The sequence below is a fragment of the Rhizobium mulingense genome (genome assembly GCF_029194105.1).
In the GTDB taxonomy this organism is placed as follows: Bacteria; Pseudomonadota; Alphaproteobacteria; order Rhizobiales; family Rhizobiaceae; genus Rhizobium; species Rhizobium mulingense.
In genome coordinates, this window is sequence record NZ_JARFVE010000014.1 from 55,940 (window position 1) to 171,282 (window position 115,343).

102 protein-coding genes, 4 pseudogenes and 1 riboswitch (2 of these 107 running past the window's edge) are annotated in these 115,343 nt (G+C 61.6%); of the genes and pseudogenes, 46 read left to right on the plus strand and 60 right to left on the minus strand.

Going from position 1 to position 115,343, the window contains the following annotated elements; genetic code table 11:
* Together purL and PYR71_RS25925 are read left to right on the plus strand one after the other, a co-directional pair.
* A protein-coding gene (gene purL, locus PYR71_RS25920; RefSeq protein ID WP_275621420.1) for a phosphoribosylformylglycinamidine synthase subunit PurL crosses the window boundary here: on the plus strand, nt 1–2,164 show its 3' portion. Its footprint begins 68 nt before the window's first position; 2,164 of the gene's 2,232 nt are visible here — the last part of the coding sequence; its start codon lies off the left edge, out of view; it ends in the stop codon at nt 2,162–2,164.
* Between the two features lie 19 nt (nt 2,165–2,183).
* Nucleotides 2,184–2,417, plus strand: coding sequence for a BolA/IbaG family iron-sulfur metabolism protein (locus PYR71_RS25925; protein WP_007826248.1), 234 nt, complete (start codon nt 2,184–2,186; stop codon nt 2,415–2,417).
* Between the two features lie 372 nt (nt 2,418–2,789).
* On the opposite strand, the gene PYR71_RS25930 is transcribed toward PYR71_RS25925, so the two are convergent.
* Nucleotides 2,790–3,983 (minus strand): hypothetical protein, encoded by a 1,194-nt coding sequence (locus PYR71_RS25930; protein WP_275621421.1) that lies wholly within the window; start codon nt 3,981–3,983, stop codon nt 2,790–2,792.
* Nucleotides 3,984–4,148: 165 nt separating this feature from the next.
* Between PYR71_RS25930 and PYR71_RS25935 the strand changes: the two genes are divergently transcribed.
* The 5 genes from PYR71_RS25935 (at nt 4,149) to PYR71_RS25955 (ending at nt 8,127) form a co-directional block, all read left to right on the plus strand.
* Complete coding sequence (locus PYR71_RS25935; protein ID WP_275621422.1) at nt 4,149–4,379, plus strand: hypothetical protein; 231 nt, start codon at nt 4,149–4,151, stop codon at nt 4,377–4,379.
* A 237-nt stretch (nt 4,380–4,616) separates the two neighbouring features.
* Nucleotides 4,617–4,952, plus strand: coding sequence for a Grx4 family monothiol glutaredoxin (grxD, locus tag PYR71_RS25940; protein ID WP_009994514.1), 336 nt, complete (start codon nt 4,617–4,619; stop codon nt 4,950–4,952).
* Between the two features lie 137 nt (nt 4,953–5,089).
* Entirely contained in the window at nt 5,090–6,295 is a 1,206-nt protein-coding gene (locus PYR71_RS25945) for a multidrug effflux MFS transporter (RefSeq protein ID WP_275621512.1), read from the plus strand.
* A 35-nt stretch (nt 6,296–6,330) separates the two neighbouring features.
* The gene (locus PYR71_RS25950; RefSeq protein ID WP_275621423.1) at nt 6,331–7,611 is read left to right on the plus strand and encodes a multidrug effflux MFS transporter; all 1,281 of its coding nucleotides are present in this window, start codon (nt 6,331–6,333) and stop codon (nt 7,609–7,611) included.
* 39 nt (nt 7,612–7,650) lie between these two features.
* Entirely contained in the window at nt 7,651–8,127 is a 477-nt protein-coding gene (locus PYR71_RS25955) for a GNAT family N-acetyltransferase (protein WP_275621424.1), read from the plus strand.
* A 94-nt stretch (nt 8,128–8,221) separates the two neighbouring features.
* On the opposite strand, the gene PYR71_RS25960 is transcribed toward PYR71_RS25955, so the two are convergent.
* The 10 genes from PYR71_RS25960 to PYR71_RS26005 all read right to left on the minus strand — a co-directional run bounded on the left by PYR71_RS25960 (nt 8,222) and on the right by PYR71_RS26005 (nt 18,675).
* Complete coding sequence (locus tag PYR71_RS25960; protein WP_275621425.1) at nt 8,222–9,046, minus strand: inositol monophosphatase family protein; 825 nt, start codon at nt 9,044–9,046, stop codon at nt 8,222–8,224.
* A 28-nt stretch (nt 9,047–9,074) separates the two neighbouring features.
* The gene (locus tag PYR71_RS25965) at nt 9,075–9,902 is read right to left on the minus strand and encodes an inositol monophosphatase family protein (RefSeq protein WP_275621426.1); all 828 of its coding nucleotides are present in this window, start codon (nt 9,900–9,902) and stop codon (nt 9,075–9,077) included.
* A gap of 48 nt (nt 9,903–9,950) precedes the next feature.
* A complete protein-coding gene (gene ttcA / locus PYR71_RS25970) occupies nt 9,951–10,823 on the minus strand; it encodes a tRNA 2-thiocytidine(32) synthetase TtcA (protein ID WP_275621427.1) in 873 nt (290 codons plus the stop codon).
* Nucleotides 10,824–10,911: 88 nt separating this feature from the next.
* The gene (locus PYR71_RS25975) at nt 10,912–11,841 is read right to left on the minus strand and encodes a glutaminase (protein WP_275621428.1); all 930 of its coding nucleotides are present in this window, start codon (nt 11,839–11,841) and stop codon (nt 10,912–10,914) included.
* 72 nt (nt 11,842–11,913) lie between these two features.
* Complete coding sequence (gene rpsD / locus PYR71_RS25980; protein ID WP_064685423.1) at nt 11,914–12,531, minus strand: 30S ribosomal protein S4; 618 nt, start codon at nt 12,529–12,531, stop codon at nt 11,914–11,916.
* A 224-nt stretch (nt 12,532–12,755) separates the two neighbouring features.
* Complete coding sequence (locus PYR71_RS25985) at nt 12,756–14,267, minus strand: helicase HerA domain-containing protein (protein WP_275621429.1); 1,512 nt, start codon at nt 14,265–14,267, stop codon at nt 12,756–12,758.
* Nucleotides 14,268–14,395: 128 nt separating this feature from the next.
* Nucleotides 14,396–15,196 carry a glutamate racemase gene (murI, locus tag PYR71_RS25990; RefSeq protein WP_275621430.1) on the minus strand — a complete coding sequence of 267 codons (801 nt, stop codon included), beginning with the start codon at nt 15,194–15,196 and terminating at the stop codon, nt 14,396–14,398.
* On the minus strand, nt 15,177–16,007 hold the full coding sequence (locus PYR71_RS25995) for an RNA methyltransferase (RefSeq protein ID WP_183913549.1): 831 nt from the start codon (nt 16,005–16,007) through the stop codon (nt 15,177–15,179). Before PYR71_RS25995 ends, murI begins: the two co-directional genes overlap by 20 nt.
* A 4-nt stretch (nt 16,008–16,011) precedes the next feature.
* Nucleotides 16,012–18,051, minus strand: a complete 2,040-nt coding sequence (locus PYR71_RS26000) for an FUSC family protein (RefSeq protein ID WP_275621431.1) — start codon at nt 18,049–18,051, stop codon at nt 16,012–16,014.
* A 96-nt stretch (nt 18,052–18,147) separates the two neighbouring features.
* Nucleotides 18,148–18,675 (minus strand): hypothetical protein, encoded by a 528-nt coding sequence (locus tag PYR71_RS26005; protein WP_275621432.1) that lies wholly within the window; start codon nt 18,673–18,675, stop codon nt 18,148–18,150.
* A 188-nt stretch (nt 18,676–18,863) separates the two neighbouring features.
* Between PYR71_RS26005 and PYR71_RS26010 the strand changes: the two genes are divergently transcribed.
* The 3 genes and pseudogenes from PYR71_RS26010 (at nt 18,864) to PYR71_RS26020 (ending at nt 21,297) form a co-directional block, all read left to right on the plus strand.
* Complete coding sequence (locus PYR71_RS26010) at nt 18,864–20,075, plus strand: NADP-dependent isocitrate dehydrogenase (protein ID WP_275621433.1); 1,212 nt, start codon at nt 18,864–18,866, stop codon at nt 20,073–20,075.
* Nucleotides 20,076–20,141: 66 nt separating this feature from the next.
* Nucleotides 20,142–20,584: pseudogene (locus tag PYR71_RS26015) on the plus strand (GNAT family N-acetyltransferase).
* 86 nt (nt 20,585–20,670) lie between these two features.
* Complete coding sequence (locus PYR71_RS26020; protein ID WP_275621434.1) at nt 20,671–21,297, plus strand: glutathione S-transferase family protein; 627 nt, start codon at nt 20,671–20,673, stop codon at nt 21,295–21,297.
* A 72-nt stretch (nt 21,298–21,369) separates the two neighbouring features.
* Here PYR71_RS26020 and PYR71_RS26025 read toward each other — a convergent pair.
* The 3 genes and pseudogenes from PYR71_RS26025 to recA all read right to left on the minus strand — a co-directional run bounded on the left by PYR71_RS26025 (nt 21,370) and on the right by recA (nt 26,453).
* Nucleotides 21,370–22,220, minus strand: a pseudogene (locus PYR71_RS26025) (AraC family transcriptional regulator).
* A 336-nt stretch (nt 22,221–22,556) separates the two neighbouring features.
* Complete coding sequence (gene alaS / locus PYR71_RS26030) at nt 22,557–25,211, minus strand: alanine--tRNA ligase (RefSeq protein ID WP_275621435.1); 2,655 nt, start codon at nt 25,209–25,211, stop codon at nt 22,557–22,559.
* A 153-nt stretch (nt 25,212–25,364) separates the two neighbouring features.
* A complete protein-coding gene (gene recA / locus PYR71_RS26035; RefSeq protein ID WP_064685493.1) occupies nt 25,365–26,453 on the minus strand; it encodes a recombinase RecA in 1,089 nt (362 codons plus the stop codon).
* A 229-nt stretch (nt 26,454–26,682) separates the two neighbouring features.
* Here recA and PYR71_RS26040 point away from each other — a divergent pair, with 229 nt between their 5' ends.
* The gene (locus PYR71_RS26040) at nt 26,683–27,627 is read left to right on the plus strand and encodes a carbohydrate kinase family protein (protein ID WP_275621436.1); all 945 of its coding nucleotides are present in this window, start codon (nt 26,683–26,685) and stop codon (nt 27,625–27,627) included.
* A gap of 88 nt (nt 27,628–27,715) precedes the next feature.
* Nucleotides 27,716–28,642, plus strand: a complete 927-nt coding sequence (locus PYR71_RS26045) for a pseudouridine-5'-phosphate glycosidase (RefSeq protein ID WP_275621437.1) — start codon at nt 27,716–27,718, stop codon at nt 28,640–28,642.
* A gap of 79 nt (nt 28,643–28,721) precedes the next feature.
* Here PYR71_RS26045 and cckA read toward each other — a convergent pair whose 3' ends face one another.
* Nucleotides 28,722–31,325 (minus strand): cell cycle histidine kinase CckA, encoded by a 2,604-nt coding sequence (gene cckA, locus PYR71_RS26050; protein ID WP_275621438.1) that lies wholly within the window; start codon nt 31,323–31,325, stop codon nt 28,722–28,724.
* A gap of 304 nt (nt 31,326–31,629) precedes the next feature.
* Here cckA and PYR71_RS26055 point away from each other — a divergent pair, with 304 nt between their 5' ends.
* Both PYR71_RS26055 and PYR71_RS26060 read left to right on the plus strand, forming a co-directional pair.
* Entirely contained in the window at nt 31,630–32,658 is a 1,029-nt protein-coding gene (locus tag PYR71_RS26055; protein ID WP_275621439.1) for a flagellar biosynthetic protein FliO, read from the plus strand.
* Between the two features lie 407 nt (nt 32,659–33,065).
* Nucleotides 33,066–33,701, plus strand: coding sequence for a DUF1062 domain-containing protein (locus PYR71_RS26060; protein ID WP_275621513.1), 636 nt, complete (start codon nt 33,066–33,068; stop codon nt 33,699–33,701).
* A gap of 206 nt (nt 33,702–33,907) precedes the next feature.
* Here PYR71_RS26060 and dksA read toward each other — a convergent pair whose 3' ends face one another.
* On the minus strand, nt 33,908–34,327 hold the full coding sequence (gene dksA, locus PYR71_RS26065; RefSeq protein WP_008525884.1) for an RNA polymerase-binding protein DksA: 420 nt from the start codon (nt 34,325–34,327) through the stop codon (nt 33,908–33,910).
* Between the two features lie 276 nt (nt 34,328–34,603).
* On the opposite strand from dksA, the gene PYR71_RS26070 reads away from it, so the two are divergent.
* The 4 genes from PYR71_RS26070 (at nt 34,604) to PYR71_RS26085 (ending at nt 38,544) form a co-directional block, all read left to right on the plus strand.
* On the plus strand, nt 34,604–35,098 hold the full coding sequence (locus tag PYR71_RS26070) for a SixA phosphatase family protein (protein ID WP_275621440.1): 495 nt from the start codon (nt 34,604–34,606) through the stop codon (nt 35,096–35,098).
* A gap of 132 nt (nt 35,099–35,230) precedes the next feature.
* Nucleotides 35,231–36,706 carry a YcjX family GTP-binding protein gene (locus tag PYR71_RS26075; RefSeq protein WP_275621441.1) on the plus strand — a complete coding sequence of 492 codons (1,476 nt, stop codon included), beginning with the start codon at nt 35,231–35,233 and terminating at the stop codon, nt 36,704–36,706.
* Nucleotides 36,703–37,782, plus strand: coding sequence for a YcjF family protein (locus PYR71_RS26080; protein ID WP_275621442.1), 1,080 nt, complete (start codon nt 36,703–36,705; stop codon nt 37,780–37,782). The genes PYR71_RS26075 and PYR71_RS26080 overlap by 4 nt, the downstream gene beginning before the upstream one ends.
* Nucleotides 37,783–37,992: 210 nt before the next feature.
* Nucleotides 37,993–38,544 (plus strand): hypothetical protein, encoded by a 552-nt coding sequence (locus PYR71_RS26085; RefSeq protein ID WP_183913517.1) that lies wholly within the window; start codon nt 37,993–37,995, stop codon nt 38,542–38,544.
* 67 nt (nt 38,545–38,611) lie between these two features.
* On the opposite strand, the gene folK is transcribed toward PYR71_RS26085, so the two are convergent.
* Genes folK through folP form a run of 3 tightly spaced genes read right to left on the minus strand, consistent with a single transcriptional unit; the run spans nt 38,612 to nt 40,354 of the window.
* Complete coding sequence (folK, locus tag PYR71_RS26090) at nt 38,612–39,130, minus strand: 2-amino-4-hydroxy-6-hydroxymethyldihydropteridine diphosphokinase (protein ID WP_275621514.1); 519 nt, start codon at nt 39,128–39,130, stop codon at nt 38,612–38,614.
* Nucleotides 39,123–39,488 carry a dihydroneopterin aldolase gene (gene folB, locus PYR71_RS26095; RefSeq protein ID WP_183913515.1) on the minus strand — a complete coding sequence of 122 codons (366 nt, stop codon included), beginning with the start codon at nt 39,486–39,488 and terminating at the stop codon, nt 39,123–39,125. The genes folK and folB overlap by 8 nt, the downstream gene beginning before the upstream one ends.
* Nucleotides 39,485–40,354, minus strand: coding sequence for a dihydropteroate synthase (folP, locus tag PYR71_RS26100; protein ID WP_275621443.1), 870 nt, complete (start codon nt 40,352–40,354; stop codon nt 39,485–39,487). The genes folB and folP overlap by 4 nt, the downstream gene beginning before the upstream one ends.
* A gap of 102 nt (nt 40,355–40,456) precedes the next feature.
* On the opposite strand from folP, the gene PYR71_RS26105 reads away from it, so the two are divergent.
* A complete protein-coding gene (locus PYR71_RS26105) occupies nt 40,457–41,083 on the plus strand; it encodes a DUF922 domain-containing Zn-dependent protease (protein ID WP_275621444.1) in 627 nt (208 codons plus the stop codon).
* A 415-nt stretch (nt 41,084–41,498) separates the two neighbouring features.
* Here PYR71_RS26105 and PYR71_RS26110 read toward each other — a convergent pair whose 3' ends face one another.
* Together PYR71_RS26110 and PYR71_RS26115 are read right to left on the minus strand one after the other, a co-directional pair.
* Nucleotides 41,499–41,819 (minus strand): 2Fe-2S iron-sulfur cluster-binding protein, encoded by a 321-nt coding sequence (locus PYR71_RS26110; RefSeq protein ID WP_010029491.1) that lies wholly within the window; start codon nt 41,817–41,819, stop codon nt 41,499–41,501.
* A gap of 289 nt (nt 41,820–42,108) precedes the next feature.
* A complete protein-coding gene (locus PYR71_RS26115) occupies nt 42,109–42,492 on the minus strand; it encodes an Hpt domain-containing protein (protein WP_275621445.1) in 384 nt (127 codons plus the stop codon).
* A gap of 464 nt (nt 42,493–42,956) precedes the next feature.
* On the opposite strand from PYR71_RS26115, the gene PYR71_RS26120 reads away from it, so the two are divergent.
* Both PYR71_RS26120 and PYR71_RS26125 read left to right on the plus strand, forming a co-directional pair.
* Nucleotides 42,957–49,931, plus strand: coding sequence for an apolipoprotein A-IV repeat region-like domain-containing protein (locus tag PYR71_RS26120; RefSeq protein WP_275621446.1), 6,975 nt, complete (start codon nt 42,957–42,959; stop codon nt 49,929–49,931).
* 103 nt (nt 49,932–50,034) lie between these two features.
* Nucleotides 50,035–50,595 carry a cysteine hydrolase family protein gene (locus PYR71_RS26125; protein ID WP_275621447.1) on the plus strand — a complete coding sequence of 187 codons (561 nt, stop codon included), beginning with the start codon at nt 50,035–50,037 and terminating at the stop codon, nt 50,593–50,595.
* 22 nt (nt 50,596–50,617) lie between these two features.
* Here PYR71_RS26125 and PYR71_RS26130 read toward each other — a convergent pair whose 3' ends face one another.
* Both PYR71_RS26130 and PYR71_RS26135 read right to left on the minus strand, forming a co-directional pair.
* Entirely contained in the window at nt 50,618–51,136 is a 519-nt protein-coding gene (locus PYR71_RS26130; RefSeq protein WP_275621448.1) for a P-loop nucleotide/nucleoside kinase family protein, read from the minus strand.
* Nucleotides 51,137–51,288: 152 nt separating this feature from the next.
* Nucleotides 51,289–52,038 (minus strand): annotated as a pseudogene (locus tag PYR71_RS26135) (aminoacyl--tRNA ligase-related protein).
* Between the two features lie 368 nt (nt 52,039–52,406).
* On the opposite strand from PYR71_RS26135, the gene PYR71_RS26140 reads away from it, so the two are divergent.
* Nucleotides 52,407–53,276 (plus strand): D-alanyl-D-alanine carboxypeptidase family protein, encoded by an 870-nt coding sequence (locus tag PYR71_RS26140; RefSeq protein ID WP_275621449.1) that lies wholly within the window; start codon nt 52,407–52,409, stop codon nt 53,274–53,276.
* Nucleotides 53,277–53,314: 38 nt separating this feature from the next.
* Here the strand turns inward: PYR71_RS26140 and PYR71_RS26145 are convergent.
* From PYR71_RS26145 to PYR71_RS26165, 5 genes and pseudogenes are all read right to left on the minus strand, one after another.
* Nucleotides 53,315–53,474 (minus strand): annotated as a pseudogene (locus PYR71_RS26145) (sensor domain-containing diguanylate cyclase); the annotation flags it as partial.
* A 76-nt stretch (nt 53,475–53,550) separates the two neighbouring features.
* The gene (locus PYR71_RS26150; protein WP_183913498.1) at nt 53,551–54,162 is read right to left on the minus strand and encodes an ABC-type transport auxiliary lipoprotein family protein; all 612 of its coding nucleotides are present in this window, start codon (nt 54,160–54,162) and stop codon (nt 53,551–53,553) included.
* A 25-nt stretch (nt 54,163–54,187) separates the two neighbouring features.
* A complete protein-coding gene (locus tag PYR71_RS26155) occupies nt 54,188–55,558 on the minus strand; it encodes an MlaD family protein (protein WP_275621450.1) in 1,371 nt (456 codons plus the stop codon).
* Nucleotides 55,559–55,567: 9 nt separating this feature from the next.
* Nucleotides 55,568–56,407, minus strand: coding sequence for an ABC transporter ATP-binding protein (locus PYR71_RS26160; protein WP_275621451.1), 840 nt, complete (start codon nt 56,405–56,407; stop codon nt 55,568–55,570).
* Nucleotide 56,408: 1 nt separating this feature from the next.
* Entirely contained in the window at nt 56,409–57,578 is a 1,170-nt protein-coding gene (locus tag PYR71_RS26165; protein WP_275621452.1) for an ABC transporter permease, read from the minus strand.
* Nucleotides 57,579–57,676: 98 nt separating this feature from the next.
* On the opposite strand from PYR71_RS26165, the gene dgcA reads away from it, so the two are divergent.
* Nucleotides 57,677–58,660 (plus strand): N-acetyl-D-Glu racemase DgcA, encoded by a 984-nt coding sequence (gene dgcA / locus PYR71_RS26170; protein ID WP_275621453.1) that lies wholly within the window; start codon nt 57,677–57,679, stop codon nt 58,658–58,660.
* Here the strand turns inward: dgcA and PYR71_RS26175 are convergent.
* Both PYR71_RS26175 and PYR71_RS26180 read right to left on the minus strand, forming a co-directional pair.
* Complete coding sequence (locus tag PYR71_RS26175) at nt 58,612–59,832, minus strand: MFS transporter (RefSeq protein ID WP_275621454.1); 1,221 nt, start codon at nt 59,830–59,832, stop codon at nt 58,612–58,614. The genes dgcA and PYR71_RS26175 overlap by 49 nt on opposite strands.
* Nucleotides 59,833–60,009: 177 nt before the next feature.
* Nucleotides 60,010–60,819, minus strand: a complete 810-nt coding sequence (locus PYR71_RS26180; RefSeq protein WP_275621455.1) for a UDP-2,3-diacylglucosamine diphosphatase — start codon at nt 60,817–60,819, stop codon at nt 60,010–60,012.
* Nucleotides 60,820–61,026: 207 nt separating this feature from the next.
* On the opposite strand from PYR71_RS26180, the gene PYR71_RS26185 reads away from it, so the two are divergent.
* Nucleotides 61,027–61,776, plus strand: a complete 750-nt coding sequence (locus PYR71_RS26185) for a histidine phosphatase family protein (protein WP_275621456.1) — start codon at nt 61,027–61,029, stop codon at nt 61,774–61,776.
* A gap of 125 nt (nt 61,777–61,901) precedes the next feature.
* On the opposite strand, the gene PYR71_RS26190 is transcribed toward PYR71_RS26185, so the two are convergent.
* Together PYR71_RS26190 and PYR71_RS26195 are read right to left on the minus strand one after the other, a co-directional pair.
* On the minus strand, nt 61,902–63,338 hold the full coding sequence (locus PYR71_RS26190; RefSeq protein WP_275621457.1) for an FAD-binding oxidoreductase: 1,437 nt from the start codon (nt 63,336–63,338) through the stop codon (nt 61,902–61,904).
* 215 nt (nt 63,339–63,553) lie between these two features.
* The gene (locus PYR71_RS26195) at nt 63,554–64,093 is read right to left on the minus strand and encodes a GNAT family N-acetyltransferase (protein WP_275621458.1); all 540 of its coding nucleotides are present in this window, start codon (nt 64,091–64,093) and stop codon (nt 63,554–63,556) included.
* Nucleotides 64,094–64,158: 65 nt separating this feature from the next.
* Here PYR71_RS26195 and PYR71_RS26200 point away from each other — a divergent pair, with 65 nt between their 5' ends.
* On the plus strand, nt 64,159–66,471 hold the full coding sequence (locus PYR71_RS26200) for an NADP-dependent malic enzyme (RefSeq protein ID WP_275621459.1): 2,313 nt from the start codon (nt 64,159–64,161) through the stop codon (nt 66,469–66,471).
* A gap of 29 nt (nt 66,472–66,500) precedes the next feature.
* Here the strand turns inward: PYR71_RS26200 and PYR71_RS26205 are convergent, their stop codons facing one another.
* On the minus strand, nt 66,501–67,034 hold the full coding sequence (locus PYR71_RS26205) for a ribonuclease H family protein (protein ID WP_275621460.1): 534 nt from the start codon (nt 67,032–67,034) through the stop codon (nt 66,501–66,503).
* 165 nt (nt 67,035–67,199) lie between these two features.
* On the opposite strand from PYR71_RS26205, the gene PYR71_RS26210 reads away from it, so the two are divergent.
* Nucleotides 67,200–67,796 carry a demethoxyubiquinone hydroxylase family protein gene (locus tag PYR71_RS26210; protein ID WP_275621461.1) on the plus strand — a complete coding sequence of 199 codons (597 nt, stop codon included), beginning with the start codon at nt 67,200–67,202 and terminating at the stop codon, nt 67,794–67,796.
* A 203-nt stretch (nt 67,797–67,999) separates the two neighbouring features.
* Nucleotides 68,000–69,100 carry a DUF2865 domain-containing protein gene (locus tag PYR71_RS26215; RefSeq protein WP_275621462.1) on the plus strand — a complete coding sequence of 367 codons (1,101 nt, stop codon included), beginning with the start codon at nt 68,000–68,002 and terminating at the stop codon, nt 69,098–69,100.
* A gap of 6 nt (nt 69,101–69,106) precedes the next feature.
* Here PYR71_RS26215 and bluB read toward each other — a convergent pair whose 3' ends face one another.
* A complete protein-coding gene (gene bluB / locus PYR71_RS26220; protein ID WP_275621463.1) occupies nt 69,107–69,796 on the minus strand; it encodes a 5,6-dimethylbenzimidazole synthase in 690 nt (229 codons plus the stop codon).
* A 42-nt stretch (nt 69,797–69,838) separates the two neighbouring features.
* A riboswitch (cobalamin riboswitch) is annotated at nt 69,839–70,026 on the minus strand.
* Between the two features lie 422 nt (nt 70,027–70,448).
* Between bluB and PYR71_RS26225 the strand changes: the two genes are divergently transcribed.
* The gene (locus PYR71_RS26225) at nt 70,449–71,516 is read left to right on the plus strand and encodes a 3-deoxy-7-phosphoheptulonate synthase (RefSeq protein ID WP_275621464.1); all 1,068 of its coding nucleotides are present in this window, start codon (nt 70,449–70,451) and stop codon (nt 71,514–71,516) included.
* A gap of 49 nt (nt 71,517–71,565) precedes the next feature.
* Here the strand turns inward: PYR71_RS26225 and PYR71_RS26230 are convergent, their stop codons facing one another.
* From PYR71_RS26230 to PYR71_RS26250, 5 genes are all read right to left on the minus strand, one after another.
* Nucleotides 71,566–71,772, minus strand: coding sequence for a hypothetical protein (locus tag PYR71_RS26230; protein ID WP_275621465.1), 207 nt, complete (start codon nt 71,770–71,772; stop codon nt 71,566–71,568).
* Nucleotides 71,773–71,936: 164 nt separating this feature from the next.
* The gene (locus PYR71_RS26235) at nt 71,937–72,071 is read right to left on the minus strand and encodes a hypothetical protein (protein WP_275621466.1); all 135 of its coding nucleotides are present in this window, start codon (nt 72,069–72,071) and stop codon (nt 71,937–71,939) included.
* 614 nt (nt 72,072–72,685) lie between these two features.
* Nucleotides 72,686–73,321, minus strand: a complete 636-nt coding sequence (locus tag PYR71_RS26240; RefSeq protein WP_275621467.1) for a hypothetical protein — start codon at nt 73,319–73,321, stop codon at nt 72,686–72,688.
* Nucleotides 73,322–73,662: 341 nt separating this feature from the next.
* Complete coding sequence (locus PYR71_RS26245) at nt 73,663–74,493, minus strand: TolB family protein (RefSeq protein WP_275621468.1); 831 nt, start codon at nt 74,491–74,493, stop codon at nt 73,663–73,665.
* A gap of 82 nt (nt 74,494–74,575) precedes the next feature.
* Nucleotides 74,576–76,255, minus strand: a complete 1,680-nt coding sequence (locus PYR71_RS26250) for an NAD+ synthase (protein ID WP_275621469.1) — start codon at nt 76,253–76,255, stop codon at nt 74,576–74,578.
* Between the two features lie 187 nt (nt 76,256–76,442).
* Here PYR71_RS26250 and PYR71_RS26255 point away from each other — a divergent pair, with 187 nt between their 5' ends.
* Nucleotides 76,443–76,973, plus strand: a complete 531-nt coding sequence (locus PYR71_RS26255; protein WP_275621470.1) for a DUF1003 domain-containing protein — start codon at nt 76,443–76,445, stop codon at nt 76,971–76,973.
* Here the strand turns inward: PYR71_RS26255 and PYR71_RS26260 are convergent.
* Nucleotides 76,970–77,368: a GFA family protein gene (locus tag PYR71_RS26260; RefSeq protein WP_275621471.1), complete on the minus strand. Its 399-nt coding sequence runs from the start codon at nt 77,366–77,368 to the stop codon at nt 76,970–76,972. The genes PYR71_RS26255 and PYR71_RS26260 overlap by 4 nt on opposite strands.
* Before the next feature lie 295 nt (nt 77,369–77,663).
* Between PYR71_RS26260 and PYR71_RS26265 the strand changes: the two genes are divergently transcribed.
* Nucleotides 77,664–79,499, plus strand: coding sequence for an ABC transporter ATP-binding protein (locus tag PYR71_RS26265; RefSeq protein WP_275621472.1), 1,836 nt, complete (start codon nt 77,664–77,666; stop codon nt 79,497–79,499).
* Between the two features lie 56 nt (nt 79,500–79,555).
* Here PYR71_RS26265 and PYR71_RS26270 read toward each other — a convergent pair whose 3' ends face one another.
* Nucleotides 79,556–80,929, minus strand: coding sequence for a class II 3-deoxy-7-phosphoheptulonate synthase (locus PYR71_RS26270; protein ID WP_183913451.1), 1,374 nt, complete (start codon nt 80,927–80,929; stop codon nt 79,556–79,558).
* 254 nt (nt 80,930–81,183) lie between these two features.
* Between PYR71_RS26270 and PYR71_RS26275 the strand changes: the two genes are divergently transcribed.
* Nucleotides 81,184–82,473, plus strand: a complete 1,290-nt coding sequence (locus PYR71_RS26275) for a TadE/TadG family type IV pilus assembly protein (protein ID WP_275621473.1) — start codon at nt 81,184–81,186, stop codon at nt 82,471–82,473.
* A 15-nt stretch (nt 82,474–82,488) separates the two neighbouring features.
* On the opposite strand, the gene gor is transcribed toward PYR71_RS26275, so the two are convergent.
* Nucleotides 82,489–83,874: a glutathione-disulfide reductase gene (gor, locus tag PYR71_RS26280; protein ID WP_275621474.1), complete on the minus strand. Its 1,386-nt coding sequence runs from the start codon at nt 83,872–83,874 to the stop codon at nt 82,489–82,491.
* Between the two features lie 200 nt (nt 83,875–84,074).
* On the opposite strand from gor, the gene PYR71_RS26285 reads away from it, so the two are divergent.
* On the plus strand, nt 84,075–84,293 hold the full coding sequence (locus PYR71_RS26285; RefSeq protein ID WP_246720278.1) for a hypothetical protein: 219 nt from the start codon (nt 84,075–84,077) through the stop codon (nt 84,291–84,293).
* 49 nt (nt 84,294–84,342) lie between these two features.
* On the opposite strand, the gene PYR71_RS26290 is transcribed toward PYR71_RS26285, so the two are convergent.
* From PYR71_RS26290 to rpiA, 3 genes are all read right to left on the minus strand, one after another.
* Nucleotides 84,343–84,624, minus strand: a complete 282-nt coding sequence (locus PYR71_RS26290) for an acylphosphatase (protein ID WP_183913443.1) — start codon at nt 84,622–84,624, stop codon at nt 84,343–84,345.
* A 204-nt stretch (nt 84,625–84,828) separates the two neighbouring features.
* Nucleotides 84,829–85,386 (minus strand): DUF2059 domain-containing protein, encoded by a 558-nt coding sequence (locus PYR71_RS26295; RefSeq protein WP_183913441.1) that lies wholly within the window; start codon nt 85,384–85,386, stop codon nt 84,829–84,831.
* Between the two features lie 15 nt (nt 85,387–85,401).
* On the minus strand, nt 85,402–86,100 hold the full coding sequence (gene rpiA / locus PYR71_RS26300; RefSeq protein WP_038692596.1) for a ribose-5-phosphate isomerase RpiA: 699 nt from the start codon (nt 86,098–86,100) through the stop codon (nt 85,402–85,404).
* A gap of 233 nt (nt 86,101–86,333) precedes the next feature.
* Between rpiA and PYR71_RS26305 the strand changes: the two genes are divergently transcribed.
* Nucleotides 86,334–87,044, plus strand: a complete 711-nt coding sequence (locus PYR71_RS26305) for an HAD family hydrolase (protein WP_183913439.1) — start codon at nt 86,334–86,336, stop codon at nt 87,042–87,044.
* 157 nt (nt 87,045–87,201) lie between these two features.
* Here PYR71_RS26305 and PYR71_RS26310 read toward each other — a convergent pair whose 3' ends face one another.
* Both PYR71_RS26310 and PYR71_RS26315 read right to left on the minus strand, forming a co-directional pair.
* A complete protein-coding gene (locus PYR71_RS26310; protein ID WP_275621475.1) occupies nt 87,202–89,109 on the minus strand; it encodes a L,D-transpeptidase family protein in 1,908 nt (635 codons plus the stop codon).
* A gap of 75 nt (nt 89,110–89,184) precedes the next feature.
* Nucleotides 89,185–89,451: a hypothetical protein gene (locus PYR71_RS26315; RefSeq protein ID WP_183913926.1), complete on the minus strand. Its 267-nt coding sequence runs from the start codon at nt 89,449–89,451 to the stop codon at nt 89,185–89,187.
* A gap of 61 nt (nt 89,452–89,512) precedes the next feature.
* Here PYR71_RS26315 and fumC point away from each other — a divergent pair, with 61 nt between their 5' ends.
* Nucleotides 89,513–90,904 carry a class II fumarate hydratase gene (gene fumC / locus PYR71_RS26320; protein WP_275621476.1) on the plus strand — a complete coding sequence of 464 codons (1,392 nt, stop codon included), beginning with the start codon at nt 89,513–89,515 and terminating at the stop codon, nt 90,902–90,904.
* A gap of 170 nt (nt 90,905–91,074) precedes the next feature.
* Here fumC and PYR71_RS26325 read toward each other — a convergent pair whose 3' ends face one another.
* Both PYR71_RS26325 and PYR71_RS26330 read right to left on the minus strand, forming a co-directional pair.
* Nucleotides 91,075–92,115, minus strand: a complete 1,041-nt coding sequence (locus PYR71_RS26325; protein WP_275621477.1) for an acyltransferase family protein — start codon at nt 92,113–92,115, stop codon at nt 91,075–91,077.
* A 248-nt stretch (nt 92,116–92,363) separates the two neighbouring features.
* Nucleotides 92,364–93,191 (minus strand): VCBS domain-containing protein, encoded by an 828-nt coding sequence (locus PYR71_RS26330; protein WP_275621478.1) that lies wholly within the window; start codon nt 93,189–93,191, stop codon nt 92,364–92,366.
* 252 nt (nt 93,192–93,443) lie between these two features.
* On the opposite strand from PYR71_RS26330, the gene PYR71_RS26335 reads away from it, so the two are divergent.
* A complete protein-coding gene (locus PYR71_RS26335) occupies nt 93,444–95,051 on the plus strand; it encodes a fumarate hydratase (protein WP_275621479.1) in 1,608 nt (535 codons plus the stop codon).
* Nucleotides 95,052–95,084: 33 nt separating this feature from the next.
* Here the strand turns inward: PYR71_RS26335 and PYR71_RS26340 are convergent, their stop codons facing one another.
* Nucleotides 95,085–95,264, minus strand: a complete 180-nt coding sequence (locus PYR71_RS26340) for a hypothetical protein (protein WP_275621515.1) — start codon at nt 95,262–95,264, stop codon at nt 95,085–95,087.
* A gap of 349 nt (nt 95,265–95,613) precedes the next feature.
* On the opposite strand from PYR71_RS26340, the gene PYR71_RS26345 reads away from it, so the two are divergent.
* A complete protein-coding gene (locus PYR71_RS26345; protein WP_275621480.1) occupies nt 95,614–96,681 on the plus strand; it encodes a GGDEF domain-containing protein in 1,068 nt (355 codons plus the stop codon).
* Nucleotides 96,682–96,687: 6 nt separating this feature from the next.
* Here PYR71_RS26345 and PYR71_RS26350 read toward each other — a convergent pair whose 3' ends face one another.
* Both PYR71_RS26350 and PYR71_RS26355 read right to left on the minus strand, forming a co-directional pair.
* Nucleotides 96,688–97,299: a pyridoxamine 5'-phosphate oxidase family protein gene (locus tag PYR71_RS26350; protein WP_183913428.1), complete on the minus strand. Its 612-nt coding sequence runs from the start codon at nt 97,297–97,299 to the stop codon at nt 96,688–96,690.
* 36 nt (nt 97,300–97,335) lie between these two features.
* On the minus strand, nt 97,336–98,307 hold the full coding sequence (locus tag PYR71_RS26355) for an alpha/beta hydrolase (RefSeq protein ID WP_275621481.1): 972 nt from the start codon (nt 98,305–98,307) through the stop codon (nt 97,336–97,338).
* Between the two features lie 44 nt (nt 98,308–98,351).
* Here PYR71_RS26355 and PYR71_RS26360 point away from each other — a divergent pair, with 44 nt between their 5' ends.
* Nucleotides 98,352–98,822, plus strand: a complete 471-nt coding sequence (locus tag PYR71_RS26360; RefSeq protein WP_183913424.1) for a MarR family winged helix-turn-helix transcriptional regulator — start codon at nt 98,352–98,354, stop codon at nt 98,820–98,822.
* A gap of 2 nt (nt 98,823–98,824) precedes the next feature.
* Here the strand turns inward: PYR71_RS26360 and PYR71_RS26365 are convergent, their stop codons facing one another.
* A complete protein-coding gene (locus tag PYR71_RS26365) occupies nt 98,825–100,015 on the minus strand; it encodes a low temperature requirement protein A (RefSeq protein WP_183913422.1) in 1,191 nt (396 codons plus the stop codon).
* A 30-nt stretch (nt 100,016–100,045) separates the two neighbouring features.
* Nucleotides 100,046–100,420, minus strand: coding sequence for a gamma-butyrobetaine hydroxylase family protein (locus PYR71_RS26370; protein ID WP_183913420.1), 375 nt, complete (start codon nt 100,418–100,420; stop codon nt 100,046–100,048).
* 182 nt (nt 100,421–100,602) lie between these two features.
* Here PYR71_RS26370 and moaA point away from each other — a divergent pair, with 182 nt between their 5' ends.
* Nucleotides 100,603–101,649: a GTP 3',8-cyclase MoaA gene (gene moaA / locus PYR71_RS26375; protein WP_275621482.1), complete on the plus strand. Its 1,047-nt coding sequence runs from the start codon at nt 100,603–100,605 to the stop codon at nt 101,647–101,649.
* Between the two features lie 227 nt (nt 101,650–101,876).
* Here the strand turns inward: moaA and PYR71_RS26380 are convergent, their stop codons facing one another.
* The 4 genes from PYR71_RS26380 to PYR71_RS26395 all read right to left on the minus strand — a co-directional run bounded on the left by PYR71_RS26380 (nt 101,877) and on the right by PYR71_RS26395 (nt 106,146).
* Nucleotides 101,877–102,827, minus strand: coding sequence for a sugar-binding transcriptional regulator (locus PYR71_RS26380; protein WP_183913416.1), 951 nt, complete (start codon nt 102,825–102,827; stop codon nt 101,877–101,879).
* Nucleotides 102,828–102,848: 21 nt separating this feature from the next.
* The gene (locus tag PYR71_RS26385; RefSeq protein ID WP_275621483.1) at nt 102,849–104,315 is read right to left on the minus strand and encodes an FGGY family carbohydrate kinase; all 1,467 of its coding nucleotides are present in this window, start codon (nt 104,313–104,315) and stop codon (nt 102,849–102,851) included.
* A 65-nt stretch (nt 104,316–104,380) separates the two neighbouring features.
* Nucleotides 104,381–105,337: a transketolase family protein gene (locus PYR71_RS26390; RefSeq protein WP_275621484.1), complete on the minus strand. Its 957-nt coding sequence runs from the start codon at nt 105,335–105,337 to the stop codon at nt 104,381–104,383.
* Nucleotides 105,337–106,146: a transketolase gene (locus tag PYR71_RS26395; protein ID WP_183913410.1), complete on the minus strand. Its 810-nt coding sequence runs from the start codon at nt 106,144–106,146 to the stop codon at nt 105,337–105,339. Before PYR71_RS26395 ends, PYR71_RS26390 begins: the two co-directional genes overlap by 1 nt.
* Nucleotides 106,147–106,359: 213 nt before the next feature.
* On the opposite strand from PYR71_RS26395, the gene PYR71_RS26400 reads away from it, so the two are divergent.
* From PYR71_RS26400 to PYR71_RS26420, 5 genes are all read left to right on the plus strand, one after another.
* Complete coding sequence (locus PYR71_RS26400) at nt 106,360–107,340, plus strand: ABC transporter permease (RefSeq protein ID WP_183913408.1); 981 nt, start codon at nt 106,360–106,362, stop codon at nt 107,338–107,340.
* 116 nt (nt 107,341–107,456) lie between these two features.
* Nucleotides 107,457–108,386, plus strand: a complete 930-nt coding sequence (locus PYR71_RS26405) for a sugar ABC transporter substrate-binding protein (protein ID WP_012484069.1) — start codon at nt 107,457–107,459, stop codon at nt 108,384–108,386.
* A 28-nt stretch (nt 108,387–108,414) separates the two neighbouring features.
* Entirely contained in the window at nt 108,415–109,893 is a 1,479-nt protein-coding gene (locus PYR71_RS26410; protein WP_275621485.1) for a sugar ABC transporter ATP-binding protein, read from the plus strand.
* 22 nt (nt 109,894–109,915) lie between these two features.
* The gene (locus tag PYR71_RS26415) at nt 109,916–110,704 is read left to right on the plus strand and encodes an SDR family oxidoreductase (protein WP_275621486.1); all 789 of its coding nucleotides are present in this window, start codon (nt 109,916–109,918) and stop codon (nt 110,702–110,704) included.
* A 225-nt stretch (nt 110,705–110,929) separates the two neighbouring features.
* Entirely contained in the window at nt 110,930–111,712 is a 783-nt protein-coding gene (locus tag PYR71_RS26420) for a glucose 1-dehydrogenase (protein WP_275621487.1), read from the plus strand.
* A gap of 255 nt (nt 111,713–111,967) precedes the next feature.
* On the opposite strand, the gene PYR71_RS26425 is transcribed toward PYR71_RS26420, so the two are convergent.
* Nucleotides 111,968–112,735: an SDR family oxidoreductase gene (locus PYR71_RS26425; protein ID WP_275621488.1), complete on the minus strand. Its 768-nt coding sequence runs from the start codon at nt 112,733–112,735 to the stop codon at nt 111,968–111,970.
* A 341-nt stretch (nt 112,736–113,076) separates the two neighbouring features.
* Here PYR71_RS26425 and PYR71_RS26430 point away from each other — a divergent pair, with 341 nt between their 5' ends.
* From PYR71_RS26430 to mobB, 3 genes are read left to right on the plus strand one after another with little or no spacing between them, the layout of a single operon-like run.
* Nucleotides 113,077–113,985 (plus strand): DMT family transporter, encoded by a 909-nt coding sequence (locus PYR71_RS26430; RefSeq protein WP_275621489.1) that lies wholly within the window; start codon nt 113,077–113,079, stop codon nt 113,983–113,985.
* Between the two features lie 9 nt (nt 113,986–113,994).
* Nucleotides 113,995–114,624: a molybdenum cofactor guanylyltransferase MobA gene (gene mobA / locus PYR71_RS26435; RefSeq protein ID WP_275621516.1), complete on the plus strand. Its 630-nt coding sequence runs from the start codon at nt 113,995–113,997 to the stop codon at nt 114,622–114,624.
* Complete coding sequence (gene mobB, locus PYR71_RS26440) at nt 114,621–115,142, plus strand: molybdopterin-guanine dinucleotide biosynthesis protein B (RefSeq protein WP_275621490.1); 522 nt, start codon at nt 114,621–114,623, stop codon at nt 115,140–115,142. The genes mobA and mobB overlap by 4 nt, the downstream gene beginning before the upstream one ends.
* 78 nt (nt 115,143–115,220) lie before the next feature.
* On the opposite strand, the gene PYR71_RS26445 is transcribed toward mobB, so the two are convergent.
* A protein-coding gene (locus tag PYR71_RS26445) for a hybrid sensor histidine kinase/response regulator (RefSeq protein WP_275621491.1) crosses the window boundary here: on the minus strand, nt 115,221–115,343 show its 3' portion. It continues 2,025 nt past the right edge of the window; only the last 123 of its 2,148 coding nucleotides appear in the window; its start codon lies beyond the right edge, outside the window; its stop codon occupies nt 115,221–115,223.

A 115,343-nucleotide genomic window follows, 5' to 3' on the forward strand; every position in this document is an offset into this window, starting at 1 on the left:
GTACCAGCGGATCCTGGATCTGATCGGCCGCGAACCGACTTTCACCGAACTCGGCATCTTCTCGGCCATGTGGAACGAGCATTGCTCCTACAAATCCTCCAAGAAATGGCTGCGCACGCTGCCGACCAAGGGGCCGCGCGTCATCCAGGGGCCCGGGGAAAATGCCGGCGTCGTCGATATCGATGACGGCGATTGCGTCGTCTTCAAGATGGAGAGCCATAACCACCCCTCCTATATCGAGCCTTACCAGGGTGCCGCGACCGGTGTCGGCGGCATTCTGCGCGACGTCTTCACCATGGGTGCGCGCCCGATTGCGGCGATGAACGCGCTGCGCTTTGGCGAACCGGATCATCCCAAGACCCGCCATCTCGTTTCCGGCGTCGTTTCCGGCGTCGGCGGCTACGGCAATTCCTTCGGCGTGCCGACGGTCGGCGGCGAAGTCGAGTTCGATGCCCGCTACAACGGCAACATCCTGGTCAACGCCTTTGCCGCTGGCATTGCCAAATCCAACGCCATCTTCCTGTCCGAGGCCAAGGGCGTCGGCCTTCCGGTCGTCTATCTCGGCGCCAAAACCGGCCGCGATGGTGTCGGCGGCGCGACGATGGCCTCGGCAGAATTCGACGAATCGATCGAGGAAAAGCGCCCGACCGTTCAGGTCGGCGATCCCTTCACCGAAAAGTGCCTGCTCGAAGCCTGCCTCGAGCTGATGCAGACCGGCGCCGTCATCGCCATCCAGGACATGGGGGCTGCCGGCCTCACCTGCTCGGCCGTCGAAATGGGCGCCAAGGGCGATCTCGGCATTCTGCTGGAACTCGACAAGGTGCCGGTGCGCGAAGAGCGGATGACCGCCTATGAGATGATGCTGTCGGAAAGCCAGGAGCGCATGCTCATGGTGCTGCAGCCGGAGAAGGAAGAGCAGGCCAAGGCGATCTTCGTCAAATGGGGTCTTGATTTCGCCATCGTCGGCAAGACGACCGACGACCTGCGCTTTCGCGTCGTCCATCAGGGCGAAGAAGTCGCCAATCTGCCGATCAAGGATCTCGGCGACCAGGCGCCGGAATATGATCGCCCCTGGCGCGAATCCGCCAAGCCTGCCCCCCTGCCCGCCAATCTCGTCGCCGCACCCAAGAATTACGGCCAGGCCCTGCTGCAGCTCGTCGGCTCGGCCAACCAGTCGAGCCGCCGCTGGGTCTATGAGCAATATGACACGCTGATCCAGGGCAATTCGCTGCAGCTTCCGGGCGGCGACGCCGGCGTCGTGCGCGTCGATGGCCACAAGAGCAAGGCGCTTGCCTTCTCCTCCGACGTCACACCGCGTTATGTCGAGGCCGATCCCTTCGAAGGCGGCAAACAGGCGGTCGCCGAATGCTGGCGCAACATCACCGCGACGGGCGCCGAACCGCTCGCCGCCACCGACAATCTCAACTTCGGCAATCCCGAAAAGCCGGAGATCATGGGCCAGTTCGTTCAGGCGGTGAAGGGCATCGGCGAGGCCTGCCGCGCGCTCGACTTCCCGATCGTGTCGGGCAACGTCTCGCTCTACAATGAGACCAACGGCGTCGCCATCCTGCCGACCCCGACGATCGCAGGCGTCGGCCTGCTGCCGGACTGGCGCAAGATGGCTCGCATCGGCAGCGCCAATGACGGCGACAAGGTGATCATGATCGGCCTCGACGGAAGCCATCTTGGCCAATCCATCTATCTCAGGGATGTGCTCGATAGCCGCGAAGGTCCCGCCCCCGAAGTGGATCTCTTCGCCGAGCGCCGCAACGGCGATTTTGTCCGCTCCGTCATCCGCAACGATCAGGCAACTGCCTGCCATGATATTTCCTCGGGCGGCCTTGCCGTCGCGCTGGCTGAAATCGCCATGGCATCCGGCAAGGGGCTTACGATCGATCTCGACGAATGCAAGGGTGCGCCGCACGCGCTGCTCTTCGGCGAGGATCAGGCGCGTTATGTACTGACGGTGCCGGCCGATGTGGCCGATTTCGTCTGCGTCAATGCAGAAGGCGCCGGCGTTCCATTCCGCCGCCTCGGCACGGTCGGTGGAGATGCACTCGTCGTCGGCGATCTCATTGCGCTGCCGATTCAGCAATTGCGCGATACCCATGAATCGTGGTTCCCTGATTTCATGGAAGGCCGCGGCGAACTCGCCGCGGAATAATGCGCAAGGAGTAACGATCATGGCCATGAAACCCGGCGATATCGAAGACATGATCAAGGCTGGGATTCCCGGTGCCAAGGTGACGATCCGCGATCTGGCGGGCGACGGTGATCATTACGCCGCCGAAGTCGTTGCCGAAGCCTTCCGCGGCAAGAGCCGCGTGCAGCAGCACCAGATGGTCTACGAAGCGCTGAAGGGCAATATGGGTGGCATATTGCACGCGCTCGCATTGCAGACCTCGGCGCCGGATTGACAGTTGAGGTAGCCCGCCACCCTCTCCGCTTCTCATTCCTATCACATGTACCGGTGGTAAGGGAGGGCGTAGTAAGTGCCGGGCTATGAAACACCTGTTGTAACTACATCTTTGTACACTGGCAGCGAGTTTGGCGAGAACGCCAACCACACTCTCCGTCATCCCAGGCCTTGAGCCTGGGATCCATGCGACTGCTGCTGATGATGCGGTGTCGATGCTCGGCTCAGGGCCGAGCATGACGGAGGGTGGGGTCGGGCTGTGGTGGTGAACGCCCATTGATCCCGACGCCCTGGAATTAAGTCGAGTCCCCCAAGAACCTACCGACTCGGCGTAAACCCTATACGTCCATCGCTCCCGATGGTACTCGGCCCTTCAAGCCGGAAACCTTTCCTGCTCCGGATAAGCAAACACCGAAGCCGGCATCGGCCCTGAAGTCATCAGCGTGAAGTCGAAGGGCGCCTGCAGATCCGGCCCCAACACATATTGCCGATGGACGCGAAGCTGATCCTTGCGGATCTTGCGGTAATGTTCGCGCGTCAGCATCTGCTTGACGCGGATCAGGAGCATCTTTGCCGGGGGCGCGTCCGGGTGGCCGCAGGCGGCGACAACCGGCACCTTGTAGAAATTGATCGAATCCGTCAGGCATTGCACATCGAGCCACGAAATCTCCGGGCAGCGGGCAATCAAGCCGACGCGGGCGCGCAGCAGGTTCGCCGATGACAGCAGCGCGCACTGCAGAATGGCACTGCCGAGCGTTGCAAACACCACGCGTTTGCCCTTGAATATCTCCGGCTCCCTTTCCAGCAATATGCCGATGACGTGGGCGGCCACATTCGATCCCATGCTGTGGGAGGAGATCACATACTCCTCCGCTTCTTCGGCGAGCACCTTGCTTACGGCGGTGGCCCGGTCTTCCAGCCAATCGTTGAAATCGGCCCGGTGCATGCGGCCGAGCGCCACCGCCATTTGCCAATCGGCAAACAGATGCAGCGTGTGGAAGCGTTCGGAAAACGGCAGGAAGGCAAAGATGAAAAAGCAGAGGGCTAGCGGCCCGCTCCAGAGCATGTGCCAGGGCGAAAAGCCGAGACTATAGGGCGCGACGGCGATCTGCGCCGTCAGCGCGATTGCTAGCGCCGTCAGCAGGAACGGAAAGAGGAAGAACAGGCCGAAGCGCCAGGCATGACGAAAATAGCCCCGCATGCCGCCTTCGAGCATGATCTGAGCGCAGCTGCGAAAACCCGCAACAATCTGGCTCAGCGTATTGCTGCTGCGCAGCCTGCGCACGAACATATCGTGATCGACCATGTAGATCCGGCTCTTCGTCTGCCAGGTGGCAGGAGCAGGCTCTGCCCCGGGCGCCGCCTCGGCTGCCCCGGGCGCCGCGCCGCTGGTCGAAACGTCGAAACTGAGGAGATCGCTGCCGTCCGGCGTCCCGATCTCGAGCGAGTAGCCCCAAACGGCGGAACTCTGTCTGGCTGAGCGCTCGTAGCGCGCCCGGTGGGCAACGCCGTCGAGCGGCTCGAAGCCAGGAAAATGCAGGACGACCCGCTTTTTTATCAATCTCATTCCGCTCTTTCGGCCGGGCGAATGGCCGGCATGTTCGTGCGATCCGGCTGCTGTGCCGCCGATCTCGGCGAAAAAGCAGGTATGGTCTCGAAGGCGTCTTGCTAACCGAAGTCATCAGGAATTCAATAGCAGCCATGTCGTTTCAACCGTGAACGGAGGGGTTTTGTGGCCGATCTTGTCAAAGAACTGATAACAGGCGTCGTCGACACCGTATTGAAGGAAATCCTGAGGAAAACCACCGGCCGCATCACGACGAAGCGCAGGAAGCGTAAGACGCGCCCCACTGCGACAACGGCTGCTGCCAGAAAGACAACCTCCGCCAAGCGCAAAACCGCCCGCAAACAGGTCAGCAAGCGACGCACAGCTGCCGGTCGCAGCCGCCAGCGCCGCAGCTGAGACAAGACGCAATTTTTATCCGACCGCCGAGCTCGGTCCCTCGGCGACGTTGAAGTTGATCGGATACAGGCTCATCTGGCCCGACAACCGTAACGTGATAGCAACATCAGCGAAGTGGTCTGACCACAGTGGTCTTTTTTTGGTTTAGGCGTCTGGAATTCCTGCTGTCACATGCTATCTAAGGACAACGATTGAAACGGTGGGCCTTTAACCCACCCGTTGAAAGGATCAGGTCTCATGAGCGGCATTCACGAATTCATCGACAACGAAATCAAGAGCAACGACGTCGTCCTCTTCATGAAGGGCACGCCGCAGTTTCCGCAGTGCGGTTTCTCCGGCCAGGTCGTGCAGATTCTCGATTACATCGGCGTCGACTACAAAGGCATCAACGTACTCGCCGATTCGGAGATTCGCCAAGGCATCAAGGATTATTCCAACTGGCCGACGATCCCGCAGCTTTACGTAAAGGGCGAGTTCATCGGCGGCTGCGACATCGTCCGGGAAATGTTCCAGGCCGGTGAGCTGCAACAGCATCTCCAGGAAAACGGCGTCACCGTTCGCGGCGCGGCCTGACCGGTCACCGGACGTCCGCCCGGTTTCCAAATCTGTTTCTCGAGTTCGAGGCGCTGCAGCCAGCAGCGCCTTGACCTGTTTATGGGAATTTCATTGTGACAGATTCATCACCAGCCGTGTCCGCGGGCCGCCTGTCCATGGGCAAGCGTGAATTCATCGCGCTCGCCGCCTTGCTGATGGCCGTTAACTCTCTGGCGATCGACGTCATGCTGCCGGCGCTGCAGCAGATTGGAGCGAGCCTCGGCGTCGAGAGCGAAAATCATCGGCAATTCGTCGTCTCCACCTATCTGCTCGGTTTCGGCTGCGCTCAGTTGTTCTACGGGCCGCTCTCCGACCGTTTCGGCCGCCGCACGCCGCTGCTGATCGGTCTCGTCATCTACATTCTCTCCGCCATCAGTATCGTTTTCGTCCCCTCTTTTGCGGGGTTGCTCGCCCTGCGCTTCCTGCAGGGCGTTGGTTCGGCCGCAACCCGCGTCATCACCGTCTCCATTGTCCGCGATATCTATGGCGGCCGGCAGATGGCGGAGGTCATGTCGCTGATTATGATGGTCTTCATGATCGTGCCGGTGATCGCACCCGGCACCGGCCAGGTCGTGATGTTCTTCGGCAACTGGCACTTGATCTTCCTCTTCATTGCCGCCATGGCGACTGGTATCGCCGTCTGGGCTTACATCCGCCTGCCGGAAACCCTGCATCCGCAGAATGTCCGCCCCTTCACCGCCCGCTCGATCTTCGGCGCCTTCAAGCTGGTGCTGACCAATCGCCTGGCGCTCTGCTACACGATCGCCAGCACATTCATTTTCGGCGCGCTGTTCGGCTTCATCAATTCCGCTCAGCAGGTCTATGTCGGCATTTATGGTCTCGGCGTCTATTTCCCCGTCGCCTTCGCCGGCGTGGCGATCTTCATGTCGCTGTCGTCCTTCTTCAACTCGCGCTTCGTCGGCAAGCTCGGCATGCGTCGCCTGTCGCACGGCTCGCTGATCGGCTTCATCACCATCAACTCCATCTGGCTGATCGTCCAAATGGCGAGTTCCGAGCCGATGCCCTTCGCCTTGTTCATCACCTTCTTCGGTCTGGCCATGTTTCAGTTCGGCTGGATCGGCTCGAACTTCAACTCGCTTGCCATGGAGCCTCTCGGCCATGTGGCCGGCACCGCCTCCTCCGTGCTCGGCTTCATGAGCACGGTTGGCGGCGCCCTCATCGGCGCCGGTATCGGCCAGGCCTTCGATGGCACGGCGCTGCCGATGGTCGCCGGTTATTTCGCTGTCTCGATCGCCGGGTTGGTCTTCGTGCTTATTGCCGAGAAGGGCCGCCTGTTCCAGCAGCACAATCCGACCGTTTGAAAGGCCGACCTCCTCCGCATCCAGGATTTCACCACATGACGCCGCCACATAAACCGCACCAGGAAAACCAAGGCTCCCGCCGCATCGGCATGGGCTTCGGTGAATTCGTCGTCACCATTGCGATCATGACGGCCAGCATTGCCATGGCGATCGACAGCATGCTGCCGGCATTGCCCAATATCGGCCGCTCCCTCGGCGTCACCAGCACCAACGACGCCCAGCTCATCATCGGCGTCTTCTTTCTCGGCTTCGGCGTTTCGCAGATATTCTTCGGCAGCCTTTCCGATACGTTCGGTCGCCGCAACATCCTGCTCGGCGGCCTCGCCTGCTATGTCTTCGGCATGTTCGCCGCTGCCGCCACCGGCAGCTTCGAAATGCTGCTCCTCATGCGCTTCGTCCAGGGCGTGGGCGGCGCGGCCGTGCGCATCACCACCATGGCGATCGTCCGCGACTGCTTCGGCGGCCGCGAAATGGCCCGCGTCATGTCCTATATCATGATCGTCTTCATGATCGTGCCGATCGTCGCACCCTCGGTAGGTCAGCTCATCATTCTTTACGCCAACTGGCATTGGATCTTCATCCTGCTCGGCGCCGTCGCCACCATCCTCTTCGTCTGGGCACTTCTGCGGCTGAAGGAATCGCTGCCGCCGGAAGAACGCCTGCCGCTGTCGGTCAGCTCGGTCACCGACGGATTCAAGACCGTGCTCACCAACCGCATTACCTCAGGCTATATGATCGGTCTCACCATGTTTACCGGCGTCATCAGCGCCTATGTGATCTCGGTGCAGCAGGTCTTCGGCGAAGTTTACGGCCTCGGCGATTGGCTGCCGATCGCCTTTGCGGCGACCGCCGGCGGTATTGCGGTGGCCAATTTCGCCAACGGCTTCTTCGTTCGCAAATTCGGCATGCGCCGCATTTCGCATGCCGCGCTGCTGGTCTTCACGGCACTGTCAGCAACCGGCTTTCTCATTGCACTGGCCGGCAAGGCGGATTTCGCCACAGCCTACGGCATCTTCACAATCGTGCTGATGATGTTTGCCGTGATCGCCACCAATTTCACCGCCATCAGCCTTGAGCCGATGGGCAATCTCGCCGGGACGGCGACCGCCATCACCGGCTTCGTCTCGACCACGGCGGGCGCCATCCTCGGCGGACTGGTCGGCCAGATGTTCAACGGCACGGTGCAGCCTCTCTTCGGCGGCTTCGCGCTCTTCGGCCTGGTGACGATCGCAGCCACCCTCTGGGCCGAGAACGGCAAGCTCTTCACCCATCCCGGAGACAGCCCGCAGCGCGATCCGGGTGCCGCCCACTTCTGACGCCGAAAACGATTGGCTGCAGTGGGCGAGGCATTTCCGATGGACGACCGAATTCTGATCAGGCCTTACGCGCCAAGCGACGCAGTCGCAACGATCGGGATTTTTCTGCGCGCTGTCCGGGAGGTTTCATCGAAAGACTATTTGCCCGCTCAGATCGAGGCTTGGGCGAAGGTGGAAGATCGCAGCCTATGGGCGAAGCGCCGGATAAGCAGGCCTGGCTGGATCGCGGAAATCGATGGAGTGCCGGTGGGATTTTCCGACCTGACCGAAGACGGATGCCTGGACATGATGTTCGTGCACCCTGAATTTCAGGGGCTCGGTATCGCAAGCCACCTGTTGAGCAGGGTCGAGAAGGAAGCGTTGAACCTCGGATTCACGCGAATTTATACGGAAGCGAGCCGAACCGCCCGACCGTTTTTCGAGCGCAGGGGTTTCCGTGTGATAACGAGGCAAACCGTCGAGAAACGCGGGCAAAGCCTGGAAAATTTCCGCATGGAAAAGCTCTACACGGAATAGGGCGCGAGCCACCGATACACCATCCGAATGAACTCGGCCGTCCCGTCGCGGATACGGCCGCAAAATCAGTGCTCTGCGGCCGGTTTTCATGCGTTCAAACGGTAACCACCTCACGGCGCAGCACTTCCCATGAGGCCTTGTCTGGGGCAATCAGCAGCCCGCCGTCGAGATGGTGTGGTAGGTAGGAAGAACCGTCGAAACGGGCGGCATGGGCGCCGGCCTCCTGGGAAATGAGCGTGCCGGCGAGATGATCCCAGGGCATCAGCTTGTTGTACATGAGGTAATGCACATGGCCGCCCGCAAGGGTGCGGTATTCGTGAGCCGCGCAGCGGTAGTTGGTGAGGAAGCGCACCTTGGCGAGATTGCCGAGGATCTCGGCCCGCTTCTCCTGCGGCAGGTAGCCGGTGGAGGCCATGCCGACCATCTGGTCGAGCGCGACAGGCTCGGCCGCGCGCAGCCGCCGGGCTTCGCCATCCGGCCGCCGCAGCCAGGCGCCGCTTCCCTTTTCCGCCATCACCCAGTCGTCGCCCATCGGATCGTAAATGATGCCTGCAATCGTCTCGCCGCCGGAAACGACCGACGCCATGACGCCGAAGGCCGGGATGCCGGCGGCGAAATTGAACGTGCCGTCGACCGGATCTACGACGATGGCGAGATCGGCATCGGCGAGCCTGCCGAGCAGTGCAGGCACAGCCGAGACCGATTCTTCGCCGACGAACAGGGCGCCCGGCCAGAGCTGTTCGGCTTCCGCCTTGATCATCCGCTCGGCCTGCTCATCGGCCTCGGTAACGAGATCGGTCGCCTCGCTCTTGGCGCGCACATCGTCCCGGCCAAGCCGGCGGAAGCGCGGCAGAATTTCCGCTTTCGCCGTCCGGCGCAAGAGATCGGCAAGGGCGGTCACGTCGACAGTCGCAGTCATGTCAAATCCTTTCAGGAAGCGTGTCAAATCAGATGCCGATGACCTCGCGGCGGATCAGCTGCCAGCTGTCCCTGTCGGGTGCTGAGATAATGCCGCCCGTCGTCTCGCCGGGGCGATAGGGGGTGCCGTCGAATTTCGCCGTGTGGCCGCCGGCCTCCTGATGCGCGAGCACGCCGGCCAGGTGATCCCAGGGCATCAGCTTTGCATGGCCGATGAAATGCAGCTTGCCGGAGGCAACCATCCAATATTCGTAGGCCGAGCAGTTGAAAGCAAAGGTCATTCTGATCTTCGCCAGGTTGGAGCAGATGCGCGAGCGATCCGGGTCGTCCATATGGCCCCATGAGATGCCGCCGACCATCTGGTCCAGGGCGGCGGGTTCCGCCACCTTGAGCCTGCTCGATTGGCCGTCCTGTCGCGTCAGAAAGGAGCCCGCTCCCTTGATCGCCATCACCGTATCGCCGAGGACGGGATCATGAATGATGCCGGCGACCGTCTCGCCCCTGACGGTCACCGCCAGCATCGTCCCGAAGACCGGAAGCCCGGCGGCGAAATTGAAGGTGCCATCGACAGGATCGATGACGAAGGCGAGCTCGGCGCCGGCAAGGGCCGGAACGACGGACCGATCGACGTCATAGGCTTCCTCGCCGACAACGAGTGCTGCGGGAAAACGCTCTTTCAGCGCCGCGGTGATCTTGTGTTCGGCGAGCACGTCCGCCTCCGTCACCAGGTCGATTGCGGAGGTCTTTTCGGAAACGTCGGCAGTGCCGAGATTGCGAAAACGCGGCATGATTTCGGCGCGTGCCGCCTCCCTGACGCTAGCGCCAAGAAAGAGAATATCCTTATCTGAAATGCTCATGCGAAATCATGTCCTTCATGCAGCGACCAGCCTCCCGCAGCCGGCCTTTCACGAAGGGTCGGTGACTGTCAAGCCGGAAAAGTCGAAGAGCTTCGGATCGAGCAGATGCGACGGATTCACATGCGCAAGCGCCCGCAGCATCGTGTCCTTGCGCCCCGGCATCCGTCGTTCGATATCGGCGAGCATGTCCTTCATCGCATTGCGCTGCAGCCCGTCCTGGGAGCCGCAGAGATCGCAGGGGATGATCGGAAACTGCATGGCGGCAGCGAACTTGGCAAGGTCGTCCTCGGCCGCATAGGCAAGCGGCCGCAGCACCATCAGGTCGCCCTCGTCGTTCAGAAGCTTCGCCGGCATTGAGGCCAGCCGCCCTCCATGGAAGAAATTCATGAAAAAGGTTTCGAGAATATCCTCGCGGTGATGGCCGAGCACCAGCGCATCGCAGCCTTCTTCCCGGGCGATACGGTAGAGATTGCCGCGCCGCAGCCGCGAACAGAGCGAGCAGTAGGTCGCCCCTTCCGACACCTTCTCCTTCACGATCGAATATGTGTCCCGATACTCAATCCGGTGCCGGACGCCGATGCTCGTCAGATAATCCGGCAGCACATGCTTGGGAAAGTTCGGCTGCCCTTGGTCGAGATTGCAGGCGATGAGCTCGACCGGCAGCAGCCCGCGCCATTTGAGATCAAGCAGCAGCGCCAGCAGCCCATAGGAATCTTTGCCGCCGGAAAGGCCGACCAGCCAGCGCTTCTGCCCCTTCAGCATATCGAAATCGTCGAAGGCCTGGCGCACCTGCCTGAGCAGCCGCTTGCGCAGCTTGTTGAAGGAGACCGATCGCGGCGCGCCGGCAAACAGCGCATGGCCAATGTCATCTCCAGATACGACAGATTCCAGATCGTCCGCGATGTTGGCTGCGATATTCATGAGCTCGTCCAATCTTAGATTGCAGGCTTGAATTGTCTGCCCGGCTTATCACGCTGCCTTTAGCAGAAAGTCGCCCGGCAACACAGCATCAATCACCGAACACCGACCAGCCGGTGCGCGCCGCTAGCATCTCCAGCGCCACGGCGCCGAGCTGCGAGTTGCCGACCTTGTTCAGCCCCGGCGACCAGACTGCGATCGAGGCAACGCCCGGCGCCACCGCGAAGATGCCGCCGCCGACACCGCTTTTGCCGGGCAGGCCGACATGATAGGCGAAGTCACCCGAGCCGTCGTAATGGCCGCAGGTCAGCATCAGCGCATTGATGCGCCGCGCCCGCTTCGGCGAGACCACCGAATGACCGGTCATCGGATTGCTGCCGCGCGCTGCCAGGAACAGCCCGGCGCGGGCGAGCTGCTCGCAGCTCATCGACAGGGCGCATTGATGGAAATAGACGCCGAGCACGTGGTCGACGGGGTGGTCGAGATTGCGGTAGGCGCGCATGAAGTTCGCGAGCGCGACATTGCGGTACCCCGTCTGCGTTTCCGAGCGCGCCACCTTGTCATCGATGGTGATCGACTCGTCGTCGGCGAGATAACGCACGAAGCGCAGCAATTCGCCGATCGCCTCGCGTGGCGCATGACCGGCCATGACGACGTCGGTGACCGCGATCGCGCCGGCATTGATGAAGGGATTGCGCGGAATGCCGCTCTCGTGCTCGAGCTGGACGATCGAGTTGAAAGCCGATCCTGACGGCTCGCGTCCGACGCGCTTCCATAGACCTTCGCCGACCTTGCCGAGAGCCAAGGTCAGCATGAAGACCTTGGAGATGCTCTGGATCGAGAAGGCGATATCGGCGTCGCCGATACGATAGACCTTGCCGTCGACAGTGACGATCACCATCCCGAACTGTCGTGGATCGACCTTGGCGAGCTCGGGTATATAGTCAGCGACCTTACCCTCGCCGACCCGCGGCAGAATATCGGTGTAGATGCTGTCGAGGGTCGCCTGCAAATCCGCCATCGCTTCTCTCCGGATAACAAAAAAGCCGCCCGAAAGAGCGGCTTTTCCATAAGCGAAAACGCCTGGTTCTTCTTAGCGCGAATAGAATTCGACGACCAGATGCGGTTCCATGACAACGGGGAACGGAACGTCGCTAAGCGTCGGAACGCGACCATACGTGGCGACCATCTTGTTGTGATCGACTTCGATATAGTCGGGAACGTCGCGCTCGGCGAGGCTGACGGCTTCCAGAACGGTCACCAGCTGCTTCGACTTCTCGCGAACTTCGATGACGTCGCCGGCCTTGCAGCGATAGGAACCGATGTTGACGCGAACGCCGTTGACGGTGACGTGGCCATGGTTGACGAACTGACGGGCAGCAAAGACCGTCGGAACGAACTTGGCGCGATAGACGATCGCGTCGAGGCGGGATTCCAGAAGGCCGATCAGGTTTTCGGAAGTGTCACCCTTGCGGCGGGCGGCTTCGGCGAAGATCGCGCGGAACTGCTTTTCGCGCAGGTCGCCATAATAGCCCTTGAGCTTCTGCTTGGCGCGCAGCTGCACACCGAAGTCCGAAAGCTTGCCCTTCCGACGCTGGCCGTGCTGGCCCGGGCCGTACTCGCGGCGGTTCACCGGGGACTTCGGACGGCCCCAGATGTTTTCGCCCATACGGCGGTCAATTTTGTACTTGGACGATTCGCGCTTGCTCATCGTATTTCCTTTCAAAGGTTTATGGCGGTTTGTTGCCAAACCGCGCGAAGGAAACACGCCCTCCTCTGATCTCTTCCAAGACCTGACAGGATGTTTCGGTTACGCGAACAGAAACGATCCACGGGACATGTCAAATGAAACACCGGACATTGCTGCCCGGTGCTTGGCGCGTCTTTAGAGGCCCGTCATGAAAATGTCAACTGCGCCAAAGCCCGAAAGCGCGACTATTCCGCAGCCAACGGCTGATCGCCGGTATCAGGTGCGTTCGCATCACCGGGTGCGGTCTGGCAATTCATGTCGGGGAAAGCCACGATACGTTTGCCGGAGAAATCCGTGTGCACGACGACGATCCCCTGCTCCTCGAAATAACCGAGCAGGCGGCGGGCGCGCCGCGCCGAGTGGGTGCCATAGGCACGGGCGATGCGCGCGTCGGACGGGCACGGTTCGCCGCAGACGGCCGCCTTGGCGAGCATCAGAAAGACGCCCTGCAGATCGTCGGTGACGCTTGCGGACAGCGACAAGGCCGTCGCCCATTCATCGCTCGCCGCTGTCGCCGCGTCGACACCGGAGCGGGAGATCGCCACGCGCCGGCGGAAATCCGGCAATGCGATCGGCGGTCCCGGCACGCGGCGCATGCGCAGCCGCACGAGAAAATCCTGATAGAGCACGGCATCGGTGCGGAAAGCGGAGGTGGGATCGTCGAGTATTTCGGCAAGCACGCCGGCGAGGCGTTCCTCCCGCTCCTCGGCGGAGATTTCCACCTGGCTCGCCCTCGCCTCGACGGGCGCAGGCGACGCCGCCGGCGTCGAGCGTGAGAGCTCCGCCAGTATATCGGTGGTCGGCCGCGGCGCCGGCGGCGCGCGGCGCACGGGCGCACGCTGGAACTCCTCCGGATCGGGCGTGAAGATCAGGTCCTCGACATCCTGCGGCGCATCCGGCAGCGGCATCAGCTTCGGGCTGGAGGAGCGCGCCGATGTTTCCACCGCGCCGATCTGGATCGGCAGCGGCCGGCGCGACAGCGCCGGTCCGAGAGCAACGAAATTGCCGCGTTTTAGATCGCGAAACATCTCGGCCTGACGCCGGTCCATACCGAGCAGGTCGGCGGCGCGCGCCATGTCGATATCGAGAAAGGTGCGGCCCATCAGGAAGTTCGAGGCCTCGGCCGCGACGTTCTTGGCGAGTTTGGCAAGCCGCTGCGTGGCGATCACCCCGGCAAGCCCGCGCTTGCGGCCGCGGCACATCAGGTTGGTCATCGCCCCGAGCGACATCTTGCGCGCATCTTCCGAGACATCGCCGCCGACCGAAGGCGCGAACATCTGCGCCTCGTCGACGACGACGAGAACGGGATACCAGTATTCCCGATCGGCATCGAACATGCCGTTGAGGAAAGCGGCAGCGGCACGCATCTGCTGCTCGATGTCGAGTCCTTCCAACGTCAACACGCAGGACACCCGATGCTGGCGGATACGGTTGGCGATACCTGCCAGCTCCGCCTCGGTGCGCTCGCCATCGACAACGATATGGCCGAACCTGTCGCTGAGGGTGACGAAATCACCTTCGGGATCGATGATGACCTGCTGCACCCATTGCGCGGATTGCTCGAGCAAACGGCGCAGGAGATGTGACTTTCCCGATCCGGAATTGCCCTGCACGAGCAGGCGGGTCGCCAGCAGCTCCTCGATATCGAGCGTCGCCGGGTTGCCGGACGCCAATCCCATATCGATACCAACCTGCAATGCCGATCCTCGCGACGAAAAGACTCACATGAACGAAGCGCCATTCTTCCGAAACGGCAACGCCCCGTCTATCAAAGAATCTGCTGATTTTCAGGGCCGGATTTCGCCAACCCACAGGACAATTCCCCTCATGCCCTCAAGCCGAATCCCTGCATCAGCCGCCGGGTGGCGAAATCCTGCTGGCCTGAGGTAAACACGGCGAAGTCGAAATTGTCGGGATGCACGGCATCGGCAACCAGCGGAACCAGCGTGCGGGCGCGGCGCGCGATCGCTTCGGCCGGATCAAGCCAGTCGACCGGCCACGGCGCAATCCGCCGGAAAAGATTGGCCATGAAAGGATAATGCGTGCAGGCAAGCACGACGATATCTGTCTTCTGACCATCCTTCTCGACGAAACACTGGTCGATTTCGGCCAGCACCGCGTCGTCGGAGACGGCGTCGCCGCGAATATAGGCTTCGGCCATGCGCGCCAGGTTCTGCGAGCCGACGAGACGGACATGGCATTGCTGCGCGAAGGACTGGATGAGATCGCGTGTATAGGCCCGCTTCACCGTTCCCGGCGTTGCGAGCACCGAGACGAGGCCAGAGCGCGTCCGCTCCGCCGCCGGCTTGATAGCCGGCACGGTGCCGACGAAGGTCATCCGCGGAAAGGCGGCGCGCAGATCGGCGCCGACCAGGGTAAAGGCGGTGTTGCAGGCAATGATGCAGACTTCGGGGTCGTGCTCCGCGAGCAGCCGGCCGAAGAGCCCGATCACACGCTCCTTCAGCGCCTGTTCCTCCCAGCCACCATAGGGAAAGCCGGCATCGTCGGCGACGTAGATGAAGCCGCGCTCCGGCATCAGCACGCGCGCCTCGCGCAGTACGGTCAGCCCGCCGATGCCGGAGTCGAAGAGTAGGATGGGTTTCAGCTCACGCGTCGTCGCTGTCATCTGGCGGTGTTTCCTTGGCCGATGTCGGGAACCTGCCGCCGCGCGGGCTCTTGCGCGAGAAGCGGTCGAGGGAAGAGATGACGCCGCGCAGCACGCTGATTTCCTGCTCCGTGAAAGCCCGGCGGGATAGAACGGCACGCAGGTTGTCGACCATTTTTGGCTTTTTCCCGGCAGGATGGAAATATCCGCGGGCATCGAGCGCCTCTTCCAGCTGATCGAACAGCCCGAAGAGCTGTTCCTTGGTCGAGGGCTTCTGTTCCATCGCCTGGAACGGCACGGCGCCGATATCCTCCATGCCGGATTTCATCCATTCATAGGACATCAGCAGCACGGCCTGGGCTATGTTCAGCGAGGCGAAGGCCGGGTTGACGGGAAAGGTGACGATCTCGTCGGCAAGCGCCACTTCCTCATTGGTCAGCCCCCAGCGCTCGCGCCCGAAGAGGATGCCGGTCCCCTCGCCCGCACGAAACCTCGATCGCAGCGTCTCGGCGGCGACGACCGGCGAACGCACCGGCTTGAAACCGTCGCGCTCGCGCGCCGTCGTCGCATAGACGAAATTGAGATCGGCAATCGCCTGCTCCAGCGTATCGTAGACCTTCGTCGCCGCGATCACATGATCGGCCTTGGAGGCCGTCGCCTGCGCCTTCTCGTTCGGCCAGCCGTCACGCGGATTGACGAGGCGCAGTTCGGCAAGCCCGAAATTTGCCATGGCGCGCGCCACCATGCCGATATTCTCGCCCATCTGCGGCTCGACCAGAATGATGGCCGGCCCCTCGGCCAGAAGTTGACGCTCGCTGTTCGTGCCCGCCATGGTCTCATCCTTGTTTTGAGCGCGCAATAGCCTCGTCCGCAGCAAACGGCAAGACGTCGGCCTGCGGATAGAGCCTTTCCAGCGCCGAACCGATCATTTCGAGCCCCAGCCTGGCGCCTTCGCGCGACAACGGCAGATGTCGTCCTGTCGTCCGCGATGCCTTGCGCTTGATCAGGAAGCAGCTCGATCTGCGCGCGGCGGCCTTGTCGATCAGCGCCAGGTCCGCCGCGATCAGCCTGTTCAGATTGTCGTCGGCGGCCGGCGCTTCATAATTTTTCGCCAGGATACGCGCCCAGTAGGTGCAGGACAGGAAGATCGCCAGAGTCTGGCGGATCCGGCCGGGCCGCGTCACCACCGACCAGGAAGAGCCGAGTGGCCGCGCCGCCACCGTTATATCACGGTAGCAGGCATCGATCTTCTGCGACAGCGCCATCAGCTCGAAACCGCTGTTTCCCTCACTGAGGGCGCCAAGCAGATCGCGCAGCGCCTGGAACCAGCGGGCAAGCGCGGAATCGAGCGTGCTGCGCGTGCGCGTGGGAAAGACGATGAAGGCGACCGCCGTTCCCGCCACCGCACCGATCAGGGTCTCGCCGATGCGCAGCTTCAAGAGATCGAGCGTCAGCACGCCCGTCATGCCGTAGACCAGGCAGAGCACGATCGAGATGAAGAAGGTCATGGTCGCATAGGAAACCTGCAGAAAATAGAAAGCGAGGAAAATACAGACGGCGGCAACCGGGATGGCGATATCAGGCTCGCCTGAAATCAGCGTTGCCAGCACAAGGCCGATCGCGATCCCGAACACGGTCCCGAGCGAGCGCGACAGCGCCCTCATCGCGGTGTCGCCGCGTGAATTGGTGTTGGTGAAGACGAGGAAGGAAGCAAGCACCGCCCAGAACCAGCGCTCGCGCGACAAGAGCAGTCCGAAGCTCATGGCGATCGCCGACGCGATCGTGATCTGCAGCGCCGACCGCAGCAGAGGATTGGCAAATGAAAAGTCAATCGCCTGGGGTTGCGCCGTGTCCTTGACCGTATCGATGCCGGAAAAGCCGGAGGCCCGCCCCGTGTCGATCGCCTGCGTCAGTTGCTGCTGCGCCCCGCCGAGCCAGAGCAGCGCCCGCACCGTCTCCACCTGCGGCGCGTCCCTGGCGGCTTCCGCCATCCCTTCATAGGTGGCGAGCGCGGCCTTGTCGGCTTCGATCACCGCGTGAATGAGCGCGAAAGGCGGCGGGCTCTGAAAACTCAGCACGATCGCACTCTCGGCCGCTAGATGCGCGTCGAAGAGCCGGATCGCCAGCTCGGCGGCGGGGTCGGCGGTGGCGTCAAAGACGCCGGTCGGCGGGCGCGGGATGAAGGTCTCCGCCATCAGCACCACTTCCTTCAGCCGGTCTTCCAGCTGGCGCAACTCCTGCCGGTCGGCTTCACCGATCTCGGCGCCGCCGGCGATGGCGGCCAGCTTGAAGAGGATCTGGTTGATCCGGCCCCTGACACTTTCGAGCGAACGCAGCAGGTCGCGCCGCCAATCGTCGGGCAGCAGGACTGCCCTCACCAGATGGCCGACAAGCACCGCGACGACGGGGCCGATCGCCACCGCCGGCAGTTCAGCGAGCTGCGGCCGGAAATAGGCGCCCATGAAATAAGAGGTGAACGCGAACATGCCGATGGCAAAGCCGCGCGGCCCGAACACCCGTCCGGCCGATGCGAGCGCGATCACCACGAGGAAGACGAGATCGGAGAGAAAGCGGCGATCTTCGAGCCCCGCCGCAATGCCGACGACAGCAAGGCTGGCGGCACATCCGAAAAGCCGCGTTACCAGCTGGCGGGAACTGCCCTTGTCGCGCACCGCCACGCCGCCTTCGATCGACAGCACGATGCCGAGGCCGAAGGCCGCGGTCGGCAACGGCAGGATGAACATGTCGATGGCAAGGAGGACCAAAAAGGAGAAAGTGATCGTCAGCGTCACCCGCAGCGCCATGCGCAAGCGCGAAAGTGCCGGATCGTTGGCAAGCAACCAGTCGCGAGCCTGAAAGCCGGAAAACAAATGCAAAACCCCTCATGCCGCGGAAGGATCGACAAATAGGCCCATGCCTGGCGAAAGCGAGCCGTCCTGGATCGAATCCCGACGTTTCCGAATGTCGCGCGCCTATTGGCCTTTGGCAATCAGCGCCATCGTCGCCTTCAGGGAATCGTGGGCCTGCGTTTCGATATTCTCGCTGACGATATCGTCGATCACCGGCTGGCCGGCCTCCTCGACCACCGCGAAGCGAACGGTCGTATAGTCCTTGGCATCAGGCGCTTCCGAACAGGCGGATTTCCTGAAGCGCACCGTGACCTCGGTCATCCCGTTGACCGGGGGCGCCGCCGCCATCGTCAGATCCTCCAGCGGGCATGCATCCTGGCCGTTGACGATGACGTCGTAGTCGAAGGGCGATATGCCGTCGTCGTCAACGGCGGGAAATTGCGCAGCCGCCTGGTATCTGGCGACGAAGTCCTTGCTGTAGAGACGATCGAGCCGGCTCGCATCGAAAATGTCGGTCCAGTCGCTATTGTTGTCGGCCCAGTTTCTCTTGGTCGCGTCCATGATCTCCTGCACGGGAGCGGTGGCATCGGCCGCATGGGCAGCGCCTGAAAAGCCGATAAGGCTTGCGATAACAACGGCGATTGTCTTCATGGTCGAATGTTCCGGGGCGGGCAAATCAAGGCGGACACTAGCCAGATTTCAGCGCTTGGCAATGGCGGCAAAAACGCATTGTGAAAGCCGTTGCAGCTTTGCGTTCCTGGTTCACAATGCTATAGCGCTCCTCATCACGTCACCCACCTGGGACGCTTGTCCCCTTCAAGCTCGAACGAGGCAGATACATGAACAAGATCAAGGTCGCCAATCCCGTCGCCGATCTCGACGGCGATGAAATGACGCGCATCATCTGGCAGCTCATCAAGGATAAGCTGATCCATCCGTATCTCGACCTCGACATCGACTATTACGACCTCTCGGTCGAAAACCGCGACGCCACCAACGACCAGGTCACCGTCGACGCCGCCAACGCCATCAAGAAGTACGGCGTCGGCATCAAGTGCGCGACGATCACCCCGGATGAAGCCCGCGTCAAGGAATTCAACCTCAAGGAAATGTGGAAGAGCCCGAACGGCACGATCCGCAACATCCTCGGCGGCGTCATCTTCCGCGAGCCGATCATTTGCCGCAACGTGCCGCGCCTCGTTCCCGGCTGGACGCAGCCGATCGTCGTCGGCCGCCATGCCTTCGGCGACCAGTACCGCGCCACCGACTTCAAATTCCCCGGCAAGGGCAAGCTGACGATCAAGTTCGTCGGCGAAGACGGGACCGTCATCGAGAAGGAAGTCTTCAACGCGCCGGGCGCCGGCGTTGCCATGGCCATGTACAACCTGGACGAGTCGATCCGCGAATTCGCCCGCGCCTCGATGATGTACGGCCTGATGCGTAAGTGGCCGGTATACCTGTCCACCAAGAACACCATCCTGAAGGCCTATGACGGTCGCTTCAAGGACATCTTCGAGGAAGTCTACGAGACCGAATTCAAGGATCAGTTCAAGGAAGCCGGCATCACCTATGAACACCGCCTGATCGACGACATGGTCGCCTCGGCGCTCAAGTGGTCGGGCGGCTACGTATGGGCCTGCAAGAACTATGACGGCGACGTCCAGTCCGACACCGTTGCCCAGGGCTTCGGCTCGCTCGGCCTGATGACCTCGGTTCTGCTGACGCCGGACGGCAAGACGGTCGAAGCTGAAGCCGCCCACGGCACCGTCACCCGCCACTACCGCCAGCACCAGAAGGGTCAGGAAACCTCGACGAACTCGATCGCATCGATCTTCGCCTGGACCCGCGGCCTCGCTCATCGCGCCAAGCTCGACGACAATGCCGAACTCTCCAAGTTCGCCTCGACACTGGAAAAGGTCTGCGTCGACACCGTCGAATCCGGCTTCATGACCAAGGATCTGGCGCTGTTGATCGGTCCCGATCAGCCGTGGCTTTCGACCACCGCCTTCCTCGACAAGATCGACCAGAACCTTCAGAAGGCAATGGCGTAAGCCAGCCCTTTCGGATAGTATTGAAACGGCGGGGATTTCCCCGCCGTTCTTATTTAGGAACGACCGATGACGGCCATCCTGCGACCGCTTGAACCCACCGCGCCGCCTGGGAGCCTTTATGGGAATCATATCAGCGCTTCTACGAGGTGGTCATTCCGCCCGAAACTACGGATCTGACCTGGGCGCGCTTCCACGATCCCGATGAACCGATGCATGCACTCGGCGCCTTCGGCGATGACGGCAGTCTCGTCGGCATCGTCCATGCCATCTTTCACCGCTCCTGCTGGCTTCCGCAATGGACCTGCTATTTGCAGGATCTCTATGTCGAAAATAGCCAGCGCGGCCTCGGCACCGGAGCCGCACTAATCGATGCGGTCGCCGATCTTGCGCGCGCAAACGGTGCGGGCAGGCTCTACTGGATGACGCACGAAACGAATGCCACGGCGCGGCGGCTGTACGACCGGATCGCCGAACGCTCAGGCTTCATCCAGTATCGCAAAGCTCTCTGACGACCGGACTTGCACAAAGACCTCGCCGCCCTATGGATTCCGGGCGACGGCAATGACGGCCGTAGGGGCAACAGGAGGAGCATGTCATGACCGAAGAATTGGTATTTTACACGAATCCGATGTCACGCGGGCGCATTGCGCGCTGGATGCTCGAGGAAATCGGTCAGCCCTATCGCACCGAACTCCTGACCTTCGGCGAAACCATGAAGGCGCCCGAATATCTTTCGCTCAATCCGATGGGCAAGGTTCCGGCAATCCGCCACGGCAACACCGTGGTCACCGAATGCGCAGCAATCTGCGCCTACCTCGCCGACGCCTTCCCGGAAAAGGGGCTGGCCCCAAGACCGGAAGAGCGCGCGGCCTATTACCGCTGGATGTTTTTTGCCGCCGGCCCGCTGGAATCGGCGGTGACGATGAAGGCGCTCGGCTTCGAAATTCCGACGGAGCGCCTGCGCATGGCTGGCTGCGGCGGTTTCGGCGATGTCATGAACACGCTGGAAATCGCTGTCTCCAGTTCGACCTACATTGCCGGTGAGCGCTTCACCGCCGCCGACGTTTATGTCGGCTCTCATATCGGCTGGGGCCTCAGCTTCGGCAGCATCGAAAAACGCCAGGCCTTCATCGATTATTTCGGCCGCATCAGCGAGCGTCCGGCCGGCAAGCGCGCCAAAGCCCTGGACGACGAGGCCGGCAAGACCATGCAGGCGGCCTGAGCGTTTGATAACGACATGCATAAACAAGGAGCTACGGAGAACGCGGTATCTCAGCCGCGTCCTCGGACGAGGTCAGGCAAGCGGCATGTGGATTTCGGTTAGAAGCTCGGTTGGAGGCACGTCGCGCGGATTGTTGAGATATTCCTCGAACATGACGCTGTCCTTCAGCTGCCGCCCTGATTTGGGCAGCCATTCCGCATAAAGCCACTGATAGGCCCTGTGCATGTCGGCATAGGGCCCCTTGTGGCGCAACACCGCATAGTTGCCGGCATCGATGGTGCGCCGCTCGAACGGCGCTTCGGCCGGCAGGTCGGGCGTTCCGGTGACACAGGCGATCGACCGCAGTTGTGCAGCCGGACAATATCGGGATCGTCGAGATAGACACCGATCATCCGCATGCCTGGCTTTGCCAGGCCGCGGGCGTAAGGCGTGCCGAACAATGTCTCGAAGGCTTTGCCGATCTGCATGTAAGAGCCGGTATGGGCGACACCGATCAGCTCGGTCGGTGCGATCTCACGTATAGTAACGTCGAACATGTTTTGGGTCTTTCCGTTAGGTGAGGGTTCAAAGGCTGTATGGCTTCCCTCATTCCTGTAGCGGGCCGGCGGCATGCCGTAGACCGACTTGAAGATGCGATTGAAGGATTGGAGATTGGGATAGCCGGATAGCTTCGCAATCTCGCTGATGGCAAGCTCCGTGCGGACGATCTCGCCCGCCGCGCGATGCAGCCTCAGCCGCTTGACGGTGGCCGCCAGCGTCTCGCCATAGATCGCCCGGTAGATCCTGTGCCAGTGATAGCTCGACAGGCAGGCAATCTCGGCCAGGCGCTCCATATCCAGCTCCTCGTCGAGGTGGTCGTGAATATAGGCCGAAACCCGTCTCAGACGGTTTTCATACAGCGCCCATGCCGTTTCGCCCTTCATATCAAAGCCCTGTGCAAATCGATCGGCTGCAGAGAACCATATCCCGATTTGACAAATCTTGCGGACTTGCCGGCTCCGGATGCCAACGCTACGCGGCAGAAGAAGAGTCGCTACCTACTACGCCGCCTCACCTGCCTCATTCCTGTGCTCGTCACAGGAATCCAGCCACGGCGCGTCGGCGCCGTGAATGAATCTTTCGCGCCCAAGAACTTGGACGCACAGGATTCCTGTGACAAGCACAGCAATGAGGGAGCTCTGGGAAAATGCCGAGTAAAGAACGTTCACAGCCAAGCTAAGGCGGGAGCCGAGCTTCCGCCTTAGGAATCAACCGTCAGCTCAGCCCGCGAGAGCCAAGGCTACCGCCTCGATCGCCTCGTCGGCCTTCGATCCATCCGGACCGCCGGCCTGCGCCATGTCGGGACGACCGCCGCCGCCCTTGCCACCGAGGGCGGCCGAGGCGATGCGGACTAGATCAACGGCGCTGTAGCGCTCGACGAGATCCGACGTCACCGCGACGACCGCGCTCGCCTTGCCGTCATCGGATACGCCGATAAGAGTGATCACGCCCGAGCCGATGCTGGTCTTGCCATCATCGGCAAGCCCCTTCAGATCCTTGGGATCGACGCCCGATATCGATTTGCCGAGGAACTTGACACCGGCAACTTCGCGCACTGCATCGCCCGAGCCGCCCTGCCCGCCGCCCATGGCGAGTTTACGCTTGGCGTCGGCCAGTTCCTTTTCGAGCTTGCGGCGCTCGTCAACCAGCGCTTCCACGCGCGACAGAACTTCCGAAGGCTGAACTTTCAGCGAGGCGGCAAGCGTCTTCACGCGCTCGTCTTGTTCGGCCAGATATTCGCGCGCCGATTCCCCAGTGACGGCCTCGATGCGGCGAACGCCGGCGCCGACAGCACTTTCGCCGAGAACGCGAATCAGGCCGATCTGACCGGTGGCTTCGACATGAGTGCCGCCGCAGAGTTCAATCGAATAGGGCTTGCCGGCCTTGGCGCCGCGCACACCCTCGCCCATCGCCACGACGCGGACTTCATCGCCGTATTTCTCGCCGAACAGCGCCATCGCGCCTTCGGCGATCGCATCGTCGACGCTCATCAATCGGGTGGTGACCGGCGAATTCTGCAGCACGATCTCGTTTGCCATATCCTCGACAATCTTCAGCTCTTCGGCCGACATCGGCTTCGGATGCGAGACGTCGAAACGCAGGCGCTCGGGCGCGACCAGCGAGCCCTTCTGGGCGACATGGGTGCCGAGCACCTCGCGCAGCGCCTCATGCAGCAGGTGCGTCGCCGAGTGATTGGCGCGCAGGCGCGAACGGCGGGCATGATCGACCGTCAACGCGACAGCATCGCCATCCTTGACCACCCCTTCAATGACCGTACCCAGATGCACGAACAGGCCCTCGCCTCTCTTCTGAGTGTCCGATATCTCGATCTTGCCGTGGTCGGACGAGATCACGCCGGTATCGCCCATCTGGCCGCCCGATTCGCCGTAGAACGGCGTCTGGCTGACCACAATCTGCACCTTGTCGCCGGCCTTGGCCTCGGTCGAAACCGCGCCGTCCTTGACAATCGCCTGCACGACGCCCTCAGCCGTTTCGGTGTCGTAGCCCAGGAATTCGGTCGCGCCATGCTTTTCCCTAAGCTCGAACCACACGGTTTCTGTCGCCTTTTCGCCGGAACCGGCCCAGTGCGAGCGGGCTTCGGCCTTCTGGCGCTGCATCGCGTCAGTGAAGCCGGAGATGTCGACGCCGATCTCACGGGCACGCAGCGCATCCTGTGTCAGATCGAGCGGGAAACCGTAGGTGTCGTAGAGCTTGAAGGCGGTCTCACCATCCAGCATATCGCCCTTGGAAAGATCCGTCGTCGCATCCGACAGAAGCGACAGGCCGCGTTCCAGAGTCTTGCGGAAGCGGTTTTCCTCCAGCTTCAGCGTCTCCGAAATCAGGGCCTCGGCGCGTACCAGTTCCGGATAGGCGCGGCCCATCTGCTGCACCAGCGTCGGCAGCAACTTGTACATCAGCGGCTCCTTGGCGCCGAGCAGCTGCGCATGGCGCATGGCGCGGCGCATGATGCGGCGAAGAACATAACCGCGGCCCTCATTCGACGGGAGCACACCGTCGGCGATCAGGAACGCCGAGGAGCGCAGATGGTCGGCGATGACCCGATGGCTGGCGCTACCTTCTGCCTTGACGCCCATCGTATCTTCGATGGCGCCGATCAGTGTCCGGAAGAGATCGGTGTCAAAAACGCTCTGCACGCCCTGGAGAATACAGGCTATGCGCTCCAAGCCCATGCCGGTATCGATCGATGGACGCGGCAGCGGGTTGCGAACACCCGGCTCGATCTGCTCGAACTGCATGAAGACGAGATTCCAGAACTCCAGGAACCGGTCGCCGTCTTCTTCCGGAGAACCGGGAGGACCGCCCCAGACGTTCTCGCCCTGGTCGATGAAGATTTCAGAGCATGGGCCGCAGGGGCCAGTATCCCCCATCTGCCAGAAATTGTCGGAAGTCGGGATGCGGATGATTCTGTCGTCGGAAAAACCGGCGATCTTCTTCCACAGCGTCGCTGCCTCCTCGTCCTCGGAATAGACGGTCACCAGCAGGCGATGTTTCGGCAGGTCGAAGCCTTCCGTCACGAGCTTCCAGGCAAGCTCGATCGCATTCTCCTTGAAATAGTCGCCGAACGAAAAGTTGCCGAGCATTTCGAAGAAGGTCAGATGGCGGGCGGTATAGCCGACATTGTCGAGGTCGTTATGCTTGCCGCCGGCGCGCACGCATTTCTGCGAGGTCGTCGCCGTCGAATAAGGACGCTTTTCCAGGCCGGTGAAGACGTTCTTGAACTGCACCATGCCGGCATTGGTGAACATCAGCGTCGGGTCGTTGCGCGGCACGAGCGGGCTCGACGGAACGATCTCGTGGCCGTTCTTCTTGAAATAGTCGAGGAAGGTCGACCGGATATCGTTCACACCGCTCATTCTAAGCCCTTCAATGCTGCCGGAGGCAGATAAATACAAATCCATCGGCTTTTAACGTTCGCCTCCGCCACTGTCCAGCGGACAAACGAAACCGGCCGCATTCTCATCAGGAATGCGGCCGGCGGAGATATTCGAGAAGATCAGGCGCGAAACTTACATGTCCGCGGCGGCATCGCCGTCATCCGCATCAGGTCCGCCGTTCTGCAGGAAGCGGTCGGCGATGAGACCGGCATTCTGGCGCAGCGCCAGTTCGATTTCGCGGGCGAGATCCGGGTTGTCGCGCAGGAAGGTCTTGGCGTTTTCGCGGCCCTGGCCGAGACGTTGGCTGTTATAGGAGAACCAGGCGCCCGACTTTTCCACGATTCCGGCCTTGACGCCGAGATCGACGAGTTCGCCGGTCTTCGATACGCCTTCGCCATACATGATGTCGAATTCGACCTGCTTGAACGGAGGCGCCATCTTGTTCTTGACGACCTTGACGCGGGTCTGGTTGCCGACCACCTCTTCGCGCTCCTTGACCGAGCCGATGCGGCGGATGTCGAGGCGCACGGAGGCATAGAATTTCAGCGCATTACCGCCCGTCGTCGTTTCCGGCGAACCGAACATGACACCGATCTTCATGCGGATCTGGTTGATGAAGATCACCATGGTATTCGACTTGGAGATCGAGGCGGTCAGCTTGCGCAGCGCCTGGCTCATTAGGCGTGCCTGCAGACCGGGAAGGCTGTCGCCCATTTCGCCTTCAATTTCGGCGCGTGGCGTCAATGCGGCGACCGAGTCGACGACCAGAACGTCGACGGCGCCGGAGCGCACCAGCGTATCGGTGATCTCAAGCGCCTGCTCGCCGGTATCGGGCTGCGAGATCAGAAGGTTTTGGAGATCGACGCCCAGCTTGCGGGCATAGACTGGATCGAGCGCATGTTCGGCGTCGACAAAGGCGCAGATGCCGCCCTTCTTCTGCGATTCCGCGATGGTCTGCAGCGCAAGGGTCGTCTTGCCCGAGCTTTCCGGCCCGTAGATTTCGATGATGCGGCCCTTCGGCAGACCGCCGACACCAAGCGCGATATCGAGCCCAAGCGAACCCGTCGAAATCGTCTCGATTTCGATGACATTCTCGTTGGAACCGAGTTTCATGATCGAGCCCTTGCCGAACGACCGCTCTATCTGTGAGAGTGCCGCTTCAAGCGCCTTGCTTTTGTCCACCGATTTGTCCTCTACCAGCCGCAATGAATTCTGAGACATCTGATCCACCTTTAGGTTATTGAAGCCGCCCAAGCAATGTCGAGTTTGTACCCCATTTGTTCCACTCTCGCAATAGGCGATCAAACGATTGAAAGAAAAAGGTAAAACAGCCCGTGTTCTATATTTGTTTTATCGATGCAAAGCAACGGCTTAGGCCAGATGCGCCGGCTCTGCCGCGCCAGAAGGCACCGATCTCGATTCGCGCTTCGGGCATCGCAAGGCAATTGAAATGAAGAAAAAGGTTCTTGTTCTCGGCGGCGCCCATATCGACCGGCGCGGCCGCATTTCCGGGGAAACGGCACCAGGCGCCAGCAATCCCGGCACCTGGTTCGAGGAGCCGGGCGGCGGCGGCTTCAATGCGGCGCGCAACCTTGCAAGGCTCGGTTTTCAAGTGACAATGATTTCGCCGCGCGGCGGCGATCCCATCGGCGAGATGGTCGGCGAAGCCGCCGATTTCGCCGGCATCAACGACCGGCCCTTCGTTTTTCTCGACCGCAAGACACCGAGCTACACCGCGATCATCGAGAGGGACGGGAACCTGGTGATTGCCCTTGCCGACATGGATCTCTACCGCTTCTTCGTGCCGCGGCGGCTTTCCATCCGCTGGGTGCGCGAAGCCTTCGCCGCGCATGATCTCATCCTTTTCGATGCCAATCTGCCGGAAGAGACGATCGTTGCAATCGTCGCCAAGGCACGGTCACTGGCCAAACCCGTCGCGGCGATCGCCATTTCGCCGGCCAAGGTCGTCAGGTTGAAATCCTGCATCGCGGATATCGACTACCTGTTCCTGAACGAGGCTGAAGCCGCAGCTCTTATTGGGGGACGGCCGGAAGACGCCGGCGGCTGGCCGCCGCTTCTGAACGAGATCGGCATCCGGAGCGCCGTCGTCACCCGCGGCCAGCGCGAGCTGGTCGCGTTTTGCGACGGCCGTGCCGTGACGCTACAGCCGCCGATCGCCGAGACCCTCGCCGATGTCACCGGCGCCGGCGATTCCCTTGCCGCCGGCACGCTCGCCGCCTTGATGCGCGGCCTGCCGCTTGAGGAAGCCGTCCGCCACGGCACCGCGGCAGCAGCGCTGACTGTGCAGTCGCCGCATGCCGTCAACGAAAATCTGACGCCGGATCTGCTGAATGAGGCGCTTGCCCTTGTTCCCCAGATCAGAATTCTGCATTGAAGCGGCCAAATGAAATAGTCGAGCATGATGTCGTCGCAAAACCGCCGACACATCCGACATCATGCTCTATCGACGACAGGACAAGATCATGAACCAGCCCATCTCCCCTCTTCTGAAGATCGCCTATTCGAAGGAGGTCGCCAGCGCCAAGCAGCGCGGCGCGCCGCTGGTGGCACTGGAATCGACCATCATCACCCACGGCATGCCCTATCCCGGCAATATCGAGATGGCCCGCAGCGTCGAGGCGATCATTCGCGAACAGGGTGCCGTGCCGGCAACGATCGCCGTCATTCACGGCACGCTGCATATCGGCCTTGAAGCCGGCGAACTCGAGCAGCTCGCCAAGGCGACCGACGTGATGAAGGTGTCGCGCGCCGATCTCGCCTTTGCGATTGCCGAGCGCCGCACCGGCGCCACCACGGTTGCGGCGACGATGATCGCGGCAGCGCGCGCCGGCATCCGCGTCTTTGCCACAGGCGGTATCGGCGGCGTGCACCGCGGCGCCGAGGAAAGCTTTGATATCTCGGCCGATCTCGAGGAACTCGCCCGCACCGGCGTCATCGTCGTCTGCGCCGGCGCCAAGGCGATCCTCGACATTCCGAAGACGTTGGAAGTCTTGGAAACCCGCGGCGTGCCCGTCGTCACCTATGAGAGCGAAGAATTCCCCGCTTTCTGGTCGCGTTCCTCGGGGCTTCGCAGCCCGCTGTCACTGAACAGCCCGGCGGCAATCGCCAATTTCCAGGCGACGCGCGAACAGCTCGGCATCGACGGCGGCATGCTGATCGCCAATCCGGTGCCCGAGGCTGACGAGATTCCGCGCGAAGAGATGGAGATCTATATCGAGCGCGCCCTCGACAGCGCCGAGCGCGACGAAGTGACCGGCAAGGCGGTGACACCCTATCTGCTCTCGACCATCTTCGATCTGACGGACGGCCAGAGTCTCAAGACGAATATCGCATTGGTGGAGAACAATGCGCGGCTGGCTGCGGAGATTGCCGTGGCGTTGGATGAGTAATTTTTGAGGGGCGAGCTGGCTTCGCCTGTCTTTTTTACCAGATTGCCGTTTGGTCCCCTCTTTCCGAGCCTTCCGACGCCTAGCTATCCAGCGTCTCTTTCACCACCACAGCCAGCTGCTTCAGCGAAAACGGCTTCGGCAGGAAGCCGAATTTCGCATCCGGCGGCAGGTTGCGGGCAAAGGCGTCTTCGGCATAGCCGGAGACGAAGATGAATTTCAGGTCGGGATAGTTCTTGCGCAGCTCACGCAGCAGCGTCGGGCCGTCCATTTCCGGCATGACGACGTCGGAAACGACGATGTCGACTTTGCCCTCGAGCTCTTCCATGATGCTCAGTGCCTCAACGCCCGATCCCGCCTCATGGACGGTGTAGCCGCGCGTTTCCAGCATCCGTTTGCCGCCCCGGCGGACCGCCTCTTCGTCTTCGACGAGCAGGACGACGGCAGAGCCTGTCAGGTCCTCGGGCTGCTGCGCGGCGGGGGCCTCGGGCGGCGTGCCGACTGCGGCAATGGCGCTATCGATCGCGCCGGCTTCGGCGGCAACCGCAGGCTCGGGGATATGGCGTGGCAGGAAGACGCGGAAGGTCGTGCCTTTGCCCACTTCGGATTCAGGCTGGATGTAGCCGCCCGACTGCTTGACGATGCCATAGACCATAGCAAGGCCAAGCCCGGTGCCCTTGCCGACATCCTTGGTAGTGAAGAAGGGTTCGAAGATCTTGTCCATGATCTCAGGCGCGATGCCGGTGCCGGTATCGGTCACCTCGACCAGCACCATGTCCTCGGCGGGCATGTAGGAATAGTTGAAGGCGGAGACCTCGGCAGCCGTCAGATTGCGGGTGCGCAGCGTCAGCGTGCCGCCTTCCGGCATCGCATCGCGCGCATTGACGCAGAGATTGATCAGCACCTGCTCGAACTGCGACAGGTCGGTTTTGACAGGCCAGAGATCGCGGCCATATTGCACGTCGAGCTTGACGTTGGTGCCGGAGAGCAGCCGGTCGACCAGCATGCGCAGGTCGCCGACGACATCCGTCAGATTAAGCACCGAGGGCCGCATCGTCTGCTTGCGCGAGAAGGCAAGCAGCTGGCGCACCAGCACGGCGGCGCGGTTGGCGTTGCGCTTGATCTCCATCAGGTCGGCGAAGCTCGCATCGGAGGGCCGCGCCTGCAGCAGCAGATGGTCGGACGACAGCAGGATCGCTGTCAGCACATTGTTGAAATCGTGCGCGATGCCGCCGGCGAGCGTTCCGACAGCGTTCATCTTCTGCGTCTGCGCCATTTGCGCTTCCAGCGCCTTCTGCTCGGTCACCTCGACCGCATAGACGATCGCCGCCTCCTCCGGCGCCTCGTCGCTCTGGTCGATGACGGCATTGACATAGAAGCGGAAATAGCGCGCCTCGTCGGTCGGCGTGCGGGTGTCGAGCGGCGCTATGTCGCCCTGCCGGTCCTTGGCCGCCGCCAGCGCCGCGGCCAGCTGCGGCCGGTCACTCTGCTGCACGATGGTTTCGAGAGAAGGTGATTTCTCGAGATCGTCACGCGACACGACGCCGGAAAACAACTTCAGGAACGGCGCATTGGTGCGCAGAATGCGCCCGTCGCCATCGACCGAGGCGATCGCCATCGGCGTGTTGTTGAAGAAGCGCGTGAAGCGCATGGCGGCGGCCGAAGCGGACTGGCCGCTCTCGCTGCTCTTTTCGCGCGCCAGCACGATCGTCCGGCTTTCGCCGGGCGCGCCGTCGCGCATCGAGGTGACGCTGTGGATGATCTGCACCGGCAAGCTCTGGCCGTTGGTCTTGCGCAGATCGAGATCGAGCGTAACGGTCTTCTTCAAGCCGGGTTCGGCCTGCACCGACTGGATCAGCGCCAGCCCCTCGCCCGCCACCAGGTCGCCGATCGACATCGAGCCCGGCAGGAACTTGGTCAGGTCGAGGCCCAGCCACTCGGCAAGCGTTGCATTCAGGTAGAAGATTTCGCCTTTGCGGCCGGCGGAGAAGAAGCCGGCGGGTGCGTGATCGAGATAGTCGATCGCGTTCTGCAGTTCCTTGAAAAATCGCTCCTGATCGTCGCGTTCGGCGGTGATGTCGGTGATCTGCCAGATCTGCAGCGGCTTGGCGCCATTATCCTCCTGATGCAGCAGCCGCGCCTTCAGCCGGTACCAATGCGCGCCCGAGCTGTTGGAGCCGGGGCCGACGGCGCGCAGCAGACGGAACTCCTCACGGCCCTCCTTGCCCTCGCGCAGACCGTTGACCAGCCGGTAGAGCGCCTCGTTGGACTCGCGATGGCGCGACAGCAGCGTTTCGAGCGTCTGCACCTCGGTCGCCTTGCGCGCGCCGGTCAGCGCGCCGTAGGCAGCGTTGGCATAGATGATCCGTCCCTTGTCGTCAGTGATCAGCGTCCCGTCCGGATGGCTGTTGAGAAAGGCGCGCGCCAGGCTGTCGGACTGGTGCTGCGGCATCACCTCGATGAAGCCGATGACCGAGGAGACCAAGAAGAAGATGCCGACCATGGCGAGCACGCCCAGGCCGCCGAGCACCATCTCGTTGTCGAGTGATCTTTTGAAGACGACGAAGGCGCCGGCTGCCGCGATCAGCACGAGCGCCAACAGAAGGATGCGCAAAACCGTGCCAGAACGCCCCCCACGATCCAAAAGCGGTGCGTTATAGTCGTCGGCCTGACGCGGTTTCGTCATATATTCCTCGCATAAGCCCTTCCCATTTCATAGCACGAACACGAAGCAGGAATCAGGCACTCTTTCCTTCTTAGCAATTTGCCACGCCGGCAAAAACACCGGTCACCGGCAAGACTGCTTGAATTCACAGGCTAGAGCGCCATCTGCCTGTCGAGCCGCCGCGGCTGCCCGTGCGCAAGCCGGCAGCCGTCATCCGGCACACTAGGAAATCGCCTTCGTGCGTCACTGGACAGGACCTTCGGCTCTTGTTTAAGGAACGGAAAAGTCGTCAATATGTGCCGAATGCGAAATGGAGTGAGTGACTATGTTCGATGATCTTGTCGGAGCTTACGGCAGCCGTTTCCTGCTTGCGGCCGGTGGCGTCGGCCTGGCGCTTCTCCTGCTTATTCTGGCGCTCTGGCTGATTCGAAGCCGCGCCCCCTCGCCGTTCGTGCGCGGCGGCCGCAACCGTCAGCCCCGCCTGCAGGTGCTGGATGCGGCAGCTGTCGATACCCGCCGCCGGCTGGTGCTGGTGCGCCGTGACGACGTCGAACATCTGATCATGATCGGCGGTCCGACCGACATCGTCATCGAAAGCCGCATCCTGGCCGAGGCGGCCGAACAGCCCGAAAGCATCAAACGGCCAGAACCGGTGGCGGAGCGACCGGCAACAGTCCCTCGCCCCGAAACACCGCCCGTTTCCGTAAGCCGTCCGCCGCTTGCAGCCCGTACCGAGCCGCCCGCCGAACCCGCCTTCGCGGCATCAGCCGTACCGGAACCGCGCCCGCGCCCCGAACCGCCTGCCCAGCCGGCTGTGCCGCCGCCGGTGGCCACCAGCCCGCTTCCGGCGGAGCCGGCGACGGCTCCGCTGTCGGCCGAACGCGACCATTCTCCGCGCCCGGCTCCGTTCCAGCCGCGCCAGCCGGAACAACCGGTAGCCCCGCCGGTCGCGCAACCCGCGCCCTATCACGATACAGCGACTGCCACCGAAATCCTTGACGCCGCCCGCCAGCGGGTCCTGCCGCAGCAGCGCATCGACCCCGAGGTCTCCGCCCCCGACATGCCGGCGCCGCGCACCGCACCCGCCACGCCCGCGGACGAAGCGGCTGCGCAATCAGCAGCGGCGATTCGCCGTGATTTCCAGCGGGTTCTTGAACAGGAAATGGCGAACAATCTGACGGCCGAGCGTATCGTGCCGGCCCCGGCAAACCAGACCCCGCGCCAGGCCGCGCCGCAGCCCGCCAACCTGCCGCGCCGTGATCCCGAGCTTGCCCCGATCACCGGCGCCGACACGGAGCTGCAGAAGGAAGTCGCCCGCATTTTCGGCGAAATGAGCGTCAATCGCGACAAGTGACTGCCGCACCGGCGCAGGCCGGTTGCGCGCATTCGTGACCTCATCATGAAGTTGCAGAAATGCCGCAATGCCGCGGCTTCTCAGTCCTGGAGCTCTTCGGGCCTCCCCACCGCGTCAATCATTTGTTATCAATCGACGCGAAGAGCTTTGGCGCATCGAGGTCACACTTTGCCTAAGTAAATACCGGTCTCACCCCAGTTTCACCCGTACTGCCGCAAAGCGAGACGCTGGCGGCATGCGACCATGTTCATCGGGTGGTGGCGAGAGACCGGTTTGGCATTGTTACAATGTGCCATGTGCAGCTCCGCTGCTCAGCTCTTCAGCCGCCCACAACATCGCCACACCGCGCCCGCAAGGGTTTCTCCTGCACCATCTTGGTGGACTTCCGAACGGAAGACCAAGACGATATGTGCAAGACGCTTCGGGTCCGATGGACCATCACCCCCAAGACAGCGCCCCAGCCATGGATTGCATGTGGCGGATGCGGAGGCCTGAGAGCTTTTCGATCCAGCGGCAAGATCCGGTTGAATGCCAACGGTCGCAAGCTCGACGCCTGGCTGATCTACAAATGCCTGATCTGCGAAACGACATGGAACCGGCCGATCTTCGAGCGCCGAACTATCCGCGACATCGATCCGTTGACGCTCGACGCGCTGCAGTCCAACGACCCGGATTGGATTCGCGCGGAAACCTTCAATCTCGACGGGCTGCGGCGCAAAGCACAGCGCGTTGACGAGTTCGGCGAATTCGACATCGCCAAGGAGATACGGCACGAGATCGCAGGCTGGACACACCTGGAAATCGAACTGACAGCCCAGTTCGCGACAAACATACGGCTGGATCGGCTGCTGGCCGGGGAGTTGAAGATGTCGCGCTCGCACCTGCAGGCTCTGCACGATCAGAGTCTATGTCGAACGGACCCCGGCGGGGCAGACATCATGCGGCGGCGGATCAGGAGTGGCACGCTCGTCACGATCGATCTCGTCATGGAGGCAGAGCGGGAGCGACTGTGGAAACCTCTGGCGGCAGGTGGCCCGCTCTAAATGCATGTCGTCCGGAAATGTGCAGCGATTCCGGGACAACGACATGCATAAAACAAAGGCTGATGCGCGTCGCTTGAATCAAATTTGATGCGACGCGCATTGATGGGCGGCGCACGAAGACCGATCGACAAGCCGCAAGTAGCCCGACAAAAAGGCGCCGCGATCCGATCGCGGCGCCCAATGTGTCTCTGCCGAGATAGAAAACGTCATTCGTCGCGGTAGACCTTTTCACGACGTTCGTGGCGCTCCTGCGCCTCGATCGACAACGTCGCGATCGGGCGGGCGTCGAGGCGCTTGAGACCGATCGGTTCGCCGGTTTCCTCGCAATAGCCATAAGTGCCGTCTTCGATGCGCTGCAGGGCCGCGTCGATCTTGGAGATCAGCTTTCTCTGCCGGTCGCGGGCGCGAAGTTCGATCGCCCTGTCGGTTTCCGACGACGCCCTGTCGGCGAGATCGGGATGGTTTGCGCTTTCCTCGGCCAAGTGGTCGAGCGTTTCGCGCGCTTCTCTAAGGATATCGTTTTTCCAGGCGACCAGCTTCGCCCTGAAGTAGGCACGCTGGTTTACGTTCATGAACTCTTCCTCTTCCGAGGGAACGTAATTGCTAAGATCGATCTTCTCACTCAACGCGATTCTCCTGAAGAACATCTCATCTGGGCGGGTGTATATCCCAAGCGCTAGCCGCGATTCAAGCCAAATACGACAGGTAAACGGATTTTTAAATCTGTTACAATTTTAGGCTAACGGTCTATTTTGTCATGATTATTCCGGCTGCCCTTTTTGGCTTCGCTTTCAAAACGCCGTGTTGTCAGCCACGTTTTAGGCAGTGGCGGCATGGCTGGCGATTGACGGCGGCCGACCGCAGCCGCTACTGAAAAGACCCGCCCGATCCTGGATTTGCCCGTGACCGTACCGCTGCCTCCGCCCAACCGCATATATCTCCTGCGTCATGCCCAGGCCGCTGCGGCCGAGCCCGGACAGCGCGATTTCGACCGGCCGCTCAGCAAAAAGGGCTACGGCGATGCCGAGATCATCGCCGACAAGGCAGCCGACAAGGGCTACCGTCCGGATCTTCTGATCAGTTCGACGGCGCTTCGCTGCCGCGACACCGCCGACGCCGTCCACCGGGCAGTCGGCGTCGGACTCGACGTGCGCTATGTCGATGCGCTCTACGACGCCACCGTCAGCACCTATCTCGAAATCGTCGATGCGCAGGAAGCGGCCGCCGTCATGCTGGTCGGCCACAATCCGACCATGGAGCAGGTGCTGGAGACACTGATCGGCCACGAGGCGATGGTCGACGCCCTTCCCCGCGGCTTTCCGACGGCAGGCCTTGCCGTCGTCGATTTCGACGCTTCCGTCACCGCCTGGCGCCTGACCGATTTCGTTGTCGTCTGATATCGTCCGGGCAATTCGAAGAGCAGCAGAAATTTTCAGCATCCGCGGAAAACAGAAATGCGTTCGCGCCACTTCTTTTTCGCACAACGCCGCCTTCCTATATTGCCGGCAGTCATCAATCGGAATCGCGCCTTGCCGCCACGCCTGACATCCCTTGCCGACGACGCCCGCATCGCCTTCGACAATCTCGCCGACCGGGCGAGCAGCCTCGTCAATCCGACCGTGCGGCTCGGCGTCACCGGCCTCTCGCGATCCGGCAAGACGGTTTTCATCTCCTCGCTTGTTCACAATCTCCTGCATGGCGGCCGACTGCCGCTGTTCGAGCCGGTGCAATCGGGGCGCGTTTCCGCCGTACGGCTCGAGCCGCAGCCGGATGATGCCGTGCCCCGCTTCCAATACGAAGATCATATCCGGGCGCTGGTGAAGGACCGTATCTGGCCGGATTCGACCCGCGCCATTTCCGAGTTGCGCATCACGCTCGACTATCAGAGCGCCAGCGGCTGGAACCGGCTGTTCTCGCCCGGCCGGCTGTCGATCGATATTGTCGATTATCCCGGTGAATGGCTGCTGGACCTGCCGCTGCTCGGCAAGGATTATCGCACCTTCAGCGAGGAGACGATGGCGCTCGCGCAAACCGGCGTCCGCTCCTCGTTGTCGCAGGGATGGCTGGCGCTCACACGTGCCGCCGACATCAATGCCGGCGCCGACGAGATGATCGCCCGCGAGCTTGCCACCGCCTTTGCCGATTATCTCAAGGCCTGCAAGACCGACGAACGCTCGCTCTCCACCTTGCCGCCCGGGCGCCTGCTTCTGCCCGGCGATCTCGACGGCTCGCCGGCGCTGACCTTCGCCCCGCTCGCCTTGCCGCCCGACGGTCGTCCCGATCGCGGCTCGCTCTGGGCGATGATGGAGCGACGGTATGAAGCCTATAAGTCGGTGGTCGTCAAACCCTTCTTCCGCGAGCATTTCGCCCGGCTCGACCGCCAGATCGTGCTGGTCGACGCGCTGCAGGCAATGAACCGCGGCCCCGAAGCCGTCCAGGACCTGGAACGCGCGCTGACCGATGTGCTTGCCTGTTTCCGCCCAGGCACAAATTCGCTGCTCTCCTCGCTGCTTGGCCGCCGTATCGACCGCGTGCTGGTCGCCGCCACCAAGGCTGATCATCTCCATCACGAGAGCCACGACCGGCTCGACGCATTGACCCGCCGCCTCGTCGATCGCGCCATCGCCCGCATCGGCATGGCCGGCGCCGGCATCGATGTCATGGCGCTCGCCTCCGTGCGCGCTACCCGGGAGGCATCGGTCAAACGTGACGGCCATGACCTGCCCGTCATCGTCGGCACGCCGATGGCGGGTGAAACCATTGCCGGCGAGCGCTTCGACGGCCAGAGAAAGACCGCGATCTTCCCCGGCGACCTGCCGGAGGATCCGGAAGGCCTGTTTGACCGTATGCTCTCGAGCGAGGCCGGCGGGACCTTGCCCGAAGTCAATGTCGTCAGGTTCCGCCCGCCGCATCTCGAGGAAACCGGCAGCGGCATCAAGCTGTCGGTGCCGCATATCCGCCTCGACCGCGCCATGCAGTTCCTGTTCGGAGACCGTCTCGCATGAGCAAACCCCCGTCCGATGTGCCGCGTCGCCCACCCGCCGCCTTCGCTTACAAAGATGAGGCATCTGAGCCGCGCGACAACGGCCGGCAGCAGCAAGGCCGGCGCAAACCGGAAAGCTTTTCGGAAGAGATCGTCTTGACGCCCGATGAGGAGGATCCCTTCATCAATCCCGACAGGGATCTCGGCGCTGCGCCGGTGGCAACGCCGCGCAAGCGGCGGACCTCCTTCGGCAAAATCGCCGCCGGTGCCTTCGGCATCCTGCTGTCGCTCGGCATCGGCCTTTGGACCGACCGGCTGATCCGCGACCTCTTCACCCGCGCCGACTGGTTGGGTTACGCAGCCCTTGGCGCGCTGGCGATCGGAATCCTCGCGGTGCTTGCCCTCGTCATTCGCGAGACCGCTGGCATGATGCGCCTAGCCGCCGTCCAGACGATCAAGGCCGAAGCGGAAGCCGCGATCCTCGAAACCCGGCCGGCGAAGGCGCGCGCCGTCGTTGCGCGCCTCACGACACTGCTTGCTGCCAATCCCGAGACATCGAAGGGACGCGCGACGTTGAAGGCGACTGAGGGCGAGGTCATTGACCCCCCGCATCTGATCGCCTTGGCCGAACGAGAGCTGCTCGCCCCGATCGACCGCAAGGCCCGCGCCCTCGTTGTCAATGCCTCCAAGCGTGTGTCGATCGTCACCGCCGTCAGCCCGCGCGCCATCGTCGATCTGATGTATGTGCTTTACGAGGCCGTCCGCCTTATTCGCGCCATGGCGGAACTCTACGGCGGCCGCCCCGGCACGCTCGGCATGTTCCGCCTGCTGCGCGACGTGCTGGCGCATCTTGCCGTCACCGGCTCGATCGCCGTCGGTGACAGCCTCGTCCAGCAGGTGCTCGGCCATGGGTTGGCCTCGAAGCTCTCGGCCCGTCTCGGCGAGGGCGTCATCAACGGCCTGATGACCGCCCGCATCGGAATCGCGGCGATGGATCTCTGCCGGCCGCTGGCTTTCCGCGCGCTGAAACGGCCGGGAATCGGTGATTTCATCGGCGATCTCACGCCTTCCATGTCACCGCGCGACAACAATTCTTAATCGCCGAAGCAATTCCGCAGGTTTCGCCTTCCCCAGCGTGAAGTTGTGAAAATAGTATCCGATTCAATCCATTAGCGGCGGGATATTGAAATTCGTACAGCATGGCACGCCTCTAATCCCTTGCATTTCGGCACAGCCGAAAGGAAGGATTAACCATTTTTCGGCAAAACTTGGCACCAGTTCGTGAGTGGTGTTTGCCAAGGAAAATCCATGTATTCGCGCAAGTTTCTCTTCGTATGCGGCCTCGCCGCCGCGGCATTGTCTCCGGTCGCAGATGTCGCTCCGCCAGCCACCGCCGCAACCCGTGACAAGGCCTTCTTCGAATCCGTCGCCGGCTCCTGGAAAGGCCCCGGCGAGATCGTCGCCGGCAAGTACAAGGGCACGAAATTCACCTGCAACCTGACCGGTGAACCGACCGGCGACAGCACCGCCGGCATCAAACTCGATGGCACCTGCCGCGTCGGCGTCTTCAAGCAGCCGATGACCGCTGTCATCTCGCAGTCGGGCTCCAGCTATAAAGGCAAGTTTCTCGACGGCGCCGCCGGCAAAGGTCTTGACGTCGTCTCCGGCGCCGTCACCGAGGATACGGTCGTGGTCGGCATCAACCGCTCCAAGCTGAACGGAGCGATGATCGCCCGCATACGCGACGACAAGACGATGAACGTCACCGTTTCGGTCAAGGTCGAAAGCCAGATGATCCCTGTTATCGGCCTGACATTGACCCGTCAGGTCGACGAAATGGCCGTCGGCTCCATCCAGTAGACAGATCGCATGACGGGGTTCCTGAAGCGGCGGGTTTCCCGCCGTTTCGCGTTTCAGGAGCCGCGTTTTAGGCACTCCGCCACCAGTCGCCGCTGTCATCGGCGACCTCGATGCCGGTCACGTCGGCGTCGAGCAGCCAGTCGCTGACCGGCCGCCCCATGACGACAAGGCCTGGGGCGATGTCGGCAAGCGGCATCAGCACGAAACCGCGCTCTGTCATCCGCGGATGCGGCAGTTCCAGCCGCGGCGCGTCCTGGACGACGCCTTCATAGGTCAGCACGTCGATATCGAGCGTGCGCGGCCCCCAGCGTTCGATGCGCTCGCGTTTCATCTCGCGTTCGATCGAGAGGCAGAGGTCGAGCAAACCTTCCGGAGGAAGCCGGGTTTCGATAGCGGCGCAGGCGTTGAAGAAGAACGATTGGTCCGTCTTGCCCCAGGGCGGCGTGCGATAGAGCCGCGACACGGCGGTGACTCGACAATCGTCGTGCCCGTCCAGCCTTTTCAGCGCCGCCGCCATCGCCTTCACCGGCTCGCCGATATTGCCGCCGAGGCCGAGGGTGGCGGATCGCGATGCGGCCTCAGGCAAAGTGCTCAACACTCACCTGCACGAAATCGAGCACGCCAGGCACCGGCGCGTTCGGCTTGCGCACCGTGATCCTCGCCCGCCTCACCTGTGGAAATGTCTCGCAGAGCCCCTTGGCGATATCGAGCGCCAGGGCTTCGATCAGGTAGCGCCGCTTGCCGGTGACGATCTGCTCGATCACGGTGAAAGCGATGCCGTAATTGACGGTATCGTCGATCGAGTCGCTCTTCAGTGCCTCGCCGGCGACGACATCGAGCTCGGCATCGACGAAGAAGCGCTGGCCGAGGAATTCTTCCTCGTCATGCACGCCGTGGCGCGCGAAGAAGGCGCAGTTCTGCAGCGTGATCGTGTAGGTGGTCATGTCGGCCGCTTCCTCTCGAATTCCTGGCGCGCATTGAGCATAGCATCGGCGACATCAAGCGCATCCCTGTTGATTGCGACATTGTGCACCCGGAAAACCGCAGCTCCTTGGAGGCGCAGCAACACGCTCGTCGCAGCCGTCGCCACGTCCCGGTCCGACGCGTCCCGCCCGGTCACGGTGCCGAGGAAACGCTTGCGTGACGTGCCGGCAAGCAGCGGCAGGCCGAAGCGCGAAAGTTCGGAAAACCGCGCCATCAGTTCCAGATTCTCCTCGGCCGTTTCCTTGGCGAAGCCGAAGCCCGGATCGAGCACGATGCGATCTCTGTTGACGCCTGCTGCAGCGGCGATATCAAGCGACCGTTCTAGGAAATGCACCTGGTCGGCGATCACATCGGCAATTTTGACCCTGTCGCGGCCGGTATGCATGATGCAGAGCCCCGCCCCTGTCGCCGCGGCCAGATCCGCGATACCGCGCTCCTTCTGCAGTCCGGAGACGTCGTTGACGATATGGGCGCCTGCGCTGACCGCAAGCCGAGCCGTCTCGGCGCGATACGTGTCGATGGATATCAGCGCCTGGGTGCGGCCACGCAGCGCCTCGATGACGGGCAGCACCCGCGCCTGCTCCTCCGAAGGGCTGACCGATGCTGCGCCCGGCCGGGTCGATTCGCCGCCAATGTCGACAATCGCGGCACCATCGCTAACCGCCTGCAGCGCGTGTTCGACGGCGGCATCGACGGTTTTGAAGCGTCCGCCGTCGGAAAAGGAGTCCGGCGTCACATTGATGATCGCCATGATCGCCGAACGACGGCCGAGTTCGATCTCCCGGCCATGGCCGACACGCCATAAGCTGCCTTCGAGCCCTGTCACCAGACTTGTCCTATTGATGACGAAAAAAGCCGCCATCCGATATTGCGCTTGCGGTGGCTATGCCCCAAGCTCCGGTCAATTTCAACATGGATTGCGTTCAGAATGCCGCTTGCAGTGCGTTATATGGTCCTTCCTGTCGCCTTTTCCATTGCTCTTTCTCTCAGCGGCCCAGCGGCAGCCGAAGTGATCGCAACGAAAAGCTATTCCTATTTCGACATCCGCGGCAAAACCGCCGAGGAGCTCGACCAGGAACTCAGCCGGCGCGGCCCGACGGCAAGCGGCTCCTCGGCGCGCCATCCTGGCGCCACCAAAATTCGCTTCGGCGGCGAAGCCACCTATATTCAGGATGATGGCCGCTGCCGCGTCGGCAACGTCAAGGTCACGGTCCACACCCAGATCATCCTGCCGCGCTGGAACAACCGCCGCGGTGCCAGCAAGGAGCTGTCGATGATCTGGGACGCGCTGTCGAGTGACATCAAGCGCCACGAGGAGCGCCATGCGGAGATCGCCAGAGATCAGGCCCGCGCCATGGAGCGCGCCATCCGCGCTTTGCCGCAGCAGCGCAGCTGCGAGGCCATGCAGGAGCTCGTCTCCAACGAATCAGCTCGCGGTATAGAGGAGCACGATCGGCTGCAGGCGCGATTCGACCGGGTTGAAGCGGTCAATTTTCAGAAGCGCATGTTGAGATTGCTGAATAATCGAATCAACGGGCGAGCCGGCGGAAAATAAGGCTTTTTAAAGCTGGTTACGAGCAGAAAAACTTAGCTGCGCAACGAAAATTGTGCGAAACTTTCCCCCTCCCCAGCGTTTCAATGGTCATTTTTCATCCTGGCAGACTCAACCGGAACGCGTTAATATGAACACATTCGAAAGTTCAGCTACGGCATCTGGACTTTCAGCGTTGGGTTCTCCTGGCGCGTTCGGAAGCCGCGGATGTTCCTCCCTCATCCGTAGGTAATGCGCCCGCCTCGCCTCGCTCGCACCAGCGCGCGAGGCGTCTTTTTGTGGCTATGGCAGCGCCCCCCCCTAATCCATGTCGCCCGGAAGTGTGGCAGCGGTTCGGGGATAACGACATGCATCAAAACAACGGGCTAAAGCGCGTCGCGTGAATCAAATTTGATGCGACGCGTTTTAGGCGCCGGCCTCAGGCCTGGCGTTCCGGCACGTGCACGACGAGCCCGTCATAGGCAGCCTTCATCCGGATCTGACAGGAGAGCCGCGAGGTCGGGCGCACATCGAAGGCGAAGTCGAGCATGTCCTCTTCCATCGCTTCCGGCTGGCCCACCTTCTCCGTCCATTCTTCGTCGACATAGACGTGACAAGTCGCGCAGGCACAGGCGCCGCCGCATTCGGCCTCAATGCCGGGCACCGCATTGCGCACTGCATTTTCCATCACGGTGGAGCCTTGATCGACGTCGAGGTCGAAGCGCGTGCCGTCGAAGGCGACGATGGTAAGTTTGGGCATCAGCACTATTTCCGGTCTTGAAATGGGTGGGGCGGCTTTACTTCCGACAATTCGACGCGTCAGTCAACATTCGGAAATTCGCCATAACCTCGCAGATCAGGCCGTCGCCCGCCGTCTTCAATGCGTCATATCGCACGTCGCAAAGAGACGCGTGGTTCCGCAATGGAACAACGGGCCTGCCCACATGATTGCTTCAGAATAAGATCATGCCGCCATTCAATCTGCCACAGCGTCGCTTGCGCGTCTGAATAGAGACGCGGCGCCGCGGCTCGAACGAGCGGCAGAGAGATCAGCCGCGGCAGAGTTTCAGGATGAAATTCTCCGCGTCGAGAACGGCAGCGCCCAGCGCCGCCATCGTGCCGGCATCGCCCCCGGTCTCCTCGATGACTTCCGCCGTCTGCGACACGCGGAATGCGCCGACCGAACTTGCCGCGCCTTTCAGCCTGTGCGCGGCAGCCCCGACACGCACAGTCTCGCCGCTCGCAATGTCCTGAAGGCACGCGCGGGCTTGACGGGCAAACATCTGAAGGACTTCGATTTCCAGCGTCTTGTCGCCCATCGTCTGTTTTGCGAGATGAACCAGGTCGATCGGCCGGACCTTCGAGGGACAGGGTCCATTTGCATTGTCCGGCGCCTCGAATACGATATTCACTGCTGCCATCTGGGCCGCCATTTGCCAATTCTCCCGTCTCACGTCGTCGGCACTTGCAACAGTTCTGCGTCAGGAGGGTGGCCATCACGTTAAATTCCGGCACAGGGGGTGCGGAAATCTCGGCGTATGGTTAACGTCCGTTAAATATCCCTAAATTATTGGTTTTTAAGCGGGGTCGAGGATTCAAAATTGTTAACAACAGGTTAACGAGCCGCAAATCTCAAGCCTTCATTAATTGTGTGAAGAGCCCGGATGTGTCACTACGATACTGGTGGAGCGGGTTTATGGTACGCGCCTTTGCCGAGTGAGTGGATAATGGTAGTGTTTTGATACCTTCCGTTTGAAAAAGCGGCTATCTACTCTGAAATGACATGCTTATCCGTCCGCGGTTGGGATGGAGAGCCGTAACGGCAAAGTTGTTCCGGGGTGAGGCGGAAGCCTGGGCAGCGCTGGCGGACCGGCCGACAGTAACGAGGCGTAACCGAATGGCGAATAACAAATATAATGAGTCGATAGAGGACAAGGCGTTCAAGGCATTGGACGAAGCGCTCCAGATCGATTTCGGCAAGGATAATGTGCCGTCTCGCCGCGGCGACGCGCCTGAGGCGCCGGAGGGGAATGTGTCTGATCCATCGAATTCGCGTAATCAGCAAGCCCAGGAAGAAGCGCAGCGCCGCAACCGCCGCGGCGCCAACGGCGAGCAGGCTTCCAGGGCTCCGGCCTTCGCGCCCGCCAATGATGCCAGCCGCAATACGCCCGCCTCTATCCTGAAATCTTTCGACGGCACTTCCAGCCGCTCGTCGGTGCGCACCGCCACCCTGTTTTCCGTGCTCTGGGTGATGGCGGGCCTCGGCCTGATGTCGCTGCTTTACGCGCCGCAGATCTGGCAGATCCGTTCGCTGGCCGACCTCGTCGCCCTGCCCGGCGTCATTGCCGGCCTGGTCGGCATCGTCATTCCCGTGATGATGTTTTACGCTTTCGCCATCATGATCTCCCGCGCCCAGGACATGCGCAACGCCGCCCGCTCCATGGCAGAGGTGGCCTTGCGGCTGGCAGAGCCGGAAACCATCGCCTCCGAACGCATCATGACCGTAGGCCAGGCGGTGCGCCGCGAGGTTTCGGCTATGAACGAAGGCATCGAGCGCACGATTGCGCGCGCTTCCGAGCTGGAAACGCTGGTCCATTCCGAAGTCAACGCGCTGGAGCGTTCCTATGCGGACAACGAATTGCGCGTGCGCGGCCTTGTCCATGAACTCGGCTCCGAACGCGAGGCGATCGTCAACCATGCCGACCGCATCCGCACCTCGATCGGCAGCGTCCACGACCAACTGAAGGAAGAACTGTCGCTTGCCACAGAAGAGATCGCCGTGCGTCTCGCCACATCGGGCGAGGCCTTCGCCTCGCTGATCGACACGCGCGCCGCGACAATCCTGGAAAAATCGGACAGTGCCCTGCAGTCGATGGGCAGCCTGCTCGCCGCCAAGACCGACAGCCTGCTCCAGACGCTCAACGCATCCGGCTTCGCGCTGGCCACCGAATTCGACAACCGCCTCGAAGCGCTCTCCGTCAACCTCAACGAACACGGCGAAAAGCTTCTCAGCCAGTTCGAGACGCGCGCCTCGACCATGGACAGCAGCACCGAGAAGCTGAACGCAGCCCTGAACGAGCGCACGCATCAGCTCAACGAAATCCTGATCTCCCGCACCCGCGAAATCAACGAAAGCCTGACGTCGGGCGAACGCACCATCGGCGGCACACTCGACGACGTGCTGTCGAAACTGAACAGCGCGCTTGACGAAAAGGGCGCAAGCTTCCGCCAGAGCCTGCAGAGCACCGCCGACGACGCCGTCATGGATCTCGACCTTCGCTCCGGCTTCTTCGAAGAGCGGCTGCAGACGACCGTCGCCCAGCTTTCGACCGCCTTCGATGAGCGCGTCGCCGAATTCACCAGCGCTTTCGACAAGCGCACCGGCTCGCTCGACACGAAGCTGATGGAAAGCCTTGCCCGCATCAACGAGACGCTGACCGGCGGCTCGGATTCGATCGACGGCATCCTCAATTCCGGCATCGACCGCATCGGCTCCTCGATGACGGATCATTCGCTGGCGCTCGCCACCGCTCTCGCCACCGGCCACGAGGTGCTGGAAAACACGCTCGGCACCCGCAGCGAAGAAATCACCACTGCGCTGACTAGCCGTACCGGCGAGCTGACCTCGGCGCTGCAGAACGCGACGTCGGACATCGCGCTGGCGCTTGCGTCGGGCACTTCCGAACTGCAGAACAATCTCCAGGCTCGCTCAGCCGAGTTCCGCGACACGCTCCGCACCACGACCACCGAGCTGACCGCCGCCGTTGCTGCCGGCACGCAAGAGGTGACCACCGCCTTCGGCGGCCGCGCCGAGGCGTTGAGCGGTGTGCTTACGGCACGCACAGCCGAAATCAGCGAGGCGCTCGGCGCCGCGCATGGACGCATCGATAGCGTCATGGCAGAGCGCGGCGGCGCGCTCGTCGAGGCGCTGACCAGCCACCACGGCCGCTTCGAGGAAGCGCTGACCACCCGCTCCGATGCGATCATCAACGCTGTCACGGGCACTCACGACCGTCTCGCTGAAACGCTCGACGAGAAGGCCATGGCGCTTGCCATTTCCCTAAACGAGAGCCAGGCTCGGATCGAAGATACGCTCGAAACGCGCTCCGCCACCCTGCTGAACGCCGTTTCCGGCACGCATGACCGACTGTCCGAGACGCTCGACGAGAAGGCAATGGCGCTCGCCATCTCCTTGAACGAAAGCCAGAGCCGCATCGAGGACACGCTCGAAACCCGCTCCGCAGCCTTCCTCAATGCCGTGTCGGGCACGCATGAGCGGCTGTCGGAAACACTTGATACGAAGGCAGTTGCCCTGACGACGTCCCTCGACGAGAGGCACGCCCGCATCGAGGATGCGCTCGGGACACGCGCCGAAGCGCTGCTCAGCACGATAGCCGGCACGCGTGACCGCCTTGCCGAAACCCTCGATGAAAAGGCGATGGCGCTTGCCATTTCCTTGAACGAAGGCCAGGCCCGTATCGAGGACACGCTGGAAACCCGTTCTGCAGCCCTGCTGAATGCCGTCTCCGGGACCCACGACCGCTTCGCCGAGGCGCTGGACGGTAAGGCTTCGGCTATTGCCGCCTCGCTGAGCGAGACCCAGGCCCGTATCGAGAATACACTCGAAACCCGCTCCGCCGCCCTGATGGATGCTGTTTCCGGCACCTACGACCGCTTCTCCGAAACACTCGACGAGAAGGCGATGACGCTTGCCATCTCGCTCAACGAGAGCCAGGCACGGCTCGAAGACACGTTGGAGACCCGCTCCGAGACCTTCCTCAAGGCCGTGTCGGGCACGCATGAGCGTATCTCCGAAACGCTCGACCAGAACACATCGGCGCTCACCGCTTCCTTGAACGAAGGGCAGCGGCGACTGCAGGACACGCTCGAGACACGGTCGCAATCCTTCCTCAATGCGGTTTCCGCCACCCATGACCTGCTGTCTGAGACACTCGACGATCGGGCGATGGCGCTGGCCATCTCGCTGAACGAGAGCCAGAGCCGTCTCGAGGAGACGCTGACCTCCGGTGCCGATGCGATCACCAATGCGGTCTCCGGCACGCATGAACGCCTGAACGGCGTGCTCGATCAAAAGGCCAGCGCGCTGGCCGCCTCGTTGAACGAGGGCCAGGTTCGCATCGAGGAAGCCTTGGGGCACCGCACCGCCGCGATCATCGGCGCTGTGACGGCAAGCCACGACCGGCTCACCGATACGCTCGACGAAAAGACTATGGCGCTCGCCATTTCGCTCGACGACAATCAGAGCCGCTTCGACAGCGCGCTCGAAGCCCGCAGCAATTCCATAATGGAAGCCGTCGCCAGTGCCGAGGCGCGCGTCGCCGGCGCCTTTGCCGACAAGACCGATGCGATCCATAACGCCTATGCCGACAATCAGCAGCGGCTCGAAAATGCGCTTTCCCAGCATAGCGCAGCCCTCTCGGGCGTTCTCGATGCCGGCGGCGCCCGCTTCGAGGATCTCGTCGGCGGCTTGACCGGCCGCATCGAAGGCCGCCTGAGCGATGCCCATGCGCGGCTCGGAGGCCTTGCCGAGGAGGCCGCGGCGCGCATCGAAAGCGGACTCGATTCTGCCCATGAGCGCATCCGCACGACGCTTGAGGATCGCGCCAACGCCATCGATCTGTCGCTGAACCAGGCCCATGCGCTGATCAGCGATACGCTGACCGAACAGGCGACCAGCATCGGCACATCGGTGGCGACGAGCATCAGCATGCTCGAAATGTCGCTGGAGGACCGCGAGGCTTCGATCCGTCAAGCTATCGATTCCGGCGCTCAGACATTGGAAGATCGCATGCATGCCGGCGCCGGTCAGATCGCCGGCCGCTTCCAGGAGGCGGCCAACACGATTTCGAGCTCCGCCCAGGGCCTTTCCGCCCATCTCGACCAGTCCGTCGCAAGCCTTGCGGGACGTCTTGAAGAAACCGGTTCCCGTATGGAAGCGGGCCTGACTGCCATCGAGAGCCGCATCCGTGACGGCGTCGGCGGCGTTGCCGACAAGGTCGAAGCGGCCAGCAGCCAGCTGTCCGGCGTGCTCGCCGACGGCATTTCCCGTCTCGGCGCACTCGGGGACGACGCCACCCGACGCATCTCGGCGACGCTCGAAGGCAGCGCCGCAAATCTCACCCAGGCGATCGACAGCCGGACCGCCAACCTGGCCGAGACGCTGGACAGCCGCACGACCACGCTGACAGGGGCCATCGAGGGCCGCACGGCAAGTCTCGGCGAAACTCTCGACCGCGGCAACGAGCGCATCGAGGAACGCCTCTCGACCATGGATCGCGCTTTGACCGTCGGCCTCGAAGCCGTCAACCGTACCATCGAAGGCAAGGCCGCCGGCCTCGCTTCGACGCTGCGCAGCGCCGTGGCCGAAGCAGCCCAGGGAATGGAAGGCGAAGCGACGAGAACCACCGAACTGCTCGGCAAGACCGGCCAGCAATTCGCCGAGGATCTCAATGCAAAAAGCGACGAATTCACCCGCACTATGGACGAGCGTTCGTCGCAGATCGTCAACCGCGTCGCCGAAGCCCAGAACCGTCTGGCAACCCAGGCCGCTGCCGTCGCCCAGACTTTCTCGGAAGCCGGCAATGCCATCGTCAACAAGGTCGCCGAGGCCGAGACGATCGTCGGCACGCAGGTCAATGCCATTTCCAAGGCCCTGTCGGATGCCGGCCAGTCTCTCGAAGCGCGCGGCGATGCCATCCGCACGACGCTGTCGGGGGCCGGCAGCGAGATTTCCGCCACCATGGCGGATGTCGACCGGGCCCTCGAAGCCCGCAGCAGCGCCATCCGCACAAATCTCGAGGAACGCACCCGCGAGATCGATACCACCCTCACCGACATCGACCGGGCGCTCGAGGCGCGCGGCAACTCGATCCGCGCGACACTCGAGGAACGCACCCGCGACCTCAACTCGATGCTTGCCGGCCGCTCGGTCGAATTGACTCGCATCCTCGACGAAACGGCCCGCCCGCTCGTCGATCGCTATACCGATGCCGGCGAGCAGGCCGCCGCCCGCATCACCGCCGCCGCCAACCTCAGCGCCGACCGTCTGCGCGCCGAAAACGAAGCGCTCGCCAGCGCGGTTGCTGCCCGCACCGAGAATGTCGCCAATGCCGTCAGCGCCATTGAGAACAGCCTCGTCGGCAACGTCAACGGTCTGGTCCAGCGCATGTCGGAAAGCAGCGCGGCGATGGCCATGATGATGAACCGCGCCGCCGAGCAGTTGACGAGCGTGGACGGGCGCCTCGGCGAAACCACGACGCGCTTTGCCGACTCCGCCACCAAGGCCGCCGAAATGGTCAACGCCTCGACCCGGCTTCTCGAAGGCAAGGTCGACCGCCTCTCCGACATATCAGGCCAGACACTGGCCCAGGTCGGCGGCATCATCGGCCGTTTCGACGAACATTCCAAGGTTCTGACTCAGGCCTCGCAGCTTCTGAGTGCCGCCCAGTCCAACCTTGCCTCGACGCTCGAGGAGCGTGAAGGAGCGCTGCAGGCGCTCTCCGTCAGCCTGGTCCAGCGCTCCGACGAAATCGAAAAGACCATGCGCGGCCTCGGCGGCATGATCGAGACCGTGTTCGAGCGGGCCGAGCAGCGCTCCAACCAGGTCACCGGCAATCTGCGCCAGGGTGTACAGTCCTCCTTCGCCGATATCGGCCGCATTCTCACCGAAACCGAGAAGCGCGCCCAGGAAGCGGCCGAGACGATGCGCGATGCGATCACCCGCGCCGGCGAGGAAGCCAACACGACGATCGACGGCACCTTCGCCAATGTCGAGCGCCGTTCCGGCGACCTCTCCAACCGTATTCGCGGCGGCCTCACCGCCTCGTTGTCGGAAGTCGAGCGCATGCTCGGCGAGGCTGGCCGCGCCTCCGACGGTGCGGCTCAGCACATGCGGGAATCGCTGCGCGAGGCGATCGAGGATGCCGTCGGACGCTTCTCCGGCGCCACCGAGGATATCCGACGCTCCGCCGCCGACATCCGCAGCGAGCTCGACGCCACCCGCGCCGAACTGAAACGCGGCGCCTTCGACTTGCCCGAGGAAGCCAAGGAAAGCGCCTCGGCCATGCGCCGCGCCGTCGCCGAGCAGATCAAGGCGCTTCAGGATATCTCCCAGCTCGTCGGCCGCTCGAGCCAGCAGCTTGAAATCTCCGAGCCCGTCGCCCGCTCGCTTGCCCAGGTGCAGCCGGCGCCGCGCCCAGTTCAGCCGGTCACGGCTCAGCCGCCGCAGCCGGCGGCACCCCCGCCAATCGAAGCGACTGGTCTGCGTGGAACAATCGCCCCGTCAGCTCCGGCTGTGGCCGCTCAGCGCCCCGCCCCGCAGCCGGCCCCCACCCGCCAGGACTCAGGCCGCCAGGAACCGGCGCGGGAAAGCGGCGGCTGGATCAGCGATCTTCTGCGCGGCGCCTCCCGCGACGAAGCCGCCGACGAGGCGCCTGCCCAGGCCCCGGCCCGCCCGGCGGAAACCGCCGCACCGGCCACGCGCAGCAACGACAGCCGCAATCCGCGCCATGTCGTGGAATCGCTGAATTCGCTCTCCGTCGATATCGCCCGCGCCATCGACCACGATGCCTCGGTCGACCTCTGGCGCCGTTATCAGCGCGGCGAGCGCGACGTCTTCACCCGCCGCCTCTACACGCTGAAGGGTCAGCAGACCTTCGACGAGATCAAGCGCAAATACGACCGCGAGCCGGAATTCCGCACCGCCGTCGATCGCTATATCGGCGATTTCGAAAAACTGCTTGCCGACGTCGCCCGCACCGACCCGAACCAGACTGTCACCCAGTCCTACCTCACCTCGGATACGGGCAAGGTCTACACCATGCTCGCCCACGCAGCGGGCAGGCTCCGCTAAGCCTGGCCGACGCCTTGGATCTGGAGCCGCCTGAACCTGTGTCAGGCGGCCTTCACTTATGATGCCGCCAATATCTGCTCCCTATTCCCGGAACCGCGAGCGAATGACCAAGGCCCTGCTGATCATCGACGTGCAGAATGCAATTCTCTTTGGGAAGGCCACGCCCGAGCGGCAGTCTCGGGTCGATTCTGCGCTGGATGAGACCGTCGCTCGGCTTGCATCGCTTCAGGAAAAGGCGCGACAGGCCGGCGCGCCGGTCGTGCTGGTGCAGCATGACGGCGACAACGGCCATCGATTGGCCGTCGGCACGCCCGGATGGGAACTACGCCAGGAGATTGCGCCGAGACAAGGCGAGGTCGTCGTTCGCAAGCAAAGCGCCGACTCCTTCTTCGAGACCGATCTTGCCGAACGCCTGAACGAACGGGAGGTCACGCACCTCGTGATCGGCGGCTGCATGTCGCAATTCTGCGTCGACACGACCGTCAGGCGCGCCGTTTCCCTCGGCTATGACGTGACGCTGGTGGCGGACGGCCACACCACAGGCGATACGGCGACCCTCACCTTCTCCGAAATTGTCGCCCATCACAACGAAACGCTTGACGGGTTCGACGCGGGCAAGGCGGCGGTAGAAATCCGCCCCGCGGCCGACATCGCCTTTTCATAAAGCATCGGAAGCAACAGCCGAATCAAATCGGAAGCAGGCGCTCGGTCCTCAGCTTGACGATCAGGGCCTCAACAATCTCTGGCACATCCCTCGCAGCCGTATCGACAATAATCGGTGTCTCCCCCCAGTCGTCGTATATTCGCTCGACGACTTCCTGCCACGTCGGTTTGACCAGACCTTCCACATCCGTTTTCCGCGTCTCGACCCGGCGGCGATGTTCGGTCTTGTCGGAACAGATCACCTCGACCTCGGCCGCGATCACGCCGGAGCGTGCAGCGACCGCCAGCCAGGCCTCGCGTGTTATTGTCAACGGGTTGACCGAATCGGCAATCACTATCCTACCGAGCGTCAGATTATCCTCCGCAATGCCGTAGGCGACAACATAACCCGCCGGGCCGATGTCATTGGAAGGGTCAGCCGACGCTCTGATCGCCTGCTCGATCGTATCGACCCTCACATGTATGGCTCCGAGCCGTCTCGCGAGAGCGCGCGCTATCGTCGTCTTTCCACTACCCGGCAAGCCGCCGAAGATCACCAGCATGGTCTCTCACCCGTTTTCGAATATGCGGCAGCGAAGCCGGACCGACTTGTCCGGCTTCGTCCCATCCCTTCCTTTTAGAGGAGATGTATGGCAACACAAGCAGAAGTAGTCATCCGCAGCAACCGGGGCCATCCGGTCCGGGTTTCCGTCTTTTACCGATCGGCTGCTATGCCCCAATTGTAAACGCACCGATCGAGACCGATGGCAATTTCCAGCACGAGGATATCGTGGTCGATGGCAGCTCCGTTCTTTGGCTGCGATCGGTAACGCTGCGGAAAGTCCGTGCGGCGCGAGATCGAGCAGACCTCCATCCACTTGTCGCCATTGTCGACCTCGATATCCATCGTCACCTCGGAATAGGCCGGCAGCCGGTCGGAGAGCACGACCCGCGTCGGAAGATGGATCAGCGAGCCGATCATGCGGCGCACCGGTTCGAGGCAGGCGGCGTGATAATCATTGCCGCTGTCGGCGGTGAAGGCGCATTGGAATTCGAGCTGCCAGAACTCCTTCAGCCGCATATGTTTTGTTGGCTGCTCCTGCTCGCGGCGATAGGACCGGCCTGCCTGCCAGACGCAGAGCGGCAGCCGCGTCTTCGAATGGTTTGCGAGAATATGCTGTATCTAGGCATAGGTCGACGACGTGGTCTCCGGCCTCAGCACGAGCGCAGTGTCGCCGCCGGAAAGCTGTTCCTGGACCCAGATATCGGCATTCGTATAGGCGTTCGAAACCAGCGACCGCGGCATCAGCGCCGGCGCCTCGACCCTTCGCACATCCCAGGCTGGATTGACCGATCTGAGAAAGCTGCGGACCTCTTGCGAGAAGAAGTCAATCATATGATCGCGCAGATGGATCTGGCGCTCTTCCCAATGGGCGAGCGAATTGACTTGATAAATATTGAGCACGGTGCCTGTCTCCCTGGCAACCTTGATTGACGTGGTGAGGGGCTTTACGTCCAGCAGCGCGCCGGACGCCCGTAGCGCCCCGACGTCACAGCAGGACGCGAAGACCTCGTCCGCCGAAAGCGCGCGCGATCGCAGCCTGCGGGCAGGTGCTGATTTCGCAGAAAAAAAGCGCGCTCTTCATGCTCATGATGAATTTTCTACGTGCCGTCAGCGCCCTTGTCAAAACCGAAGACGGCAGCGCAAAAGCAATCCGCTGTGGATAGGACCTTTTTATTGCCGCCTGTCCTTCATTTCGTCACAAACTTTCTTGATCGGCTTGCGTTTAGCCAGCAGCTCACCCGACCGTCCAAAGACAGAGACAGTAACCGATGACCAAGACGACCTCCCGCCTCCGTGCCACCGCGCTCTCGTCCGCCTTGCTGATGGGAGCGTTCGCCCAGTCTGAGGCCGGCCAGGCAAGTTTCGTCGTCGATGCGCAGTCAGGTCAGGTCCTTGAAGCCTACAATCAGGACGATCTGAACTATCCGGCGTCATTGACCAAAATGATGACGCTCTATCTTGCTTTCGAGGCTTTGCATGAGGGACGCCTCACATGGGAACAGAAGCTCACCATGTCGGAAAATGCCGAAAGCAAGGAGCCCTTCAAGCTTGCCGTCGGCGTCGGCCGTCAGGTGACGCTGCGTGAAGCAGTCGAAAGCATCGTCGTACTGTCTGCCAACGACTCCGCCGTTGCGATCGCCGAACAGCTCGGCGGCTCGGAACAGGCTTTCGCCAAAGCGATGACCGACAAGGCGCACCAGCTTGGCATGAAGGACACGGTCTTCAAGAATGCCTCGGGCCTTCCCGACCCGGAGCAGGTCACCACGGCACGTGATATGGCGACCCTCGGCGTCTCGTTGATGCGGGACTTCCCCGAGGAGTTTAAACTCTTTTCCATGCGCGGCTTCCAGTTCCGAGGCATGAAACTGCGCGGCCACAACAACCTGATGTATCGCTATGACGGCGTCGACGGCATCAAGACCGGCTATACCGACGCATCCGGCTATAATGTCGTGACGTCGGCGCTGAAGGGTGGCCGCCGCGTGGTTGGCGTCGTCATGGGCGAAAAAACTGCAGGCCTGCGTGACGACAAGATGGCTGGCCTGCTGGACAGCACCCTGTCGTCAACCGCCACGGCGTACACCACACCGGGCGGCCGGCCCGGAGCGACGATGACGGATGCGCAGCCGACGAAATAGGCCAATCCATTTGAACGCCACTTGAGGTGTTGCCGGTCTTACGCAATCACCCTTCGTTCGAAGCCTTCTCCTTTGATGGCAAGGACGAATTCCGAAGGAATGCCTTTCGTATTGGATATCGAAATGCCGGCGCTCAGCGCCGATGGATTTGACGGTGCAGTCGATGGTCGAACGCCGATCATTGAACAGGAGCCGGCCCTCCGCGCCCGTCGCCGAGCGTAGATTGCCACCGCCTTGAGAACCGCGTCTCCCGCAGCGCCCGCCAAACGCCATCTCAGATTAAACGCAGCGTCCAGCTGACAATCTCGGAAACGACCGTGGAAAAGGCGCGGTCGAGAGCCTTTACGAAGCCAACATTGTCCCCGCCGGCCGGCGCCGTGGCGCGGAACACCTTCTGGGCGCGCACCGAACCGTTGCGGTCGTTGAGGAGCTTGACGGAGATTTCGACCACTGCCTGGTTGCCGCTCGACGCATCGATCTCGAAGGAGCGGATGTCGGTGACGACCTGGTAGTCGATCGCCAGCCCCTGCCCCGGCAAGCCGACGCCGCCGAGCTTGCCCGAATTTTCGAAGGCCTCGACCAGTTTCGACTGCACGATGCGCGGCAGCTTGTCGCCCCACTGGGCTCGTGAAAGATATTGGATCTCCGAAGGCGAGACGCGGATGACGATCTGCTCGCTGTCGAGCGACCTTAGCGCCGTCGGGCCGGCAATCAGGATCTGGCGGGATTTGGCCGCGGGTCCGTCGCCGTCGACGGCACCCGCCAGGTCATAGGTATCGTTCTTCGCAGCGGTGCCGCACCCGGAAAGAATCAGCGCCGTCAGCGGCAGCGCGATCACCGTTCCCCTGATCCATGAACGGCGCGACAACAGATGCGATGCGACCATATTAGGCTACCCCTGACTTACCCTGTTAGCGCCGCGTCCGGCCGTCATACTGCTTGACCGTGTCCCCACCGAAGATCAGGCGTTGCGGATTGCGGTCGAAGTTGGTGATCGTCTCGTTCAGATTGTTCACTGTCCCGCGCATGTCGTTGACGAGAGTCTGCACGTCGCGCAAGCCGCCGCTCGAGAATTTCTGCAGATTGTCGGCGATCGGCCCGATTCGCGCATTAAGATTGTCGGCGACCTTCTTGAAGGATTCCAGCGTTTCGCGCGCTTGCGCGAACATCGATTGCGTATTGTCGGTCCCGAGCAACGCATCGACCTTGATGAGAATGCCGTCGATGCGGGTCGAGGCTGAATTCAGCTTGTTGGCCAGCTGCGATACGTCCTGGATCGTCTGGTCGATATCTTTCTGGCGTCCCGAAACCGTGTTGGCGACATCGCGGATCGAGGCGACGGCAGCGCGGGCATCCTTGGTCGCCTGCGAGATGTCGTCGACCGACCCTTTGAGCTTGGCTGGATCGATCTGGGCGACGAGTACATCGACGCGGTCGAGTGTGTCCTGCGCCTGCTTGCCGAAATCGTTGAACGTGGTGGCCGTCTCATCGAACTTCTGGATCGCGCCCCTGAGATCGCCCGAGGCATCGGCAACGTTGGCCGTGATCCTTTCGGCATTCGAGACGATGTGGTCGATCTTCTGGGCGTCGACCGCCTTGACCAGCGATTCCACAGCTTGAAGCGTCGAATCGACCCGGCCCGAAACCGCCTTCACCGTATCGGAGAGCTCGCCGACGCTTTGCAGGAAGGCGTCGATATTGTCGGAATTCTTGGCAAGCGCATCCGAGAAGGTCTCGGCATTCTTGAAGGTCTGGGTCAGAGGAGCGCGCGAATCCTCGATGAAACCCTGGAGCTCGCCAACGGCGTCGTTGGCACGGTCGAGGATCTTGTCAGCAGTGGCGAGAAGATTGGTGACGCTCGACTGGTCGGCGATGATGACGGCGCGCTTGTTATTCTCGATCGCATGTTTGAGGATGCTCTCCTCACCCTTGCGGCCGCCCGACAGTTCGATATAGGCGGCCCCGGTGAGTCCCTGGATTTCAAGGGCGGCCTTGGTCGAGGGATAGATCGGCGCATCGGTGCGCACCTGGGTGAAAGCCAGCGAATATTGCGGATCGTCGGCATCGATCGACAATGTCTGCACCGAGCCGATCTGGATGCCGTTGAATCGCACCGGCGAGCCGACGCTGAGGCCGTTCGCCGAACCGGGAATCCGCACGATCAGTTCGGTCATCGGGCCGCCGCGGCCATATTCGGCCATCCAGTAGACGAAGCCGAAGGCCGCCGCGATCACCAGCACCGTGAAAAAACCGACAATTGTATAATTGGCTTTGGTTTCCATTTTATCCGGTCACTTCCCGCTGCTGCCGTGGCGTGCGCCTTCGTCCTGCGGCACGATCGACCGCGCCCGCTTACCTTTGAAATAGGCCTGTACCCACGGATCGTCATAGGCCAGCATGTCGTCGATCGTGCCTTCCACCATTACCCGCTTCTTTCCGAGCACGGCAATACGGTCGCAGACCGAAAACAGGCTGTCGAGATCGTGCGTCACCATATACACGGTCAGTCCCAGGCTATCGCGCAGATTGGCGATCAGTTCGTCGAATTCGGCCGCCCCGATCGGATCGAGACCTGAGGTCGGTTCGTCCAGGAAGACGAGTTCAGGATCGAGCGCCAGGGCGCGTGCAAGGGCGGCGCGCTTGATCATGCCGCCTGATAGTTCGGACGGGTATTTGTCGGCGGCATCGGCCGCGAGCCCCACCATGCGGATCTTCAGATGCGCCAGTTCATCCATCAGCGAGCGCGGCAGGTCGAGATATTCGCGCATCGGCACCTGGATATTTTCCTTGACCGTAAGCGACGAGAACAATGCACCTTGCTGGAACAGCACGCCGAGCCGCATGTCGAGCGCGTTGCGCTGCGGCTCGTCGAGTTCGTCGAAGTCCTGACCGAAGATCTTGATCGTGCCCGAGCGGCGCGGCAGTAGCCTCAGCACCGTGCGCATCAGCACCGATTTGCCGGTTCCCGACGCGCCGACGAATCCAAGGATTTCGCCGCGATAGATATCGAGGTTGAGATTGTCGAGCACCACTTTCGAGCCAAACCCGACGGTGACGTCGCGCGCCGAAAGCACGACATCCCTGCCCTGTCCTTCGCTTTCGATCGCTTGCTCGTTCACGCGGTCCGCCATGCTAGAAGTTGATCGCTGCATAAAACATCGCAAAAAGCCCGTCCATCAGGATAACGACGAAAATCGCCTTCACGACAGAGGCCGTCACGTGCTGGCCGAGTGATTCGGCGCTGCCGCCGACCTTCAGCCCTTCGACGGCGGCGACGATACCGATGACGAGCGCCATGAACGGCGCCTTGATCATGCCGGACAGGACGGTCGACAGTGTCACCGCCTCGTGCAGGCGCGCCAGGAAGTTGGCGAAGGTGATGCCGGAATAGCCCCACGCGACGGCCGCCGCGCCGGCAAGCGAGGCGAAATTCGCCAAGACCGTCAGCAGCGGCAGCGCGATGGTCAGCGCCACCAGCCGCGGGAAGATCAGCACGCCGATCGGATTCAGGCCCATCACCTTCAGCGCGTCGATCTCCTCGCGCATCTTCATCGAGCCAATTTCGGCGGTGATCGCGCTGCCGGAACGGCCGGCGATCATGATCGAGGTCAGCAGCACCCCGATTTCGCGCAATTGCAGGATGCCGACGAGATCGACGACGAAAACCTCCGCGCCGAAGTAGCGCAGCTGGAAGGCGCCCTGCTGCGCGATGATCGCCCCGATCAGGAATGACATCAGCAGGATAATCGGAACGGCGCGAACGCCCATATGATCGATCTGATTGACGATCGAAGCCGGCGAAACGCCGCTGCCGCGGCCGAACTTCATCTGCGCGCCGCGCACCGCCGAGCCGAGGATATACATGGCGGCGGCGAGATTGTCCCAGACGTCGTAGGTCATTTTGCCGATCGGCGCGAGGATGCGCGCGGCGACGGAAACCTTCTCCCTCGTCTCCGGCTCCGGTTTGCCCGGCTCCTCGGAAAACATCGCCAGCATTTCGTCGATATGCGGATTGGTGCCTTGGAAGCGGACCGTCCGCCCGGCCGCGTCCGCTTCCTTTTTCAGCCGGCACAGCAGCCAGATGCCCGCCGTATCGATATCGGTGATCTCAGACAGATCGACCGTCAGGTTACCGGACTTCTGGTGCAGGAGCTTTTCGAAATCGCGCAGCACAAGATGCACATAGGCGCTGCGCCAGTTGCCGCTCAGACGCACATGCTGTCCCGAACCATCGGACTGGTCGTCCACGGCAAGCGAGGCAGCGTTGCGATTCTCGGCGTTCAAGATACTTGTGTCTTTCAAGGCTTACAGCGACAGTGCCGACTCGCGAAGCGGTTCGTCGCCCGGCGCGTCAATATACAGAAGCAACGTGCAATTTCCATGCTCGCAGGACAGCAATAATGCCGCGCATCCTTGATATCCAGATGAATTCCTTTCCGATTGCCGGAACCTTCACCATCGCGCGGGGCGCAAAGACGCAGGCCGAGGTCATCACCTGCACGCTGACGGACGAAGGGGCTGAGGGGCATGGCGAATGTGTGCCCTATCGCCGCTACGGCGAAACGATGGAGAGTGTTCTTGCTCAGATCGAAGCCGCGCGTCCGCTGATTGAGGCAGGCATCTCGCGACGCGACCTGCTGTCGGCGATGCCGCCCGGCGCTGCCCGCAACGCCGTCGATTGCGCCCTCTGGCATCTGGAAGCGAAACAGACGGGCCAAAGCGTCGCGTCTCGACTGGGCATTGCCGATCCGAAACCGCTGACGACAGCCTATACCATCTCGCTCGGCGAACCGGAGGTGATGGCGGCCCAGGCGCGCGAACATGCCGGCCGCGCCCTGCTGAAGGTCAAGGTCGGCACTGGCGACGATGAAAGCCGCATCCGCGCCGTCCGCGCGGCCGCGCCCGAGGCCGCAATCATCCTCGATGCCAATGAAGGCTGGCCGGAAGCGGTGCTGGAGCGTCACCTCAACATCGCCGCGGAGGCGGGCGTGACGCTCGTCGAGCAGCCGCTGCCGGCCGGCCGCGACGCCTTGCTTGCCGAGATCCACCGCCCGCTCCTCGTCTGCGCCGACGAGAGCGTCCACCATACCGGCGACCTCGCAAGCCTTGCCGACCGCTATGACGCGATCAACATCAAGCTCGACAAGGCAGGTGGCTTCACCGAAGCCCTGGCGATGAAGACGGAAGCCGAGCGGATCGGCTTCGCCATCATGATCGGCTGCATGGTCGGCACCTCGCTTGCCATGGCGCCGGCGGTGCTGCTCGCCCAGAATGCCGATTTCGTCGATCTCGACGGTCCGCTGCTGCTCGCCCGGGACCGCGAGCCCGGCCTGCGCTACGTTGCTTCTCTGGTTTTTCCGCCCGAAAGCAGCCTCTGGGGCTGAAGGTAATAGGCCGAGATGACGAGGCCGAGGCCACAGAGCGCGACCAGCGCCATGACGTAAAAGCTGACGACGCCGAGTAAGGCATAGAGATAACCTGCTGCGATGGTCATCAGGGCCATCGCCATGCCGACATAGAAGAAATAGGCGCCTTGGGCCGAGGCTTCCTGCGTCTCCTGCACCGTCGCCACGATTCGCCGCTGCACGCCGGTATGCACGAAGGCGTAGGTAAAGCCGTGGAAGCATTGCAGCAGGAAGAAACCGGCGAGGCCCGTGTTCATGGGAAAAAGGATCCAGCGGCAGACGCTGACGGCGCAGCCGAAGCGGATCAGCGTCCAGGCATTGAAGCGCCGGTTGAGACGCTTTGACAGGAAGAATACCGTCACCTCCGAAGCGACACCGGCGCTCCAGAGCAGACCGACCTCAGCGCCGGAAAAGCCCAGCTGATGCCAGTAGATCGACGAGAAAGCGTTGAGCACGGCATGGCTTGACTGCTGGATGGCGACGCCGATCAGGAGCAGCAGCAGTTGCGGCTCGCGCAGGCCGCTGCCGGTGGCGGCGGGAATGTTGATCGGCTGGCCACGCCGCCGCGTCGGCCCGATGCGCGGACAAAAGATCGCCATGACGACAGTCATGGTAAAGCCGAACACCATCACCGGCAGCACCATCTCGCCGCCCCACCGGCTGATCAACTGGCCGCCGCCGAGCGTCGACACGATGAAGGCGATCGAGCCCCAGACGCGCATCGACCCGTAATCGAGCCCCCAGCGGCGCACGCCGGAGATGACGATCGATTCGACGACCGGCAGATAGGGCGCGAAGGTGGCCCCCTGCAGCGTATAGACGATCGTCACCGGCCAGAAACTCGTCGTCCAGTAGAGCGCGATCGCCGTCAGCAGCGACAGGCCGCCCGACCAGAGCAGCACATCGGCACGTTCCTTCAAGCGGTCGGCGATCATGGCGACGATGGGCGCCACCAGCACGCGGACCACCATGGGTAAGGCAAGGATGATGCCGATCTCATGGTCGCTGAAACTGTGGGTCGCGAGCCAGATGGGGAAGAACGGCAGAACGATGCCGTTGACCAGCAGCGGCGCACAATAGGAAAGCGCGCTGAGCAGCCGGAAGCGCGGCGGCGCTCCCTCACTCGTCGGGGAATGTTGAACGGGAATCATGGGGGGACCTGAAGGAAACTGACGTTGTCCTAACACGCCATCCCGGATGCGACTATTGCGAGAAATAGCCCTCCTGAAACGTTTTAGAAAATAAATAGGGCTTGTCGCCTGACGGTAACGGCTAAATTCCTGGAAAGTACTGGCGCGGGTGGGCCGGCAGGAATAAGTCAGCCGAAATCAAGCAGCCTGGGGTGCCAACTCTGCCTCGTTCCACTCGACCGCGGTCAGCGCCGGCACGGTGCTGGCGAGCGTCCGCCAGGTGATCAATTCGAACGTGCCGTCCTCGTGCTCGGCGACCGCCGTGCAGCTTTCCACCCAATCGCCGGTATTGATGTAGCGGATGCCTTCCATGTCCTGGATGATCGCGTGGTGGATATGGCCGCAGATCACCCCGTCGGCACCGCTCTTGCGCGCCTCTTCGGCGACGACGCGCTCGAATTCGCCGATGAAATTGACGGCATGCTTGACCTGCAGCTTGGCCCAGGCCGAGAAAGACCAGTAGGGCATGCCGAGGCGGCGGCGCACGGCCGCCAGCAGGATGTTGATGCGGATGGCCGTATCGTAGGCCCAGTCCCCGAGATAGGCGAGCAGGCGGGCATTGCGAACAACGACGTCGAATTCGTCGCCATGCAGGATCAGGTATTTCTTGCCATCGGCGCCGTCATGCATCATCCGCTCGACGACCTCGATGCCGCCGAAGTGCATGCCCGGGAAATCGCGCAGGAACTCGTCGTGATTGCCGGGGATATAGACGACGCGCGTGCCCTTGCGCGCCTTGCGCAAGAGCTTCTGGACGACGTCATTGCAGACCTGCGGCCAATACCAACTGCGCTTCAGCCGCCAGCCGTCGACGATGTCGCCGACGAGAACGATCGTATCCGCCTCGTGGTAGCGCAGGAAATCCAGCAGGAAGTCGGCCTTCGCGGCCTTCGAGCCGAGATGGACATCGGAAATGAAGAGCGTGCGGAAATGTCTGGGTTCCATCATGTCTATCACGAGCTACGGCTCATGCCCCATCTTTCATATAGCCCTCCAAAACCAGACTCGTGTTTCAGGAAGATGACAGGCTGGGGAAAAGCCCAGCAAAGCCCTGCTGGCGGGACGCTCGCCGCACGGCGCAGCGACAATCTTGCCCTGTCTGTTGTGCGCGTTCATGATGATGGCGATTCCAGATCCGACACTGCGGGATGTCTGATGCGTCTCTTTCTCGTTCGCCACGGCGAATCCCTCGGCAACATCGACGAACGGGCCTACCGCCAGTTCGGCGATCACAACGTGCCGCTGACGCAATGGGGCTACCGGCAGGCGCTGGAGGCCGGCGGTATGATCGCCGCCTATCTGCAGGCCGTGCCGAGTTCCGGTCTCGGCAAGCTGCACATCTGGTACTCGCCATTCCTGAGGACGCGGCAGAGCAAGGACGCCGTGCTCGAAGCCCTGCCGGCAAGCGTCGTCGGCGATATCAGGGAGGATTATCTGCTGCGCGAGCAGGATTTCGGTCTCTTCACCGAAATTTACGACCACGCCGAACGGAAACAGAAGTTTCCCGAGGAATTCGAAAAATGGGCGAGGCTGCGCAGCAATAGCGGCAAATTCTACGCACGGCCGCCGGATGGCGAGAGCCGTGCGGACGTGGCCCAGCGGGTGCGCCTGTTCCTCCAGACGGTCATGCGAGACGCCGAAAATGACGATCACAACGTCGTCATCGTCGGCCACGGCGTCACCAATCGGGCGGTCGAAATGAACTTCCTGCGCCACACTGTCGAATGGTTCGAGCGCTCCGACAATCCCGGAAATGCCGACATCACGCTGATCGAGGGCACGCGCTCGCAAGGCTACGCGTCGATCCTGCTGCACCGTGCGGCCGACCGGTTGCCTGGACAAGAAGGCGAGCTGCGCGATGTCCATGGTGCCGACGTGACGCTCGCGCCGAGGCTTGGTGGCTAGTCAGCTGAGTGGAAAGACGAGGCTCGGATCCATTTCATCGTTCCGATGTCTGCTCCACCTGGCGCGCACGACTTAGTCCCTCCCCCTTGTCGGGAAGGGTTTTGACAGTCGCCGAGCGATATCAATCAGGCGGCCCTCACAGCCATCGGCTTCACATTCTGGTTCATGCGGAACAGATTATTCGGATCGTAGCGCAGCTTGATTTCAGCGAGACGCGCGTAATTGGCGCCATAAGCCATCTCGACCCGATCCGTCTCATCCTCCGGCATGAAGTTGATATAAGCGGTACCGACAGCATGTGGCTTGGTTGCCTCGAAGAGTTCGCGCGCCCAGCCGATGCATCTTGCATCCATTCCGGTTTCCCGCCAGCGCGCATGCACGTTCATGACGAAATGCGAACTGCGCTGCGGAAATGCGGTGGCTTCTGTGGGAATACGGCCGGCGGCACCGCCGACATGGCCGATGAATATTTCGCATTCCGGCCCCGGCAGCTTGCCCACGGCGTTGAGCAGGACGTCGATCGCCGCATCCGAGAGGGAGACGAAATCCTGGCTCTTCCAGTAATTACGCGCGCCAGGTGTCAGAAGCGGATCGAATGCCTGCTGCCAGCCGGTAAACGGCACCGGACCGACGACATCGGCAATCGGTTTTCCGATCGCCCGCAATCTGGCCGTCGCCTTTTCCCCCGCGGCGATATCTCCGCAATAGCACATGGCGAGCACCACGATCTCCTTGCCGTGCCATTCGGCCGGAAGGAACGGCAGCGGCGGCGCCTGGCGCATCACCACCCAGCAGGTCAGTTCATCGGGTGCCTCGTCCAGCGCCCGCCGATATTCCTGCAGCACCTTCTCCGCATCGGCGAAAGGATGCACGACCAATCCGGCGAGTACTTCGGAATGGAGCGGGTTGAGCTGGAATTCGAAGGAGGTGACGACGCCGAAATTGCCGCCGCCGCCACGCAGCGCCCAGAAGAGATCCGGTCTTTCCGTCTCACTCGCTTTGACCAGCTCGCCATCGGCCGTCACGACATCCACCGAAACCAGATTATCGAGCGTCAGCCCGAACTTACGGGTGAGCCAGCCGAAACCACCGCCGAGCGTCAGGCCGGCGATCCCGGTCGTCGAATTGATGCCGGTCGGCAGCACCAGCCCGAAGGCCAGCGTTTCCTTGTCTATGTCACCAAGTGTGGCACCCGGTTCGATTCTCGCGCGGCGTATCTCGGGATCCACCCGCACGGATTTCATCGGCGAGAGATCTATGACGACACCGCCTTCGCAGACGGCGTTTCCAGCAATGCCGTGCCCACCGCCACGCACCGAAACGAGCAGATTATTGTCGCGCGCAAACCGTACCGCACGCACGACATCGGCAGCACCCGCGCAGCGCGCGATGAGGCCTGGCCGGCGGTCAATCATCGCATTCCAGATCGCCCGAGCCTCATTGTAATCCGTATCCTTGCTGGTCAGGAGATTGCCGCGAAATCCGGCAGCAAACGCGTCCATGGCCGCGTCATTGACCATCGTCTGCCCCTTTTGCAGGGTCATGAGGTTCAAATTGTCCATGATTTCCTCCATGCGACCGGCGCCCCGCACCGTCGCGGCCGGCATTTTGCGCTTGCTGCAGCCGTCAGACAAGTTTTCCAAAAGGATTAGCTCTCGACTGGCACAAGAGGAGAGAAGCGACTCTCATTGAATTTACATTCGGTGCGAGCGCTGCCGAAGGGCCAATCTTTGTGTGGCGGCCACGCACCATTCGCCCATGTGGGGATCGCGTGTCCTCACTCGCCGGAGAACACTTTCTTCAGGAAGAACCGGCGAGGCGTCTGCTCGTCCCCTTCAAGTTCACCAAACTGCTCGAAACCAAGTTTGAGATAGAAGGGTTTGGCCTGAAAATCGAACGTATCGAGAAAGATGCCGACATATGCGCGCTCACGCGCTATGCGCTCCGCCTCATTCATCAGTTTCGTGCCGAAACCCTTCCCTCTAAGCGCGGAGGGGACAATTACGTATTTGATGAAAAGCCAATTGTATTCATCCACCGCATAGAGACCCCCGATGATTTCGGACGTGTTTGGATCTTTGAGGACGATGCCGAGGTGGGGCCGGTCGATCACATGCGCGGTATGAAGAGCATTAAAGTCCAACAGCAATGCGAGGACTTTGTTTAGCTCTTCGTCGGTAGGCTCGGCGGCTAGGATTTCGAAAACGGGCAGCATCTCTGCAGGATGAGGCACGGGCTGTGCAGTGTCCAGCCTGCAACCGAGCCCATGCCGCCTCTCGCTCGGCCGACGAAAACTTCTCCCATCCCCCATTTCCATACTGTCGCCCGTATCCGATTGATGTATGGAGGGAACTCCAGAAAAAGACGTGCACGGAGGCGGCAATGGATCACCAGGATAAATCCGAGATGGACAAGAACCTGACGAGCGGCGATCTCGACGAGCAGGCGCTCTTCTTCCACCGCTACCCCCGCCCCGGCAAGCTGGAGATCCAGGCGACCAAGCCGCTCGGCAACCAGCGCGATCTAGCGCTCGCCTATTCGCCTGGCGTTGCCGCCCCTTGCCTTGCCATCCGCGACAATCCTGAAATGGCGGCCGAATATACTTCGCGCGCCAATCTCGTCGCCGTCATCTCCAACGGCACCGCCGTGCTCGGCCTCGGCAATATCGGCCCGCTGGCTTCGAAGCCGGTCATGGAGGGCAAAGCCGTGCTGTTCAAGAAGTTCGCCGGCATCGACGTCTTCGACATCGAGATCGACGCGGCGAGCGTCGACCAGATGGTCTCGACCGTCAGCTCGCTGGAGCCGACCTTTGGCGGCATCAATCTCGAGGACATCAAGGCGCCGGAATGCTTCGAGGTCGAGCGGCGCCTGCGCGAAAAGATGAAGATCCCGGTCTTCCACGACGACCAGCACGGCACGGCAATCATCGTCGCCGCGGCGATCCTGAACGGGCTCGAACTTGCCGGCAAGGCGATCGAGAACGTCAAGATCGTCGCATCCGGCGCGGGTGCCGCCGCTCTTGCCTGCTTGAACCTGCTGGTAACCCTCGGCGCCAAGCGCGAAAACATCTGGGTCCATGACCTCGAAGGCCTCGTCTATCAGGGCCGCACCGAGTTGATGGACGAGTGGAAGGCCGTCTACGCCCAGCAGAGCGACACGCGTACACTGGCTGAAAACATCGGCGGCGCCGATGTGTTCCTCGGGCTGTCGGCCGCCGGCGTGCTGAAGCCGGAACTGCTGGCACAGATGGCCGACAAGCCGCTGATCATGGCGCTCGCCAATCCAACGCCGGAGATCATGCCGGATCTCGCCCGCGCGGCCCGTCCGGATGCGATGATCTGCACCGGCCGCTCGGATTTCGCCAATCAGGTCAACAACGTCCTCTGCTTCCCCTATATCTTCCGCGGCGCGCTCGATTGCGGCGCCGAGACGATCAATGAGGAAATGAAGATGGCGGCCGTGCGTGCCATCGCAGCACTCGCCCGCGAAGAGCCGTCCGATGTCGCCGCCCGCGCCTATTCCGGCGAGACCCCGGTCTTCGGCCCGGATTACCTGATCCCCTCGCCCTTCGATCCGCGCCTCATCCTGCGCATCGCGCCGGCCGTCGCCAAAGCTGCCGAACAGAGCGGCGTCGCCCGCCGCCCGATCCAGGATTTCGACGCCTATTTCGATCAGCTGAACCGCTTCGTCTTCCGCTCCGGCTTCGTCATGAAGCCGATCTTCACCGCGGCCAAGGCCGCCGAGCGCAAGCGTGTCATCTTCTCCGAAGGCGAAGACGAGCGCGTGCTGCGCGCCGCCCAGGTGCTGCTTGAGGAAGGCCTGGCCAAACCGATCCTCATCGGCCGTCCGCAGGTCATCGAGACGCGCCTCAAGCGCTACGGCCTGCGCATTCGCCCGCTGCAGGATTTCGAGGTCATCAATCCGGAAGACGACCCGCGCTTCCGCGAATATGTCGATCTCTATTTCTCGCTCGTCGGCCGCCGCGGCGTCATTCCGGAAGCCGCCCGCACCATCGTGCGCACCAACACGACAGTCATCGGCGCGCTGGCGTTGAGGCGCGGCGAGGCCGATGCGCTGATCTGCGGCCTGGAAGGCCGCTATGAAAAGCATCTGCGCGATGTGCGCCAGATCATCGGCAAGCGTCCGAACGTGCGTGATTTCTCCGCGCTCAGCCTGATGATCTCGCAGCGCGGCGCCACCTTCTTCACCGATACCTATGTCACCTTCAATCCGAGCGCCGAAGAGATTGCCGAGGCGACGGTGCTGGCGGCCGAGGAAATCCGCCGTTTCGGCATCACCCCGCGCGCTGCCCTCGTCTCGCATTCCAACTTCGGCTCGCGCGAATCCGAAAGCGCCACCAAGATGCGCAATGCCCTGCAGCTGGTGCGCGACGCCGCGCCCGATCTCGAGGTCGACGGCGAAATGCACGGTGAAAGCGCCATCACCGAAGCCCTGCGCAAGCGCGTCATGCCGCACACGACGCTGCACGACGAGGCGAACCTGCTGGTCTTCCCGAACCTCGACGCCGCCAACATCACCCTCGGCGTGGTCAAATCGATGACCGATGGACTGCATGTCGGCCCGATCCTGCTCGGCGCCGCCATGCCCGCCCATATCCTCGCGCCCTCCGTCACCTCCCGCGGCGTCGTCAACATGGCGGCATTGGCCGTCGTCGAGGCATCGCAGCCGGCATAAGCCGGCTGCTCGCAACCCGGCGAGAAATATCAGACAGCCCGGATCGACAGGCGCCCTTGATCCGCGAGCGCATCGGCGCGTTCGTTGCCGGCAATGCCGGAATGGCCTTTGCACCAGGTAACGGTCACCAGGGCGTTCTGCGATAGTTGAAAATCGACTGCCTTCCACAGTTCCGCATTGTCGATCGTTCGCCTTCGAGCACTTCCATTCGGGCTGCTTTTCTTCCAGCCGTTGCTTTTCCAGATATGTCGCCGGCTGTTGCAGCCTTTGACGGCATAGACGGAATCGGACCAGATGGTCGCAGCTTCGCCGGCTGCTTCGCTATTGATCCAGATGGCGGCCTTCAGGACGGCGGTCAATTCCATTGAATTGTTGGCCGACTCCCGGACGCCACCGAATCCGGAGGCGATTTCCACCGCATCGCGATAGGCCACAAATGCCCAGCCGCCGTGCTGGGAACCGGGTTCGTAACAACCGTCCACGAAGATGTGTAGGCCGTGTTGAGGTTCGCGCATCCCGCCGGTTGTTGCAGGCGAGTGGCGTTCGCTGAAGATGCCTATCATTCTCGCCCCGCCCTCGCCTTTGCTGCGCCGCCCAGACCGGCGCGAATTGCGACGGTCTGCACGCCGCCTGAAGCGGAATGCACCTCGTCGATTGTGTCGACCATTGACGATAGTAGCGGCAGTGGTGCCTATTGCCGAGGGGTGAACTATGGGGCAGCGTCGATCATGGACAATCCGTTGAGCAATGCCGGTAGGCGCGATCGAAGCGTAACCGTTCGTCGTATTCTCAAGGTCAATCATGCTGGCGAATTCGGCGCAATTCGCATCTATGGCGCACAGATCTGGATGGCCCGTAGGCTGTTTCCCGACATCATTCCCGCACTCCGCGAAATGCGAGACGACGAGATCAAGCATTGCCGCCTGTTTCGCGACGCAATGCCGTCCAGGAAGGCCAGGCCATGCCGCGTCATGGCATTCTGGAGCCTCGGCGGTTACCTGCTCGGTTTCCTGACAGCCCTCGGTGGACGTAATATGGTCTGGATCTGTACCGAGGCGGTCGAAAGCACCGTTCACCGTCACCTTGAGGATCAATTGGCTTTTCTGGAGGCCGGTGACTCCGAGCTTCATGGCCTTATAGCCTCCATTCAAGAGGAAGAATTGGCTCATCTCAGGGAGGCCGAGAAAAACCAGACAGCACGCGGAATGAGCCACACACTGCTCCTGCCCGTCGTCGCCGCACTCACCGATCTGATGATCTGGCTGTCGACATGGGGAGACTCAAGCTGGATGCGTGCCGAAATGGCCCGCTCGAAGCAGACCTGACAGTCCGCGACCGGATCTGTCCGCGAGCGACTTCTGGCGCGACGCGGTCCATCCGGGGAATCGCCGGCCTCTGCTGGATAAGATCGCGAAAATACGCTAAGAATTTCTCTGAGCTTATTAAGAGAAACACGCTAAGAGGAAACGCGCGACGAAGTGACGTCGCACTCGACCCATCGACCGTTTGCTCATTCCGGGACGACGCCGTGAAACGCCGAAACCTGTCTCTTGCGCTTCTCCTTGCCTTCGCGACGCCCGTCGCCGCGCAGGCGAGTGCCATCTGCGATGACCTGCGCGGCCGCCTGGCCGACCTGCCGCGATCGATCGGCAACGGCAATGGCCCGGAAGCGCGCCAGTTTGCCGGTGCCATAGCCGAGCAGAACCTCGAGCTGCGCAAGGTCCGCAACGACCTGCGCAGCTACGGCTGCACCTCGGGCAGCATGGTGGTGATCGGCGGCGAGAATGCCGATTATTGTGACGAGCTCTCGCAGGCTGAAGCGCGGATGATCGATAATATCCGGTATCTCCAGGATCGTCGCGCCGAACTGCGCAGCCAGGGCGGCGGTGATGACGGCGGGCGCCGCGAACTGATGGCTGCTCTTGAGCGCAATGGCTGCAACAGCGAGAATTTCTACGCCCCGTCCGAGCGCAGCGCCAACGACCTTGCCCCGAGCATCGAGGAACAGGCGATGCGCGCCGACACCTTCATTCCGCTCGGCGGCGGTGAAGAGGTTGACCCGCGTTACGGCCTGCCGAGGACCGAGATGCTTTCGCCGGTCAGCACCATCTGCGTGCGCAGTTGCGACGGCGGCTTCTTCCCGATCAGCTCGAACGCCACCTCGGTCGATTTCGGCCGGGATGCTGAGACCTGCGCCAAGATGTGTCCGGGCATCGAGACCGAGCTTTTCTATCGAGACGTGAGGAGCACCGAAGCCTCGAACATGATTTCGGTGGCAACCGGCACGCCCTACAGCGCCATGCAGAACGCCTTCGCCTACAAGAACCGCGCGCCCGGCGAGAAAAATGCCTGCGCCTGCAATCTCACCGCCTATTACGAAGAGATGCGCGGCAAGCAGGCCGTGAGCGAACCGCCGCAGCAGGGATCGATCACCACGATCCGCACCAATCCGCCGGCGAAAGATACCGCGGCTGCGCCAACGGCACCCCAGCCGTCAGTCCCGGAGCGTCCCTATGACCCTGCGCAAAACAAGGTCCGGCAGGTCGGACCGCAGTTTCTGGCGGGCGACCAGGGTTCGATCGATCTTGCCAACCCGGCAACACCGGGCCCGCAGCCGCAACAGCAGTGACCGCTGCTACGGCTCGCTCCGTCCCCAACCATCGTGGAAGACGAGCTCGTCGAGCGGCAGCCGCTGCCGCCAGCCTTTGACGGAGAGTTCCGGCTCGTCGTAAAGCCCGTCGACGAAGCCGGCGCAGAGCCAGGCGACCACCTCGATATGATCGGGTATGCCGAGAATGGTTTTCAGCTCACCTTCGCGAAAGATGCTGACCCAGCCAATGCCGATTCCTTCGGCGCGCGCCGCGAGCCAGAGGTTCTGGATGGCGCAGACCGTCGAATAGGAATCCATCCGTGGATTGTGCGTGCGGCCCAGAACGACGCTGCCGCTGCGCGTGGGATCGCAGGTCACGCATATGCCGAGCGGCGCCTCGACGATGCCTTCGAGCTTGAGGGAGCGGTATGCCTGCCGCCGCTCGCCATCGAACATCAGTGCCGCCTCCTCATTCGCCCTGAGGAAGGCATCCCTTACCCGCGCCCGTACGGCTTCGCTTTTCACCAGGATGAAGTTCCACGGCTGCATGAAGCCGACGGAGGGGGCGTGATGGGCGGCGGTCAGAAGCCGCGCCACGACGTCATCCGGCAACGGATCGGGCCGGAATTGGCTGCGCACGTCGCGTCGCGTCATGATCGCGTGATACACGGCCTCGCGTTCGGCGAGAGAAAAACCGGATGCCGCTGAAACGGCATCCTCATCAAAGGGTCGCATCGTCAAATCCCCAACAACGCAACCGCCCGCCGTCCGCGCGGGTTGGGTCTATCATGCCAGGCCGGTCTTCTGACTTGGCGTCACCCACCTGCCGCGGCCTTCCCGGCAAAAGCCAGTGGCGTGATGAAGCGGCAGACGTCGGCCTTACAGCGTTGGGCACGTTCCGGCCTTGCACCGGATTCCCGATTCTCCCGCCCTCAAGAGCGGGCACCTGACAAAGCATCTATTTCAGGAAAGCGACGCGGCAGCAAGCACCGGCCCGTGCGCGAGCGAAACAAACTGCGTGTGCCCTCGATCCCATTCTACTTGGTGATTTATTCACACATCAAATACACACTATTTTCGCGCGTTTAGGGTTTGCCGTGAGCCTCGGGCGACATACTTTAAGCCAGCCTCCCGCAGAAGCGATTGCCGCCCTCCGGGATGTCCGATTTCAGGCAGAAAATTCTGCGTGACAACAGGCAACCGCGACGCTACATACGCCTAATGTCGACGACTTCAATCCAGGCCTCGCGATTTTATTGGTACCGCTGCTCCCAGCGGATGCGGGTCCATGCGTAACTGAAGTCGACGCGACGACAACCCGAACAGCCGCTAGTCTACCTGGCGGCTTTTTTATTTCCGCACGGTATGACCAAACAGGAGCCACACCGTGTCCGATACCATCGACGATCTGCGTATCCTCGAGATCACCCCGCTGACCAAACCCGCAGATATCATCGCGGAAATCCCCCGAACCGCTGCCGTCAGCGAGACGGTAACCAGCAACCGTCATGCGATCCATAAGATTCTGGAGGGAGACGACGACCGCCTGATTGTCGTCATCGGTCCCTGCTCCATCCACGATCCTGCTGCGGCGCGCGAATATGCCGAGCGGTTGGTGCAACAGCGGCAGCGCTTCTCCGGTGATCTCGAAATCGTCATGCGCGTCTATTTCGAAAAGCCCCGCACCACCGTCGGCTGGAAGGGTCTGATGAATGATCCGCATCTCGACGGCAGCTACCGCATCGAGGAAGGGCTGCGGATTGCCAGGCGCCTGCTGCTCGACGTCAATGCGATGGGCCTGCCCGCCGGCGTCGAATTCCTCGAGACGATCACGCCGCAATACATTGCCGACCTCGTCAGCTGGGGCGCAATCGGCGCGCGGACGACCGAAAGCCAGATCCATCGCCAGCTCGCCTCCGGCCTCTCCTGCCCGATCGGCTTCAAGAACGGCACGGATGGCGGCGCACGCGTCCCGCTCGATGCCATTCTCGCCGCCTCGCAGCCGCATCACTTCCCCGCAGTCACCAAGGACGGGCACGCTGCCATCGCCTCAACAAAGGGCAACGAGGACTGCCACATCATCCTGCGCGGCGGCAAGCGCCCGAATTATGAGGCGGCCGATGTCCAGGCGGTGGTCAGCGAAGCCGTCAAGCTCGGTGTTCTCCCGCGCATCCTTATCGACGCCAGCCATGCCAACAGCAACAAGGACCCGATGAACCAGCCGCATGTGGTCAAGGACGTCGCCGGACAGATCGCCGCCGGCAACCGCCACATCAAGGGCATGATGATCGAGAGCAACCTCGTCGCCGGCCGTCAGGATCTCGTGCCCGGCAAGCCGCTGGTCTACGGCCAATCCATCACCGACGGCTGCATCGACTGGGATATGTCGGTCGACGTGCTCGATAATCTGGCCCACGCCGTCCGCGATCGTCGCAAGGCCGCCGTCGCGGCCTGAGCGGCACTATCAAGCGCGGCGGGCAGATATCCCGCCGCCCATTCACAGGTCAATCTTCGTCCAAAAGATGCAGGCCCTCATCGGTCCAGAAGCCGCCCCATGGTTCCGGTTTGACCAGGCCATAGGAAGCCAGCACTTCGACCGCGTCTTCGCCGGCGCTCATGGACTTGTGAACCAGCCCGTTTCGATCATCATCCATATACTGAACACACATGGAGGCCAGAGCCTTAAGGATCGCTCTTTCTTCAGGTGTCATTGAAATTAAACTTCCTAACTCGGTCAAAACTTGAGACGGTGATTGTTAAAGTACAATCTCGCCACCCACCACCCCGTCATCAATGTTGGCTCGATCGCCGGTAAGGGCTTTTCACGACGTGCGCCTGTGCAGGCACTTAGAGGCGACGACCATATTATAAGCGGTCACGGTTCGAATGAGTCGAGATATTCATTCTCGTCATAAACGACGTCACTTAAAAACAGGAGCGCAATCTTGTCCTGTGACTGGAGCATAAGCTCCTCTTCCGGCGAAAGCGGCAGGTCATCAAAAAAGCTCATGGCATTATAATTCTTGAAGTACGTCTCGTTACCGCAAACATATCTCAGATCGTGCTGAATATAGAATTTGGCGATGGGAACAGCCATCTGATTTAAAGCTTGAGACTCTATGCCGAGTTCGCCAGTGCGGACACGGCTGATAGCCCCAGCGTTTTTGAACTAGGTAGTTCGCTAGAACAAGCCCGTCGCATCTCGATCGAAAAGGGATGGCAGATTCGGGAGCTTTCACCTAACTCCCGGGCCAATGGTATGTTGATGGCGCGGAAGTTGCTCTTTTTGTTTGCGATAACAACCGAATTGCCGGGGTGACAAAAACGCGAGATGGGAGCATTGATGACTTCGCCTCTATTCATTCACATCAAAGTATGGTGAGCCGAAGACGACCGTCGTGACGTATCCGCTCGGACCGACCACGGTTTCAAGTATCGATTCGAAATTTGCCCTTCCCGGTGGCGAGTCTCTCTCGGTGCAGCTCCAAAGCATCGGAGGGCACTCGAAAGTTACTGTGCACCGCGCTTCCGAAGCGTTATGTCCGGCCGAAACAGAACCGCATTAATCCTGACCGTAGATATCTATAGGTGAGCACCCACCGCCTGCGCATCAGTTGACGGGCATCAAGGCCGCTGCCACGGTAAAATGTCGATGGGGAATTTTGAGTAGTTACAATTGTTCAATGAATAGAAGGACATGTCGTCGTCTATTTTGTTGGCTGAAAGCTCCCACTCGAAGGTGTCTCGTCCACCCGGACCAATTGCCAACGACATTATTAATAGCTCAAGGAGCCTTTCTGGAGGAGGATACGTGATACCATACAATGTCGCCTCCTTGCCGATGAAGGTGCCTTTAATGACCTTCTCGATCTCCAGGTCGACCCGGATCACCCGTTTCGGATAATCTTTCGGTAGCAGCAATCCGGGATCTCCGATCGAGAGCGATTTCACACGTGCCTCGACCACGACATTGGCTTTCGCGAGCGTGTTGTCACCGCACGGAGGCGTTGCCGCTGCCATGCCTGGGAAGCACAGCATGAGTACAAGAACTATCTGCACACGGAGTCGCACAGCTGAAACTGCAGGCATATTCGGCATCGATTTCCCCATCCTATGGCCAATGCCTATTTCAGAAGGGTTGCGTGAGGCTTTATGATGATGCCTGACCACCCCATCATAAATTGATGTAAAACTGTGCGCTCTATACTGGCTGGCAAGCAGTTTAGCGCCGTGTCGTGCGGCAGGAGAAACTTGTGTCAAGGCGAGCAGCTCTGCAGCGCAAATGCAGAGGTATGATTGAAAAGCTTTGGACCCGGTTACTGATCACCGGATTGCTGCTGTTTTGTCCCGTACCGCTAAGCATCCCACTGCTATGGCTATATGAGGGGGAACTGCACACTAAGACTTCCATCATCAAAGCCGCAGAACAGCCGTTGCCTTTTTATCTCATCATCATGATCGCCGTTTGCAACGGCTTTGCGTGGACATGTCTCTGCGTCGAGGCCGCACTGACGCGCATTCGATTGCAAGCGAGACGCTAAACTAAGGCGGGTGCATCCCAGTACCCCACCACCGAATCACTTAATGGCGGTGCGTCGCTCTCAAGAGTTCACCGGGAAATACCTGACATAGGCAAACTCATCACCGTCTGGTGACCAGCAGGGCACGTTGATCGTGCCCTGCCCGCCGAACAGCTCGAACAGCGTCTTCAGATTGCCGCCATCCATATCCATCAGCCGCAGCCGCACGTCGAGATCGCGTGGATGGTCGAAAACGCTGGGATCGTAGGACAGGATCAGCACCTTGTCGTTCCTGGGCGATGGATGAGCAAACCAGTTGCCCTGATTATCCGAGGTCACCTGTTCGAGCCCGCTGCCGTCTGGATGGATGCGCCAGATCTGCATCAGCCCGGTGCGGCTGGAGTTGAAGTAGATCCATTGCCCATCGGCGGAATAATCCGGCCCGTCATTGCGGCCCTCGCCATGCGTCAGCCGCGTCTCGACACCGCCGTCGACGGAGATCGTATAGATGTCGAAGAGATCGTCGCGGATGCCGCAATAGGCGAGTTGGCGCCCATCCGGCGACCAGCCGTGCCAATAGGAGGGCTGGTTTTCGGTAACAAGCCGCGGCGTGCCGCCTTCGATCGGCAGGATATAGATCGACGACTTGCCGAACTCGCTCTTGTCGGAAATGACGATCTCGGTGCCGTCAGGCGAGATGCCGTGATCATTGTTGCAGTTGACGGCAAAGCCGGTGTCGACCTGAACAACCTCGCCGCCATCGAGCGGCAGCCGGAAGAGCAGCCCGTCGCCATTCAGCAGGAGATAGGAGCCGTCAGGAGCAAAATTCGGCGCTTGCACCAGCCGATCCGTCTGCCACACCTCACGTGCCCTGCCCGTCCTGACATTGTAGATCTCGACCGAGCTGCGCATCGATGCTCCTCCTGACATCTCGATCGCCTCAGCGATCTCGATTGTGCTAGCGATCTCGATTGTGCTAGCGATCTCGGTCGTTTCAGCGATCCCGGAACCGGTTGGTGATGGGATAACGCCGGTCGCGCCCGAAATTCTTCTTGGTGATCTTCACGCCCGGCGCCGACTGCCGGCGCTTGTATTCGGCGAGATAGAGCAGGTGCTCGACGCGGTGAACGGTGGCGACGTCATGGCCGCGCGCGACGATCTCTTCGACCGCCATCTCCTTCTCGACTAGGCATTCGAGGATATCGTCGAGAACAGGATAGGGCGGCAGCGAATCCTGGTCCTTCTGGTCGGGGCGCAGTTCTGCCGAGGGCGCCTTGTCGATGATATTCAGCGGGATCACTTCGCCCGACGGCCCCAGCGCAGTCGGCGGCACGTTCTCGTTGCGCCAGCGGGCCAGCGCATAGACCTGCATCTTGTAGAGGTCCTTGATCGGGTTGAAGCCGCCATTCATGTCGCCATAGAGCGTGGCGTAACCGACCGACATTTCCGACTTGTTGCCCGTTGTCACCACCATCGCGCCGAACTTGTTGGAGATCGCCATCAGGATGACGCCGCGCGCGCGGCTCTGCAGGTTCTCCTCGGTGATGCCGCTATCCGTACCCGCGAAGAGATCGGACAGCGCGCTGCTGAAGCCCGTCACCGGCTGCTCGATCGGCACGATGTCGTAGCGGCAGCCGAGCGCCTTGGCGCAATCGGCCGCGTCCTTCAGCGAATCCTCCGAGGTATAGCGGTAGGGCAGCATGACGGTGCGCACCCGCTCCTCGCCGAGCGCATCGACGGCGATGGCCGCGCAGATTGCCGAGTCGATGCCGCCGGAAAGGCCGAGCACGACCGTCTTGAAGCCGTTCTTGTTGACGTAATCGCGAAAGCCGAGCAGGCAGGCGCGGTAATCAGCCTCCTCGCCCTCGGGGATACGTGCCATCGGCCCTTCGGCGCAGTGCCAGCCGCTTTCGCCGCGCTTCCACGTCGTCACCGCAAGCGCCGTCTCGAACTCGCTCATCTGGAAGGCAAGCGACCTGTCGGCATTGAATGCGAAACTCGCGCCGTCGAAGACGAGCTCGTCCTGGCCGCCGAGCTGGGCGGCGTAGATCAGCGGCAGACCGGTTTCGATCACCTGCTTCAGCACCACCTGATGACGGATATCGACCTTGCCGCGGTAGTAGGGAGATCCATTCGGCGACAGCAGGATTTCGGCGCCGCTTTCGGCCAGCGTCTCGCAGACGCCGAGCTCGCCCCAGATATCCTCGCAGATCGGAATACCGAGCCTCACTCCGCGGAAATTGACCGGCCCGGGCATGGCTCCCTGATGGAAGACGCGCTTCTCATCGAACTCACCATAATTCGGTAGGTCGACCTTGTCGCGCACCGCGATGACTTTGCCGCCGTCGAGCACGGCGACAGAATTATAACGCCCGTTCTCGTCCTGCCGGGGAAAACCGATAATGACGCCTGGCCCGCCATCGGCGGTATCGGCGGCCAGGCTTTCGACCGCCTTCCAGCAGGCGCGGATGAAGGCTGGCTTCAGCACCAGATCCTCCGGCGGATAGCCGGAGATGAAAAGCTCGGTCAGGACGAGCAGATGCGCGCCCTCCCGCCCCGCATCGGCGCGCGCTTCCCGCGCCTTGGCAAGATTGCCGGTCACATCGCCGACCGTTGGGTTGAGCTGGCCGATGGCGATGCGGAAGATATCAGAAAGAGCGTTTTCCTGTGTCATGTCATTTATTTAGCCTGCGCCTTCCGTTACCGCAACACGTTCGCGGTCAAAGCGGCCCCGGCGGTGACGAAATTTTTATGAAGGGTCGACACGGCATGACGCGGCACCGACACGCATTGCAATTTACCGGTGGAGCGGAATACTGGCGCCGAAAGCGAGCGCATCGAAACGGCATCGGAAACAGGCCATGTATAATATCTCCAACTTCGTGCACCATCATTTCGATAAACCGGCCGATGAACTCGGCGACATCGAAAAGCGCGTCCTTGCGAAAACGCACGAGCGCAAGATCATCTCGACCGACGTCAATGCCGCCTTCTCCGCCGAGACCTCGTTCGGCGCGCGTGTCGCCGACGGGATCGCCCGCGTCGGCGGCTCCTGGTCCTTCATCATCGCCTTCCTGGCTTTTCTCGCCGTCTGGACGATAATCAACACCATCCTATTGGCGACCCGCGCCTTCGACCCCTACCCCTTCGTCTTCCTGAACCTGATCCTGTCGATGCTCGCCGCCATCCAGGCGCCGATCATCATGATGTCGCAGAATCGTCAGGCCGAGCGCGACCGCTTCGAGGCGGCCAAGGATTACGAAGTCAATCTCAAAGCCGAACTCGAAGTGCTCTCCCTGCATCAGAAGATCGATATGCACGTGCTGACCGAGCTGACGGCGTTGCGCGAGGACGTAGCCCGCCTCAATGCCGCGCTTTCCGCCAGGAGCTAGATGGGAAACCTGTCATATTGCGGCAGGCCATCCGTGATCTCGTAGAAATCGCCCTTGTCAGTGCAGTAAATGTGGTGACTGAAGGAAAGGCCGGTCGGCTCGTCGAAGCTTCCGGCCAGGACCGAAACCTCCGGCGATTTGTCGCCCTGCCAGAACAGTGCCGAGCCGCAATTCCCGCAGAAGCCGCGCTGCGCCTCGCCGCTCGACCGATACCAGCGGACCGCTTCGGCGCCCCGCACCGAAAGAGCCGTGCGCGGCACGTTGGCCGCGGCATAATAAAATCCCGTCTGCCGGCGGCACTGCGAGCAATGGCAGCCGACGACAGGTCCGGGCTTGCCCGCAATCGTATATCGCACGGCGCCGCAAAGGCAGCCGCCTGTATGCCGTTCGGTCATGACGACTCCTCCATTTTGCAGGAGGTTGCCGCCGATCGCCGCGGGCGTCAAATCCATTCCGTTCAACGAGAGATCAGAAAAGTTGAAGCACGCTCGCTTCGCATGAGCATGGCCAGCACGACCTTCCGCTGTTGCCTGTCGACAACACCGACCGATCTCCTCACGTCACCAAGTTGAATTGATCCGCCTTCTCGGCGATACTGAGGGTTCAATTCATTCAACCTCTGGGAGACTGTCATGAGAGCGATCCTGTCCAAACAGAAAGGAAACATCGCCCACAAGGACATTCTGCCTCATGAATATTCCGTTCTCCCGCGCGAGGAAAAACGCGCGACGCAATAACGCCTTCCCCACATTCTTCCTGGACGACCTCGCCGCCGATCATGGCCGGCGCTGGTCGCGCATGCGAAAATTTCTCTCCTACTATCGCCCGCATCTGCCTCTGCTGCTGGCGGATCTGCTTTGTGCGATCCTTGTTGCCGGCACGGCGGTCGCCCTGCCGCTTTGCGCCAATATCGTCACCAGCCGCCTTCTGGCCCTACCCGATGCGCCGGAGGCCTTCGCCCAGATCCTCGCCATGGGCGGCGTCATGCTGGCCGTCCTGGCAGTCCAGATCGCCGCAATCTTCTTCGTCGATTATCGCGGCCACGTCATGGGCGCCCGCATCGAGGCGACGGTTCGGCAGGAGCTCTTCGAGCATTGCCAGAAGCTCTCCTTCAGCTTTTACGACCGCCAGCGCACCGGCCAGCTGATGAGCCGCATCACCAATGACTCCCTCTGGCTTGGCGAACTCTTCCACCACGGCCCCGAGGATCTTGCCATCGCCGTGCTGAAATATGCCGGCGCCATGCTGGTGCTCTTCTTCATCGACCCGCCCTTGGCGACCCTGATCCTGTTGCTCACGCCGGTCGCGGTCGCCTATGCGCTCTATTTCAACCGGCGCATGAACCGTGCGCTCGAAGCCAGCAAGCAGCAGATCGCCGCCGTCAACGAGCGCGTCGAGGACGCTCTGGCAGGTATCCGAGTCGTCCAGTCCTTCGCCAACGAGGAGCTGGAAAGAGAGCGCTTCGACGCACAGAACCAGCGCTTCCTGCAAAGCCGCGCCGAGGGCTATTGCAGTGAAGCCTGGTTTTCGGTCGGCACCGAAACCTTCGCCCAGCTCGTGACGATATTGGTGATCATCGTCGGCGGCCTGCGCATCCTGTCAGCGGATCTCACCGTCCCCGATATGCTGACCTTCCTGCTCTGTGTCGCCGTATTGGTCGACCCGGTGCAGCGGCTCGCCAATTTCGTGCGGCTCTGGCAGGAGGGCTATACCGGCTTCATCAGGGCTATGGAAATCCTGGAGATCGCCCCTGATATCACCGATCGACCCAACGCCCGTCCGATGCCGGCGCCGAAGGGCGAGATCAGCTTTTGCGACATCGCCTTCGGCTATGAGGCCGATGGCCCCAGCGTTCTAGAGCGGCTGTCACTGACCATCGCCCCCGGAGAGTTCGTCGCCCTGGTCGGCCCCTCAGGGGTTGGCAAGAGCACACTTTGCGCCCTTATCCCGCGCTTCTACGATGTCGCGGCCGGGGCGATCCGGATCGACGGCACCGATATTCGCGACGTGACACTGGCCTCGCTCCGGCGCCATGTCGGAGTGGTTCAGCAGGATGTCTATCTCTTTGCCGGCACAATTGCGGAGAACCTGCGATACGGCCGACCGGGTGCGACCGATGCCGAGCTCGAAGCGGCTGCCCGCGCCGCCAATGCGCACGATTTCATCACGGCCTTGCCCAATGGCTATGACACTGATATCGGCCAACGCGGCGTCAAACTTTCCGGCGGCCAGCGCCAGCGCATCACAATCGCCCGCGCCTTCCTCAAGAATCCTGAGATTCTGATCTTCGACGAGGCGACCAGCGCGCTCGACAATGAGAGCGAACGGGCGGTGCAGCAGGCGCTGCTGAGCCTGGCGAACGGCCGAACTACCCTGGTCATCGCCCATCGCCTGTCGACCGTCCGCCATGCTGACCGCATCCTGGTCCTGACGGGCGACGGCATCGTCGAACAGGGCACGCATGACGATCTGATGGCGAAAGGCGGCGTTTACGCCAACCTGCACAGCGTTCAGGCCAGCATCTGAAGACAATAAAAAACCCGGCTTTGCGCCGGGTTTTTCGTCGTTCTATTTCGGCTGTCTCAGCCGTTGGCGACCATGCGCTTCTCGTCGCGGCCGCCCTTCATGCGCTCGGCAAGCAGGAAGGCCAGCTCGAGCGCCTGATCGGAGTTAAGGCGTGGATCGCAATGCGTGTGGTAGCGATCCTGCAGGTCGTCGGCGGTGACGGCGCGCGCACCACCGGTGCATTCCGTCACGTCCTTGCCGGTCATCTCGACATGGATGCCGCCGGGATGCGTGCCTTCGGCGCGGTGGATCTGGAAGAAGCTTTCGACTTCCGACAGGATCCGCTCGAAGGGACGGGTCTTGTAATTGTTGAGCGTGATCGTGTTGCCGTGCATCGGGTCGCAGGACCAGACGACCTTGCGCCCCTCGCGCTCGACGGCGCGGATGAGGCGCGGCAGGTTTTCGGCGACCTTCTCGTGGCCGAAGCGGCAGATCAGCGTCAGCCGCCCGGCTTCGTTAGCCGGATTCAGGATATCGATCAGCTGCAGCAGATCGTCTGCCTGCAGCGAGGGGCCGCATTTAAGCCCGATCGGGTTCTTGATGCCGCGGCAATATTCGATATGCGCATGGTCAGCCTGGCGCGTGCGGTCGCCGATCCAGATCATGTGGCCAGATGTGGCGTACCAGTCGCCCGAGGTGGAATCGACGCGGGTCAGCGCCTCCTCGTAGCCGAGCAGCAGCGCTTCATGGCTGGTGAAGAAATCGGTCTCGCGCAGGCTCGGGTGGTTTTCCGAGGTGATGCCGATCGCCGTCATGAAATCCATGGTTTCGCTGATGCGGTCGGCCAGCTTGCGGTACCGCTCACCCTGCGGGCTGTCCTTGACGAAGCCCAGCATCCACTGATGGACGTTTTCGAGGTTGGCGTAACCGCCCATCGCAAAGGCTCGCAGGAGGTTCAGCGTCGCGGCCGACTGGCGATAGGCCATGGCCTGGCGTTCCGGGTTCGGAATGCGCGACTCCTCGGTGAACTCGATGCCGTTGATGATGTCGCCGCGATAGGCCGGCAGTGTCACGTCACCCTGCTTCTCGACATTCGACGAACGCGGCTTGGCGAACTGTCCGGCGATACGCCCGACCTTGACGACAGGCAGCTGCGCGCCGAACGTGAGCACGACGGCCATCTGCAGGAAAGCGCGGAAGAAGTCGCGAATATTGTCGGCGCCGTGTTCGGCGAAGCTCTCGGCGCAGTCGCCGCCCTGCAGCAAGAAACCGTTGCCTTCGGCAACATTGGCGAGATGCTTCTTCAGTCGGCGCGCCTCGCCGGCGAAGACGAGCGGCGGATAGCTGGCGAGCGTTGCCTCCGTTGCCGCCAAGGCGGCTGCATCCGGATATTCGGGAACCTGCAGGATCGGTTTCTGCCGCCAGCTGCTCGGGGTCCAATTCTCTGCCATGTCACTTACCTCATTCACATCCGTCCCTGGGATGCACCTATCCTCGATTGCGGCGGCTTATAGCCCTTTAGATCGGGCTTGCAAAGGCCAATCGCCGGAAGCTCCATGCCATGCCGCCGCCATCGGTCAATGCTCGCATATAGGTGGCAAAAAACCCCGTTACCATCGTTAAACCGGCATATACCACGTCGGTTTCCCCATATTTTAGACTTTGAATGTAGAACCGGGATGAGTTTCAACATTGGGGACACATCATGGCGATCCTTCCGCCGGGATTCATATCGGATCGTTCTGGCAATTTCGGTATCATGACGGCATTGCTGATGGTGCCGCTGCTCGGCATGGCAGGCATGGCGGTGGATTTCGCTCACGCCATGAGCCTGCGCACGCAGCTCTTTGCCGCCGCCGATGCTGCCGCCGTGGGCTCGATCGCCGAAAAATCCAGCGCGGTCGCCGCCGCCATGACCATGAGCGGCAATGGCACGATCTCTCTCGGCAAGACCGACGCCCGCAGCATTTTCCTGTCGCAAGTATCGGGAGAACTGGCGGATGTTAATATCGATCTCGGCATCGACGTTACCAAAACCGCCAATAAGCTGAATTCGCAGGTTTCCTTCACGGCGACCGTGCCGACCACCTTCATGCGCGTTCTCGGCAAGGATTCGATCACCATCTCCGGCACGGCAACGGCCGAATACCTGACCGCGTCCTTCATGGATTTCTACATCTTGCTCGACAACACGCCATCGATGGGCGTCGGTGCCACCGCGAAAGACGTCGCGATGATGGAAAAGAACACCAGCGACAGCTGCGCTTTCGCCTGCCACGAAACGGAAAACAAAAACAACTACTACAACCTTGCCAAGAGGCTCGGCGTCAGTATGCGCATCGACGTCGTGCGCCAGGCAACCAAGGAGCTGACGCTCACCGCGAAGTCGACGCGCGCTTCCACCAATCAGTTCCGCATGGGCGTCTATACTTTCGGCGCCAAGGCCGAAGACGCCAATCTGACCACCATATCGGACCCGACGGACGACCTGGACAAGGTTGGCACCTACACCGACGCGGTCGATCTTATGACTATCCCGAAGCAGGGCTACAATAACGACCAGCAGACGAGCTTCGACAACGCGCTGACTCAGATGAAAGACATTATCACCACCCCCGGCGATGGCAGCACCGCCACGACGCCGCAGAAGATCCTATTCTTCGTCTCGGACGGCGTCGGCGACAGCGAAAAGCCGAAGGGCTGCACCAAAAAACTGACCGGCAACCGCTGCCAGGAGCCGATCGACACTTCCTTCTGCAAACCGCTGAAGGACAAGGGCATCAGGATTGCGGTGCTATATACGACTTATCTGCCTCTGCCGAAGAATAGCTGGTACAATACCTGGATCAGCCCCTTCCAGAGCCAAATCCCGACGAAGATGCAGGAATGCGCCTCGCCCGGCCTCTATTTCGAGGTGACGCCGACGGAAGGTATCGCCGATGCGATGAAGGCGCTCTTCCTCAAGGTCATTCGCGCGCCGCGCATTACCAGCTAAGCGCACGCGGAGGACTCAGACGCGCTGCCCGCCACGGACCCGATAGCTCGGCGCATACATGGTGACCAGCTCCTCGGCGGCCGTTGGATGCAGCGCCATCGTCTGGTCGAAATCATCCTTGGTGCAGCCGGCTTTCAGCGTGACGCCGAGCAGCTGCGCCATTTCCCCGGCGTCGTGGCCGAGGATGTGGGCGCCGACCACCTTCCGGCTCGCCGCATCGACGATCAGCTTCATGATCATCCGCTCGGCCCGGCCCGAAAGCGTGGCCTTCAGCGGGCGGAACTGGGCACGATAAACCTCGAGTTCGTCGTAACGCTTGCCCGCCTCCTCTTCTGAGAGGCCGACGGTGCCGACCTCCGGCTGCGAAAAGACGGCGGTTGGGATCAGCTCATAGTCTGGCCGCGTCGGATTATTCTTGTACTCGGTTTCGATGAAGCACATTGCCTCGTGGATCGCCACCGGCGTCAGCTGTACCCGATTGGTGACATCGCCGAGCGCATAGATGTTTTCGATGTTGGTACGGGAATAGTCGTCGACGATGATGGCGCCGCGCTCGTCGACAGCGACGCCGGCCGCCTCCAGACCCAGGCCCTCGGTGTTGGGATCGCGCCCGAGAGCCAGCAGGACGACTCCTGCCTGCAGCGTGCCATTGTTCATCGTCTCGAGAGTGAGCCCGTCCTCGCCTTTGGAGACCTTCTGCAGCGTATCGTGGCAGAGAATGCGTATGCCCTTGGCGACCATAGCCTCGTGTAGCCCGCGCCTCAGATCCTCGTCGAAGCGCGACAGGATTTCGGCGCCGCGATAGATCAGCGTCGTTTCGACGCCGAGACCATGGAAAATATTGGCGAACTCGACGGCGATATAGCCGCCGCCAGCGATCACGATCGATTTTGGCAGCTCTTCGAGATGAAAGGCCTCGTTGGAGGAGATGCAGAATTCGTGACCGGGAAGGGCCACATGCGGGTTCGGCCTTCCGCCGGTGGCGATGACGATGGTCTTGGCCGTCACCGTCTGTCCGGTCTTCATCAGCCGGACCGTATGAGCATCGACCAGTTCGGCGCGCGTTTCCAGGATGTCGGCATTGGCGCCGCTGAGCCCCTTCTTGTAGAGGCCTTCCAGCCGCGCGATCTCGGCATCCTTGGCCGCTACCAGCTTCTTCCAGTCGAAGCTGCTTTCGCCCACCGTCCACCCAAAGCCCTCCGCATCCTCGAAATGCTCATGAAACTGCGAGGCATAGACGAAGAGCTTCTTCGGCACGCAGCCGCGGATGACGCATGTGCCGCCATAGCGATATTCCTCGGTGATCGCCACCCTCTTGCCAAGCGAGGCGGCAACACGGGCGGCGCGTACGCCCCCGGAACCGCCGCCGATGACGAAGAGGTCGTAGTCGTAGGAAGACATGAGGAACTCCGGAAGGGAATCGCAGGAAAGGACGTTCCTGATATAGGGGCGATCCCCATGAAAACAAAAGCCCCCGCCCCTACCTCATCCCACTCTCCATCGCCGAATCTTGATTTGAGCCGGTCACCGTTTACGGTTGACCCGGCCAGCTGAGGCTGGCAGGGCAATGCTTGAGATGGAAAAGGATGCCGGAGCAAAAGATGGATCAAACTCTGTTCGCCAAGCTGTGCAAGGCCGGCAAATTCAAGGAGGCGCTCAATCTCGCCATCGAGGGCCACGAAGACGAGAAATTCACGCCGAGCCGCTTTGCGATGGACAAGAAAACCGGACTGCCGATTTTCTACCGCGGCAACAAGCGCGTAGAGCCGGACGAGACAGGCGCATGGCAATTGGCCAAGAGCTCGAAGGAATGGGGCTGAGCGTCAGACGCATCCGCACAGCCCGTCCCTTGCCGGACTGCTGCTCTCATCACGTGATGCGGAAATCCGTCGGCATCTTCTCAAGCCGGGTCGCTTCCGTCTCCACGCCCGAAACCGACGCCCCTGCAGGCCCGCGCCTCAAACGCTCGATCATCGTCGAGATCGCGTTGTCCGGCCCTGCGACCAAGGCAGCGACGGATCCGTCCACCTCGTTGCGCACCCAGCCGGTCAGCCCGAGCCGGAGCGCCTCATCGCGCGTCCACATGCGAAAACCCACACCTTGGACCTTGCCTGATATTCGTACTCTCACAGCCTCGTAACGATCGGACATATCGGCCTCACCAACCTTCACCGCCAGGGCTCCAGAACAGGATGATTTTAGGACCGGCCGAAAACCTGAATTCTGTTCTAAATTAAAGAGTAAGAGCATGATGTCGTTCGAAAACCGCTCACACCTTTCGGCATCATGCTCTGGCGCATTATAACAAAAAAAGCCCGGACGACGCCGGGCTTTCGCGAATTCTGGGGGCAGTCGTTACTGCTGGGCGGCCGGTGCAGGAGCAACCGGGCTGTCAGTTGCCGGCGGCGGTGCCTTGATAACCTTGGAAAGCTCGGCGTTGCTCTGCTTTTCCAGATCGCGGGAAATCCCCTGGCCCCAGATATCGGCGGCCTTCCCCATCTCGCGCAAGGCGACCGGGCCGTCACGCAGCAGCTTCTTGCCGACGTCGGAATTGTAGAAATCGGCGATCGCCTTCAGCTCTTCGAGGGTGAAGGTCTTGGCATAGATAAGTGCGGCTTCCTTCTCGAGATCACCGCGGCGCGGCGCCAGCGCCAGCGCCTGTGCATCGACCGTCGACGAGATGATGTCCTGGTAGTTCGGCGAGTCCTGAATCAGGCCGGCCTTCAGGCGCTCGGCCAAACCCGGCAGGATGTTATCGAAGGCGGCGGTGGCGCCGATCGAGGTGACAGCGGCGCGCGCGGCCTTCAGCTGCTCATCGGAAACCTCCTGCGCCTTGACGGCGGACCCGAAGGCAAGCCCGGAAAGAACGATGGTCGCAGCGGCAAAACGGCCAAGACCTGCAATGTTCATCATGAGTGTATGCTCCTGTTATCTGTTTGCCTGCAGCGTGCGCGCACCCGCAGGACCGGCAATGATCGCAAGTGCCGCCATATTGATAAAGAGCCCGTGTTCGACGACGCCGGGTATGGAATTCAGCTCGCTCGAAAGCGCCTCTGCATCAGGAATGCGGCCAAAAGATGCATCGATGATGTGATGGCCGCCATCCGTGGTAAACTCTCCGTCACCCGACTGGCGCAGGCTGAGTTCACCGGAAAGGCCGAGCCGAGCCGCGACTTTCTCGATCGCCATCCGCGTCGAGACGAGACCGAACGGGTTGACTTCGATCGGCAGCGCGTAGGCGCCGAGCGTATCGACCAGCTTGCTTTCGTCGGCGATGACGATCATCCGCTCAGAAGCGGCGGCGACGATCTTTTCGCGCAGCAGCGCGCCGCCGCCACCCTTGATCAATCTGAGCGCCGGATCGACCTCGTCGGCGCCGTCGACCGTCAGATCGAGCGCCGGCAGTTCGTCAAGCGATTTCAGCGGCACGCCGAGTTCGACGCAGAGCCGCGCGGTTCGTTCGGACGTCGGAACACCTTCGACCCTGAAGCCGCCCGCAACCTTTTCCGCCAGCAGCCGGACGAACTCTTCCGCGGTGCTGCCCGTCCCGATCCCGAGGCGCATGCCGTCTTCGACATGGGCGAGCGCGGCCTCGGCGGCCTTGATCTTCATTTCGCGGGCATCCATGCGCCGCCAGCTCCGATTTATTGCGTTGGATGTGCTGTTTACACGGCTCGCTTGGCAAACGAAAGTCAAAATCATCACGGAAAATGAAAAGCGGAAACAAATGCCTGCAGCCCCGCCGGCCATCACAGGACGTTGCTTTCCGCCGCGTGATCGCCTACCTCAGGCACGATCCCTCGTCCCCCGGGCGCGGCCCGTCGCTTCCCGGAAGACTCATCGCTCAAAGAGGCAAGCCCTTGACCCCTGCCCCCGTTCGCCCGGCGCTCATCGTCTTCGATCTCGATGGCACCCTTCTCGATACCCATGCGGACCTGGTCGAAAGCCTGAACCATACGATCGCAGCCCTCGGCCTCGAGCCGGTCAGCTATGACGACCTCACCCACCTAGTCGGCCAGGGCGCGCGGGTGATGATCGAACGTGCCTGCCGGCTGCGGGGCCATCCGCTCGAAAGCGACGCCGTCCCGCCGCTGGTCGAACGTTTCGTCGCCCATTATGCCGGCAATATGCCAGGCCATACCGAACCCTATCCCGGCCTAGTCGCCGCAATGGACCGGCTGACATCAGCCGGCTACCGCCTCGCCGTCTGCACCAACAAGATGGAAAGCCTCGCCTACGGCCTGCTCGACAAGCTCGACCTCACCGGCTATTTCGAAGCCATCACCGGGGGCGATACTTTCGAATACCGCAAACCCGACGCCCGCCATCTCATCGGCACCATCGACCGCGCTGGTGGCGACATCGGCCGGACCGTGATGATCGGCGACAGCATCAACGATATCGCGGTGGCGAAGAATGCCGCCGTCCCGTCGATCGCCGTACCCTTCGGTTACTCGGATGTGCCGGTTTCAAGCCTCGATCCGGATGTGATCATCATGCATTACGATGAGTTGATGCCGGAGCTGGTGGAGCGGTTGTTGCGGGAGTATCCGGACAAGGTCGCGGTCTGAGGCTGCCACTCGCCTATGTCATTTTTCCTTTACCGGCGTGCCGTGGCAGCCCCCTCTCCTCCGTCATAAACCCAGGAGAACAACGGCGTCGGTAACCCGTCCCAAAACAAAACGGGCGGCCCGAAGACCGCCCGTCCCCAAACGCATAAAACCTGCGTCAGATCTGCGCGCCGCGCGCCTTTGTCGTCGCGTCGAAGGCTTTTTTGACATAGGCGTCGCGGCCGTAGACGTCGTCAAAATACTCCACGACGCCGTCCTTGTTCGGCCAGGCGGTGAAGTAGGACACGTAAACCGGGACCTTCTGCGGTACCTTCACCGCATGGTTCTGCCCGTTGGCGATCTGCTTGGCGACATCGTCGACGGTCGTGCCGAGCACGGCAGCGGCCATCGCGCGCGGATTGGAAAGACGCACGCAGCCGTGGCTGAGAGCCCGCATGTCACGCTTGAAGAAGCTCTTCGACGGCGTGTCGTGCATGTAGATCGCATGGCTATTCGGGAACAGGATCTTGAGTTCGCCGAGGGCATTGTCACTGCTTGGCGGCTGGCGGACCGAAACATTGTCGGTGGAGCCGTACCAGTCGACGCTGGACGAGGCGACGGCGTGGCCGTTCACCTCAACCTCATAGCCGAGCTGGTCGAGATAGTTCGGATCCGAGCGCAGCTTCGGCAGCATTTCATTGATAATGATCGACTGCGGCACGCCCCAGAATGGGTTGAACTCCACCGTCTCGATCTCGTCGTCGAAGAAATAGGTCTGATTATTCTTGCCGCCGACGACGACACGCATCGACAGTTGTTCCTTGCCGTCATTGTGATAGTAGGCCATGTAGGCCGGCTGGTTGATCATGACATAGCGCGAACCGAGATCTTCCGGCAGCCAGCGGGCCTGTTCCATGGCGACGACGAGCTTGTCGATCTTGGAGGCATTGGTGTCACCGCCTGTCATGGCGCGCACCGTCGCCTGACCGATGACGCCGTCGGCCTTCAGGCCGCGCTCCTTCTGAAAATCCTCCACCAGCGCGACGATATCAGGCGAATAGTTGCTGCCGCCGGTGTAGGCTGCCAAGGTCGCGGCGTGATCGGTCCTCAGCGTCTCGGAACCGTGCTTCTGGACAGCCTTGACGATATTGGCGATCTCGGGCGAGCTGTCGCCCGGCTTCAGCAGGCCGCTGAGCGAAACGACGATTTGCTCCTCCTTGCCGCCATCGGCGGCGCGAAGCTTGGCAAGCTCCGCCTTCAGCGCCTCGAACTGCGGACTATCGGGCGAGCGGCTGGCGATATAGGCGCCGGCATCGGGGCTCATGCGGGCAAGCTTCAGGACCGGCGCCAGATTGACCACCTTGCGCTGAAAATCGTGATAGCCGGAGATCTTGTTCGGATCGATGCGGCCGCGCACTGTGTCCTGCACGAAGGCAAGCACCTTGGCCGAGAGTTCGAGTTCGAACTGGGTCAGCGCCCGGTCGCGGACGGCCGGATCGGGATTGGCCGGATCAATTGCCGGTGTCTGGATGGCGTAATCGGCGGGATCGAGGCCGACGGAGGCCGCATCGGCAAGTGCCGCCATCACCGATTTGGCGCGCTCGTTGATCCCATTGCCTTCAACCCAGACGAGCGGATTGCGGCTGTCACCGTAATAGGCCTCGAGCGCCTTGGCGACGTCGGCATTGGCGCGCACCTTGGCCTGCGCCAGCAGGCGGCGCTGCACGACCGGTTCCGCACCGGCCTCACCGCTCGGCGAAACCTCGGCCACCGCGCCGGTGACGACGGGATCGGCAAACTTGCTGGTGTCGACGAACTGCAGCGTTTCGGCTTTATAGGTGTAATAACGCGGACCGCTCACCTTCGGCAACGGCGCCTCCGGATCAAGCCCGCCGAGCGAGCCGCCGACGGCGCCGCGCGGCACCGGTCGGCCCGGCGCCTGATCCATAAAGATGGTGCTCTGGCTCCGCTGCCTGTCGCCTCGCAGCATATCCATCAGCGTGTAGGCATGTGCGGGAGCGGCCATCACTGCCAGGCCGCAGGAAACTGCAAATGCGGATACCGCGCTTTTCAAAACGAACGTCATATATATTCCAGTCCCGATGTCATGCTGTTCTCAGATCAAATCCCGCGAAACTCACGCAGCGTAGGGCCTCATTGATCAGAAACCGGCCTTCGCCGCCAGCGCCGGCGGACTCAATTCTCTGTGACGGAAATTCTGCACGGCGCCGCGCAGCAGTTCACACAAAATTATGAAATTATTAGTTAATTTTTTACCGAATTTTTGCCGCCAGGCCAGTGCGGCAAAAACCTGCCGATGCATAATATTTTCAAAGTGGCCTAAAAAGCACGGCCGCCAGCCGGCGCAAACCTGACTGGAATTTTCAATATTTCGCACGGCATCCGGTTTTCTTGATCTGGTTTCCAACCTATAAAACCTCATCTTTCGAAAATGCCCGAAACAGCATGTGACAGGAAGGCAAACCCCAATGACCGCAACCCGCACCGAAACCGATACTTTTGGCCCCATCGACGTCGCCGCCGACCGATATTGGGGCGCCCAGGCCGAGCGTTCGCTCGGCAATTTCAAGATCGGCTGGGAAAAGCAGCCGCTCTCGATCGTGCGTGCACTCGGCATCGTCAAGCAGGCCGCGGCACGCGCTAACATGGCACTTGGCCAACTCGATCCAGGCCTCGGCAAAGCCATCGTTGATGCGGCCCAGGAAGTGATCGACGGCAAGCTCGACGACCATTTTCCGCTGGTCGTCTGGCAGACCGGCTCCGGCACGCAGTCCAACATGAATGCCAACGAAGTAATCGCCAATCGTGCCATAGAAATGCTGGGCGGCGTGATGGGTTCCAAGAAGCCGGTGCATCCGAACGATCACGTCAACATGAGCCAGTCGTCCAACGACACCTACCCCACGGCCATGCATATCGCCTGCGCCGAACGTATCGCGCATCACCTGCTGCCGGCCCTGAAACACCTGCATGCCGCTCTCGACATGAAGGTCACGGAATTCAGCCACATCATCAAGATCGGCCGAACCCACACCCAGGATGCGACGCCGCTGACGCTCGGCCAGGAATTTTCCGGTTACGCCGCCCAGGTCGGCTCCGCGATCAAGCGCATCGAGATGACCCTGCCCGGACTCTGCGAGCTCGCCCAGGGCGGCACCGCCGTCGGCACCGGACTCAATGCACCGGCGGGCTTTGCCGAAAAGGTCGCCGAAGAGATCGCCGCTATTTCGGGACTGTCCTTCGTCACCGCGCCGAACAAGTTCGAGGCGCTTGCCTCACATGACAGCATGGTTTTTTCCCATGGCGCCATCAACGCCGCCGCAGCCGCCCTCTTCAAGATCGCCAACGACATTCGTCTCCTCGGCTCCGGCCCCCGCGCCGGTCTCGGCGAACTGGCGCTGCCGGAAAACGAGCCCGGCTCGTCGATCATGCCCGGCAAGGTCAACCCGACCCAATGCGAGGCGCTGACACAGGTCTGCATCCACATCTTCGGCAATCACGCCGCCCTGACTTTCGCCGATAGCCAGGGCCATTTCGAGCTCAACGTCTACAATCCGATGATGGCCTATAATTTCCTGCAGTCGGTGCAGCTGCTTGCCGACGCCGCCGTCTCATTTACCGACAATTGCGTCGTAGGCATCGAGGCGCGCGAGGACAACATCAAGGCCGGCCTCGAACGTTCGCTGATGCTGGTGACCGCACTTGCCCCGAAGATCGGCTACGACGCGGCCGCCAAGATCGCCAAGACTGCCCATAAGAACGGCACGACGCTGAAGGAGGAAGCCCTCGCCAGCGGTCTCGTCTCCGCCGAAGACTACGACGCCATCGTCCGCCCGGAAACGATGATCGGCCCGAAATAAGCCGGCGTCTCCCATCCCGCCCGCGAACAGTGTCGGGTTGAGCCACGGGTTCGACCCCCCTTCCATCCTGCAATGGAGGAAACGATGCTGAACCCGGCCACTCTACGCATGGTGCGCAGAGAACGCCCGCTTTGTCTGAATGCTGAGATAAGCTCCTACGCGGCCGCGACTTATTCGGCAGGCATGTATAAAGCGGCCCTTCTGCCTCTCTCCAATCGTTTGAGAAACTGCGCAATCTTCTTTTCGACGCAGAAGTAAAAGACGAGTCCAACAGAAACGCAGAATATCGTCGTGATCACGAGCAATGGAATTCGAAGAGCAAGCGGCGTAGTCCAGCGTTCGACCCCGGCAATATAGATCGCGAGCTTTGCCACACCGATCGCAATCATGTGAGTCAGATAGAGCGAGTAGGACGAATCCCCCAATATCTTCAACCATGTCAATTTCGGAAAAAGGCTTGCAGGTTCGGCAACCAGGGCACCCAGGACGATAAAGACCGACGGAACGCCCCATACGAGAACCCGAACGAAACCGTGTGGCTTGTCAAGGAAGGAGGAAGCGACGATGGACACGAGTCCCAGTACCATCAATGCCACCGACAGCCTGGTCGACGCGACGTCGGCTCTCGACATAACGAATGCGATGATAACGCCGGCCAGAAACTCCAGCAACAGCGGCGATGCGTAAACGATAGAATATGGGGTCACTGGCGCGAACAGGCCGATTGCCACGCAAAGCACAAGAAAACCCGTTATCGCCAGAAGACGCTGCGTTCTTCCCTTCAAGAACAGGACAAGGCAAAACGCGGTGTAAAAGAACATCTCATAATTCAGCGTCCAACCCGGAACGAGAACCGGCTGAACGACACCGGTGCCGTCGAAATAGGGCACAAACAGCAGTGACCGGATGATATCAGCTGCGCCAAAGGCGGCATTGTCGTAATTTTTCGGTGAAACGGTGGCCGCAACCACAAACAGCAGAGTGCAGATCCAATAGATGGGCAGAACCCGCTGAATGCGGTTTCGGATAAACTGCAGCGGCGCGGTCGGTCGCGCGTCCGAAATAGTCCACATGATGAAGCCGCTGATGATGAAAAACAGGTCTACACCAGCCGCCAGCGGAACAAAATTCCAACCGAAAATGAATGCAACATGAAAGATTGTGACCGCGATCGCCGCAACAGCACGGAGGTATTGTATAGAGTAAACCATGAGCTCCTCGCTTTGTGCGTCGCAACATGACACGAGAGAGTTGTAGTTTCAATCAAACTTTCGAAAACTTAAATAGCGCGCTATCAACGAGACGCGCGTCGTCGCCCCCATGGCTGGCCCGTGCACGCCGTCGTCGTTGCGAGAGCACCGAGGCGCTGCCGTGGTGCCGAGACCTCGGCTCGCTAAGGCAAAAAAAGCGACAGGAAAGGGGCCATAGCGCGAATACGATCAGAGCGACCGACCAGACCTCATACCAGCAGCGAAATATTGTCCATTACGACCGAATTGCCGATGAAATCGAAACGGATTTCTTCGATGTCTTCGATATTGACCTCGAGACTGGGACTGCTGACCTCAAGCTCCTGCTGATAGACAATCTGGCCGTCATTCAGGGCAGTGAGCGACAGGTGAAAAGGCGACGCAGACAGTTCGGCGATCGAGACGCTCTGAAAGGTGAACTTCCCGCCATCGACCATTTTCAGGATTACGGGCGCAGAACCTGGGGATAGTACGGTATCGCTGAAACCGTCCTCGGTAATGGCGTCGACACCAGGTATGATACCATAGACGATGCCGTTCAGAAGCGTCACGTCGTGGCTGCCGTTCACGGAGAGCGCAAAGCCCCGGTAATTGGGAAGAGAGAAATTATCTGCCCTCGTTAAGACGCCCATATCATCGAAATCTAGGACTTCGTGGTATTTTTCGTCTTCGTTGACGCCGTCGATTGCAAGGGTCAAAACGCCGAGGTCCGTGCCTCCCGAGCCATCCGACATTTTGTAGCTCAGCATTTCGATGAGTTGATCGTACTTGCCTAAATTCTTCACCACGTCGAGCGTGTGGTCCAGCTCATATGTGAAGTGACCGTCAGGTTTCACTCTGAAGATTCCGTACTTACCCTCAATGATCGTGTCATGGTCAGGCCCATGTTTGGCGTCGATACGGATGCCATTGACAAAGCGAACATACATGTCCGCTCCTTCGGGATCGCTGGCGAGGCGCAGCAGATCGCCCCTGATCCAGTCATGCTCGAAAAATACGAGAAGGTCGTCGACAGCAGTTGGCTTTGCATTTGTCATTGGAAGCCCCCGCAGGTTAACGCTGCCGGAATATGAACCGGGCTTGAACTGAAGGCAACCTGAGGTCGGTCGTTTCGCGACAAATGTCGATGTCCCCTTTCTTTCACTCGCTTATCGCGTGTGACATACCGACTGCAAAATGCGGCACGACATGGCCCCAACTCCAAACTTGCGCATGCAGATTGCTTTTGCCCGACAGGAGATTTAGATCGGTTCCAATTTCGCGACGCGCCCACCAGAAAGGTCACTTCGATGGCTGACGATCTCTTTCCGCTCGGCAAGGATGCCACCCCCTATCGCAAGATCAGCAGCGATTACGTCTCGGTCGATCGCTTCAAGGGTCAGGAAATCCTGACCGTCGAGCCGGAGGGCATCCGCCTGCTTGCCGAAACCGCGTTTGCCGATATCAACCATCTGCTCCGGCCCGGCCATCTGAAGCAGCTCGCCTCGATCCTCGATGATGCAGAGTCGACCGATAACGACCGCTTCGTCGCCTACGACCTGTTGAAGAATGCCAATATCGCCGCCGGCGGCGTGTTGCCGATGTGCCAGGACACCGGCACGGCGATCATCATGGGCAAGAAGGGCCGCAGAGTCTGGACCGAGGGTGGCGATACGGCAGCGCTCGCCCGCGGCGTCATGGATGCCTATGAGAAGAAGAACCTGCGTTATTCGCAGCTCGCGCCGGTGAAGATGTTCGAGGAGAAGAACACCAGGAACAACCTGCCGGCGCAGATCGACATTTACCAGGAAGGCACCGACGCCTACGAATTCCTCTTTGTCGCCAAGGGAGGCGGCTCGGCCAACAAGACCTTTCTCTATCAGGGCACGCCCTCGCTCCTGACGCACTACAGGATGATCGACTTCCTCAAGGAGAAGATCCTAACGTTAGGGACGGCGGCCTGTCCGCCCTATCATCTGGCGATCGTCATCGGCGGCACCTCGGCCGAGATGAACCTGAAAACGGTCAAGCTCGCCTCGACACGCTATCTCGACGAGCTGCCAACCGAAGGTTCGGAAAGCGGCCACGCCTTCCGCGACCTCGAGATGGAAAAGGAAATCCACAAGCTGACACAGCAGATGGGCGTCGGCGCCCAGTTCGGCGGCAAGTATTTCTGTCATGACGTACGTGTCATCCGCCTGCCCCGCCACGGCGCCTCGCTGCCGATCGGCCTCGGCGTCTCCTGTTCCGCCGACCGCCAGGCCAAGGGCAAGATCACCCGCGACGGCATCTTCATCGAACAGCTAGAAACCGATCCGTCGAAATACATGCCCGAGATCGACGAGGCGAAACTGTCGGAATCGACCGTCCGTGTCGACCTCAACCGGCCGATGGCCGAGGTGCTTGCCGAACTGTCGCGGCATCCGGTCAAGACGCGCCTGTCCTTGACCGGTACGATCATCGTCGCCCGCGACCTCGCCCACGCCAAAATCCGCGAACGGCTAGAAAAGGGCGAAGGCATGCCCGATTACCTGAAAAACCACCCGGTCTACTACGCCGGCCCCGCCAAGACGCCGGCCGGCTACGCCTCCGGCTCCTTCGGCCCGACGACTGCCGGCCGCATGGATAGTTACGTCGACCAGTTCCAGTCCTTCGGCGGCTCGATGGTCATGCTCGCCAAAGGCAATCGCTCGCGTGCCGTGCGCGAGGCTTGCAAGAAGCATGGCGGTTTCTATCTGGGCTCGATCGGCGGCCCCGCGGCCCGCCTCGCGCAGGATTGCATCCGCAAGGTCGAAGTATTCGAATATCCAGAACTCGGCATGGAAGCGGTCTGGAAGATCGAGGTCGAAGACTTCCCCGCCTTCATCGTCATCGACGACAAGGGCAATGATTTCTTCCAGGAATTGAACCTGGGGTAATTGCGGCAGGCTCGATAGCCGCGGGCGGACTTTCTACCGCGTTGTTCCGCCCGCAATATCCAAAGCATTCACCACATCGCCGTCATCCACCCTTGCCAGGATTTCCGTGCGGAAAGCTCCGGCAAGGAGGCCGGCATGCTCCAACAGCAAGACGCCAGCGGCGATGGCGGCGACGGCCATGATGGCGAAGGAGGTGTGACGAGACCTTCGCATAATCTTACGCCTGAATTTGCAGACTGCGACCGGCTCGGCCGTCAGGAAGTATCGTTGCAAAATACTCGTTCTGAAATAGCCGGCGTCCAAAACCAACTGTCGACAAGATGAATACGATCCTCAGCACAAGAAGAACTGTAAGTTTTTCAGACACCATTCCCGCACAGCGGATATGCATTGCCTCGCTAAAAATACGTTTTTTGATGAAAAATCAAAGACCTGCCGGAAGTATTGCCTCTCCGGGAACTTGTCATATGTAATCTTTGGTATATGTCGCTTTAATCTTTTCCCAAGAAATTCAAGCTAACAACTAAAATATTGCCTTTGAATATCTGAGGAGTATCGCCGGATGAATACGGCTGTCGCGCCCAAGGTGCAGGTTCCCGATGTCGCGGGTCAGATCACCTATGCGATGCGCTCGATGGGCGTTGCCCCGATACCCCGCAATTACGAACTCTTCTACGAGGCCTATATCGGCTCCAATCCTGCCCTTACCCGAGAACTTGCGGCCCTCGGCGCCCATGCGACGCAGGCCGAACTCGACGCGCTCGGCGCGCAATATTTCAACACGAGCCCAGGCCAAGTCTTCGATGACGCCCACACCCGCATATCGGGCGAACTCGACGGGTTGCTGCGGATTCTGCGGCAGGAGCAGAGCTCACTCGAAAGCTATACCAGACTGCTCGGCGAGACCCATAAGCGCATCACCTCCAAGAGCAATGCCAGCGTCGAACTGATCGAAAATGCGATTGAACTTTTAAGCCGGGCGACGGGCGATACCATGGCGCATGGTGAACGCACCGTCGAGGACGTCGTTCAGCGTTCCCAGGAGATGGATCAAGTCCGCAAGGAACTCGACGAATATAAGCGCATCGCCAACACCGACTCGCTCACGCGCCTCTCCAACCGCCGCGCGTTCGACGACCGCCTTGCTGCCGTTTTCAACAATCCAGGCATGCGGCCGGTGACGGCCCTGCTGCTCGCAGACATCGACAATTTCAAGAAAATCAACGACACCTACGGCCATCCCGTCGGCGACAAGATCCTCGCTACCGTCGCCTCGGTGGTCCGCAGCAATGTGCGACGCGACGTCTTCGTCGCCCGTGCCGGCGGTGAGGAATTCGCGCTGATCATCGAGGGCAACACGGCCGAGGAAGTGACGGCGATTGCCGAACGCATCCGCCGCACGCTGGAGACCACCCCGTTCAAAAACTCCCGCACACGCGTGAATTACGGCCCGATTACCGTGTCGATCGGCATCTGCATGGCCTCTAATGCCGAGGATGCCGGCGAGCTTTACAGCAAGACCGACATCGCCCTTTACGGCGCCAAGAATGCCGGACGCAACTGCATCGTCCTCTATCAGGACGGGATGCAGAAGGACTTCAGCAAGAGCTGGCTGATCTACAAGGCCTGACGGCTTTCACCACATCGTCTTCGCCGCGCGACCGGGCCACTCCCGGTCGTAGGTTTCCTGGTCGAAATCGCCGACGGCCGCCTTCAGCATCTGCCCCGGCGTCGGCAGAGCGGCGGGGTCGGCAAAGTGCGAGGCATTCCAGAGCTCGGCCCGCATCACGGCGCGCGCGCACTGGAAATAGACCTCGTCGATGGAGATGACGACGACCGTGCGCGGATGTTTGCCGTCCATCTCAAAACCCCTGAGTAGCGTCTCGTCATTGGAGACGACGCCGCGACCATTGATGCGCATCGTCGTGTTCGAGCCGGGGATCAGGAACATCAGCGCAAGCCTGGGGTCACGCACGATGTTGGAGAGCGAATCGACGCGGTTGTTGCCGCGCCAGTCGGGCAGATGCAGCGTCTCGTCGCCGACAACGCGCACCACGCCGCCGAGATCACCGCGCGGCGAACAGTCGAGCCCTTCCGGCCCGACGGTAGCAAGTGCGGCAAAGGGCGAGATCGCGATCATCTGGCGGTAAAGCGGCGTCAGTCGCGTCGTCACCTTGTCGACCGAGGCCTGCGATAGGCCTGCGCCATAGATCGTATTGAGCTCTTCGATGCTGCTGATGATTTTCATGGGGCGCCCGCCGCGACTTGATCTTCGCGCCGGACGCTACAATGCCGCGCGCCGCGCCGGAAGCTCAAAAATCGGAATGATCTCCGCATCTTTTTTGATGCATTCGAGCTCCTTATGCGCCTCCTCTTCGAGGAAGGCCGCGACTGCTCCAAGGACTGGAGCCGCGCCGACGATGCGCCGATGCCCGAAGCCGTTCGCCCAGAACAGCCGTACACGCTTGCCCGCCGCACCATAACGCCTGGCATGCGCCGACGACACTTCCTTGTCGTCCTCCGCATGAACCACGAGCACCGAACTCGAGATCGTACCTGCCGTATTGCCGGCGTCGAATTCTTCGAGTCTCCGCCCGGTGACATGATGAACCTCATTCTCCAGTGCCGCCTGTGCAGCGGCGCCAAGGCCGATCAGCCGGCCGAAATCGGTGAAGAGCCATGCCATGTCGCTGGGCGCGCCGATCAGCACCAGTCGCTCGCCAGTGACGGGCGCCGCGTCTGGCAGGAGGGCGGCGGCCGAGACCATCAGCGCTGCACCGCCGAAGGAATGGCCGATCGCCGCATCGAATGCGCCGAACCGCTCCCCCGCCGCCGCGATCGCCTCGACAGCAAGCCCCATATGCAGGAAGCGTCCGCGCGCACGACCGTGACCGGGAAAGTCGAGCGCCACGACCTCGGCACCCGTTGCCGCCAACGTCGAAACGAGATCGGCCATATAGACCACACTGGAACCCCAGCCATGGGTGACGAGATAGCGCTTGCGCTTCCCGAGCGCCCCGCCGTTCAGCCGGTACGCATGGGCTTTGGCGCCGCTGGAAAGCTTGAGGACGAAACGCTCGGCGCCCGCAAGCCGTGCCGCACCAGCCGCATGCGCCGCCTTCGCCTTGCCGCCCTTCGGACGCTGCGATGGCGTGCGGCAAAACAGCAGAAACGCCGCCCTGCCCGCAAGCCGGGGAGAAACTGCTTGCAGAACCGAGAATCCCAGGCGGATGACCTTGAGCGCGAAATTTGCCATAGTGGGAATCCAATACGTTCAACACTGAACAATAAAGTACAACGATGAACAAAAATCAATCCCTTCCCTGGGATCATCCACGTTTTCGCAGCTGGATCGCGGTGGCGCGCGCCTGCCAGCTGATGCAGCAGTCACTGACCCGCTCGCTGGCCGATCTCGACATCAAGCCGCCGCACCTCGACATTCTGGTCAATCTCTACCGTTTCGAAGGCATCTCGCAGCAGGAGCTCGCGCGCAAGCTCTTGGTCGGCCGCTCCAATATGAGCATGCTGCTGCCGCAGATGGAAAAGCGTGGGCTGATCGAGCGGCGCGGCGACGCGCGCGACAAACGCGTGCTGCGCCTTTATCTCACCACGGAAGGCCGCCGGTTGACCGAGGCGGCGATGGCGATTCAGACCGATCTCATCGAACGCACGCTCTCCGACGAGCCGATCGAGCAATGCATGGCGACCGCCGATTCAATGGAACGCATTATCACCGTGCTGCTCAAGGATCTCAGCAACGACGACGATTGATCTCAATGCAGCGTCGGCGCCGCCGATGTGCCGGTCAGCGAGCGGTATTCCCAGGCCGCGACAATGATCAGAACCAGCGTCGCCAGAATGCCCAGCAGATAGATCTCGATGAAGGGTGCTGCGAAGGTAAGCAGGATCAGGAACACGAGGCCGGCGAGATGCGACAGCGGCAGCTGCCTGCTGGTCGCGCCCTTGAACCAGAGATTGCCGATCAGGAACAGGCCGGAGCCGCCAAGCACCGCCGCGGCGATGCCGAGATCGCCCACCTCATGCGGATGCGAGAACATGAATTCGACCGCCACCGCATGTACGATGATGCCGGCAAGGATCGGGATGTGCCCATAGGTGAAGGCCAGCCGCGCCAAAGCTCCCGGCGTCTCCTCATGTTCGATGCGGTGGGCAGCACGACCGTGGCCGAAGCGGAAATAAAGCCACCACATGGCAACCGTGCCGACGAAGCCGGTGACGAAAACAATGCCCGTCAGCCCCGAAACCGGCAGCTCCGAAAAAGTGCGGCCGGACACGAGGATCGCCTCGCCGAGGCAGATGATGACGAAGAGCGCACAGCGCTCGGCCATATGGGCGCCGGAAACATCCCAGTCGCTGGCCTGTGAGCGGCCGAGGCCGGGGACCGCAAAACCGGCCGCCGGTCCGGCATATTCGATCGCCAGCGCGATCACCCAGGCGATGAGGCGGGCTTCATGATCGAGGAGCCCGCCGGCGATCCAGAAGATCCCAGCCACCACAAGCCAGGTGCTGATGCGGATGAAATTCAGCGTGTTGGCGCGGTCGACGCGCGTCATCGCATAGGTCGTAAATAGCGAGCGGCCGACCTGCATCGCCACATAGGCGCCGGCAAAGAACAGCCCTTTGTCGCCGAATGCTTCGGGAATGGAGGCTGACAGCATCAGCCCCAGCATCATCAGCACGACGAGCATGCCGCGCACCGGCATCTTGTCGGGATCGAGCCAGTTCGTCACCCAGGCGGTGAAGATCCACACCCACCAGACGGCAAAGGTCATCAGCGCCGCTTCGGCGGCGCCGAGCGGCGTGTAATGGGCGGCAAGCGCATGCGAAAGCTGCGAGATCGAAAAGACGAAGACCAGATCGAAGAAGAGCTCGAGGAAGGTCACCTTGCTGCCGGCGGCGCTGCCTTTGGCGCGCAGCCAGTTCTTGCTATTCGCTTTCGCCATAAATTCCCCGACGGCTGGTTATTTTTCAGTTCAGCGCGGCTTTTCCGCCGTGTCGCGGTTCATACCCTTTTCCCTGAGCTCGTCCTCATAGGCCGAAAACAGCTCCGCCCCCCGTTCGCCGAGCTCACGCAGATAGGTCCAGGTGTAGATGCCGGTATCGTGCATGTCGTCGAATCCAATCCTGACGGCGTAATTGCCGGTCGGCGTCATCGAGATGATTGCCACGTTGCGCTTGCCCGGCACCGTCACCTTCTGCCCCGGCCCGTGGCCCTGCACCTCGGCCGAGGGCGACAGCACGCGCAGGAGTTCGGCCGACAGGTCGAAGCTCCGGCCGTCGTCGAAGGTTATCGCCAGCCACTGCCGGTCTTTCGAAACACGAAGTTCGCTCGGCCAGGTATCGCTCATCTCTAACACCTCTTTCCCCTGGAGAAGTAGGCGTTCGCCTGTTTCGTGGCAAGCGCAAATTAGCGTGTGCGAAATCCATTTCCCTTGACGGCGCAATCACATATGCACAAATAGAAACATATCGCTTGAAACAGGCAGACGTACGGGTCTGGCGCGTTTCAGATCCGGCTGCGGAGGAAAAGGTGAATACGAGAATAGGAACGATAGGCACCGCATCGCCGCTGGCGGTGGATGCACATCCAATGATCGACCCTTTCGGCCGGGCAGTCACCTATCTCCGCGTCTCCGTCACCGACCGCTGCGATTTCCGCTGCACTTATTGCATGGCCGAGAACATGACCTTCCTGCCGAAGAAGGACCTGTTGACGCTGGAAGAACTCGACCGGCTCTGTTGCGCCTTCGTCGCCAAGGGCGTGAGGAAGATCAGGCTAACCGGCGGCGAGCCGCTGGTGCGCAAGAACATCATGTATCTGGTCCGCCGGCTCGGCGAGAAGATCGGCTCCGGCCTCGACGAGCTGACCCTGACCACCAACGGCTCACAGCTGTCGCGCCATGCCGAGGAACTTTATGAGTGCGGCGTGCGCCGCATCAACGTCTCGCTCGATACGCTCCATCCCGACAAGTTCCGCAAGATCACCCGCTGGGGCGATTTCGCCAAGGTCATGGAAGGTATCGATGCCGCTAAAAAGGCCGGGATGAAGATCAAGCTCAACGCCGTGGCGCTGAAGGATTTCAACGATACCGAGATGCCCGATCTCCTGCGCTTCGCCCATGGCCGCGGCATGGATCTGACGGTCATTGAAACCATGCCGATGGGCGAGGTCGACGAGGACCGTACCGACCAGTACCTGCCGCTCTCCGAGCTGCGCGCCGATCTGGAGAAACAGTTCACGCTGACCGACATCGACTACCAGACCGGCGGCCCGGCCCGTTACGTCAGGGTCACAGAGACCGGCGGCCGCCTCGGCTTCATCACGCCGATGACCCATAATTTCTGCGAGAGCTGCAACCGTGTGCGCCTGACCTGCACCGGCACCCTCTATATGTGCCTGGGCCAGAACGACGCCGCCGATCTGCGCGCCGCACTGCGCGCCACCGAAGACGACGCCCTCCTCCAGGCTGCCATCGACGAAGCCATTACCCGCAAGCCGAAAGGCCACGACTTCATCATCGACCGGACTCACAATCGACCAGCGGTGGCGCGGCATATGAGTGTTACGGGTGGGTAAGGCCCGATCCCCCAAGCGGGAGCGATTGATCCAGTAAATCGATCGCAGGGCCGAACGCCCTGAGCCCAAGCGAAGGGCCGGAATATGGCGTGGCAAATTCCACAAGTATCCAGAAGTGTCAGCAACGCCCGCGAGAGCCTCGCGCCACGACGGTCAGCCTTCGTGAGGCGCGTAGCCCATCGGGCGGAGCCTCGAAGGAAGAGGCGGGCACTCCACCACCCGCGCCGTCAGTCGATCAACCGCTGCGCGGTAAACTTGTCCGTTACAAGCATGTCGATAACCCCAACGCGGAGCGCGCCCGCGATGGCGTCGGTCTTTTTGGCACCGCCAGCAAGGGCGATGACCCGGTCCACCCGTTCGAGATCCTCGAGTGGAAGCCCAATGACGCGGTCGTCCAGTGGTGTCTTGACCGGCTTGCCGTTCTTGTCGAAGAAGCGAAGCGAGATATCGCCGACGGCTCCTGCTTCCGCGAGATCGGAGAGTTCGCGGGACGAAAAGATGTTGCCGGACCGCGCGAGAAGTTCGGACGGTTCGACGGCTCCGATTCCGACGATCGCAAGCGTTATGCTGCCAAAGAGATCCATCGTCTCCCGGACGAAGGGGTCGGCCTGCATCAGAAGTTTTGCCTCTCTGGATGTCGTAACGCCCTGCACAGGCAGCAGTTTCGGCTCGGCGCCGGTCAGCCGCGCAAGCCGCGTGGTCAGCTGCGTTGCATGCGTCTGCACGGAAGGATCGCCCATGCCTCCCAAGGTCTGGACGACGTACTTCGCCTGAGCGCTCTTCTGGGGATGAATGTTCTCGACCATCTTGAAGATGGTCTGGCTCCAACTCGAAACGCCGATGATCTCCCCCGGCGCAAGCGTCACCTCCAGGAGATGCGCCGCCGCCTCGCCGATACGGGCCATGATGGCTCCGTCCCGATCTTCCGTGCATTCGACGACGATTGCCTCCGGCAGATGGTATTTTTCGCGAAGCACGCTCTCGAGTTCGCTGTAGGTGCCGACGGGAGGGATCACGCTGGTTCGTACGATATCTTCCGCCTCGGCACGCTTCAGCATACGCGACACCGTCGCCTGCGACAGGCGAAGGTGTTGCGCGATCTCCGCCTGCCGCCGCCCCTCGATGTGGTACATCTGGGCGACCCTTGAAATGAGGCGGAGTTCGTTGAGGCGAGTCATCGCTGGTCCCAGGGTGAATTTTTATTCACCTTTAGCCTGTGTTTTGCAGGACGTCGAGCGGGCAAGCGCATCATTCCAGATCTCGAGAAGTGCTGCTCGATCCACGGGTTGCGGCTCAATAATTTGGGTGTTCCGCGGCAGCTCCGAGACAATATGGAGATCGCTCCACAAGCCGAGTGACAGCCCCGCCAGATAGGCGGCGCCAAGAGCCGAGGCCTCGGGTGCTTCGCATTGGATGACGGGATGGTCGATCAGGTTCGAGACGCACTGCATCAGGAAACGGTTCTGGCTCGGCCCGCCGTCCACATAGAGCGCGCCGAGCTCGCCGCCGCTCTGTTCCCGCATGGCAGCGATCACATCGTGCACCTGGAAAGCGATCGAATCGGTTACCGACCGCGCCATCTGCGCGCGTGTCGTATTGAAGTTGATCTGGGAGAACAGGGCACGAGCGTCGGAATTCCAGTAAGGCGCACCGAGCCCCACGAACGCCGGCACGAAGCCGGGCGCGCCCGGCTCGGCGCTCGCCGCAAGTTCGACAAGGGCGGCTACGTCAGCCAGGCCGAGGATGTCAACCATCCAGGGAAGGCTGGCGGCGCAAACGAGAATATTGCCCTCGAACGCAAAAGTCGGTTTTCCCCCGATACGCCATGCGACGGTAGTTGTGATGCCGTTGCGCGGGGCAATGAATTGCGGCAGCGTCGTCATGACCGAAGAACCGGTTCCGAAGGTCACCTTGCCGTCGCCCGGCTTGAATGCTCCATGGCCGAACAGGGCCGCGTGGCTGTCCCCAATCGCGGCCATGATCGGCGTGCCATCCGGCACCCCTGGTAATCCTTGCGTTCTGCCGAAATCGGCTGAGCTGTCGAGCACCTCGGGCAGGAGCCCGATATCGACGCCGAAGATCTCGCCGAGTTCCTCGCTCCATCTCTGTTCGTTGAGATCGAACAACTGGCTCCTTGCGGCATTCGAAGCGTCGCAGACATGCCGGCGACCACCCGTTAGGCAGTGAATGAGCCAACTGTCGACCGTTCCCAGCCGTACCGATCGCCCGGCCGGAATCCGGTCGAGCAGCCATCGGAATTTCGAACCCGGGAACATCGGATCCAGAGGCAGGCCGGTCAGCGCCTGCACACGATCAAGGCGGCCTTCGGTAATCAGACGTTCGCAATCCTGCGCCGTTCGACGGCACTGCCAGCTGACCACCGGTCCGAGCGCGTCTCCGGTTTCCGCGTCCCAGGCGGTAACGGACTCGCGCTGGTTGGAAATGGCTACGGCCTCGATCGTCACATCGGGGCCGGTCTTCAGGCAGGCGTCGACCGCTTCGCAGACCGAGGCGTACAGCCGGCGTGGATCTTGTTCGACCCACCCCTCCCGCGGATAGGAGATGCCGACAGGAGACGAACCTCTGCCGATGATTTCCCCCGTCTCGGAAACGAGAACTGCCTTCGAATTGGTCGTGCCCTGGTCGATTGCCAGAATTGCCCGCATTCTATCCTCCACAGATCAGGCGGTAGCCGCGGCGGCAAAATACGCCCCGGCCGCTCCATCCCCAGTTACTTGCGCTTGATCAGCGCCTGTGCAGCGTCGGCGATTGCGGACGGCGACATTCCGTATTCGTCGAGCAGGAACTCTGCCGAACCGGTCGGGGCATAGACGCCGGGAACGCCGAGACGCTTCATCGGAACTGGAGCATAATCGACCACCACTTCGGCCACCGCCGAGCCGAGCCCGCCAAAGATCGAATGCTCTTCGGCCGTAACGATCGCGCCGGTTTCCCTCGCCGCGGCGATGATGGCCTCCTCGTCGATCGGACGAACCGTTGCGAGGTTGAGCACCCTGGCATCGATACCGCGGTCGGCGAGAATCTCGGCAGCCTTCACAATGCGATGGGTTAGGGTGCCGTTGGCGATCAGGGTGACGTCGGAACCCTGGCGAAGGAGATTCGCCTTGCCGAGTTCGAACCTATGCCCCTCCGGAAGAAGGTCGGGCACGCCGACCCGCGACAGACGCAGGAAGCAGGGCCCGCTGTAGGTCGCCGCCCAGGCAACGGCAGCAGCGGTTTCGATCCGGTCGCAGGGCGCGATGACCGGGAGATTGGGCAAGACGCGCGTCCAGGCAAAGTCTTCGATCGAATGATGAGTCGGACCGAGTTCGCCATATGCCATTCCGGACGAAATGCCCACCAGTTTGACGTTTGCGTTCGAGTAGGAAATGTCTGCCTTGATCTGCTCCAGCGACCGCCCCGTGAGAAACGGAGCAGCGCCGCACACGAAGGGCAGCCGCCCGCCATTGGCGAGCCCTGCTCCGACGCCGACCATGTTCTGCTCCGCGATGCCGACATTGACGAGGCGTTCCGGAAACCTCGACTTGAAGCCGCCGAGCTTGGAGGAACCGACGGAATCATTGCAGACGGCAACGATCGTTTCGTCTTCAGCTGCCAGCCGCTCGAGCGTAGAGGCGAATGCATCGCGGCAATCGTGAAGCTTGGGTGGGTTTACTGGCGCGTTCATTACAGTGCCTCCGACAATTCTGCCAATGCGATTTCGTATTGTTCCCTACTCGGCACCTTATGGTGCCACTCGACCCGGTCCTGCATGAAGGAGATTCCGTGGCCCTTGTTGGTGTGGGCGACGATGCAGTGCGGTCCTGAACCCCGGTGTTCGAGAGCCGGAACGATTTCGCCCATATTGTTGCCGTCGATCTCGGTGACTTCCCAGCCGAAGGCTTCGAGCTTCGGACGAAGCGGAGCGAGATCGTTGGTCTCGGCAAGCGCGGCGCCCTGCTGGAACCTGTTGTGATCGATGATCAAGGTCAGGTTCTCGAGCTTGAACTGGGCTGCCGCCATGATCGCTTCCCAGTTGGAGCCCTCTTGCATCTCGCCGTCGCCGGTGACGACGTAGGTGTGATATCTAGCGCCCGAGAGTTTAGCGGCTTTCGCCATTCCGACTGCAACCGGAAGACCGTGGCCGAGCGGCCCGGTATTCGTTTCGACGCCGGGAACCTTATTGCAATTCGGATGCCCGTTCAGCCTCGAATGCGGTTGCAAAAAGGTGGAAATCTCCTCCTCCGGGATGAAGCCGCGTTTTGCGAGCGTCACATAGAGAGCGCAAGCCGTATGTCCCTTTGAAAGAACGAACCTGTCGCGGTCGGGATGCTTCGGCTGGTCCGGCCAGACATTCAGCACACGAAAATAGAGCGCGGTCAAAATGTCGATGACCGACATCTCCCCGCCGATATGGCCGGCGCCCGCTTCAAAGACCGCCTGGAGATCGCGCAATCGGATTTCGCGGGCGATGCGCTCAAGTTCTGTCGAATCCATGGGTTCCTCTTGGTGCATAAATATTCACTACTCAATATTCTTGCACAATACGCCGATTAGTCAAGCCTTTAGACGCGAAGCCTGGCGACGCCGTGTTGGAACAAATCCTGTTGACAGACGAAAAGCAAGTTGTTAATGAATTTTCCAGCAATAGTGAATAATTATTCTTGCTTGCACAAATATCGGATACAAGCCTAGGCATAGGGAGGAGCAATGGTGGCGCTCGATATCAATGAACAAAGGCTTTCGTCCGGCGCTTGGCTCGGTAAGCTCAAGGGAGCCACCGGTCCGCTCGTGGGATTGCTCGCGCTGTGCATCTTTCTGAGCTTCAGCACAGACACGTTTCTTTCGGTTCGAAACGGCCTCAATATCCTCGACCAGATCACCGTCCTCGGCATCATGGCGGTTGGAATGACGTTCGTCATCCTGATCGGCGGCATCGATCTCTCCGTTGGCTCCGCACTCGCCCTGGCGATGATGGTCATGGGCTGGACGGCGAACGTCGCCGGTCTGCCGCTGCCCGTGGGGATCGCCTTTGCCCTGATCGCTTCGGCTATTTCAGGCCTTATCGTCGGGCTTCTGGTGACGCAGTTCAGGGTTCCAGCGTTCATCGCCACGCTTGCGATGATGTCGGCGGCGCGCGGCGTTGCGAACATGATCACCGACGGCCAGCAGATCGTCGGCTTTCCCGACTGGTTCATGATGCTGGCGATCGATCGTCATTTCGGCGTCATGACTGCCACGGTCTTCCTCATGCTCGCGGTCGTTCTTGCGGCATGGCTCTTCCTGCACTTCCGCTCCGAAGGCCGCATGCTCTATGCGGTGGGCGGCAACGCCGAAGTCGCGCGCCTGGCAGGCATCAACGTTCCGCTGGTGACCATAGCCGTCTATGTCGTGAGCGCCGTCCTTGCCGGGCTCGCAGGCATCGTGCTCGCCGCCCGCCTGGATTCCGTCCAGCCCTCCAGCGGCCTGGGTTATGAGCTGGACACCATCGCCGCGGTCGTTATCGGCGGCACGTCGCTCTCCGGCGGCGCGGGCGGCATCGGGGGAACGCTGATCGGTGTGCTGATCATCGGCGTGCTTCGCAACGGCCTCAACCTTCTCAACGTCTCGCCCTTCCTGCAGCAGGTGATCATCGGGATCGTCATCGTGCTCGCGGTCGGCGCAGAGACCATTCGTCGGCGTCGCGCCTGACGCGCATGCTCCGCCGCGTTGGCGGACACGGAATTCCGTCCCGGAAATTCGGGGCGGATCAATAACCCCAGGGGGAGGACATACCCTGGGGTCCATCAAACAACGGAGGAACTTCAATGAAAATTGCGCGCACCATGCTCGCGTCCGCTGCACTGCTCGGTCTCATGCTCGGTCCCGTACACGCGGCGGAACTGAAGAAGCTTGGCCTAGCCGTTGCCAACCTTCAGGCAAACTTCTTCAACCAAATCAAGCAATCGGTCGAGGCCGAAGCCAAGAAGCGCGGCATCGAAGTCATCACGGTCGACGCGAAGGGCGACGGGCCGACGCAGGTCAACCAGATCCAGGATCTTCTGACCCAGAAGATCGACGCGCTGATCTACATCCCGGCAGGTGCGGCAGCGGCGACCGTTCCGGTCAAGCTGGCGAAGAACGCCGGCATTCCGGTCGTCAACGTCGACCGCAACGCCGAGGGCGCGCCGGGCGATACTTTCCTTGCAACGGATTCCGTCGCATCGGCCAAGGCAGTGTGCGACTACATTCTGAAGGAAGCCGGCGGCAAGGGTAAGATGGTCATCATCCATGGCCAGAAGGGCACCACCCCGGAAGTCGATCGCTCGAAGGGCTGCGGTGAATCGCTCAAGGCCTATCCTGATGTGAAGGTTGTCGCCGAGCAATATTCGAACATCTGGAGCCAGGACGAAGGCTTCCAGATCATGCAGAATATGCTGCAGGCAAACCCCGACGTCTCGATCGTCTTCGCACAGGCCGATGGCCTCGCGCTTGGCGCCGCTCAGGCGATCAAGGTCGCAAATCCCTCGCAGAAGATCGTGGTCGGCGGCTTCGATGGGGATACCGCGGCTCTTGAAGCGCTCAGCAAGGGCGTCTTCAACGTGACGGCGACGCAGCAGACGCAGAAAATGGGCCGCGATGCAGTCGAAAACGCCGCCAAGCTTGTCGCCGGTGAAAAAGTACCGCCGGTACAGCTCTTGGATGCCACGCTGACAACCAAGGAAAACGTCGCAGGCTTCATCGCCAACCATCCGTAATGATGTCGAGGTCTTGAGGAGGTGTGCCGTGACTGATTCAGTTCTTTCCCTGAGGGGCATATCCAAGTGGTATGGGCCGCTCCAGGTGCTGAAGAATGTCAGCCTGGACGTCTATCCCGGTGAAGTGGTGGCACTTCTCGGTGAAAACGGAGCGGGCAAGTCGACGCTGTCAGGCATCATTGCCGGTTCACGCACACCCTCCGAGGGTTCGATGACATGGTTGGGGCAGCCTTATGCCCCGACTACCCCACGCGAAGCGATCGACAAGGGCGTTGTCCTGATCCATCAGGAACTGCAGCTTCTGCCGCAACTGTCGATCGCCGAAAACGTCTTCATCGGACGCTGGCCGATGAAGAACGGCGTCGTCGACCGGGCTCAGATGGTTCGCCGGGCCCAGGACCAGCTCGCGCGTTTGAACCTTCATATACCGGCCACACGGATGGTCGCCGGCCTTTCCACGGCAAATCAACAGCTCATCGAAATCGCCAAGGCGCTGGCTCTCAACGCCAAGCTCCTGATCCTCGATGAACCGACAGCCGCCCTCGGCGGCGCGGAGACGGAAGCTCTGTTCGAGCAGGTTCGCAAGCTTCGCTCGGAAGGTGTCGGCATCGTCTACATCTCCCACCGCATGGAAGAGATCAAGCAGATCACCGACCGGATCGTCGTTCTTCGCGATGGGGAGCGGGTGCAGGAATTCTCAGACAGCGCCACCCCGGTGCGAACGATTGTCGAGAGCATGGTCGGACGCCCGCTTGATCGCCTGTTCCCTACCCTCCCGGTTCCGACGGACCGCCCGGTCCTTGAGGTATCAGGGCTGAGCTCGCCTGATGACTCTTTCCGCGACGTTAACTTCGAGGTGCGGGCCGGAGAAATTCTCGGCATCGCCGGACTGGTCGGTGCCGGCCGCACCGAACTGGTGCGTGCAATTGCGGGAGCGGATCCAATCAGTGCAGGCTCAATCAAGCTGGAAGGCGAGGAACTCAGGTTGCGCGACCCGGCCGACGCGATCGCCAAAGGCATCGTGATGGTTCCGGAAGACCGCAAGGAGCAGGGCCTGATCGTCGGGCACCGGATCAGCGAGAACATTATCTACGCCAATCTGGACAAACTCGGCGGCGGCTGGATTACGCCGCGCATCAAGCGCTCCTTCGCGGAAAAGGCAGTTGCCAAGTTCGGCGTCAAGGGCCGCGCCGAGCAGTACGCCTCCGATCTTTCCGGCGGCAACCAGCAGAAGGTCGTCATCGCGAAGTGGCTCTTGCGCGAGCCCAAGGTCGTAGTCCTCGACGAACCGACGCGAGGCATCGACGTCGGCGCCCGCGCGGGCATCTACGACATAATCGTCGACCTTGCCAAACAGGGTGTGGCGGTCATCGTCGTCAGCTCGGACCTCGAGGAAGTTCTCGGCATTTCCAATCGCATTCTCGTGCTTGCCCAGGGCAAGCAGGCAGGCATCCTCGATCGTGACCAGGCGAATGACGTCTCGGTCATGGAGCTAGCGACCATCTAAACAGACAGAGAAAGGAAGAGCGGTGTCCGACATCACTCTGAACGCCCCGAAGCTTTTCGACCTAAGCGGCCAGGTTGCCATCGTAACCGGTGCCGGGAGCGGCATCGGGCAGCGCATTGCCATCGGCCTTGCGCAATGCGGCGCTGATGTGGCGCTGCTCGACCGTCGAACCGACGATGGACTGGCCAAGACCGCCGAACTCATTCGTGCCGCCGGCCGCCGCTCGATCGAGATCGCTGCCGATGTCACAAACAAATCCTCACTTGCCGATGCAGTCGCACGAACCGAAGCGAACCTCGGCGCCTTGACGTTGGCCGTCAACGCTGCAGGCATCGCCAATGCGAACCCGGCGGAAGATATGGAAGAGGATCAATACCAGACGTTGATGGATATCAACCTGAAGGGCATATTCCTTTCCTGCCAGGCCGAGGCCCGCGCCATGCTGAAGAATGGACGCGGCTCCATCGTCAACATCGCCTCCATGTCGGGCGTCATCGTCAACCGGGGCCTCAGCCAAGCGCATTACAACGCCTCCAAGGCGGGCGTGATCCATATGTCGAAATCAATGGCGATGGAATGGGTCAGCCACGGCATTCGCGTCAACACCATCTCCCCCGGCTATACGGCAACGCCCATGAACACCCGTCCGGAGATGGTTCATCAGACCAAGCTTTTCGAAGAGCAGACACCGATGCAACGCATGGCAACGGTCGACGAGATGGTCGGTCCGGCGGTGTTCCTGCTGTCGAATGCGGCAAGTTTCGTGACCGGCGTCGATCTTCTCGTCGATGGCGGTTTCTGCTGCTGGTGATGCGATCAGAACGCTGATTTTAGGACTTGAACCGATCTCGCTTCCTCCCTGGCTGAGATCGAGGCGCTGAAGGGACCAACGGGCAAGACGGCGCGATATCGTCGTCCGCCCGCCCTTCCCGCCGATGGAACAAGCTGAGGCCACGGCGCCGTCATTGGCGCTCAAGACTGCGCGAACTCGTTCAGCGGATTGCCGTCTCCCGAGAGATATCTGAAAGGAAAGAGGATGAAACGCTTCGAAAACAAGACTGTCGTCATCACCGGCGCCAGCCGCGGCATCGGCGCCGCCATCGCCAGGCGCTTTGCGCGCGAAGGCGCCAATCTCGTGGTCTCGGCCAATGAGGATCTGGTCCACGGTGTTGCCGAAGCGATCAGGGCCGACGGCGGCAAGGCGATCCCCTTCATCGGCGATGTTACCGACAAGGCGAGCGTCAAGGCGCTTTACGACGCCGCCGAAACTGAATTCGGCGCCGTCGACGTCTCGATCCAGAACGCCGGCGTCATCACCATAGCCCGCATCGAGGACATGACCGAAAACGAATGGGACAAGGTCATGGCCGTCAACACCAAGGGCGTCTTCCTCTGCGCCCAGGAGGCTATCGCAAGGATGCGCAAGCACAAGCGCGGCGGCCGCATCATCAACACCGCCTCCGGCCAGGCCCGCGACGGCTTCATCTACACCCCGCACTACGCCGCCTCGAAAATGGGCGTCGTCGGCATCACCCAGAGCCTCGCCAAGGAAGTCGCGACCGAAAACATCACTGTCAACGCCTTCTGCCCCGGCATCATCGAAACCGATATGTGGGCCTATAACGACCAGGCCTGGGGCAAACTGCTGGGCAACTACGCCCCCGGCGAACTGATGAAGGAATGGGTCGAAGGCATCCCGATGAAACGCGCCGGATCCGGCGAAGACGTCGCCGGGCTGGTCACCTTCCTCGCCAGCGACGACGCCGCCTACATCACCGGCCAGACGATCAATGTCGACGGCGGGTTGATTATGTCGTAGGTCGGCTTGGGCGGCGCCGAAGCTGAATGGAAGATTTGACCTGAAGCAGCCATCTGCCTTTCGCTTGCCGCTCAAGGCGTTCGTCGCTGGCGCTCCTCACCCCCTCATCTCCCCGCTGGGGCGAAGGGGGAGAAAGGAGCGAGGCCCCTGCCACAAGTCCCTTCTCCCAGCGGGGAGAAGATGCCGGCAGGCAGATGAGGGGGCCGCACGGCAGATCTTTCATTGCCTGGACAAAATGAACGCCCCTCACCCATCCTACGTCCGGCTGATCGAAACCCCGCCATCCGCCAGCATCGCCGTCCCCGTCACGAAGCTCGCCATATCGGACGCCAGAAACAACGCCGCATTGGCGATCTCTTCCGGCTGTGCCATGCGCTTCAGCGCATGCAGCCCCTCGACGAAGCCGAGCAGATCTGGCGCCGCATCAGGCGCATTGGTGATGCTGGCCGGCGTGTCGGTGCCGCCGGGAAGCAGGGCATTGACGCGGATGTTCTGCCGCCCGAGTTCGGCGGCGAGCACCTGCACGAAGCCGATCAGCCCCGCCTTGCTCGCCGCATAGGCGGCCATGCCGGGCATGCCGGCGGTGTGACCGACGAAGGTGGAGGTGAAGATCAGCGATCCGCCACCTTGTCCCATCGCTGCCGATTGATGTTTGGCGCCGAGGAAGGCGGCGGTGAGATTGGTCTCGAGCGTCTCGCGCCAGCCGCCCAGCGACAGCCCGGCGACCGGCCCCATCTCTCCGAGGATGCCGGCATTGTTGAAGCCGATGTCGAGCCGGCCGAAGCGCGAGACTGCCGTATCGGCAAGCCTTGCCTGCAGCGCCTCTTCCCTGACGTCGCCCGATATCGCGACGGCCTGCCCGCCCTCCGCCTCGATTTCGGCGACGACGGCATCGAGCGCCGCCTGTCGCCTTCCAGTGACCACGATCTTCGCACCCTCCCGCGCAAAGAGTTTCGCCGCCGCGCGGCCGATGCCGGAGCTTGCGCCGGTGATGATTGCGACCTTGTCGTTCAGAAGTGTCATGTCCGTTTCTCCTCAGTTGTCGAGGCATCCCAAATCTCAAACATCAGGCGACGCAGCCACCCGTTTCCCGCGCGGACAAACAAAAGCCGTCGACAGTCGATGCTTTCGGGTGGTGATCAACTCAATCGCCGACGGAGGAAGGTGCCTCGATCGCCGCATTGAAAATATCGAAATTCGTGTTGTAAAATGCTGATTTGCGGGCCTTTCCAAATGCGTGCCTGCCGCGACGTCAGTGCCATTGTGCGTTGCATCATCGATTTATCCCGGGTGTGACATTCATCCGATTCCCTTCATGGTTCTTCCCGACTAAGAAGGGTCGCACAGGTAAAGGGAATCTCTTCATGCCGCGGTCACGCAATACTGAGGGCGCCGTCTATATGAGCATGGCGATGGCCGGCTTTTCCGCGAGCGATGCTCTCTCCAAATCGGTTGTCGCCTATATGAACGCCGGTGAGATCATGTTCCTGCGTGGCCTCTTCACCAGCCTGCTCGTTTATCTGATCGCCAGAAAGATGGGAGCCCTGCGCTCCTGGCGCGTCGTGCGGCAGCCGATCATCATCCTCCGCATCGTTTGCGAGATGTTCTCCGCCGTCACCTATATCACCGCACTCGGCATGATGCCGATTGCCAATGCCTCGGCGATCCTGCAGTCGCTGCCGCTGGTCGTCACCTTTGGCGCCGCGCTCTTCTTCAACGAGCCCGTCGGCTGGCGGCGCTGGTCGGCGATCCTCGTCGGCCTCGTCGGCGTGATGATCATTATCCGTCCCGGCCCGGAAGGTTTTACCGCCGCCGCCCTCCTCTGCGTCGGCGCGGTGCTGACGACGGCCGGCCGCGATCTCGCCACCCGCTCGATCGATCCGGAGATTCCCTCGCTGATGATCACCGTCATCACAGCCATTTCCATCTCCTTCTTCGGCGCCTTGCTCATCCCGGTGCTCGGCGGCTGGCAGCCGGTCAGCGCCACGTCGCTCGGGCATCTGCTGCTCGCCTCGGTGCTGGTGCTCGTCGGCTACCAGTCGGTCATTCTCGCCATGCGCACCGGCGAAATCTCCTTCGTCGCGCCGTTCCGCTACACCAGCCTGATCTTTTCCTCGCTGCTCGGCTTTTTCTTCTTCGCCGAAGTGCCGGACAGCTGGACGCTCCTGGGCGCTGCAATCGTCATCGCTTCCGGCCTCTATACGTTCTATCGTGAAGCCAAGCGCCGTGTACCGCCGATCGCGCAGGAATCCGCGCCGCGCTCACCGGTTTGAGGCAGGATGATGACGGAGTTCTCGCTCGACAGACCCGATATAGCAGGCATCGTGCTGGCCGGCGGCCGCTCACAGCGCATGGGCCGCGACAAGGCGAGCGTGATGCTCGGAACCGAGAGCCTGTTGCACCATGTCCTGAGCCGCCTCGCGCAGCAGGTCGCCGCCGTCGCCGTCAACGCCGATGTCTCCGCAGAAGATGTGCCTGTCGTCCCCGACCGTTTTCCCGGCAAGGCCGGGCCTTTGGCCGGCATCCATGCGGCCATGCTCTATGCCGCCGGCCTTCCCGCGATCACCCATGTCGTCACCGTCTCGGTTGATTGCCCGTTCTTCCCGGCCGATCTCGTCGCCCGGCTGGCGGCAGCGATCGAACGCCCGTCGCAGATCGCCATCGCTGCGTCCGAAGGCCGTAGCCATCCCGTCTTCGGGCTCTGGCCGCTGACGCTCGCTGCCGATCTCGAAGCGTGGATCGCCACCGACGAGAAACGCCGCGTGCGTGACTTCCTGTTACGGCATGACGTTACGGAAGTGGCGTTTCCGCTGCATCCGACCCGCGCCAGCCTGCTCGATCCCTTCTTCAACATCAATACCCCGGACGATCTTGTCGAGGCGCAACGCTGGCTGGAGGCCCTTCGCGTATGACCGCACCCAAAATCTTCGGCATCGCCGGCTGGAAGAATTCAGGCAAGACGGGGCTCGCCGTCCGGCTGGTGACGGAGTTTACGCGCCGCGGCTACAGGATCTCGACGATCAAACACGCCCATCATGATTTCGACATCGACAAGGTCGGCGCCGACAGCTACCGCCACCGCCAGGCTGGCGCCCACGAGGTCACCATCGTCTCCGGCACGCGTTACGCCATCATGCATGAGCTCCGCGGCGCGCCGGAACCCGAGTTCGAGGAAATTCTCGCACGGCTTGCTCCCTGCGATCTCGTGCTGATCGAAGGCTACAAGCGCGAGCCAATCCCGAAGATCGAGGCTCGTCGCCTGGAGGCCGCCAATCGCGAACCGCTGGCGCCGAGCGATCCTCATATCTGCGCGATCGCTGCCGATCACGCCGTATCAGATACGTCCCTGCCCGTCTTCAGTCTAGATGATACAGGTGCCATCGCTGATTTCATCGCCGCGGCCGTTGGCCTTGGACCGCCTGCCGAATGACACCGCCACCGGAACCGATTTGGGGTGACGCTGCACCCGAGTCGATTTGCGGATGACAATATGCAGCGATTAAATGTGCTACAGCGTCCTTTGCGCGTCGGAAAAGACGTGTGGCGCTGTTGGGTCTGAGCCGCCTGCGCCGGTCGCGGATCTGAGAACCGGAGCACTTCCGCTTGCCATTGCCTTAGCGATCTCCTTGGT

Coding starts and splice junctions, on each gene's coding strand:
- PYR71_RS25925 (WP_007826248.1), top strand. CDS start 2,184: ATGGCCATGAAACCCGGCGATATCGAAGACATGATCAAGGCTGGGATT.
- PYR71_RS25930 (WP_275621421.1), bottom strand. CDS start 3,983: ATGAGATTGATAAAAAAGCGGGTCGTCCTGCATTTTCCTGGCTTCGAG.
- grxD (WP_009994514.1), top strand. CDS start 4,617: ATGAGCGGCATTCACGAATTCATCGACAACGAAATCAAGAGCAACGAC.
- PYR71_RS25945 (WP_275621512.1), top strand. CDS start 5,090: ATGGGCAAGCGTGAATTCATCGCGCTCGCCGCCTTGCTGATGGCCGTT.
- PYR71_RS25950 (WP_275621423.1), top strand. CDS start 6,331: ATGACGCCGCCACATAAACCGCACCAGGAAAACCAAGGCTCCCGCCGC.
- PYR71_RS25955 (WP_275621424.1), top strand. CDS start 7,651: ATGGACGACCGAATTCTGATCAGGCCTTACGCGCCAAGCGACGCAGTC.
- PYR71_RS25960 (WP_275621425.1), bottom strand. CDS start 9,046: ATGACTGCGACTGTCGACGTGACCGCCCTTGCCGATCTCTTGCGCCGG.
- PYR71_RS25965 (WP_275621426.1), bottom strand. CDS start 9,902: ATGAGCATTTCAGATAAGGATATTCTCTTTCTTGGCGCTAGCGTCAGG.
- ttcA (WP_275621427.1), bottom strand. CDS start 10,823: ATGAATATCGCAGCCAACATCGCGGACGATCTGGAATCTGTCGTATCT.
- PYR71_RS25975 (WP_275621428.1), bottom strand. CDS start 11,841: ATGGCGGATTTGCAGGCGACCCTCGACAGCATCTACACCGATATTCTG.
- rpsD (WP_064685423.1), bottom strand. CDS start 12,531: ATGAGCAAGCGCGAATCGTCCAAGTACAAAATTGACCGCCGTATGGGC.
- murI (WP_275621430.1), bottom strand. CDS start 15,196: ATGACAGCGACGACGCGTGAGCTGAAACCCATCCTACTCTTCGACTCC.
- PYR71_RS25995 (WP_183913549.1), bottom strand. CDS start 16,007: ATGGCGGGCACGAACAGCGAGCGTCAACTTCTGGCCGAGGGGCCGGCC.
- PYR71_RS26005 (WP_275621432.1), bottom strand. CDS start 18,675: ATGAAGACAATCGCCGTTGTTATCGCAAGCCTTATCGGCTTTTCAGGC.
- PYR71_RS26010 (WP_275621433.1), top strand. CDS start 18,864: ATGAACAAGATCAAGGTCGCCAATCCCGTCGCCGATCTCGACGGCGAT.
- PYR71_RS26020 (WP_275621434.1), top strand. CDS start 20,671: ATGACCGAAGAATTGGTATTTTACACGAATCCGATGTCACGCGGGCGC.
- alaS (WP_275621435.1), bottom strand. CDS start 25,211: ATGAGCGGTGTGAACGATATCCGGTCGACCTTCCTCGACTATTTCAAG.
- recA (WP_064685493.1), bottom strand. CDS start 26,453: ATGTCTCAGAATTCATTGCGGCTGGTAGAGGACAAATCGGTGGACAAA.
- PYR71_RS26040 (WP_275621436.1), top strand. CDS start 26,683: ATGAAGAAAAAGGTTCTTGTTCTCGGCGGCGCCCATATCGACCGGCGC.
- PYR71_RS26045 (WP_275621437.1), top strand. CDS start 27,716: ATGAACCAGCCCATCTCCCCTCTTCTGAAGATCGCCTATTCGAAGGAG.
- cckA (WP_275621438.1), bottom strand. CDS start 31,325: ATGACGAAACCGCGTCAGGCCGACGACTATAACGCACCGCTTTTGGAT.
- PYR71_RS26055 (WP_275621439.1), top strand. CDS start 31,630: ATGTTCGATGATCTTGTCGGAGCTTACGGCAGCCGTTTCCTGCTTGCG.
- PYR71_RS26060 (WP_275621513.1), top strand. CDS start 33,066: ATGTGCAAGACGCTTCGGGTCCGATGGACCATCACCCCCAAGACAGCG.
- PYR71_RS26080 (WP_275621442.1), top strand. CDS start 36,703: ATGAGCAAACCCCCGTCCGATGTGCCGCGTCGCCCACCCGCCGCCTTC.
- PYR71_RS26085 (WP_183913517.1), top strand. CDS start 37,993: ATGTATTCGCGCAAGTTTCTCTTCGTATGCGGCCTCGCCGCCGCGGCA.
- folB (WP_183913515.1), bottom strand. CDS start 39,488: ATGACCACCTACACGATCACGCTGCAGAACTGCGCCTTCTTCGCGCGC.
- PYR71_RS26105 (WP_275621444.1), top strand. CDS start 40,457: ATGCCGCTTGCAGTGCGTTATATGGTCCTTCCTGTCGCCTTTTCCATT.
- PYR71_RS26110 (WP_010029491.1), bottom strand. CDS start 41,819: ATGCCCAAACTTACCATCGTCGCCTTCGACGGCACGCGCTTCGACCTC.
- PYR71_RS26115 (WP_275621445.1), bottom strand. CDS start 42,492: ATGGCGGCCCAGATGGCAGCAGTGAATATCGTATTCGAGGCGCCGGAC.
- PYR71_RS26120 (WP_275621446.1), top strand. CDS start 42,957: ATGGCGAATAACAAATATAATGAGTCGATAGAGGACAAGGCGTTCAAG.
- PYR71_RS26125 (WP_275621447.1), top strand. CDS start 50,035: ATGACCAAGGCCCTGCTGATCATCGACGTGCAGAATGCAATTCTCTTT.
- PYR71_RS26130 (WP_275621448.1), bottom strand. CDS start 51,136: ATGCTGGTGATCTTCGGCGGCTTGCCGGGTAGTGGAAAGACGACGATA.
- PYR71_RS26140 (WP_275621449.1), top strand. CDS start 52,407: ATGACCAAGACGACCTCCCGCCTCCGTGCCACCGCGCTCTCGTCCGCC.
- PYR71_RS26150 (WP_183913498.1), bottom strand. CDS start 54,162: ATGGTCGCATCGCATCTGTTGTCGCGCCGTTCATGGATCAGGGGAACG.
- PYR71_RS26155 (WP_275621450.1), bottom strand. CDS start 55,558: ATGGAAACCAAAGCCAATTATACAATTGTCGGTTTTTTCACGGTGCTG.
- PYR71_RS26160 (WP_275621451.1), bottom strand. CDS start 56,407: ATGGCGGACCGCGTGAACGAGCAAGCGATCGAAAGCGAAGGACAGGGC.
- dgcA (WP_275621453.1), top strand. CDS start 57,677: ATGCCGCGCATCCTTGATATCCAGATGAATTCCTTTCCGATTGCCGGA.
- PYR71_RS26175 (WP_275621454.1), bottom strand. CDS start 59,832: ATGATTCCCGTTCAACATTCCCCGACGAGTGAGGGAGCGCCGCCGCGC.
- PYR71_RS26180 (WP_275621455.1), bottom strand. CDS start 60,819: ATGATGGAACCCAGACATTTCCGCACGCTCTTCATTTCCGATGTCCAT.
- PYR71_RS26185 (WP_275621456.1), top strand. CDS start 61,027: ATGCGTCTCTTTCTCGTTCGCCACGGCGAATCCCTCGGCAACATCGAC.
- PYR71_RS26190 (WP_275621457.1), bottom strand. CDS start 63,338: ATGGACAATTTGAACCTCATGACCCTGCAAAAGGGGCAGACGATGGTC.
- PYR71_RS26195 (WP_275621458.1), bottom strand. CDS start 64,093: ATGGAAATGGGGGATGGGAGAAGTTTTCGTCGGCCGAGCGAGAGGCGG.
- PYR71_RS26200 (WP_275621459.1), top strand. CDS start 64,159: ATGGATCACCAGGATAAATCCGAGATGGACAAGAACCTGACGAGCGGC.
- PYR71_RS26205 (WP_275621460.1), bottom strand. CDS start 67,034: ATGATAGGCATCTTCAGCGAACGCCACTCGCCTGCAACAACCGGCGGG.
- PYR71_RS26210 (WP_275621461.1), top strand. CDS start 67,200: ATGGACAATCCGTTGAGCAATGCCGGTAGGCGCGATCGAAGCGTAACC.
- bluB (WP_275621463.1), bottom strand. CDS start 69,796: ATGCGACCCTTTGATGAGGATGCCGTTTCAGCGGCATCCGGTTTTTCT.
- PYR71_RS26230 (WP_275621465.1), bottom strand. CDS start 71,772: ATGACACCTGAAGAAAGAGCGATCCTTAAGGCTCTGGCCTCCATGTGT.
- PYR71_RS26235 (WP_275621466.1), bottom strand. CDS start 72,071: ATGAGCTTTTTTGATGACCTGCCGCTTTCGCCGGAAGAGGAGCTTATG.
- PYR71_RS26245 (WP_275621468.1), bottom strand. CDS start 74,493: ATGCGCAGCTCGGTCGAGATCTACAATGTCAGGACGGGCAGGGCACGT.
- PYR71_RS26250 (WP_275621469.1), bottom strand. CDS start 76,255: ATGACACAGGAAAACGCTCTTTCTGATATCTTCCGCATCGCCATCGGC.
- PYR71_RS26255 (WP_275621470.1), top strand. CDS start 76,443: ATGTATAATATCTCCAACTTCGTGCACCATCATTTCGATAAACCGGCC.
- PYR71_RS26260 (WP_275621471.1), bottom strand. CDS start 77,368: ATGACCGAACGGCATACAGGCGGCTGCCTTTGCGGCGCCGTGCGATAT.
- PYR71_RS26265 (WP_275621472.1), top strand. CDS start 77,664: ATGAATATTCCGTTCTCCCGCGCGAGGAAAAACGCGCGACGCAATAAC.
- PYR71_RS26270 (WP_183913451.1), bottom strand. CDS start 80,929: ATGGCAGAGAATTGGACCCCGAGCAGCTGGCGGCAGAAACCGATCCTG.
- PYR71_RS26275 (WP_275621473.1), top strand. CDS start 81,184: ATGGCGATCCTTCCGCCGGGATTCATATCGGATCGTTCTGGCAATTTC.
- gor (WP_275621474.1), bottom strand. CDS start 83,874: ATGTCTTCCTACGACTACGACCTCTTCGTCATCGGCGGCGGTTCCGGG.
- PYR71_RS26285 (WP_246720278.1), top strand. CDS start 84,075: ATGGATCAAACTCTGTTCGCCAAGCTGTGCAAGGCCGGCAAATTCAAG.
- PYR71_RS26290 (WP_183913443.1), bottom strand. CDS start 84,624: ATGTCCGATCGTTACGAGGCTGTGAGAGTACGAATATCAGGCAAGGTC.
- PYR71_RS26295 (WP_183913441.1), bottom strand. CDS start 85,386: ATGATGAACATTGCAGGTCTTGGCCGTTTTGCCGCTGCGACCATCGTT.
- rpiA (WP_038692596.1), bottom strand. CDS start 86,100: ATGGATGCCCGCGAAATGAAGATCAAGGCCGCCGAGGCCGCGCTCGCC.
- PYR71_RS26310 (WP_275621475.1), bottom strand. CDS start 89,109: ATGACGTTCGTTTTGAAAAGCGCGGTATCCGCATTTGCAGTTTCCTGC.
- fumC (WP_275621476.1), top strand. CDS start 89,513: ATGACCGCAACCCGCACCGAAACCGATACTTTTGGCCCCATCGACGTC.
- PYR71_RS26325 (WP_275621477.1), bottom strand. CDS start 92,115: ATGGTTTACTCTATACAATACCTCCGTGCTGTTGCGGCGATCGCGGTC.
- PYR71_RS26330 (WP_275621478.1), bottom strand. CDS start 93,191: ATGACAAATGCAAAGCCAACTGCTGTCGACGACCTTCTCGTATTTTTC.
- PYR71_RS26335 (WP_275621479.1), top strand. CDS start 93,444: ATGGCTGACGATCTCTTTCCGCTCGGCAAGGATGCCACCCCCTATCGC.
- PYR71_RS26340 (WP_275621515.1), bottom strand. CDS start 95,264: ATGCGAAGGTCTCGTCACACCTCCTTCGCCATCATGGCCGTCGCCGCC.
- PYR71_RS26345 (WP_275621480.1), top strand. CDS start 95,614: ATGAATACGGCTGTCGCGCCCAAGGTGCAGGTTCCCGATGTCGCGGGT.
- PYR71_RS26350 (WP_183913428.1), bottom strand. CDS start 97,299: ATGAAAATCATCAGCAGCATCGAAGAGCTCAATACGATCTATGGCGCA.
- PYR71_RS26355 (WP_275621481.1), bottom strand. CDS start 98,307: ATGGCAAATTTCGCGCTCAAGGTCATCCGCCTGGGATTCTCGGTTCTG.
- PYR71_RS26360 (WP_183913424.1), top strand. CDS start 98,352: ATGAACAAAAATCAATCCCTTCCCTGGGATCATCCACGTTTTCGCAGC.
- PYR71_RS26365 (WP_183913422.1), bottom strand. CDS start 100,015: ATGGCGAAAGCGAATAGCAAGAACTGGCTGCGCGCCAAAGGCAGCGCC.
- PYR71_RS26370 (WP_183913420.1), bottom strand. CDS start 100,420: ATGAGCGATACCTGGCCGAGCGAACTTCGTGTTTCGAAAGACCGGCAG.
- PYR71_RS26380 (WP_183913416.1), bottom strand. CDS start 102,827: ATGACTCGCCTCAACGAACTCCGCCTCATTTCAAGGGTCGCCCAGATG.
- PYR71_RS26385 (WP_275621483.1), bottom strand. CDS start 104,315: ATGCGGGCAATTCTGGCAATCGACCAGGGCACGACCAATTCGAAGGCA.
- PYR71_RS26390 (WP_275621484.1), bottom strand. CDS start 105,337: ATGAACGCGCCAGTAAACCCACCCAAGCTTCACGATTGCCGCGATGCA.
- PYR71_RS26395 (WP_183913410.1), bottom strand. CDS start 106,146: ATGGATTCGACAGAACTTGAGCGCATCGCCCGCGAAATCCGATTGCGC.
- PYR71_RS26400 (WP_183913408.1), top strand. CDS start 106,360: ATGGTGGCGCTCGATATCAATGAACAAAGGCTTTCGTCCGGCGCTTGG.
- PYR71_RS26405 (WP_012484069.1), top strand. CDS start 107,457: ATGAAAATTGCGCGCACCATGCTCGCGTCCGCTGCACTGCTCGGTCTC.
- PYR71_RS26420 (WP_275621487.1), top strand. CDS start 110,930: ATGAAACGCTTCGAAAACAAGACTGTCGTCATCACCGGCGCCAGCCGC.
- PYR71_RS26425 (WP_275621488.1), bottom strand. CDS start 112,735: ATGACACTTCTGAACGACAAGGTCGCAATCATCACCGGCGCAAGCTCC.
- PYR71_RS26430 (WP_275621489.1), top strand. CDS start 113,077: ATGCCGCGGTCACGCAATACTGAGGGCGCCGTCTATATGAGCATGGCG.
- mobA (WP_275621516.1), top strand. CDS start 113,995: ATGACGGAGTTCTCGCTCGACAGACCCGATATAGCAGGCATCGTGCTG.
- mobB (WP_275621490.1), top strand. CDS start 114,621: ATGACCGCACCCAAAATCTTCGGCATCGCCGGCTGGAAGAATTCAGGC.